The organism is Streptomyces sp. NPDC005408 (genome assembly GCF_040606445.1).
Classification (GTDB): Bacteria; Actinomycetota; Actinomycetes; order Streptomycetales; family Streptomycetaceae; genus Streptomyces.
This window is the reverse complement of record NZ_JBEXEX010000011.1, coordinates 1-114099: the sequence shown is the minus strand read 5'-3', so window position 1 is coordinate 114099 and position 114099 is coordinate 1. Positions and strand designations below refer to the sequence as shown.

At 68.7% G+C, this 114099-nt stretch carries 104 protein-coding genes and 9 pseudogenes (1 of these 113 only partly in view); 74 read left to right on the top strand and 39 right to left on the bottom strand.

Annotated elements, in window-relative coordinates:
• The 9 genes from ABZS64_RS13790 to ABZS64_RS13750 form a co-directional block, all read left to right on the top strand.
• Positions 1–338, top strand: the final stretch of a protein-coding gene (locus ABZS64_RS13790) for a glycine betaine/L-proline ABC transporter ATP-binding protein (protein ID WP_355827799.1). It extends 751 nt beyond the left edge of the window; only the last 338 of its 1089 coding nucleotides appear in the window; its start codon lies off the left edge, out of view; its stop codon occupies positions 336–338.
• A complete protein-coding gene (locus tag ABZS64_RS13785; protein WP_355827796.1) occupies positions 338–2329 on the top strand; it encodes an ABC transporter permease subunit in 1992 nt (663 codons plus the stop codon). The genes ABZS64_RS13790 and ABZS64_RS13785 overlap by 1 nt, the downstream gene beginning before the upstream one ends.
• Positions 2330–2375: 46 nt before the next feature.
• Positions 2376–3377, top strand: a complete 1002-nt coding sequence (locus ABZS64_RS13780) for an ABC transporter substrate-binding protein (protein WP_355827793.1) — start codon at positions 2376–2378, stop codon at positions 3375–3377.
• Positions 3378–3575: 198 nt separating this feature from the next.
• Entirely contained in the window at positions 3576–6014 is a 2439-nt protein-coding gene (locus ABZS64_RS13775) for an FAD-dependent oxidoreductase (protein ID WP_355827791.1), read from the top strand.
• 27 nt (positions 6015–6041) lie between these two features.
• Positions 6042–6893 (top strand): bifunctional methylenetetrahydrofolate dehydrogenase/methenyltetrahydrofolate cyclohydrolase, encoded by an 852-nt coding sequence (locus tag ABZS64_RS13770; RefSeq protein WP_355827789.1) that lies wholly within the window; start codon positions 6042–6044, stop codon positions 6891–6893.
• Complete coding sequence (gene glyA / locus ABZS64_RS13765) at positions 6890–8167, top strand: serine hydroxymethyltransferase (protein ID WP_355827786.1); 1278 nt, start codon at positions 6890–6892, stop codon at positions 8165–8167. The genes ABZS64_RS13770 and glyA overlap by 4 nt, the downstream gene beginning before the upstream one ends.
• Entirely contained in the window at positions 8164–9396 is a 1233-nt protein-coding gene (locus ABZS64_RS13760) for a sarcosine oxidase subunit beta family protein (protein WP_355827783.1), read from the top strand. Before glyA ends, ABZS64_RS13760 begins: the two co-directional genes overlap by 4 nt.
• Positions 9397–9408: 12 nt before the next feature.
• Positions 9409–12615, top strand: coding sequence for a sarcosine oxidase subunit alpha family protein (locus ABZS64_RS13755; RefSeq protein ID WP_355827780.1), 3207 nt, complete (start codon positions 9409–9411; stop codon positions 12613–12615).
• Positions 12608–13201, top strand: a complete 594-nt coding sequence (locus tag ABZS64_RS13750) for a sarcosine oxidase subunit gamma family protein (protein WP_355827777.1) — start codon at positions 12608–12610, stop codon at positions 13199–13201. The genes ABZS64_RS13755 and ABZS64_RS13750 overlap by 8 nt, the downstream gene beginning before the upstream one ends.
• Here ABZS64_RS13750 and ABZS64_RS13745 read toward each other — a convergent pair.
• Positions 13172–14044: a helix-turn-helix domain-containing protein gene (locus tag ABZS64_RS13745; RefSeq protein WP_355827774.1), complete on the bottom strand. Its 873-nt coding sequence runs from the start codon at positions 14042–14044 to the stop codon at positions 13172–13174. The genes ABZS64_RS13750 and ABZS64_RS13745 overlap by 30 nt on opposite strands.
• 374 nt (positions 14045–14418) lie before the next feature.
• Between ABZS64_RS13745 and ABZS64_RS13740 the strand changes: the two genes are divergently transcribed.
• The 3 genes from ABZS64_RS13740 to ABZS64_RS13730 all read left to right on the top strand — a co-directional run bounded on the left by ABZS64_RS13740 (position 14419) and on the right by ABZS64_RS13730 (position 16161).
• Positions 14419–14874: a peptidoglycan-binding domain-containing protein gene (locus tag ABZS64_RS13740; protein ID WP_355827771.1), complete on the top strand. Its 456-nt coding sequence runs from the start codon at positions 14419–14421 to the stop codon at positions 14872–14874.
• 66 nt (positions 14875–14940) lie between these two features.
• Positions 14941–15333 (top strand): hypothetical protein, encoded by a 393-nt coding sequence (locus tag ABZS64_RS13735; protein WP_355827768.1) that lies wholly within the window; start codon positions 14941–14943, stop codon positions 15331–15333.
• Positions 15334–15435: 102 nt separating this feature from the next.
• Positions 15436–16161: a tyrosine-protein phosphatase gene (locus tag ABZS64_RS13730; RefSeq protein WP_355827765.1), complete on the top strand. Its 726-nt coding sequence runs from the start codon at positions 15436–15438 to the stop codon at positions 16159–16161.
• Positions 16162–16195: 34 nt separating this feature from the next.
• Here the strand turns inward: ABZS64_RS13730 and ABZS64_RS13725 are convergent, their stop codons facing one another.
• Complete coding sequence (locus tag ABZS64_RS13725; RefSeq protein WP_355827966.1) at positions 16196–17098, bottom strand: MerR family transcriptional regulator; 903 nt, start codon at positions 17096–17098, stop codon at positions 16196–16198.
• A gap of 116 nt (positions 17099–17214) precedes the next feature.
• Here ABZS64_RS13725 and ABZS64_RS13720 point away from each other — a divergent pair, with 116 nt between their 5' ends.
• From ABZS64_RS13720 to ABZS64_RS13710, 3 genes are all read left to right on the top strand, one after another.
• On the top strand, positions 17215–18723 hold the full coding sequence (locus ABZS64_RS13720) for an alpha/beta fold hydrolase (RefSeq protein ID WP_355827762.1): 1509 nt from the start codon (positions 17215–17217) through the stop codon (positions 18721–18723).
• 58 nt (positions 18724–18781) lie between these two features.
• Positions 18782–19576: an SDR family oxidoreductase gene (locus ABZS64_RS13715; protein WP_355827759.1), complete on the top strand. Its 795-nt coding sequence runs from the start codon at positions 18782–18784 to the stop codon at positions 19574–19576.
• Between the two features lie 378 nt (positions 19577–19954).
• A complete protein-coding gene (locus tag ABZS64_RS13710) occupies positions 19955–20374 on the top strand; it encodes a CBS domain-containing protein (protein WP_355827757.1) in 420 nt (139 codons plus the stop codon).
• Positions 20375–20521: 147 nt separating this feature from the next.
• Here ABZS64_RS13710 and ABZS64_RS13705 read toward each other — a convergent pair whose 3' ends face one another.
• The gene (locus ABZS64_RS13705; RefSeq protein ID WP_355827754.1) at positions 20522–20797 is read right to left on the bottom strand and encodes an isoamylase early set domain-containing protein; all 276 of its coding nucleotides are present in this window, start codon (positions 20795–20797) and stop codon (positions 20522–20524) included.
• A gap of 154 nt (positions 20798–20951) precedes the next feature.
• Between ABZS64_RS13705 and ABZS64_RS13700 the strand changes: the two are divergent.
• Positions 20952–21644 (top strand): annotated as a pseudogene (locus ABZS64_RS13700) (TIGR03557 family F420-dependent LLM class oxidoreductase); the annotation flags it as partial.
• Positions 21645–21747: 103 nt separating this feature from the next.
• Here ABZS64_RS13700 and ABZS64_RS13695 read toward each other — a convergent pair.
• Positions 21748–23268 carry an FAD-dependent oxidoreductase gene (locus tag ABZS64_RS13695; protein ID WP_355827751.1) on the bottom strand — a complete coding sequence of 507 codons (1521 nt, stop codon included), beginning with the start codon at positions 23266–23268 and terminating at the stop codon, positions 21748–21750.
• Positions 23269–23368: 100 nt separating this feature from the next.
• Between ABZS64_RS13695 and ABZS64_RS13690 the strand changes: the two are divergent.
• A pseudogene (locus ABZS64_RS13690) lies at positions 23369–23749 on the top strand (metallophosphoesterase family protein); the annotation flags it as partial.
• A 131-nt stretch (positions 23750–23880) separates the two neighbouring features.
• Here the strand turns inward: ABZS64_RS13690 and ABZS64_RS13685 are convergent.
• The 3 genes and pseudogenes from ABZS64_RS13685 to ABZS64_RS13675 all read right to left on the bottom strand — a co-directional run bounded on the left by ABZS64_RS13685 (position 23881) and on the right by ABZS64_RS13675 (position 24863).
• A complete protein-coding gene (locus ABZS64_RS13685; RefSeq protein ID WP_355827748.1) occupies positions 23881–24093 on the bottom strand; it encodes a CsbD family protein in 213 nt (70 codons plus the stop codon).
• Between the two features lie 83 nt (positions 24094–24176).
• A pseudogene (locus ABZS64_RS13680) lies at positions 24177–24287 on the bottom strand (zinc finger domain-containing protein); the annotation flags it as partial.
• A 132-nt stretch (positions 24288–24419) separates the two neighbouring features.
• Positions 24420–24863 carry an STAS domain-containing protein gene (locus tag ABZS64_RS13675; RefSeq protein ID WP_355827745.1) on the bottom strand — a complete coding sequence of 148 codons (444 nt, stop codon included), beginning with the start codon at positions 24861–24863 and terminating at the stop codon, positions 24420–24422.
• Positions 24864–24989: 126 nt separating this feature from the next.
• Here ABZS64_RS13675 and ABZS64_RS13670 point away from each other — a divergent pair, with 126 nt between their 5' ends.
• Complete coding sequence (locus ABZS64_RS13670) at positions 24990–25376, top strand: helix-turn-helix domain-containing protein (RefSeq protein ID WP_355827743.1); 387 nt, start codon at positions 24990–24992, stop codon at positions 25374–25376.
• A 137-nt stretch (positions 25377–25513) separates the two neighbouring features.
• Here ABZS64_RS13670 and ABZS64_RS13665 read toward each other — a convergent pair whose 3' ends face one another.
• Positions 25514–25840 (bottom strand): plasmid stabilization protein, encoded by a 327-nt coding sequence (locus ABZS64_RS13665; RefSeq protein ID WP_355827740.1) that lies wholly within the window; start codon positions 25838–25840, stop codon positions 25514–25516.
• A gap of 252 nt (positions 25841–26092) precedes the next feature.
• On the opposite strand from ABZS64_RS13665, the gene ABZS64_RS13660 reads away from it, so the two are divergent.
• Positions 26093–27130, top strand: coding sequence for an SDR family oxidoreductase (locus ABZS64_RS13660; RefSeq protein ID WP_355827738.1), 1038 nt, complete (start codon positions 26093–26095; stop codon positions 27128–27130).
• 90 nt (positions 27131–27220) lie between these two features.
• Here the strand turns inward: ABZS64_RS13660 and gvpK are convergent.
• Positions 27221–27350: pseudogene (gvpK, locus tag ABZS64_RS13655) on the bottom strand (gas vesicle protein GvpK); the annotation flags it as partial.
• Positions 27351–27426: 76 nt separating this feature from the next.
• Between gvpK and ABZS64_RS13650 the strand changes: the two are divergent.
• Together ABZS64_RS13650 and ABZS64_RS13645 are read left to right on the top strand one after the other, a co-directional pair.
• Positions 27427–27567, top strand: a complete 141-nt coding sequence (locus tag ABZS64_RS13650; RefSeq protein ID WP_355827735.1) for a hypothetical protein — start codon at positions 27427–27429, stop codon at positions 27565–27567.
• A 33-nt stretch (positions 27568–27600) separates the two neighbouring features.
• Positions 27601–27717, top strand: a pseudogene (locus ABZS64_RS13645) (VOC family protein); the annotation flags it as partial.
• 156 nt (positions 27718–27873) lie between these two features.
• Here ABZS64_RS13645 and ABZS64_RS13640 read toward each other — a convergent pair.
• Together ABZS64_RS13640 and ABZS64_RS13635 are read right to left on the bottom strand one after the other, a co-directional pair.
• Positions 27874–28548 (bottom strand): DUF6766 family protein, encoded by a 675-nt coding sequence (locus ABZS64_RS13640; protein ID WP_355827732.1) that lies wholly within the window; start codon positions 28546–28548, stop codon positions 27874–27876.
• A 96-nt stretch (positions 28549–28644) separates the two neighbouring features.
• Positions 28645–29007 (bottom strand): hypothetical protein, encoded by a 363-nt coding sequence (locus tag ABZS64_RS13635; protein WP_355827730.1) that lies wholly within the window; start codon positions 29005–29007, stop codon positions 28645–28647.
• A 263-nt stretch (positions 29008–29270) separates the two neighbouring features.
• Here ABZS64_RS13635 and ABZS64_RS13630 point away from each other — a divergent pair, with 263 nt between their 5' ends.
• Together ABZS64_RS13630 and ABZS64_RS13625 are read left to right on the top strand one after the other, a co-directional pair.
• A complete protein-coding gene (locus tag ABZS64_RS13630) occupies positions 29271–29621 on the top strand; it encodes a PRC-barrel domain-containing protein (protein WP_355827727.1) in 351 nt (116 codons plus the stop codon).
• 125 nt (positions 29622–29746) lie between these two features.
• Positions 29747–30604, top strand: coding sequence for a hypothetical protein (locus tag ABZS64_RS13625; protein WP_355827724.1), 858 nt, complete (start codon positions 29747–29749; stop codon positions 30602–30604).
• A gap of 258 nt (positions 30605–30862) precedes the next feature.
• On the opposite strand, the gene ABZS64_RS13620 is transcribed toward ABZS64_RS13625, so the two are convergent.
• Positions 30863–32896 (bottom strand): APC family permease, encoded by a 2034-nt coding sequence (locus tag ABZS64_RS13620; RefSeq protein ID WP_355827721.1) that lies wholly within the window; start codon positions 32894–32896, stop codon positions 30863–30865.
• Between ABZS64_RS13620 and ABZS64_RS13615 the strand changes: the two genes are divergently transcribed.
• From ABZS64_RS13615 to ABZS64_RS13590, 6 genes are all read left to right on the top strand, one after another.
• Positions 32889–33149 carry a hypothetical protein gene (locus tag ABZS64_RS13615; RefSeq protein WP_355827718.1) on the top strand — a complete coding sequence of 87 codons (261 nt, stop codon included), beginning with the start codon at positions 32889–32891 and terminating at the stop codon, positions 33147–33149. The two genes, ABZS64_RS13620 and ABZS64_RS13615, sit on opposite strands and share 8 nt — an antisense overlap.
• A gap of 499 nt (positions 33150–33648) precedes the next feature.
• On the top strand, positions 33649–33738 hold the full coding sequence (gene kdpF / locus ABZS64_RS13610) for a K(+)-transporting ATPase subunit F (protein ID WP_063801986.1): 90 nt from the start codon (positions 33649–33651) through the stop codon (positions 33736–33738).
• A gap of 8 nt (positions 33739–33746) precedes the next feature.
• Positions 33747–35411 (top strand): potassium-transporting ATPase subunit KdpA, encoded by a 1665-nt coding sequence (kdpA, locus tag ABZS64_RS13605; RefSeq protein ID WP_355827714.1) that lies wholly within the window; start codon positions 33747–33749, stop codon positions 35409–35411.
• The gene (kdpB, locus tag ABZS64_RS13600) at positions 35408–37558 is read left to right on the top strand and encodes a potassium-transporting ATPase subunit KdpB (protein WP_355827711.1); all 2151 of its coding nucleotides are present in this window, start codon (positions 35408–35410) and stop codon (positions 37556–37558) included. Before kdpA ends, kdpB begins: the two co-directional genes overlap by 4 nt.
• Before the next feature lie 4 nt (positions 37559–37562).
• Positions 37563–38285: a potassium-transporting ATPase subunit C gene (locus ABZS64_RS13595; RefSeq protein ID WP_355827708.1), complete on the top strand. Its 723-nt coding sequence runs from the start codon at positions 37563–37565 to the stop codon at positions 38283–38285.
• Between the two features lie 467 nt (positions 38286–38752).
• Positions 38753–39736 (top strand): glycosyltransferase family 2 protein, encoded by a 984-nt coding sequence (locus ABZS64_RS13590; RefSeq protein WP_355827705.1) that lies wholly within the window; start codon positions 38753–38755, stop codon positions 39734–39736.
• Here the strand turns inward: ABZS64_RS13590 and ABZS64_RS13585 are convergent.
• Complete coding sequence (locus tag ABZS64_RS13585; RefSeq protein ID WP_355827702.1) at positions 39711–41213, bottom strand: DUF6056 family protein; 1503 nt, start codon at positions 41211–41213, stop codon at positions 39711–39713. The genes ABZS64_RS13590 and ABZS64_RS13585 overlap by 26 nt on opposite strands.
• Before the next feature lie 486 nt (positions 41214–41699).
• On the opposite strand from ABZS64_RS13585, the gene ABZS64_RS13580 reads away from it, so the two are divergent.
• The 6 genes and pseudogenes from ABZS64_RS13580 to ABZS64_RS13555 all read left to right on the top strand — a co-directional run bounded on the left by ABZS64_RS13580 (position 41700) and on the right by ABZS64_RS13555 (position 45468).
• The gene (locus ABZS64_RS13580) at positions 41700–41972 is read left to right on the top strand and encodes a hypothetical protein (protein WP_355827699.1); all 273 of its coding nucleotides are present in this window, start codon (positions 41700–41702) and stop codon (positions 41970–41972) included.
• A gap of 7 nt (positions 41973–41979) precedes the next feature.
• Positions 41980–42528: a hypothetical protein gene (locus ABZS64_RS13575; RefSeq protein WP_355827696.1), complete on the top strand. Its 549-nt coding sequence runs from the start codon at positions 41980–41982 to the stop codon at positions 42526–42528.
• Positions 42525–42896, top strand: coding sequence for a peptidase inhibitor family I36 protein (locus tag ABZS64_RS13570; protein ID WP_355827694.1), 372 nt, complete (start codon positions 42525–42527; stop codon positions 42894–42896). The genes ABZS64_RS13575 and ABZS64_RS13570 overlap by 4 nt, the downstream gene beginning before the upstream one ends.
• Before the next feature lie 159 nt (positions 42897–43055).
• Positions 43056–43586, top strand: a pseudogene (locus tag ABZS64_RS13565) (lipase); the annotation flags it as partial.
• A 138-nt stretch (positions 43587–43724) separates the two neighbouring features.
• Positions 43725–44441 carry a DUF998 domain-containing protein gene (locus tag ABZS64_RS13560; RefSeq protein WP_355827692.1) on the top strand — a complete coding sequence of 239 codons (717 nt, stop codon included), beginning with the start codon at positions 43725–43727 and terminating at the stop codon, positions 44439–44441.
• Positions 44398–45468, top strand: a complete 1071-nt coding sequence (locus ABZS64_RS13555) for a hypothetical protein (protein ID WP_355827689.1) — start codon at positions 44398–44400, stop codon at positions 45466–45468. Before ABZS64_RS13560 ends, ABZS64_RS13555 begins: the two co-directional genes overlap by 44 nt.
• Before the next feature lies 1 nt (position 45469).
• On the opposite strand, the pseudogene ABZS64_RS13550 reads toward ABZS64_RS13555, so the two are convergent.
• Positions 45470–45682: pseudogene (locus tag ABZS64_RS13550) on the bottom strand (hypothetical protein); the annotation flags it as partial.
• Between the two features lie 239 nt (positions 45683–45921).
• Entirely contained in the window at positions 45922–46647 is a 726-nt protein-coding gene (locus ABZS64_RS13545) for an IclR family transcriptional regulator (protein WP_355827686.1), read from the bottom strand.
• Between the two features lie 390 nt (positions 46648–47037).
• Between ABZS64_RS13545 and ABZS64_RS13540 the strand changes: the two genes are divergently transcribed.
• From ABZS64_RS13540 to ABZS64_RS13505, 8 genes are read left to right on the top strand one after another with little or no spacing between them, the layout of a single operon-like run.
• Positions 47038–48321: a hypothetical protein gene (locus tag ABZS64_RS13540; protein ID WP_355827683.1), complete on the top strand. Its 1284-nt coding sequence runs from the start codon at positions 47038–47040 to the stop codon at positions 48319–48321.
• Complete coding sequence (locus ABZS64_RS13535) at positions 48309–48674, top strand: hypothetical protein (protein ID WP_355827681.1); 366 nt, start codon at positions 48309–48311, stop codon at positions 48672–48674. The genes ABZS64_RS13540 and ABZS64_RS13535 overlap by 13 nt, the downstream gene beginning before the upstream one ends.
• Complete coding sequence (locus ABZS64_RS13530) at positions 48671–49111, top strand: hypothetical protein (protein WP_355827678.1); 441 nt, start codon at positions 48671–48673, stop codon at positions 49109–49111. The genes ABZS64_RS13535 and ABZS64_RS13530 overlap by 4 nt, the downstream gene beginning before the upstream one ends.
• Positions 49108–51081, top strand: coding sequence for an ABC transporter permease (locus ABZS64_RS13525; protein WP_355827675.1), 1974 nt, complete (start codon positions 49108–49110; stop codon positions 51079–51081). Before ABZS64_RS13530 ends, ABZS64_RS13525 begins: the two co-directional genes overlap by 4 nt.
• Positions 51078–51866, top strand: a complete 789-nt coding sequence (locus ABZS64_RS13520) for an ABC transporter ATP-binding protein (RefSeq protein ID WP_355827672.1) — start codon at positions 51078–51080, stop codon at positions 51864–51866. The genes ABZS64_RS13525 and ABZS64_RS13520 overlap by 4 nt, the downstream gene beginning before the upstream one ends.
• Positions 51866–52561, top strand: coding sequence for an ABC transporter ATP-binding protein (locus ABZS64_RS13515; protein WP_355827669.1), 696 nt, complete (start codon positions 51866–51868; stop codon positions 52559–52561). The genes ABZS64_RS13520 and ABZS64_RS13515 overlap by 1 nt, the downstream gene beginning before the upstream one ends.
• An 11-nt stretch (positions 52562–52572) precedes the next feature.
• Positions 52573–53982 (top strand): ABC transporter substrate-binding protein, encoded by a 1410-nt coding sequence (locus tag ABZS64_RS13510; protein WP_355827666.1) that lies wholly within the window; start codon positions 52573–52575, stop codon positions 53980–53982.
• Entirely contained in the window at positions 53943–55076 is a 1134-nt protein-coding gene (locus ABZS64_RS13505; protein WP_355827663.1) for a lytic transglycosylase domain-containing protein, read from the top strand. The genes ABZS64_RS13510 and ABZS64_RS13505 overlap by 40 nt, the downstream gene beginning before the upstream one ends.
• Positions 55077–55145: 69 nt before the next feature.
• Here ABZS64_RS13505 and ABZS64_RS13500 read toward each other — a convergent pair whose 3' ends face one another.
• On the bottom strand, positions 55146–55562 hold the full coding sequence (locus ABZS64_RS13500) for a VOC family protein (protein WP_355827660.1): 417 nt from the start codon (positions 55560–55562) through the stop codon (positions 55146–55148).
• Between the two features lie 240 nt (positions 55563–55802).
• Here ABZS64_RS13500 and ABZS64_RS13495 point away from each other — a divergent pair, with 240 nt between their 5' ends.
• Positions 55803–57452 carry an FAD-dependent monooxygenase gene (locus ABZS64_RS13495; protein WP_355827963.1) on the top strand — a complete coding sequence of 550 codons (1650 nt, stop codon included), beginning with the start codon at positions 55803–55805 and terminating at the stop codon, positions 57450–57452.
• Between the two features lie 366 nt (positions 57453–57818).
• On the opposite strand, the gene ABZS64_RS13490 is transcribed toward ABZS64_RS13495, so the two are convergent.
• Positions 57819–58703, bottom strand: a complete 885-nt coding sequence (locus ABZS64_RS13490) for an SRPBCC family protein (RefSeq protein ID WP_355827657.1) — start codon at positions 58701–58703, stop codon at positions 57819–57821.
• A 3-nt stretch (positions 58704–58706) separates the two neighbouring features.
• Positions 58707–59522 carry a histone protein gene (locus ABZS64_RS13485; protein ID WP_355827653.1) on the bottom strand — a complete coding sequence of 272 codons (816 nt, stop codon included), beginning with the start codon at positions 59520–59522 and terminating at the stop codon, positions 58707–58709.
• A 246-nt stretch (positions 59523–59768) separates the two neighbouring features.
• On the opposite strand from ABZS64_RS13485, the gene ABZS64_RS13480 reads away from it, so the two are divergent.
• The 8 genes from ABZS64_RS13480 to ABZS64_RS13445 are packed head-to-tail and all read left to right on the top strand — an operon-like array spanning position 59769 to position 63497.
• Positions 59769–60119 (top strand): gas vesicle protein, encoded by a 351-nt coding sequence (locus tag ABZS64_RS13480; RefSeq protein ID WP_355827650.1) that lies wholly within the window; start codon positions 59769–59771, stop codon positions 60117–60119.
• A 27-nt stretch (positions 60120–60146) separates the two neighbouring features.
• Entirely contained in the window at positions 60147–60641 is a 495-nt protein-coding gene (gene gvpJ, locus ABZS64_RS13475) for a gas vesicle protein GvpJ (protein WP_355827647.1), read from the top strand.
• A gap of 3 nt (positions 60642–60644) precedes the next feature.
• Positions 60645–61358, top strand: a complete 714-nt coding sequence (locus ABZS64_RS13470) for a GvpL/GvpF family gas vesicle protein (protein WP_355827644.1) — start codon at positions 60645–60647, stop codon at positions 61356–61358.
• Positions 61359–61372: 14 nt separating this feature from the next.
• The gene (locus tag ABZS64_RS13465) at positions 61373–61624 is read left to right on the top strand and encodes a gas vesicle protein GvpG (RefSeq protein ID WP_355827641.1); all 252 of its coding nucleotides are present in this window, start codon (positions 61373–61375) and stop codon (positions 61622–61624) included.
• A gap of 30 nt (positions 61625–61654) precedes the next feature.
• Positions 61655–62056, top strand: coding sequence for a gas vesicle protein (locus ABZS64_RS13460; RefSeq protein WP_355827638.1), 402 nt, complete (start codon positions 61655–61657; stop codon positions 62054–62056).
• Complete coding sequence (locus tag ABZS64_RS13455; protein ID WP_355827636.1) at positions 62049–62864, top strand: GvpL/GvpF family gas vesicle protein; 816 nt, start codon at positions 62049–62051, stop codon at positions 62862–62864. Before ABZS64_RS13460 ends, ABZS64_RS13455 begins: the two co-directional genes overlap by 8 nt.
• Positions 62861–63100 (top strand): gas vesicle protein GvpJ, encoded by a 240-nt coding sequence (gvpJ, locus tag ABZS64_RS13450; RefSeq protein WP_355827633.1) that lies wholly within the window; start codon positions 62861–62863, stop codon positions 63098–63100. The genes ABZS64_RS13455 and gvpJ (ABZS64_RS13450) overlap by 4 nt, the downstream gene beginning before the upstream one ends.
• Positions 63090–63497 carry a gas vesicle protein K gene (locus tag ABZS64_RS13445; protein WP_355827631.1) on the top strand — a complete coding sequence of 136 codons (408 nt, stop codon included), beginning with the start codon at positions 63090–63092 and terminating at the stop codon, positions 63495–63497. Before gvpJ (ABZS64_RS13450) ends, ABZS64_RS13445 begins: the two co-directional genes overlap by 11 nt.
• Positions 63498–63610: 113 nt before the next feature.
• Here the strand turns inward: ABZS64_RS13445 and ABZS64_RS13440 are convergent, their stop codons facing one another.
• Entirely contained in the window at positions 63611–64246 is a 636-nt protein-coding gene (locus ABZS64_RS13440; protein WP_355827629.1) for a hypothetical protein, read from the bottom strand.
• A 16-nt stretch (positions 64247–64262) separates the two neighbouring features.
• Positions 64263–64736 carry a delta-60 repeat domain-containing protein gene (locus tag ABZS64_RS13435; RefSeq protein ID WP_355827626.1) on the bottom strand — a complete coding sequence of 158 codons (474 nt, stop codon included), beginning with the start codon at positions 64734–64736 and terminating at the stop codon, positions 64263–64265.
• A gap of 669 nt (positions 64737–65405) precedes the next feature.
• On the opposite strand from ABZS64_RS13435, the gene ABZS64_RS13430 reads away from it, so the two are divergent.
• Positions 65406–67133 carry a CocE/NonD family hydrolase gene (locus ABZS64_RS13430; protein WP_355827624.1) on the top strand — a complete coding sequence of 576 codons (1728 nt, stop codon included), beginning with the start codon at positions 65406–65408 and terminating at the stop codon, positions 67131–67133.
• Positions 67134–67154: 21 nt separating this feature from the next.
• Here the strand turns inward: ABZS64_RS13430 and aspA are convergent, their stop codons facing one another.
• Both aspA and ABZS64_RS13420 read right to left on the bottom strand, forming a co-directional pair.
• Positions 67155–68606, bottom strand: coding sequence for an aspartate ammonia-lyase (gene aspA / locus ABZS64_RS13425; RefSeq protein WP_355827621.1), 1452 nt, complete (start codon positions 68604–68606; stop codon positions 67155–67157).
• Positions 68607–68708: 102 nt separating this feature from the next.
• A complete protein-coding gene (locus ABZS64_RS13420; RefSeq protein WP_355827619.1) occupies positions 68709–69731 on the bottom strand; it encodes an asparaginase in 1023 nt (340 codons plus the stop codon).
• Between the two features lie 207 nt (positions 69732–69938).
• On the opposite strand from ABZS64_RS13420, the gene ABZS64_RS13415 reads away from it, so the two are divergent.
• Positions 69939–70394, top strand: coding sequence for an Lrp/AsnC family transcriptional regulator (locus ABZS64_RS13415; protein WP_355827616.1), 456 nt, complete (start codon positions 69939–69941; stop codon positions 70392–70394).
• 59 nt (positions 70395–70453) lie between these two features.
• Here the strand turns inward: ABZS64_RS13415 and ABZS64_RS13410 are convergent, their stop codons facing one another.
• Positions 70454–70801: a hypothetical protein gene (locus ABZS64_RS13410; RefSeq protein WP_355827613.1), complete on the bottom strand. Its 348-nt coding sequence runs from the start codon at positions 70799–70801 to the stop codon at positions 70454–70456.
• Between the two features lie 181 nt (positions 70802–70982).
• On the opposite strand from ABZS64_RS13410, the gene ABZS64_RS13405 reads away from it, so the two are divergent.
• Positions 70983–72419, top strand: coding sequence for an amidase (locus ABZS64_RS13405; RefSeq protein ID WP_355827611.1), 1437 nt, complete (start codon positions 70983–70985; stop codon positions 72417–72419).
• Between the two features lie 65 nt (positions 72420–72484).
• On the opposite strand, the gene ABZS64_RS13400 is transcribed toward ABZS64_RS13405, so the two are convergent.
• The gene (locus ABZS64_RS13400; RefSeq protein WP_355827608.1) at positions 72485–72901 is read right to left on the bottom strand and encodes a hypothetical protein; all 417 of its coding nucleotides are present in this window, start codon (positions 72899–72901) and stop codon (positions 72485–72487) included.
• Positions 72902–73394: 493 nt separating this feature from the next.
• Between ABZS64_RS13400 and fusA the strand changes: the two genes are divergently transcribed.
• A complete protein-coding gene (gene fusA / locus ABZS64_RS13395) occupies positions 73395–75530 on the top strand; it encodes an elongation factor G (RefSeq protein WP_355827605.1) in 2136 nt (711 codons plus the stop codon).
• 236 nt (positions 75531–75766) lie between these two features.
• Here the strand turns inward: fusA and ABZS64_RS13390 are convergent, their stop codons facing one another.
• The 8 genes from ABZS64_RS13390 to ABZS64_RS13355 all read right to left on the bottom strand — a co-directional run bounded on the left by ABZS64_RS13390 (position 75767) and on the right by ABZS64_RS13355 (position 87337).
• A complete protein-coding gene (locus tag ABZS64_RS13390; RefSeq protein WP_355827603.1) occupies positions 75767–76225 on the bottom strand; it encodes an SRPBCC domain-containing protein in 459 nt (152 codons plus the stop codon).
• A 198-nt stretch (positions 76226–76423) separates the two neighbouring features.
• Positions 76424–76795, bottom strand: coding sequence for a hypothetical protein (locus ABZS64_RS13385; protein WP_355827600.1), 372 nt, complete (start codon positions 76793–76795; stop codon positions 76424–76426).
• A gap of 80 nt (positions 76796–76875) precedes the next feature.
• The gene (locus ABZS64_RS13380; RefSeq protein ID WP_355827597.1) at positions 76876–77550 is read right to left on the bottom strand and encodes an SUMF1/EgtB/PvdO family nonheme iron enzyme; all 675 of its coding nucleotides are present in this window, start codon (positions 77548–77550) and stop codon (positions 76876–76878) included.
• An 85-nt stretch (positions 77551–77635) separates the two neighbouring features.
• Positions 77636–78499: a D-alanyl-D-alanine carboxypeptidase gene (locus ABZS64_RS13375; protein ID WP_355827596.1), complete on the bottom strand. Its 864-nt coding sequence runs from the start codon at positions 78497–78499 to the stop codon at positions 77636–77638.
• 127 nt (positions 78500–78626) lie between these two features.
• Positions 78627–80462, bottom strand: coding sequence for a hypothetical protein (locus ABZS64_RS13370; RefSeq protein ID WP_355827593.1), 1836 nt, complete (start codon positions 80460–80462; stop codon positions 78627–78629).
• Positions 80463–80631: 169 nt separating this feature from the next.
• On the bottom strand, positions 80632–84003 hold the full coding sequence (locus ABZS64_RS13365; RefSeq protein ID WP_355827590.1) for a S8 family serine peptidase: 3372 nt from the start codon (positions 84001–84003) through the stop codon (positions 80632–80634).
• A gap of 525 nt (positions 84004–84528) precedes the next feature.
• Positions 84529–85818, bottom strand: a complete 1290-nt coding sequence (locus ABZS64_RS13360) for a hypothetical protein (protein ID WP_355827588.1) — start codon at positions 85816–85818, stop codon at positions 84529–84531.
• 190 nt (positions 85819–86008) lie between these two features.
• Positions 86009–87337: a hypothetical protein gene (locus tag ABZS64_RS13355; protein WP_355827586.1), complete on the bottom strand. Its 1329-nt coding sequence runs from the start codon at positions 87335–87337 to the stop codon at positions 86009–86011.
• A 677-nt stretch (positions 87338–88014) separates the two neighbouring features.
• On the opposite strand from ABZS64_RS13355, the gene ABZS64_RS13350 reads away from it, so the two are divergent.
• From ABZS64_RS13350 to ABZS64_RS13310, 9 genes and pseudogenes are all read left to right on the top strand, one after another.
• Positions 88015–88668, top strand: a complete 654-nt coding sequence (locus tag ABZS64_RS13350; protein WP_355827583.1) for a helix-turn-helix domain-containing protein — start codon at positions 88015–88017, stop codon at positions 88666–88668.
• A gap of 184 nt (positions 88669–88852) precedes the next feature.
• The gene (locus ABZS64_RS13345) at positions 88853–89974 is read left to right on the top strand and encodes a serine hydrolase (protein WP_355827580.1); all 1122 of its coding nucleotides are present in this window, start codon (positions 88853–88855) and stop codon (positions 89972–89974) included.
• Positions 89975–90140: 166 nt separating this feature from the next.
• Positions 90141–90764, top strand: a pseudogene (locus ABZS64_RS13340) (histidine phosphatase family protein).
• Between the two features lie 305 nt (positions 90765–91069).
• Entirely contained in the window at positions 91070–93133 is a 2064-nt protein-coding gene (locus ABZS64_RS13335; RefSeq protein ID WP_355827577.1) for a discoidin domain-containing protein, read from the top strand.
• A 119-nt stretch (positions 93134–93252) separates the two neighbouring features.
• On the top strand, positions 93253–93888 hold the full coding sequence (locus tag ABZS64_RS13330; RefSeq protein ID WP_355827574.1) for a TetR family transcriptional regulator: 636 nt from the start codon (positions 93253–93255) through the stop codon (positions 93886–93888).
• A gap of 126 nt (positions 93889–94014) precedes the next feature.
• Positions 94015–94818 (top strand): NAD(P)-dependent oxidoreductase, encoded by an 804-nt coding sequence (locus tag ABZS64_RS13325; protein WP_355827571.1) that lies wholly within the window; start codon positions 94015–94017, stop codon positions 94816–94818.
• A gap of 197 nt (positions 94819–95015) precedes the next feature.
• A complete protein-coding gene (locus ABZS64_RS13320) occupies positions 95016–95756 on the top strand; it encodes a class I SAM-dependent methyltransferase (RefSeq protein WP_355827568.1) in 741 nt (246 codons plus the stop codon).
• Positions 95668–96150 carry a DUF5959 family protein gene (locus ABZS64_RS13315; RefSeq protein WP_355827566.1) on the top strand — a complete coding sequence of 161 codons (483 nt, stop codon included), beginning with the start codon at positions 95668–95670 and terminating at the stop codon, positions 96148–96150. Before ABZS64_RS13320 ends, ABZS64_RS13315 begins: the two co-directional genes overlap by 89 nt.
• A gap of 255 nt (positions 96151–96405) precedes the next feature.
• Entirely contained in the window at positions 96406–97527 is a 1122-nt protein-coding gene (locus tag ABZS64_RS13310; RefSeq protein WP_355827563.1) for a PP2C family protein-serine/threonine phosphatase, read from the top strand.
• A 13-nt stretch (positions 97528–97540) separates the two neighbouring features.
• On the opposite strand, the gene ABZS64_RS13305 is transcribed toward ABZS64_RS13310, so the two are convergent.
• Complete coding sequence (locus tag ABZS64_RS13305) at positions 97541–97978, bottom strand: hypothetical protein (RefSeq protein ID WP_355827561.1); 438 nt, start codon at positions 97976–97978, stop codon at positions 97541–97543.
• Between the two features lie 97 nt (positions 97979–98075).
• Here ABZS64_RS13305 and ABZS64_RS13300 point away from each other — a divergent pair, with 97 nt between their 5' ends.
• Together ABZS64_RS13300 and ABZS64_RS13295 are read left to right on the top strand one after the other, a co-directional pair.
• Positions 98076–98744 (top strand): helix-turn-helix domain-containing protein, encoded by a 669-nt coding sequence (locus ABZS64_RS13300; protein ID WP_355827560.1) that lies wholly within the window; start codon positions 98076–98078, stop codon positions 98742–98744.
• 257 nt (positions 98745–99001) lie between these two features.
• Positions 99002–100474 (top strand): hypothetical protein, encoded by a 1473-nt coding sequence (locus tag ABZS64_RS13295; protein ID WP_355827557.1) that lies wholly within the window; start codon positions 99002–99004, stop codon positions 100472–100474.
• A 118-nt stretch (positions 100475–100592) separates the two neighbouring features.
• On the opposite strand, the gene ABZS64_RS13290 is transcribed toward ABZS64_RS13295, so the two are convergent.
• Positions 100593–101195 (bottom strand): sigma-70 family RNA polymerase sigma factor, encoded by a 603-nt coding sequence (locus ABZS64_RS13290; RefSeq protein WP_355827554.1) that lies wholly within the window; start codon positions 101193–101195, stop codon positions 100593–100595.
• A 79-nt stretch (positions 101196–101274) separates the two neighbouring features.
• Here ABZS64_RS13290 and ABZS64_RS13285 point away from each other — a divergent pair, with 79 nt between their 5' ends.
• From ABZS64_RS13285 to ABZS64_RS13275, 3 genes are all read left to right on the top strand, one after another.
• Positions 101275–102102, top strand: coding sequence for an alpha/beta hydrolase (locus ABZS64_RS13285; RefSeq protein WP_355827551.1), 828 nt, complete (start codon positions 101275–101277; stop codon positions 102100–102102).
• A gap of 88 nt (positions 102103–102190) precedes the next feature.
• Positions 102191–103360, top strand: coding sequence for an IS4 family transposase (locus ABZS64_RS13280; protein ID WP_355827549.1), 1170 nt, complete (start codon positions 102191–102193; stop codon positions 103358–103360).
• A gap of 413 nt (positions 103361–103773) precedes the next feature.
• Positions 103774–104943, top strand: a complete 1170-nt coding sequence (locus ABZS64_RS13275) for an IS4 family transposase (RefSeq protein WP_355827546.1) — start codon at positions 103774–103776, stop codon at positions 104941–104943.
• Positions 104944–105179: 236 nt separating this feature from the next.
• Here the strand turns inward: ABZS64_RS13275 and ABZS64_RS13270 are convergent, their stop codons facing one another.
• From ABZS64_RS13270 to ABZS64_RS13255, 4 genes are read right to left on the bottom strand one after another with little or no spacing between them, the layout of a single operon-like run.
• Positions 105180–106328 carry an XdhC/CoxI family protein gene (locus tag ABZS64_RS13270; RefSeq protein ID WP_355827543.1) on the bottom strand — a complete coding sequence of 383 codons (1149 nt, stop codon included), beginning with the start codon at positions 106326–106328 and terminating at the stop codon, positions 105180–105182.
• The gene (locus ABZS64_RS13265) at positions 106321–108492 is read right to left on the bottom strand and encodes a xanthine dehydrogenase family protein molybdopterin-binding subunit (protein ID WP_355827540.1); all 2172 of its coding nucleotides are present in this window, start codon (positions 108490–108492) and stop codon (positions 106321–106323) included. Before ABZS64_RS13265 ends, ABZS64_RS13270 begins: the two co-directional genes overlap by 8 nt.
• Positions 108489–109481 carry a xanthine dehydrogenase family protein subunit M gene (locus ABZS64_RS13260; RefSeq protein ID WP_355827537.1) on the bottom strand — a complete coding sequence of 331 codons (993 nt, stop codon included), beginning with the start codon at positions 109479–109481 and terminating at the stop codon, positions 108489–108491. Before ABZS64_RS13260 ends, ABZS64_RS13265 begins: the two co-directional genes overlap by 4 nt.
• Complete coding sequence (locus ABZS64_RS13255; RefSeq protein ID WP_355827535.1) at positions 109478–110050, bottom strand: 2Fe-2S iron-sulfur cluster-binding protein; 573 nt, start codon at positions 110048–110050, stop codon at positions 109478–109480. The genes ABZS64_RS13260 and ABZS64_RS13255 overlap by 4 nt, the downstream gene beginning before the upstream one ends.
• Before the next feature lie 231 nt (positions 110051–110281).
• Between ABZS64_RS13255 and ABZS64_RS13250 the strand changes: the two genes are divergently transcribed.
• The 4 genes from ABZS64_RS13250 (at position 110282) to ABZS64_RS13235 (ending at position 113798) form a co-directional block, all read left to right on the top strand.
• Positions 110282–110929, top strand: a complete 648-nt coding sequence (locus ABZS64_RS13250) for a TetR/AcrR family transcriptional regulator (protein ID WP_355827532.1) — start codon at positions 110282–110284, stop codon at positions 110927–110929.
• Positions 110930–111102: 173 nt separating this feature from the next.
• Positions 111103–111549 (top strand): hypothetical protein, encoded by a 447-nt coding sequence (locus ABZS64_RS13245; protein ID WP_355827529.1) that lies wholly within the window; start codon positions 111103–111105, stop codon positions 111547–111549.
• A gap of 26 nt (positions 111550–111575) precedes the next feature.
• The gene (locus ABZS64_RS13240) at positions 111576–113081 is read left to right on the top strand and encodes an Ig-like domain-containing protein (protein ID WP_355827526.1); all 1506 of its coding nucleotides are present in this window, start codon (positions 111576–111578) and stop codon (positions 113079–113081) included.
• A 72-nt stretch (positions 113082–113153) separates the two neighbouring features.
• On the top strand, positions 113154–113798 hold the full coding sequence (locus ABZS64_RS13235; protein WP_355827524.1) for an arginase family protein: 645 nt from the start codon (positions 113154–113156) through the stop codon (positions 113796–113798).
• Positions 113799–113940: 142 nt separating this feature from the next.
• Here the strand turns inward: ABZS64_RS13235 and ABZS64_RS13230 are convergent.
• Positions 113941–114099 (bottom strand): annotated as a pseudogene (locus ABZS64_RS13230) (transcriptional repressor); the annotation flags it as partial.

Below are 114099 nucleotides of genomic sequence, written 5' to 3'. Positions count from 1 at the left end.
TCGGCGACCGCATCCTCATCATGCGCGACGGCAAGATGGTCCAGTGCGGCACGGGTGACGAACTGGTCGGCGCGCCCGCCGACGACTATGTCCGCGAGTTCGTCAAGGACGTGTCCCGCGCCGAAGTCCTCACCCTGCGCTGGATCATGCGCGAGCCCGAGCCCGGCGACGCCCTCGACGGCCCGGAGCTGGGCCCGGACGTCGTGGTGCGCGAGGCGACGCGGGCGGTGCTCGCCGCCGACCGGCCGGTCAAGGTCGTCCAGGACGGCAAGCTGCTGGGCATCGTCGGCGACGAGGAGATCCTCGCAGTCGTCGCCGGGCAGGAAGGCGGCGCGTGATGGCTGTCGCCGCCGGGACGGCCGCCCCTGTCGCGGCCGCGCGCCGAGTCAGCCGCCGCGTCGTGGTGGCCGCGATCGTAATCGCCTGGCTCGTGCTGTTCGCAGCCCTGCGCGGGAGGCAGACGCTGGCGCTGGCGGCGGCCGATCTGACGGACCTGCACCGCTGGTTCAACTCGGTCAACGACAGCATCGGTGCGAACCGCAACAGCAACCCGCTCTTCCTCTACTTCTTCAACGAGATCCGACTGGTCATCGACAACCTCGTCACCTTCATCCAGTCGCTGATCTCCCAGCCACAGGGCGGGCGTCCGGTACCCGTCATCGGCTGGCTGGGCGTCGTCGCCCTCACCGGCTATGTCTCCTGGGCCGTCGGGAACATCCGCGTCGCGGCCTTGGCCGTGGCCGGGTTCGTCTTCTTCGGGCTGCAGGGACTGTGGCAGGAGAGCATGGACACCCTCGCCCTGACCCTGTCGGCGGTCTTCGTCTCGCTGCTCATCGGCATCCCGCTCGGCATCTGGGCCGGTCTCTCCGACCGGGTGAACCGCACCATCACGCCGTTCCTGGACTTCATGCAGACGATGCCGACCTTCGTCTACCTGGCTCCACTCACCCTGTTCTTCCTCATCGGCCCGGCATCCGCCACGATCGCCACGCTCATCTACGCGGCGCCACCCGCCATACGCATCACCGCGCACGCCATCCGCTCGGTGCCCGCCACCACGGTCGAGGCCGCCGAGTCACTGGGATCAACCCGGAAGCAGACGCTCACCAAGGTGCTGCTGCCCATGTCCAAGCGGACCGTCGTGATGGGCGTCAACCAGACCATCATGGCCGCGCTGTCCATGGTCACCATCGCCGCCCTGATCGACGCGCCCGGACTGGGCAAGACGGTCGTCAAGGCGCTGCAGACCCTCGACGTCGGTGTCGCCTTCAACGCCGGCCTCGCGATCGTCGTCATGGCCATCGTGCTGGATCGGGTGACGACTGCGGCGGGTGACCGCGTGGAGGCCGCGAGGAAGCGCGGTGCCGGGCGGTTCACGAAGTGGCGCCGTCCCCTGCTGCTGGCCGGCGGCGCGGCGGCCGCGGTGTGCGTGTGGCTGTCCCACACCTATGTGTGGGCAGCCCAGTTCCCCGGCGACGGCGCAGTCGGCGGCGAGATCGCGCGCACGGCGGACTCGGTCACCCAGTGGACGCAGGACACCTTCGGCGGACTGACCAACGGAACCCGGGATCTGATCACCACAGCGCTGCTCAACCCCTTCGAGACGCTGCTCACCGAATCCCCCTGGTGGCTGGTCGGCGTGGTCCTCGTCGCCGTCGGCGCCGTGCTCGGCGGATGGCGCGCGGGTGTGACGGCTGCGATCTGCGTGGCCCTGCTCGTCGGGACCGGGGTGTGGTCGGACAGCATGACGACGCTGGCCTCCACGGCGGTGGCGACTCTGATCGTGATGCTGCTCGGCGTCGTGGTCGGTGTCTGGATGGGCCGCAGTCCGCTGGCCGACCGCCTGATCAGACCCAGCCTCGACGCGGGCCAGACCATGCCCTCGTTCGTCTATCTGGTGCCGTTCCTGGCGCTGTTCGGTGCCACTCGATTTACGGCGATCATCGCCGCGGTCGTCTTCGCGGCCCCCGTGACGATCAAGATCATCGCGGACGGCGTGCGAGCGGTGCCCCAGACCACGGTGGAGGCCGCCACGGCAGCCGGGTCCAGCACCTGGCAGATCATCACCAAGGTCCAGCTCCCCATGTCACGCAGCGCCCTGACCCTCGCTACCAACCAGGGACTGATCTACGTCCTGTCCATGGTGGTCGTGGGCGGTCTCGTCGGTGCGGGCGCCCTGGGCTACGACGTCGTAGCCGGTTTCTCCCAGGGCGAGTTGTACGGCAAGGGCCTCGCAGCGGGCCTGGCCATCGTTCTGCTCGGGGTCATGTTCGACCGGATAACCCAGGCAGCGGCACGGCGCACGACGAGGGCGCCCGGCGCCCGCTAGGCCGGCCACACCTCAGCGGCCACAGGAAAAGCACAGGAGGCAGTACATGATCGGGAACTTCATCACCCAGTCACGGCCCGCGAGACGGCGGGCCGCGGTGGCCGGTCTTGCGGCGCTGGGCCTGGCCGCTGTCACCGCCTGCAGCGGTGCCAAGGTGGGTGACTCGGGATCGGACAAGGCGGGGGGCGACTCTGGCAAGTGCGGCACGTTCAACCTCGCGGTCAACCCCTGGGTCGGATACGAGGCCAACGCGGCGGTCATCGCGTATGTCGCCGAGAACGACCTCAAGTGTCAGGTGACCAAGAAGGACCTCAAGGAAGAGGTCGCCTGGCAGGGATTCGGCACCGGTGAAGTGGACGCCGTCGTCGAGAACTGGGGCCACGACGACCTGAAGAAGAAGTACATCACCGACCAGAAGACCGCGGTCGTGGCCGGGGCGACGGGCAACAAGGGTGTCATCGGCTGGTTCGTGCCGCCGTGGCTGGCCAAGGAGCACCCGGACATCACCGACTGGAAGAACCTCAATAAATACGCCGCCAATTTCAAGACGTCCGAGTCGGGTGCCAAGGGCCAGTTCCTGGACGGCGATCCGTCGTTCGTCACGAACGACGCCGCACTGGTGAAGAATCTGAAACTTGACTACAAGGTCGTCTACGGCGGCAGCGAGGCGGCGCTCATCCAGGCGTTCAGGCAGGCCGAGGCCAAGAAGAGCTGGGTGATCGGGTACTTCTACGCACCGCAGTGGTTCCTGTCGGAGATCGAGCTTGCGAAGGTGAATCTGCCGCCGTACAAGGCAGGCTGTGACGCGGACGCGGCGAAGGTCGCCTGCGACTACCCCGACTACGAGCTGGACAAGATCGTCAGCAAGAAGTTCGCCGACTCGGGCAGCCCTGCCTATGACCTCGTCAAGAACTTCACCTGGACCAACTCGGACCAGAACCTCGTGGCCAAGTACATCGCCGAGGACAAGATGACGCCGGAGGCGGCGGCCAAGAAGTGGGTGGACGCCAACCGCGACAAGGTCGATTTCTGGCTCAAGAAGAGCTGATCCACAAGAGGGGCCGCGAACCACTGACCGTGCCCGGCGGGCTGCCGTGACAGCCCGCCGGGCACGGCTCTTTTTTGCCCCGGTTACGGCCGTGAAGGCCCCTTGACACCCACCCTCGGCGACCGGCATCGTGAGTTGCGCAACCTGAAGCATGTTGCGCTGACAGCAACTGAACTGCTTAAAGGCGGAGGTGCGGCGATGGCGGGACCCCGAGTGGTCATCATCGGAGCGGGCGTCGTGGGAGCGGCGCTTGCCGACGAACTGTCCTCCGCAGGCTGGAGCGACATCACGGTCGTCGACCAGGGGCCCCTTCCCGCCACCGGCGGGTCCTCGTCCCACGCTCCGGGGCTGGTCTTCCAGACGAACGCCTCGAAGACCATGACCGAGCTCGCCCGCTACACCGTCGAGAAGCTCTGCAGCCTCGACGTCGACGGACAGCCCTGTTTCCTCCAGGTCGGCGGACTCGAGGTGGCCACCACCCCCGAGCGCCTGACCGAGCTCCAGCGCCGCCACGGCTGGGTCACCGCATGGGGCATCGAATCCCGGCTGCTGAGCCCCGAGGAGTGCATCGAACTGCACCCGCTGGTTGACCGCGGGCGCGTCCTCGGCGGCCTCCTGGTCCCCACTGACGGCCTGGCCAAGGCGGTGCTCGCCGTCGAGGCGCAGATCCGGCGGGCCACCGGGCGCGGCGTGCGCTTCCTCGCCCGCCACGAAGTCCTCGACGTCGTACACAGCGAGGGCGAGGTCAGCGCGGTCGTCACCGACCAGGGTGAGATCCCCGCCGACATCGTTGTGTGCTGTGCCGGGATCTGGGGCCCGAAGATCGCCCGCATGGTCGGCATGAACCTGCCGCTGACCCCGCTCGCCCACCAGCTCGCCTGGACCGGCCCCGTCCCCGCGCTGGAGGGCCAGGCCGAGGAGGCCGTCCGCCCGATCCTGCGCCACCAGGACGCGGACCTGTACTACCGCGACCGCTTCGACCGCATCGGCATCGGCTACTACGGCCACCGGCCCATGCCCGTCGACGCTGAGGACATCGCCTCGGTCGACGAGGCCGAGCAGATGCCCTCGGTCCTGAAGTTCACCGAGGACGACTTCGCCGACGCCTGGACCGAGACTCAGGCCCTGCTGCCCGCGACCCGTGAGGCGAAGATCGAAGAGGGCATCAACGGGCTCTTCTCCTTCACCACCGACGGCCTGCCGCTGCTGGGCGAATCACCGGACGTCAAGGGCTTCTGGGTCGCCGAGGCCGTGTGGGTCACCCACTCCGCCGGCGTCGCCCGCGCGGTGGCCGAATGGCTCGTCGACGGCCACTGCTCGTCCTTCGATCTGCACGAGTGCGACGTCAACCGCTTCGAGCCGCACCAGCTCTCCCCGGAGTACGTCCTCGCCCGCGACTGCCAGAACTTCGTCGAGGTCTACGACATCCTTCACCCCCTCGAGCCGGCCGGCGCTCCACGGCCCCTGCGTACCAGCCCCTTCTACGCCCGCCAGCAGGAACTCGGCGCCTTCTTCCTGGAGGCCACCGGCTGGGAGCGGCCCCAGTGGTACCAAGCCAACGCCCCGCTCGTCGAGGGCCGTTCCATCCCCACCCCGAACGACTGGGCAGCGCGCTACTGGTCGCCCATCGTCGGCGCAGAGGCCCAGACCACGCGCGAGACCGTCGCGATGTACGACATGACCGCGCTCAAGCGCCTGGAGGTCACCGGTCGCGGCGCCGCCGCCTTCCTCCAGCGGCTTTCCACCGGCAACGTCGACAAGTCGGTCGGCTCGGTGACGTACACCCTGCTCCTCGACGAAGACGGCGGCATCCGCAGCGACATCACCGTCGCCCGTCTCAGCCGCGACCACTTCCAGGTTGGCGCCAACGGCAACCTGGACCTCGACTGGTTCGGCCGGCACCTGCCGGCGGACGGGTCGGTCCAGGTACGCGACATCACCGCAGGCACCTGCTGCATCGGCCTGTGGGGCCCGCTGGCCCGCGAGGTACTCCAGCCCCTCGCCGACTCGGACTTCTCCAACGACGGTCTGAAGTACTTCCGCGCCAAGCGCGCCCACATCGGCTCCGTCCCCGTCACCGCGATGCGCCTGTCGTACGTCGGCGAACGCGGCTGGGAGCTGTACACCACCGCCGACATGGGCGTGAAGCTGTGGGACACCCTGTGGCAGGCCGCCCAGCCCCTCGGCGGCATCGCCGCCGGCCGCGGCGCCTTCAACAGCCTGCGTCTGGAGAAGGGTTACCGCTCCTTCGGCACCGACATGACCTATGAGCACGACCCCTACGAGGCGGGCGTCGGCTTCGCCGTCAAGCTCGACAAGGACGACTTCATCGGCAAGGCCGCGCTGGAGCGCCGCAAGGCCGATGTGCGGCGCCGCCTCACCTGTCTGACCATCGACGACCCGCAGGCCGTGGTCATGGGCAAGGAGCCGGTGTACGACGGGCGCCGCCCGGTCGGCTATGTCACCAGTGCCGCGTACGGCTACACGATCGGCAAGGGCATCGCCTACGCGTGGCTGCCCGCCGAGCTCGCCACGACGGGCACCACCTTGCACATCGGCTACTTCGACCAGCGCGTCGAAGCGGTCGTCGCCGACGAGCCGCTGTTCGACCCGTCCATGTCCCGCCTGCGCGGCTGAGCCCCCATCCGTATGAAGAGGAGCACCGTGACCGCCAAAGTCCTCGACGGACGCCGTACCGCGGCCGCGATTCGCGCCGAGCTCGCCGAACGCGTCGCCAAGCTGGCCGCGCGGGGAATCACTCCGGGCCTCGGCACGGTACTGGTCGGCGACGACCCCGGCAGTCGCGCGTACGTCGCCGGCAAGCACCGCGACTGCGAACAGGCCGGGATCGCCTCCATGCGGCACGAACTGCCCGCCGACGCGACGCAGGACCAGGTGGAGGCCGTCATCGACGAGCTCAACGCCGACCCCGCCTGCACCGGCTACATCGTCCAACTGCCGCTGCCCCGGGGCTTGGACGCCAACGCGGTACTGGAGCGCATGGACCCGGCCAAGGACGCCGACGGCCTGCACCCCGTCAGCCTCGGCCGCCTTGCGCTCGGGGTCGAGGCCCCGCTGCCCTGCACCCCGCGCGGCATCGTGGAACTGCTGCGCCGCCACGACGTCCCCCTCGCCGGAGCGCGGGTGTGCGTCATCGGGCGGGGCATCACCGTCGGGAGGCCGATCGGAATGCTGCTCACCCGCAGGTCCGAGAACGCCACCGTGACCCTGTGCCACACCGGGACCAAGGGGCTCGCCTGGCATGTACGTGAGGCGGACATCGTCATCGCGGCCGCCGGATCGCCTGGACTGATCACCCCTGAGATGCTGCGGCCCGGTGCCGTCGTACTCGACGTCGGTATCACGCGCACCGACGAGGGACTGATCGGCGACGTGCATCCAGATGCCGTCACGGTCGCCGGATGGGTCGCGCCCATGCCCGGCGGCGTAGGACCCATGACGCGGGCGATGCTGCTCGCCAATGTCGTTGAGGCCGCCGAGAGGAACGCCGCATGAACACCCTGAACGCGCCGCTCGCCGAGCTGGACCCGGAGGTTCACGCCGCCGTCGCCGCGGAGCTGGACCGCCAGCAGTCCACCCTGGAGATGATCGCGTCGGAGAACTTCGCCCCCTCGGCGGTCATGGAGGCCCAGGGTTCGGTCCTGACGAACAAGTACGCCGAGGGCTACCCCGGTCGCCGCTACTACGGCGGCTGTGAACACGTCGATGTGACCGAGCGGCTGGCCATCGAGCGGATCAAGTCCCTCTTCGGCGCCGGATTCGCCAATGTGCAGCCGCACTCGGGCGCCCAGGCGAACACCGCCGTCTTCTTCGCCCTGCTGCAGCCCGGTGACACCGTCATCGGCCTCGACCTCGCGCACGGCGGGCACCTCACCCACGGCATGCGCATCAACTACAGCGGCAAGATGTTCAATGTCGTGCCCTACCACGTGGACGAGACCGACAGCCTGGTCGACATGGACGAGGTGGAGCGGCTCGCCAAGGAGCACAGCCCCAAGATGATCATCGCGGGCTGGTCGGCGTATCCCCGGCAGCTGGACTTCGCGGCCTTCCGGCGGATCGCCGACGAGGTGGGTGCGTATCTGATGGTCGACATGGCCCACTTCGCGGGCCTGGTGGCCGCCGGGCTGCACCCCAGTCCCGTACCGCACGCCCATGTCACCACCACGACCACCCACAAGACGCTCGGCGGCCCGCGCGGTGGAGTCATCCTCACCAATGACGCCGACCTCGCCAAGAAGATCAACTCGGCGGTGTTCCCCGGAATGCAGGGCGGACCGCTGGAGCATGTCATCGCCGCGAAGGCGGTGTCGTTCAAGCTCGCCGCCGCACCGGAGTTCGCCGAACGGCAGGCCCGCACACTGGCCGGTGCCCGCCTCCTCGCTCAGCGGCTGACCCGGCCCGACGCGGCCGCGGCCGGAGTGAGCGTGCTGACCGGCGGCACTGACGTCCATCTGGTCCTGGTCGACCTCAGGAAGTCGGAGCTCGACGGGAAGCAGGCGGAAGACCTGCTCCACGCCATCGGCATCACGGTCAACCGCAACGCCGTTCCCTTCGACCCACGTCCGCCCATGGTCACCTCGGGGCTGCGCATCGGCACCCCCGCACTGGCCACCCGCGGCTTCACCGAAGAGGATTTTCGCGAAGTGGCCGATGTGATCGCGCTCGCCCTCCAGCCCGCGCCCGATGTCGCCGAACTCAGGGCCCGTACGCAGGCGCTGGCCGCCAAGCACCCGCTCTACCCGCACCTTTCAGGAGCCGCCCGATGAGCCCCCGCACCCCGGGTGCCGACCTCCCCGAGCACCCCGACTGGCTCTGGCGCACGCCCGAGCCGAAGCGTTCGTACGACGTGGTGATCGTGGGCGGCGGCGGACACGGTCTCGCGACCGCCCACTACCTGGCGAAGAACCACGGCATCACCAATGTGGCCGTGCTGGAGAAGGGCTGGCTCGCGGGCGGCAACATGGCCCGCAACACCACCATCATCCGTTCCAACTATCTGTGGGACGAGAGCGCCGGAATCTACGAGCACGCCCTCAAACTGTGGGAAGGGCTGGCGGACGAACTCGACTACCCGATCCTCTTCTCCCAGCGCGGTGTGCTGAACCTCGCCCACGGCCTGCAGGACGTCCGCGACAGCGTGCGCCGCGTCGAGGCCAACCGGCTCAACGGTGTCGACGCCGAATGGCTGGACCCGCAGCAGGTCAAGGACGTCTGTCCCATCGTCAACATCTCGCCCGACGTGCGGTACCCGGTGATGGGCGGCACCTACCAGCCGCGGGCCGGTATCGCCAAGCACGATCACGTCGCCTGGGGACTGGCGCGTTCCGCCGACGCCGCCGGCATCGACATCATCCAGAACTGCGAAGTCACCGGCATCGACATCCAGGGCGGTCGGGTCGTCGGGGTGCAGACCACGCTCGGCCCCATCGCCGCAGGCAAGGTGGCGCTCTGCTCGGCCGGTCACACCTCGGTGCTGGCCGCCATGGCGGGCTTCGAGCTGCCGCTGCAGAGCCACCCGCTGCAGGCGCTGGTCTCCGAGCTCCTGGAGCCGGTGCACCCCACGGTCGTGATGTCCAACGCCGTGCATGTGTACGTCAGCCAGGCCCACAAGGGGGAACTGGTGATGGGCGCGGGCATCGACGCGTACAACGCCTACACCCAGCGCGGCGCCTTCCACATCATCGAGCATCAGATGGCGGCCGCCCTGGAGCTCTTCCCGGTCTTCGCCCGAGCCCATGTGCTGCGTACCTGGGGCGGCATCGTCGACGTCAGCCCCGACGCCTCGCCCATCATCGGGCTCAGCCCGGTCGACAACCTCTACCTCAACTGCGGCTGGGGGACCGGCGGGTTCAAAGCCACCCCGGGCGTCGGCTGGGTCTACGCCCACACCATCGCCCACGACACGCCCCACCACCTCAACGCCCCCTTCTCGCTCGACCGATTCACCACCGGCGCGCTCGTCGACGAGCACGGCGCGGCCGCGGTGGCCCACTAGGGAGCCGAATCGATGCTGCTCATCCCATGCCCCTGGTGCGGGCCCCGTGACGAGGCCGAATTCCACTACGGCGGCCAGGCGCACGTGCCCTACCCCGAGGACCACGCCGCCCTGACCGACGAGGAATGGGCGCGCTACCTCTTCTTCCGTGACAACCCCAAGGGCCCGTTCGCGGAGCGCTGGAGCCATGCGGCGGGCTGCCGTCGCTGGTTCAACGCCGTGCGCAATACGGCGACGAACGAGATCCTGGCGGTGTATCGCACAGGCGAACCGCGCCCGGAAGAGCGTTGTGGGCAAACCGTTCCGCAGGGCGGAACGGGTCGGCACAACCCACCCACCGGCGCGCACCCGGCGACGAAACCTCAGGTACCCGAGCCCGCAGGCACCGGCACAGGCACCGCCACCCAACCGTTCCGCCTGACCACCGGCGGCCGCCCATCCCGCGCCGAACGCCTCACGTTCACCTTCGACGGCACCACATACGAAGGCTTCCGCGGCGACACCCTCGCCTCCGCCCTCCTCGCCAACGGCATCATCCAGGCCGGCACCAGCATCAAGCTCGGCCGCCCGCGCGGCATTTTCTCCGCCGGTGTCGAGGAGCCCAACGCGGTCGTCCAGATCGAGGAGCCGTTCCCCGAGCCCATGCTGCCCGCGACGGCCGTGGAGTTGTACGACGGGCTCGTCGCGAGCAGCCTCCCCGGACAGGGACGGCTCGCCACCGAACCCGACCCAGCGCGCTACGACGCCGTCCACGCCCACTGCGACGTGCTCGTCGTCGGTGCGGGCCCGGCCGGACTCGCGGCCGCGTCCGCCGCCGCCCGCAGCGGCGCGCGCGTCATCCTCGCCGACGACCAGCCCGAGCCGGGCGGCAGCCTCCTCGGGACGGGCCAACTCCTTGACTGGGCGGCCGAGACCGAGGCCCTGCTCGAAGCCGCACCGGAAACCCGCATGCTGCGCCGCACCACCGTCTTCGGCTACTACGACGACAACCACGTCCTCGCCGTGGAGCGCCGCACCAACCACCTCGGCGGCGAAGCCCCCGAGCACGTCTCCCGCGAGCGTGTCTGGCGCATCCGCGCCCGCCGCGTCGTCCTGGCCACCGGAGCTCACGAGCGCTCGCTGGCCTTCGCCGACAACGACCGGCCCGGCGTCATGCTCGCGGCGTCGGCCCGTACGTACGCCAACCGCTACGGCGTCCTGCCCGGCCGTCGCGCCGTCGTCTTCACCACCAACGACAGCGCCTACGCGGCCGCGCTCGACCTGGCGGGGGCGGGCGTGGACATCGCGGCCGTCGTCGACACCCGACCCGAGCCGGGGGAGTGGGCGCGCCACGCCCAGGACGCCGGGATCGAGGTGCTGAGCGGCCACGCCGTCGTCGGCACCGAGGGCGACCAGCGGCTGTCGGCGGTCACCGTCGCCCCGTACGGAGAGACCGCGGGAGGCCGCGAGTTCACCGCCGACCTGCTGCTGGTCTCCGGCGGCTGGAACCCCGTCGCGCATCTGTTCAGCCAAGCGGGCGGAAAGCTGCGCCACGACGAGACGCTCGGCTCCTTCGTCCCCGACACCTGCCATCAGGCGGTCGAGGTCGCAGGCTCCGCGTCAGGCGTCTTCGATCTGCCCGGCGCCCTCGCCCAGGGCGCGGCCGCGGGGGTCCGCGCGATCGAGGCAGAGGGCTACGAGGCAGGCGAACCCCACCTCCCGGTCGCGGCCGACGAGCGGCAGTCCACGCCCATGCAGGTCTTCGTCGTCCCCGGCCCCGCCGACGCGCCCCGCTTCGTCGACCTCCAGCGTGATGTCACCGTCGACGACCTCGCGCGTGCGACCGGCGCCGGTATGCGATCGGTCGAGCACACCAAGCGCTACACCACCGCAGGCACCGCCAACGATCAGGGCAAGACCTCCGGCGTCCTCGCCAGCGGCACCGTCGCCCAGCTCCTCGGCGTCGACATCTCCGCGCTGGGCACGACGACGTTCCGCCCTCCCTATACCCCCGTCTCCTTCGCCACCCTCGCGGGCCGCGACCGCGGCTCGCTCCACGACCCGGTCCGCGTGACCGCCCTGCACGACTGGCATGTCGACCACGGCGCGCTCTTCGAGAACGTCGGCCAGTGGAAGCGGCCCTGGTACTACCCCCAGGACGGCGAGGACATGAAGTCCGCCGTGCTCCGTGAGTGCCGCGCCGCCCGCGAGGGCGTCGCCTTCATGGACGCCTCCACCCTCGGCAAGATCGACGTGCAGGGGCCGGACGCCGCGGTCTTCCTCGACCGGCTCTACACCAACATGATGAGCACCCTCAAAGTCGGCATGATCCGCTACGGCGTCATGTGCCGCCTCGACGGCATGGTCTTCGACGACGGCACCGTGATCCGCCTCGCCCAGGACCGTTTCCTCGTCACCACCACCACCGGCAACGCGGCCGCCGTCCTGGACTGGATGGAGGAATGGCTGCAGACGGAGTGGCCCGAGCTGCGCGTCCACTGCACCTCCGTCACCGAGCAATGGGCCAACATCGCCCTCGTCGGCCCCCGCTCCCGCGACGTACTGGGCGCCCTGGCACCCGAACTGGCCGTCGCGAACGACGACTTCCCCTTCATGGCGTGGCGCGAGACGACCGTCGCGGACATCCCTGCCCGGGTCTGCCGGATCAGCTTCTCCGGTGAACTGGCCTATGAGATCAATGTGTCGCCGTGGGACGCCCGCGCGCTGTGGGAGGCCCTGTACGAGGCCGGAAGCCCGCTCGGCATCACCCCGTACGGCACCGAGACCATGCATGTCCTGCGCGCCGAGAAGGGCTACCCGATCATCGGCCAGGACACCGACGGCACCGTCACCCCGCAGGACCTCGGCATGAGCTGGGCGGTGTCCAAGAAGAAGCCCGATTTCGTCGGCAAGCGCTCCCACGCACGCGCCGACACCACACGGGGCGACCGCAAGCATCTCGTCGGCCTGCTCCCGGAAGAGCCGGACTCCTTCCTCCCCGAAGGCACCCACCTGGTCGCCGACAGCGTGCTCCCCGCGCCGCCCGTGCCGATGCTCGGTCATGTCACCTCCAGCTACCACAGCGCTGCGCTCGGCCGGACCTTCGCACTCGCCCTGATCAAGGGCGGCCGGGACCGCATCGGCGAGCGGCTCTACGCACCTGTGGGCGACCGTCTGGTCCCGGTGACCGTCGCAAGTCCCGTCCTCTACGACCCCGAGGGAGCCCGCCGCGATGGCTGACACCGCAACCCGCCACAGCCCCCTGGCGCACGCCGCCGGCCGCTTCGCCGCCGCCACGCGCGCCTCGGGCGGCGACCTGCGCCTGGCCGAACTTCCCTTCCTCACCCAGCTCAACGTCCGCCTCGACCCCAAAGGCCCGGCCGCTGATGCCGTAGGACTCGCTCTGGGCCTCCAACTGCCCCTCGAGCCCAACACCGTTGTACGCGCCGGTCACCTGGTCGCCCTCTGGCTCGGCCCCGACGAATGGCTCGTCGTCGGCCCGCCCGGCACCGGGCCGGGTCTGGAGAACCAGATCCGTGAGGCGGCCGGCGACGAACCGGCATCGGTCACGGACGTGTCCGCCCAACGCACAACGGTGCTCGTCACGGGCCCCCGCGCCCGCGACCTGCTGGCCCACGGCTGCCCGCTGGACCTGCACCCGCGTTCCTTCGGGCCCGGGCGCTCGGCCCAGACCACCCTGGCCCGCGCACAGATCGTGCTTGTCGCACGCGACGAACCCCGGGCCGGGTTCTGGGTGCTGGTCCGGTCGTCGTTCGCCGGGTATCTGGCGGACTGGCTACTGGATGCCGCGTCGGAGTACGTCTGACGAACCCTGTACGGCCGCCCGGGCGGTGTGCGCCCGGGCGGGAAGTGCGCTGTTCCTTCGCAGGAGCGCAGCGCCAAGGGGAGTAAGGGAGTGGAGTGCTGAGCCTGCGTGGCGTTGGCTGAGGATGAGGCCCGCGTCGCGCAGCGCGCGGGTATGGAAGCTGACCGAGCCCGGCGACATGCCCGTGGCCCGCACCAGCTCCGACGATGTCGCACCGGCGACACAACCCGCGAGCATCACCGCGCGGGTGCTGCCGAGCAGCGCCCGCAGTGTCGGCGAGGCCTCGGAGGACCGCGGCTCGTGCGGGCGAGGGTGCTGCAGTGGATACACCAGCACCTGGGGGAGTTGAGCATCGGCGAAAGTGACCGGGTTCTGCCAGCAGAAGTACGACGGAATCAGCAGCAGCCCGCGCCCCTGCAGGTGCACAGCCCGGTCGCTGACGTGGTGGACCACCTCGAGCACGGGCGGACGCCACCTCATCTCCGGCGCGAAACTGCGCAGGAGACCCTCGACCCCGCCCTCCAGCAGCGCCCGGGCACGCACAACCCGCTCCCTGTCGATCAGATCCTGCATGGACTCCTGGTACGGCTCGATCACGGCCCCGTGGTAGGCCCGCAGCGCCTTGACCAGCAGTCCGCGCTCCTCCGTATCGGCCAACCGCAGCAGGGAAGGCTGGTCCGAGCCGGCCTGCTCCACTCTGCTGAGTTCCTGCAGCACCCGCCGGCGCGGAGCTGCCAGTACGGCCTCGAGTCCCGCCTCCAGCCCTTCACTGCTCTGGCTGGGAGTCAGGAAGTCAGGGAAGTAGGAGGCACGTGGACAGGCAGGAATGAGGAGTCTGTGCACGACTACTCCGAGATCGCGCTCGCGTAGCCGGGCTGCCGCCTCACGATGCCACTGGGCGTACGCCCAGCGTCCGCGGCGTGTCTGGAACCGGTGCAGGCTGCACGCTGTCTCCCACATGGGATCAGGAGCTGCAGCCACGCGCGTTCTGGCCAAGTCCAGCTCGGTGAAATGAATTCGGAGCATCGGACTCCCCCCTCCGACCTGCACGATTCAATCCAGATTGCAGAGCCTGATGCATCCGCGGCGGCTTCTGACACGATGCGGACGCTTCGCCCGTGAAGCCAGGGATCCGATGCTTCGAGCCGCAGCTTACTGCTGGTACGCAGTGGCTGGATCCCGGCTTCGCCAGGGAACTCTCGTAGATGAGGACACACATGAAGCAGAAGATCGCAGCGATCCTCGCTGCCTTCGGGCTGGCCGCCGGAATGGTCCTCGTGTCCAGCGGCCCCGCAGCGGCAAGCCCCGTATGCCCCAACTCCATCTGGCTGCCGGGGAAGTACACCGGCCAGTTCATCAACATCCCGGCCGACGCCAATTACAACACCTATTGCCACCTGCAGCGGGGTGCGGGCGGTACAGGAGTGAAGGCGCTGCAACAGTCGATCTATTGGTGCTACTACGTCAGACCCAACGGGGCCTGGGGTTCGGTGTTCAACATCGCACGCGACGGAAGCTACGGACCCAAGACCGAGGCCGCGGTCAGGGCGGTGCAGTCGTTCCACAGCATCTCCGCGGATGGTGTCTACGGCCCGCAGACCCGCAACACGATGCTGCACTTCGGCCAGTTCGAAGCAGGTGATCCCGATACCTGTGACTACTTCAAGGCCTAGGAACCGGCCGGCCCGATCCGGGACGGCAACACCCAACCTGCCGATTTCATCGGAGAGATGATGCGCATGAAGACGACCCGAAAGATCACGGGACTGGTCACGGCGCTGGCTGCGCTCACGGCCATCATGCTGGGCGCTTCTCCGGCCTCGGCCGAGTCCTACAACGGCTGCGCCTGGCCGCGTGTCTGCTTCTACCTCACCCTCAACGACTGGTGGGCCGGCACTCCCACATCCTCGTTCCAGGACGTGACCAGCTACTACCAGAACCTGGGCTCGCGAAGCCGCGGCTCGGACCGGGTCTACAACTCGCGCAACGACGACCGGGTCTGGCTGCGCTACGTCGAAAACAGCACCGGCCAGGTCGGCTACCTGTGCCTCAACCCGAACACGATGGGGATCTTCGAGTCCGGGTACACGGTCACCGGAGTCAAGATCGAGTGGGATCCGACCTGCCCCTGACCGGCATCCCCAGCAACGTGAAAGCGTGAGCTCCCACCCGTTTCGCGTCCCCGCCCCCATCTGCCGTCCGCTTGTTGATGGTTAGTCCGTAGGGTGTCGCAGGTGAGACGACACATGGACTTCGAGCGCCTGCACAACTACCGGGATCTGGGCGGCTATCGCACCCAGGACGGACGTACCGTGCGCTGGGGCCGTCTGTACCGGTCCGACTCGCTCTCCAAGCTCCAGGGAGCCGACTGGGACCGCTTCGTCTCCCTGGGTGTGCGCACAGTAATCGATCTGCGCTACCCGTGGGAGATCGAAGCCAAGGGCCGGGTACCTGAAGCGGGCGGGCTGACCTATCTCAACCTCAGCGTGGAGCACCGCCCTTACGACCAGGCAGAGATCGACCCCGGCCTCGACCCGTGGCGCTTCCTCGCCGACCGGTACGCGGAGGTCGCTCTCGACGGCGCCGAGGAACTCAGGCAGGCGCTTGAGGTCATCGCGTCCGAGAGCGCCCCGCAGGTCTTCCACTGCGCCTCAGGCAAGGACCGCACCGGGCTGCTGGCCGGGTTGGTTCTCTCGCTCCTCGGCGTGGACGAGGACGACATCGCCGCGGACTTCGCACTCACTGAACGGGCCACGGACCGGTTGATCTCGGACTGGAAGGCGGCCAATCCGACCCGGACCCTGAAGTGGCCAGGCTACGGGCGAGCACCGGAAGAGGTCATGCGGCTGTTCCTCTCCGACCTTGCCGCCACGTACGGCTCGGTGCACGACTACGCGATCAAGCACCTCGGCGTGGACGAACCTTTGATCTCCCGGCTACGCGCGCAGCTCCTTGACTAGAGGGGGTCGCCAGCCCCAAATGCAGCCACCCGGTTCAGGCCGCCGGCCGGGCGATCTGGGTGTCCAGTGCGGCACGGAGCCAGTCGTGGGCGGCGCCGGCGGTCGGTTCCGACGGGCCGGACAGTTCGGCGGTGAGCTGCCAGTAGCGGTCGATACGGGGATCGGCGGCGAGCACGCCGCTGAGCTGGTGGCGGAACGCCGGAGCGTCGCGCGTGCCGCTTGAGCGGGCATAGGCGGAGACGAAGCAGTCGAGTGCCTCGCCTGCGTGCGGGGCCCGCTGTGCCCGCAGTTGCGGCGATGCCAGCGCGAAGGCCTCGGCGAGACCGTCGTAGAGCACAGCCGGGCGGTAGCCCTTGCCGGGCTGGTGCGCTGCGGGCTGGCAGGGATCGGTGCCGAGGCAGTCGCCGGAGACGAGGGCGTGCAGCCGGGCGAAGGCCAGTACCTGGGCCGGGGTCGGATCCGCGGGCGGTTGCGGAACCGCCTGTTCGATGACTGCGGAGACCACACGGGCAGGGAGCCGCGGGGGCAGCCAGCGCCGCCAGAAGCGGGCCAGCGCGGCCGTGCTGGGCGGAGCGGACACGGCGCCGATCAGGCGCAGCCGCTCGGCGCGTTCCGCTGGGGCGCAGTCCCGGAGCAGTTGGAGGGCGGCCTCCCGCCAGCGCAGGGCAGCCAGCCGCGAGCCGAGCTCCCGCAGCTGTCCCACGATGACGTCCTCGAGGGCGTCCTCCTCGTCGAGGATCCGGCCCACGTCCGGGACCGGCAGGTCGAGGGTGCGCAGGGAGCGGATCAGGCGGAGCCGGTCGAGTGCCTCGGGGCCGTACCGGCGGTGGCCACCGGTGCTGCGGGCGGCTTCGGGCAGCAAACCGCGGTCCGAGTAGAAGCGGACGGTCTTGACGGTGACGCCCGCATGCTCGGCGAGCTCTCCGATGCTCCACATGGTGTCAGGGGACAAGACTTGAACCTCCCTCAGGGGGAGTTCCTATCGTACCGGCGAGCGCGGACGGCGGCCTGTGCGGCCGGCCCGCGAGGATGGCGACGTACGAGGAGACGTTCATGACGGCATTCATGCTGGTGTCGGGAACCTACACCGGCGGCTGGATATGGCGGGAAGTGGCCGCCAGGCTGCGGGAGTCGGGGGCCGAGGTGCATCCGGTGACGCTCACCGGCATGGGGGAGCGACGTCATCTGGCGGGACCTGACACGGACTTGGAGACGCACATCCAGGATCTCGTGCAGCTGATCGACCAAGTGGATGCGCCGGACGTGGTGATGGCCGGTCACTGCTACGGCATCCACCCGGTGCTCGGGGCCGCCGCCCGGCGCCCGGAGCGGATCGCCCGGATCGTCTACCTGGATGTGGGCATGCCCCAGGACGGCGACCCGGCCCTCAAACTGCTGCCCGACCAGGCGCTCCGCGACCGGCTGCTGCACCCGGCCGAGCAGGCCGAGGACGACTGGCGGATCACCGCGCCGCCACTCGACGAGTGGCAGCGCTTGGGCAGCACCGCCGGGATCCCCGCAGACGCGCTGGAACGGCTGGCCCGCCTTGCCGCACCGCAGCCGGTGGGCACGCTCACCCAGCCCCTCCGACTGTCGGAGGCGGTCTCCGAGCTACCGACGACCGGCGTCCTCTGCACCGCCAACGGTTCGAGCATCGCCATGGTCGAGGCACTGGTGGGACTGGGGGACCCCCGCCTCCAGGCGCTCACCGACCCCCGGGTGAGCTTCTTCGAACTCGACACCGGGCACTGGCCGATGCTCTCCACCCCCGACGAGCTGGCAGGGGTACTGCTCCGAGCCGCCGCCGGAGAAGGGCACCGGCTGGCCGCTGCGGTGAGGGAGGAGCCTGCACACCTTCGGCCTTTCCTCATGGATGTACCGGAGCGGCCTCGCGAGCGGGTGGGACGGGTCGACCTCTACCTGCCTGATGCCGACCGGCCTCGGCCGGCGGTGGTGTTCGTCCATGGCGGCCCGATTCACCCCGGCATGCAGCCGACGCCGCGAGACTGGCCGACCTTTGTCGGCTACGGCCAGTACATGGCGAGTCTGGGAGTCGTCGGTGTGACGCTGGATCACCGGCTGCACGATCTCGCCGACTACGGGCGCGCTGCTGATGATGTCGCCGAAGCGGTCGAGCTCGTACGAGCGGATCCGCGCGTCGACGCCGAACGCGTGGCGCTGTGGTACTTCTCTGCCGGCGGGCTGCTGTCGGCCGACTGGCTCGCGGCGCCCCCGCCCTGGTTGCGATGCGTGGCGGCGACCTATCCCGTGCTCGCGCCGCTGCCCAACTGGGGGCTCGCCGACTCCCGGTTCCGCCCCGCGACCGCAGTGCGTACCGCGGGCCAATTGCCGATCGTGCTGACCCGGGTCGGGCTCGAGCGCGCAGAAATCGCGGTGACGGTCGAGGAATTCCTGACCGCCGCCGAGGACTGCAAAGCCAATATCGAGGTGGTCGACGTGCCGCACGGCCACCACGGGTTCGAGACGATCGACCACACCGAGGGGGCGCGCCACGCGGTGGACCGCGCGGTGCGAACCGTGGTGGAGCACCTGCGGAGCTGAGGGCCGCGGCGCGTGGCGGAGCGGCTCAGGTGTGCCGAGATGTGGAAACGTGCGACGCGTGCATCTTGATCTGAGCGGCCGGACTGCCATCGTCACCGGTTCCAGCCAGGGCATCGGTCTCGCCATCGCGGTCGGTCTTGCGCAGGCCGGTGCCAGGACCGTGCTCACGGGCCGCGGGGACGAGCGTCTGCTGCAGGCTGCCAACCACCTCGCTGGAGCGGCACCGGGGGCTGAAGTGGTCACCGTTCGCTGTGATCTGGCCACGGCCGAGGGGGCTGAGCTGCTGCACGCGGGGGTTCCGGACACGGACATCCTCGTCAACAATCTCGGGATCTTCGGACCGACCCCTGCGCTGGACATCACCGATGAGCAGTGGCGCGAATACTTCGACACCAACGTGCTCAGCGCCGTACGGCTCATCCGCGCGTACCTGCCCGGCATGGCAGAGCGCGGTTGGGGCCGGATCCAGAACATCGCCAGCGACTCGGCGCTCGTGATCCCGGCCGAGATGATCCATTACGGCGTGTCCAAGACGGCCCTGCTGGCGGTCTCGCGCGGCTTTGCGAAGGAGGCCGCCGGCAGCGGCGTGACCGTGAACTCCGTCATCGCGGGCCCCACCCACACCCCGGGCGTCGAGGACTTCGTGTACGAACTGGTCGGCCGGGACAGGTCATGGGACGAGGCGCAGCGGGAGTTCATGCGGCTGTACCGTCCCCAGTCACTGCTGGGGCGGCTGATCGAACCGAATGAGATCGCGCATCTGGTGGTGTACCTCAGTTCACCCCAGGCGTCGGCGACCACAGGTGCGGCGGTCAGGGTCGACGGGGGTTACGTGGACTCCGTCGTCCCGTAGGGCGACGGTGCCGCAGCCGGACAAGCCGACTGGCATGGGTCAGCGGGCGGGATGGTGTGTGAACGCGCCCGGTTCAACAGGTCTGACGGCTGCGGTCTGCTCTCTGCGGTGCCGAAGCACTCCGAGGTGGCTCTCTGCCAGCCGCACGGCCTCCAGGGCAGTGCGCCGCCCCAGGGGGCCCCGAGAGTGTAGGCGGTGTCCTGGAACCTGCGTTTTGCGCTTGCTGGCGGATCAACCATTCGGAGTACGTCAGGATGCGCGGGCCTCCGGGCAGGGATCTGAGGTCGCTGGGGAACGCGTGGATTGCGTGGTGGGGGTACCCGCAACAGTGGGCTCGCTCGTGCGGGCGGGATTGCCTTGAGCTACGAAGGAGGAGTGATGGCTCAGCAGGTTCGCGAGATTATGACCGGTACTCCTGCCGCGGTGGGACCGCAGACGTCGGTGGCGGAGGTGGCACGGCGCATGCGTGAGGAAGACATCGGGGCGGTCATGGTCGTGGAGGACGATCAGCTGCGCGGTCTGGTCACTGATCGGGACCTGGTGGTGCGGGTGCTGGCCGAGGGTAAGAGCGTCGAGGCCACCACCGTGTCGGAGGCGTGCAGCGCCGACCTGGTCGCCGTTTCCCCCGACGACGACATTGACCGCGCCGTGCAGTTGATGAGGGAACAAGCTGTGCGCCGACTACCGGTCGTCGAGAGCGGGCACCCTGTGGGCATCGTGTCCCTCGGTGACCTGGCCATCGAGCGCGACCCCGGCTCCGCGCTCGGCGACATCAGCTCGGCCGAACCCAACCAGTGAGGCCAGAGTGCCGGCCAAGAGCCGGCCGGCAATTGCGAGACCACGACAGGCTTGCCGTGCCCCGGGATCCCGGCCATTGGACCGATTCGTGGACGCACAGCGCAGCAGCCTTGGGATCTCTGAGAAATACCCCCTCGGGGAGCCGGTTCAGGTGTGCAGAATGCTGTTGTGGCCGTCGTGGCCGTCGGCGTCCTGGTCGTCGAACCAGTAGTCGCCGTAGGCGAGGTAGCGGAATCCGTAGCGCTGCTCGCCGGGCAGGGTCACGGTGACGGCTCGGCTGTCGTCGTCTCTCACGGCGAACGGGTGCGTGCCGGGCTGCCAGTCGTTGAAGTCCCCGACGACGCTGACATCGCCCCTGGGTTGGTCCGCGGGGATGACGAACGTGATTTCAGTGTGTCTCTCATGGCGGGCACGCTCCAGCATGGGAAAACCCTTCTTTTTAGAGGCGCAGCGAGGGAGCCAGTGTCCCCAGCCGTTCCCTTGCTGCCGCGCCCGGCTGGGCCGACGGCTGCTCACCGTCATCCGTATGGCCTCGGCCCACGCCACAAGAGAGACCCTCAGAGTCTGATCCCGCATGACGGGCCCCGTCCAGCACGACGGCCGGTTCCGGCTGGGCGTGGGCAGCGGGGAGGCCCTCAACGAGCATGTCCTGGGGGACCGGTGGCCGGAGGCTGCCGTACGCCTGGAGATGCTGGAGGAGGCCGTGCAGGTGATGCGGCTGCTCTTCACGGGCGACCAGGTGAGCCACCGGGGCAAGCACTACACGGTGGAAAACGCCCGTCTGTACACGGTTCCCGACGAGCCAGTACCCGTCGACGTCTCGGCGTTCGGCCCGCAGGCAGTAGAAGTGGCCGGACGGATCGGAGACGGACTGATCACCATGGCTTCTGACGTGGCCTCCGTCGAACGGTTCCGTCGCAGCGGCGGTGGAACCAAGCCAGTCCTCGCGGGCCTCAAGGTCTGCTGGGCCGATGATCGTGAGGATGCCGTCCGCACGGCGCACCGGCTGTGGGCGAACGAACAACTGCCCGGAGAACTGGCTCAGATCCTCCCCACGCCGGCTCACTTCGAGCAGGCCTCGGAACTGGTCACACTCGAGCAGGTCGGATCCCACGTCACGTGCGGCAGCGACGTCGACGCACACGTCGCCGCGGTGAACGAGTACGTCGAAGCAGGTTTTGACACCGTGTACGTCAACCAGATCGGCAAGGAACAGCGCGGGTTCTTCGACTTCTACCGCACAAAGGTCCTGCCGCAGCTGTCGACTTGATCGCCCCGTCGACAGGGGAGGTACTCATGCCCCTGCCATTGCCATCCGGTTCCGAACTCCGTGCATGGCGGCACTGGCGTCGTGGCCGCGACGCCTCGAGGTCCTATCCCTGCCCGTCCCCGGGCCCGCGTATCTCACGAGGTTCCAGCGGCCGGACGGCGGGTCCGTGCAGCACCGAGCCGTCCGTCGCGAAGCGGGAGCCGTGGCAGGGGCACTCCCAGACCCGCTCGGCATCGTTGAACTGCACCAGACAGCCGAGGTGGCTGCACCGCGCGGAGAGCACGCAGGCGTGGCCCGACTCGTCGCGGTACACGGCGCAGCGCCTCCCCTCCAGCCGTACGACCGCTCCGCTGCCCGGAGGGATGTCGTTCACCGAGTCGGCGTGGCTGGTGTGCAGGCGGTCGCCGACAAAGTGCCGGGCGACAGCCGCCTGGAACTTGGCCAGCTCGGCCGTCTCGCTCACCCGGGGCAGCCTCCTTGGGTCGTACAGGTCGGTCCAGGCAGGCCGGGCTCCTCCTGTGATGTGGGCTGCGAGCAGGCGGCCGGCCATCACCCCGTTGCTCATGCCCCAGCCGCCGAAGCCGGTGGCCACGTAGACGTGTTGGGTGCCGGGGTGGGCATGTCCGACGTACGGCAGGTGGTCGCTCGAGTCGTTGTCCTGCGCCGCCCAGCGGTAAGTGCTGTCGGCCTCCGAGAAGCCGGGCATCCGCTCGCGCGCCCAGGTGTCGAGGCGCGCGAACCTTTGCCGTACGTCTCCGGCTCCAGGTTCGAACGATTCGCCAGTGACGATGAGCAGTCGGCGCCCTTCGTCGTAGGGCGCGCTACGCACCGAACGAACCCTGTCCTCAGGACTCAGGTACATGCCCATGGGGGCGGCATCGGACGGCACCGGTGCGGCGATCACCAGCTCCCGTCGGGGCTTGAGCCGGGTGAACAGAAGGGTGCGGTCGAATACGGGGTAGTGCGTCGCGATGACGGCATCGCGTGCCTCGACCGTCGCTCCGCTCTCGGTCGACAACCGGCAGCGGCTGCCGTCGTGGAGCGCGGTGACACGGCTGCGTTCGTGAATGCGACCGCCCGCGGCGACGAACTTCTCCGCCAGGGCAAGCAGAAACTTCCGCGGATGGAACTGGAGCTGGCCCGCCACGCGCACCGCGCCGGACACCGGGAAGGGCAGTTCCGTCTCGGTCACGAAGGAAGCATCGAGCCCGGCCCTCCGGGCCGCCTCCGCCTCGTCCCTGATCTCGCCCGCGCGGTTCGCATCCTCGGCGTACGTGTAGGCCGGGGCGCGCTCCAGGTCGGCGTCGATGTCCAACTGGGCGCAGAGAGTCGCTGTCCGCTCGACTGCGTCCTGCTGCGAGAGCGCATACAACCCCGCTTTGTCGGCGCCGTGCTGCGACTCCAGCCGCGCGTATCCGAGCCCGTGCAGGGACGTCAGTTTGGCTGTGGTGTATCCGGTTACTCCGGCGGCGACCCGGTCCGCCTCCAGGACGACCACGTCCAGGCCGGCCCGGACCAGTTCCCACGCGGTGCACAGGCCGACGATGCCCCCGCCGGTGACGGCGACATCGGCGGTCAGGTCCGTGCCCGCGGGTGGGTAGCCCGTACCGTGAGTGCTGGCCATCCAGTACGACTCGTGGATTGTCCGGCGTTCCGCAGCCATGACTCCCGAGTGCCCGTTCTGCCCTCCGACTAACGGTGGCGTCGACTGGGACCGAGTGCGCGGTGAGTTCGGTGAGCCCGAGATGAAAGCCTTCATGCGCCACACCCGGCTCTGCGCGGACGGCCTTCGACGATCGCTGGAGGAGCTCAAGGAGCTCGACTGCGCTGTACGAATCGCGTTGACGCATTTCGCGCTCGTTCCCGACACCCTCGCTGGGGAACCGCTGGAGATCTTTCCCTTTCTGGGCAGTTACCTGCTGGCCGAGGCCGTGGACGAAGCCGGAGCCGACCTTGCTGTTCACGGCCACGCCCACTTGGGCAGCGAGCACGGGATGACCAGCGGCGGGGTGCGCGTGCGCAACGTCGCCCAACCGGTGATCGGACGTGCCTTCGCCGTGTACCGCCTGCCCGTGCACGCGGCCGGGACGGCGCGGCGGGTCTGAACCGTTCCGGGGCGACAGGAATCGTGGACGATCAGGTGGACGGTGACACCACTGCGTAAACAAAGCCCGTTGGGCCCCAGGCGGTCATTTCCGCCAGGGGCCCCTTTCCCGAATAGCGCAATGACAATCCGTCACTTGTGCTTACGGGCCTTTCCCTTGATTTCCTCCGCCGTCCCCTTCACCTTGTCCTCCACCTCTCCCGCCGCCTGGCGCGTCTTGCCCGCGACGCGCTCAGCCGTTCCCTTCAGACGGAGGTCGTCCTTGTCCGTTGCACGTCCGGCCTTTTCTTTCGCCTCGCCCATGGTTTCCTGGGCCTTGCCGCGTATCTTCTTGCCCTCAGCCATGCGAATCAGCTCCTCGACCGAGTAACGCTTCTCTTACTTCATGCGGCTACCTCGATCGGGATCCCGCAAACGTCTTTCGTCCCTCAACTCTGGCAATGCGGACACCAGACCGTGCGACGCCCGGAAATTCGCTGCGACCGCAATGGTCCGCCGCAGCGCGGGCATTCCGGCTCGCTGCCGTCTCGCCGGCCGGTCTACGACCGGGATCGACAGCATGATGCGCTGACGCCCATCGGGCTCGGCGTGCCGGCGGCGGGAGTCTTCGGGTTCGCCTTCCAGTACGCGGGACGCGACGGCAGAGGTCGCGTGGATTGTGAGGGCCGGTTTCAGCCGCCGGTCTCGGCTACGGCGGTCTCGCTGCGGCCATGGTGCAGAGGATCGCTGTCCGCCTCGTCGGGAGGGGCGATGCGCACGGCGTCGAGGGTTCCCGTCAGGTCCAAGAGCCTCCGCACGCAGGGACTGGTGTCGATCACGGCCATGGTCTGGCCCAACGACAGGGCCTTGTGACAGACGTCCATAAGAACGTGAAGGCCGGAGCAGTCGCAGAAGGACACTCTGCCGAGATCGATTTCGAGACGGGTGGATGCTTGCAGGGCGGCGTCGAGTACCCGGCGCAGGTCTGCTGCGCTGTCCAGGTCTATTTCGCCCACCGCGACCACTCGGGCGCGGCCACCGGCGGCCGGGGTCACGGTGAGTGCGAGGCGGTTCATGAAGGTCGGGCGCGCGGGGCGCGGGTAGGGCTTCTTGGCGCGGCCTGAACGGGAAGCCATGATCATCTCCCTCGGACGGGAAATCCTCTGACCCCATGCTGAGACGTAGAACAAGACACGTCAATAGATACCTGAATTTAATTTCGGGTAGTGCGAAGCCTGTATGGGGGGACGTATGATGGGGGCATGGATGAAACCCCGGCGCCCCGCACGACGTGGACGTTCCTGACCAACCACGCGCGCGTGCTCTCGGCGGTCGCACGTGATCCGTGGATCCGGATCCGCGATCTTGCCAAGAGCCTCGAGCTGACTGAGCGGACCGTCCAAGCGGTTGTCTCCGACCTGGAGGCGGCCGGATACCTGACACACACGCGCGAAGGTCGTCGGAACAAGTACCGCCTGATCGGAGGACAGTTCCGTCATCCAGCGGAAGAGCAGCGGGACATTGCCCCGCTCTTGAAAGTCCTGGCAAACCCGGAGGCAGGCCCCCGCGCCGCCGACGACGACGTGGCCCGGCCGGCAGGGGAGCGTCGCCGCTCCGATGCGGAGAATTCACAAGACCAGGCCTCGTGAAGCCATCATGCGGGGTCAAGCACCCGCGTCCGTCCCGCGCGGCTGGAAGGAAGCAGCAGCGCGCCGGGCGCTGGGCACGCACTCGGTGATTGACCCGAGCGCCGGTGCCACGCGCCCGGCGGTCGTAGCGGCTGTGGTCAGCTGCTGCCGAGCTTGCGCTTGAGCTCAGCTTTGTTCATGGATGACCGGCCGTGAATGTTGCGGCGCTGCGCCTCGGCGTACAGCTGGTCGTACGTAGGCCCCTCGGATCCGCTGTGGGAACGCTTCCCGCCGCGCCGTGACGGCGACATGTCCTGCGTAGAGCTCTTGCTCGCCGTGCGGGACTCTCCCGAGCGGGCGCGCTCCTTGTTGACCGTGCGAGCGGCGATCTCCTCGGCGCGCTTCTTGCTCTCGCCGCGCTCCTGGGCGCTTTCCTTGATGTGCTCGTACTGACGTTCACGCTTGGGACTTGAACCGCGAGGCATGACAACTCCTTAAAGGTGCTGTGTGGAGGACCCCCCTACCACCCTGCGTGCCACCGTGTGCGAGTGCACTACGGACCCGACCGCTCGCGGCGGGCCCGCGGCTGCGCACCATGAGAGTTACCGCATCCCCAGCGAGCAAACACGAGGATCAGCAACCACCACGGCCCGGTATCCCGTGCGCTGTCGTTTCGCCCGGTCCGGACTGGGGACTCGAACAACACAGGTGAGGGGGTCAACGACACGGAGTACCTCATGAGCCCGGAAACAGGACTGCGAGTGGTCGTAACCGGGGCCACCGGAAATTGCGGCACGAGCGTGGTGCGAGCTCTTGGGAGTGATCCGCGGATCGGATCGGTGCTGGGGCTCGCGCGCAGAGTTCCCGAAATGACAGCCCCCAAGACGACATGGGTCCCTGTCGATCTTGCCAGGGGCGCTGACGAGGGCCGGCTGCACGAGCTCTTCACGGGCGCCGACGCGGTGGTTCACCTCGCATGGCGATTCCAGCCGACCCACGATCCGGTGATGACCTGGGAGACGAACGTTCTCGGCTCGCTGAGAGTCTTCGAGACGGTCGCGGCTGCCGGAGTGCCTGCTCTGGTGCACGCCTCGTCGGTGGGCGCGTACGCGCCAGGGCCGAAGACAGGCCAGGGTGTCGACGAATCCTGGCCCACGCACGGCTGGCCGGACGCCGCGTACTGCCGCGAGAAGGCCTATCTCGAACGGGTGCTTGACGCCTATGAGTTGCATCATCCGGAGATCCGTGTGGTGCGTATGCGGCCAGGTTTCCTCTTCAAGGAGGGATCGGCGAGCGAGCAGCGCCGTATCTTCGCAGGCCGCCTCCTGCCGGGTCCACTGGTCCGGCCGGCATTGCTGCCCGTCGTACCTGCCCTCGAAGGTCTGCGCTTCCAGGTACTGCACACCGACGACGCGGCCCAGGCCTACCGCCTCGCCGTGCTGCGCGACGTGCGCGGGGCATTCAACCTGGCAGCCGATCCCGCCGTCGACGCAGTGGTGCTGGGCGAGCTCCTGCAGGCCAAGGTCGTACGTCTGCCCCAGCAGGCAGTGCGGACCGCGCTGTCGGCGGCCTGGCGGCTGCATCTGGTCCCCGCGTCGCCGCATCTGTTCGACGCGGTGTTGCGGCTGCCGCTCCTCGACACGACACGCGCGCGCAGTGAGCTGGACTGGCGGCCCGCCTGGTCGGCTACCGAGGCGATCGAGGAGTTCCTGCGTGGCGTACGTAAGGGCAGCGGGGAGCCAACGCCGCCGCTCGTGGGTCACAAGGTGGGGTGAGCCACTCGTCCGGACGCCCCTGGCGCCCGAGCAGCCTGCGGCGTTCGTCGCCGCCGTCCGAGACGTACGGCGGTCTGCGGCCCCATGCGCTCATGCCCTCGTAAGCAGCGGCCCGAGCGCCGAGGTCGATGTTGAGGTCTTCAGGCTCGAGTCCCTCCCTCAGGACGTCCATCCGGTCTTCCAGGAGCATCAGGGTGAGCCCGATCCTGCCGAGTTGTTGGTGTCAGACATGTCCGGAGGTTTACGGAGACGGGAAGGGGCACTCGGGGGAGGGGATCTCAGGAAAGGACAGGGCCATGGCGATCATTGCCGTGCTCGTTCCGATAGCGATGCTGGGCATCCTCCTCGCACTCGGACGCTATGAAGAACTGCTACTGCCACAGCAGGAGGAGGCGAACGCCGAGGATGCCACCGCTGGCCCCGTGCGGGCGCCGTGACTGCTTTTGAGGGTCGCGGGTACGCGCACTGGTATGACGGTTCACAAGACGAGCGTCCTCGTCCTGGACTGTGCGGAACCCGCCGAGCTGGCGGAGTTCTATGCGGGCCTGTTGGACGCGGACATACGGACCGGGAACGACCCCGACTTCGGACGATCACCGACCGAACCCCCGCCGACGAACGGGTGCGCACCTGCCAGCCGGCAGTGATGCGAAGGGGCGCTGACAACGGGTGCCACAGCGACAGCAAGCCCTCCGATGAAAACATCGTCCGGGGCGAGGACTGATCCGGCGCAAAGACACCCTCTAGCCCTCCACACCGGTGGCACTGTGCGCGGATCCGACGGGTTTGGACTCCGGTGAGCCGCGCTGGCGGAGATACACGGAGAGAATGACCATCGACGCGACTGCCAGCAGCTCCGACTGCCAGTTCTGCAGGGTGCGGTCCCAGAAGTCCGCCGAAGTGACGTACTGGGACCAGCTCAACGGCGCCTGCAGCCCGCGCAGTCGCGCACCGTTGTGGACGATTACGCCCGTGATGGACTGGGCGAGCCAGGACAGCACGAACACGCTGCCCATGACGATGCCCAGCGAGCGGGAGTAGAGGGCCTGGCGCAGGCCGCCGATGTACGCCCACCGGGGCGAGTCCGGCTCGGCGAACGCGCCGACCTTCTGGTCCTTGTCGGACTCGGGTCCCGCCTCGTCGACCTTCATGGATTCCGGCGAGCCACGCTGCACCAGCCAGACCGTACCGAAGATGTAGAGGGAGAACTGCAGATACTCCGACTGCCAGTTCTCCGTGACGTCCACCGCGAATTCGGACGAGGTCAAGTAGGCGCCGAGGCCGATGGGATGCAGGTGGTCGGCGACCAGTTCGTCGTTGAAGCCGGCGTGCCCTGCGAAGGCCTGACCCAGCAGAGCCAAGAGGAACGCACCGCCGAAGCCGAGGGTGAGACTGTTCTCCTTGAGGATGCGGCGCACTGACGTCAACGCTGGGTCGCCCCCACCAGGATGAAGTAGGCCAGACCGCAGTAGACGACCGCCAGACACAGGCCGAACAGCGTCCGCGTCACGACGTCATTCCCCCTTGACAATGCACTTGTACGGCTGACCGCCACGAGGGGCGCAGCCCGCTGCCGTGATCTTCCAGCCGTCCGGAAAGGCGGACAGGAACAACGTGTCGCCGTGCAGTACCACCCGCGCCTGCCGGCCGTACACATCCACCAGCCGGACCGCGCCCGCGTCCGGCAGTTGCGCAGCGGTCACAGCCGCGGGGCATTTCGCCTCTGCGCTGTCCTCGAACTCCTCGAGGGTGCCGGGGGCGAGAGCGGTGCAGGCGGCCACGCCGTCGCTCTTGCGCAGGCTGCTCTCGAACCGCTCCGCAGCACGGGACGCCGCCTGTTCCCGCTCGGCGACGGCGGCACAGCCGGTCAGTGCCATCAGCGCCACTGTGGCCGAGAGGAGGCGAAACGGATTCAGGCACGACAAGCTTCCTCCACTGCCGGTCGGGACTTCGGAGACCGAGAATGCACGGCACGCAGATGACGGCTTCGCCCACTGCCGCCGACACGCACCTCATTCACTCGCCTGCGTCCAAGCACGTGCCCTGAACCCGCCAGCGCGTTTGTTAGTCCGCACGGCGCAGGGGCACTCGTGTCTGGTAGTCGAAAACTCCAGCCCGTCGAGCCAGAAAGGAGAGTCCCGTGAGTGCAGACATCTGGGCCTACCAGTCGACGTCCGGGTATCAGACAGGAATCGATCTGATCGGTTTCAAGGTGGAGGCGACCGATGGCAGCATCGGCAAGATCGACAAGCATTCGGAAGATGTCGGAGCCGCCTATCTCGTCGTCGACACAGGGGTGTGGATTTTCGTCAAGCACGTGCTTCTGCCTGCGGGAACCATCAATCGCATCGACCTCGCCGCGGAAAAGGTCTACGTCGACCGGACCAAGGATGAGATCAAGGACGCCCCCGAGTGGGACGAAGGGAAGTACGCCGGCGATCCCGGCTTCCTCGAACAGTTCGGCAGGTATTACGGGCAAGGCCAGATCTGAGTCGCGCGAGTGATGCGCATGCCCCTCGGATACGTATGCTCTGCACTCTGTGACGTGGGCCGGAGTAGTGGGAGGATAAGTGCACGGCCTGCATCGGCGGTCGGTACATGCTTCTTGGGGCACTCATGAACATCTGGCTCCCATTCCGCCTTTTCGCCGCAACGGCCGTGACCGGGCTGATGCTTACCGCTTGCGGGGGTTCCGGCGGGTCCTCCGACGCGTCGGGATCACCGTCCGCCGCACCCGGGGCGTCTTCGCCGTCGCAGCCGTCGGCCACCCCCGTCCCTTCGGCCCCGTCGCCGACCACACCGCCGGGCACGCAGCCACCGGGCACCCAGCCGCCGGCCACGCCCGCGCCCGGCGTCATTGGGCCCGCGATCGGCTCGGGGCGTCTGCAGCCGCTGTGGCCATTTGCCACGCTCGCCGCCGCCCAGGCGTGGGAGCGTGACTACCACTCCGGCGGACACCAGCCCTGGCATCTCGACCCGGACCAGACCGCACTGTCCTTCACCCAGGGCTATCTGGGCTTCAAGGACATCGGCCGCATCTCCGCGCACACCGTCAGTGGCCGACAGGCCCATATCGGCGTCGCATTGAGCGGGCCCGAGAGCAGCACGGCGGCGGTCATCCACCTCGTGCGGTACGGCACCGGCCCGGACGCCCCATGGGAGGTGGTGGGCACCGATGACGCGACGTTTTCCCTGACCACGCCCGGATACGGGTCGCTGGTGAGCTCCCCGCTGCAGACCGGCGGGCGCATCACCGGAGTCGACGAGGGCATCCGCGTACAGGTGCGCCAGCCGTCGTCCGCGGCGCCGTTGGGCAGCTCGTGTTGTACGTCGGCGGGTGGCAACGCGCAGCCTTGGAAGGTGTCGGTGTCCTTCACCGGCGCCCGTGACCCGGTGCTCACGGTTGTCGCGTCCACTGGCGGTCACATCGCCGAGGTGGAACGGTTCACGGTCACGGCAGTGCGCACCGGCTGACCCGCTGCGTTGCCCGTGTGGCGGGGAACGGGGCCAGCGCGGCACCGCGCGGCGTCGAACACTTCACAGCGGATGCGGCCCAGACCGGCCGGTCTGGGCCCCGGGCCTGGTCAGCTGGTTGGCGGGATGGGCAAGGAGAGGTCGTACGACGTCTCCCTGTCACGCCAGCCGCCGCATATGTATGCCGCCGAGATGGAGGCGGCTCCGGCGCATTCCCAAGTAGCTTCTCGTGAACGGATGTTCGCGCCGTATGCGCGGTTACTCGTGCGTGCTGAGGTCGCTGCTCTTGGGCGCCGTGGTGGGTTCTCCGCGGCGTACGGAGCCGGGGGCACGGGCGGCCGGGTGGTCGGCGCGGGCGGAGGAGCTCAGTTGCCAGGGGACGCTGATGACCATGACGCCGGGGGTGAACAGCAGACGGCTCTTGAGCCACAGGGCGGACTGGTTGTGCAGCACGTTCTCCCACCAGTGGCCGACGACGTATTCGGGGATGAAGACGGCGACCACGTCGCGGGGACTGTCGCGTCTGATGGAGCGGACGTACCCCACAACCGACCCGGTGATTTCGCGGTAGGGGGAGTCGAGGACCGTGAGCGGCACGGGGATCTCGTAGCGCTCCCACTGTTGTTGGAGCGCGGTGGAGGCGTCACGGTCGACCGCGACGGTGAGCGCCTCCAGGTGGTCCGGCCGGAAGGCGCGGGCGTAGGCCAGTGCCCGCAGGGTGGGTTTGTGGATGGTGGAGACCAGCACGATGGCCAGCACCCGGGAGGGCCGGACCATCTCGCTGCGTGGGTCGGTGACGGCGAGTTCGGCGGCGACGGTGTCGTAGTGGCGGCGGATGCCCCGCATCATCACGAACAGCACGATCGCCGCGAGCACCGCGAGCCAGGCGCCCTCGGTGAACTTGGTGGCCAGCACGATGACCAGGACCAGACAGGTGATGACGGCGCCGGTGGCGTTGATGATCCGAGCCAGCTGATGGCGGCGGCGGACCGTGTGATTCCGCTCGGTGCGCAGTTCCCGGTTCCAGTGCCGGACCATGCCGGTCTGGGAGAGCGTGAAGGAGGTGAACACGCCCAGGATGTAGAGGTGGATGAGGCTGGTGACATTCGCCTTGTAGCCCCACAGCAGCAGACCGGCGACGACAGCCAGCGCGAGGATGCCGTTGGAGAACGCGAGCCGGTCGCCGCGGTTGTGCAACTGGCGCGGCAGATAACGGTGCTGGGCGAGGATCGAGGCGAGCAGCGGGAAGCCGTTGAATGCGGTGTTCGCGGCCAGGACAAGGACCAGGGCGGTGGCGGCCTGGATGAAGTAGAAGCCGACACTGTTCTCGCCGCCGAAGACGGACGCCGCCAGCTGCGCGATCACCGTGCGCTGGGTGTAGCCCTCACAGTCGGTCAGCCCCGTCAGCCGGCAGGAGTCGTCGGTGATGTGGACCTTGGCGACGATGGCGAGCGTGGTGACGCCGACGAACATCGTGATGGCGATGATGCCCATCGCGGCCATGGTGGTCGCCGCGTTCTGGGACTTGGGCTTGCGGAAAGCGGGCACACCGTTGGAGATCGCCTCCACGCCGGTCAGTGCCGTACAGCCGCTGGAGAACGCACGCAGGACCAGCATCACCAACGCCAGTCCGGCCAGGTTCGCGTCCCCGGGCGCCGCATTGACGCCGTACGCGGCGCTCTCGGCCACCGGTGCGTCACCCATCAGATAGCGGAACAGTCCCGTGCCGACCATGATCAGCACGCCGCCGATGAACAGATACGTCGGGGCGGCGAACGCCTGGCCCGACTCGCGTACACCGCGCAGGTTGATCGCCGTCAGCAGGGCGACGAAGATCAGCGCCATCAGTACCCGGTAGTCCACCAGGGCGGGCACGGCCGAGATGATGTTGTCCACGCCGGAGGCGACCGAGACGGCCACGGTCATCACGTAGTCGACGAGCAGCGAGGCGGCGACCACCAGCCCGGCGGACGGGCCGAGGTTCGTCGAGGCGACTTCGTAGGACCCGCCGCCGCTCGGATAGGCGTGCACCACCTGGCGATACGACAGCACCACGACGGTCATCAGCGCCACGACGGCGGCCGCGATCCACGGCGTGAAATGCAGGTATGCCAGGCCGCCGAGGGTGAGGACCAGCAGGATCTCCTGGGTGGCATACGCCACCGAGGACAGCGGGTCGGAAGCGAAGATCGGCAGAGCGAGGCGCTTGGGCAGCAGTGTCTCGCCCAACTCCTCGCTGCGCCGTGCCCGGCCGATCACCAGCCGCTTGAGGACCTCGGTCACGTTGACCACGGCGCGAGCGTATGTCGCGTCCCCTGGTCAAAGGCACGACCGAAGGGACCCGGAGGCCATCAAGAACTCGTTAGGGTTCGGAGAGAGTTCGTACAAATGGCGCAACTACATCGGCCTGTCCGTGCTGATCTCCCGCTTCGGGCTGCAGCCGGTCGAGGGCGTGACCGTCCTGGCGTGCCTGTGGCAGCGGCTCCTGCAGAACCAGCGCGGTGCGGCGTCGCGCACGCCGTCCGCCGCGATACGAACGCGGTGATCTGCAGGCTCCGCTTCCGGCTGGACTTGCGTCCGGTTCATGCTCCAGCCCACCTCCGGAGTCGTCCCGCCATTGCAGGCACGGCTGGTGGCGGTGACTCTCGCTGAGCATGCCGGAGCGGCACTCGACACCGCGGGCCCGGTCCTCGACGGCTGACAGTCGCAGGGTCTAGATGACCGGGGTCCAGCCGCGCCGGGCGGGCGCCCGGAAGTGACCGGAAAACGGCGTGGCCGGTGGGCCGTACTCCCTTGTCGGAGTGCGGCCCACCGGTTTCTTCGCAGGTCGGACGGGTGGCGTAAGAGAGCCGTCAAGAGCGCGCCCATGGCCGTAAGGGACCCGTCAACGGCGCGCTTGTCTGGCCGGAAACAGGCTTTCCTCTAGAAGTCAGAGACATTTCCGAACGTCTTCAGGAGCTCACGATGGCCGACCTGGCCTTCGTCGTCACCACGATCGCGGTTTTCGCACTGGTGGCGTTCATTGCCAAGGGGGTGGCGAAGCTGTGACTGCCGAGAACATTGTCGGTCTGATCGTGGCCGTCGCCCTGCTGGGCTATCTCGTCCTCGCCCTTGTGTACCCGGAGAGGTTCTGAGCCCCAACATGAGCCCCATCCTTGCCGGTGTGCTCCAGCTGCTCGCGCTGATAGCCGCGCTGGCACTGGCATACCGTCCGCTCGGCGACTACATGGCCCGGGTCTACTCCTCGACGAAGCATCTGCGGGTCGAGAAGTGGATCTACAAGGCCGTCGGCGCCAATCCGAATGCGGAAATGCGCTGGCCCGCGTATCTGCGCGGGGTGCTCGCCTTCTCCGCGGTCAGCGTCCTCTTCCTGTATCTGCTGCAGCGCGTACAGGGCTCCCTGCCCGGTTCGCTGGGCTTCTCCTCGATCGACCCGGACCAGGCGTTCAATACCGCCGCGTCGTTCGTGTCGAACACCAACTGGCAGTCGTACTACGGCGAGCAGGCCATGGGCCACGTCGTACAGACCGGCGGCCTGGCGGTGCAGAACTTCGTCTCGGCCGCCGTCGGTATCGCCGTCGCGGTGGCCTTGGTGCGGGGCTTCGCCCGCTCCCGCACCGGTGAGCTGGGCAATTTCTGGGCCGACCTGGTGCGCGGCACCGTCCGGATCCTGATCCCGATCTCCGTGATCGGCGCGATCGTCCTGGTCGCGTGCGGCGCCATCCAGAACTTCGCCGGGATCCACGAAGTCGGTCAGCTCACGGGCGGTTCGCCGCAGTGGAACGGCGGCGCCGTCGCCTCACAGGAGGCCATCAAGGAGGTGGGCACGAACGGTGGCGGCTACTTCAACGCCAACTCCGCCCACCCGTTCGAGAACCCCAACGCCTTCTCGAACCTCTTCGAGATCTTCCTGATCCTGCTGATTCCGTTCGCGCTGACCCGCACCTTCGGAAAGATGGTCGGCAGCATCAAGCAGGGTTACGCGATCCTCGCCACGATGGCGACGATCTGGCTCGGGTTCACCGCGCTGATGATGTGGACAGAGTTCCACCACGGCGGCCCGGCATTTGACGTCGCCGGCGGCGCGATGGAGGGCAAGGAGACGCGGTTCGGAGTCGGCGGTTCGTCGATCTTCGCGGTAGCGACCACGCTCACCTCGACCGGTGCGGTCAACTCCTTCCACTCCTCCTTCACCGGCTTCGGCGGCGGCATCACGTTGCTGGGCATGCAGCTGGGCGAGATCGCGCCCGGCGGCACCGGCTCCGGCCTCTACGGCATGCTGATCATGGCGATCATCGCGGTGTTCATCGCGGGGCTGATGGTGGGCCGTACGCCCGAGTACCTCGGCAAGAAGATCGGCACCCGAGAGATCAAGCTCGCGGCCTGCTACATCCTCATCACCCCGGCGCTGGTGCTCTGCTTCACCGCCGCCGCGATGGCGCTGCCGACCCCCGTCAACTCGCTGACCAACAGCGGTGCGCACGGATTCTCCGAGATCCTCTACGCGTACACCTCGGCCGGCAACAACAACGGCTCGGCCTTTGCCGGTCTGAACGCGGACACGCAGTGGTTCAACACCACCCTCGGTCTGGCGATGCTGCTGGGCCGGTTCCTGCCGATGGTGTTCGTACTGGCGCTGGCCGGCTCGCTCGCCGAACAGAAGCCGGTGCCGGAGACCGCGGGCACGCTCCGTACCAACAAGCCCCTGTTCACCGGGCTGCTGGTCGGCACGATCCTGATCATCACCGGTCTGACCTACTTCCCGGCCCTGGCGCTGGGTCCGCTCGCCGAAGGGCTGGCGTCATGACCCCCGAAACGAAGAAGCTCGAGGAGCCCGGCTCCATGTCCACCGCAACTCCGACCCGTGCGCCCCACCAGGACGTGCCCACCGGTCACAAGCACGACGCTGCCCGCGTCGGCGGGGGTCTGTTCGACCCCAAGCAGCTGATCAAGTCCCTCCCGGACGCCGTCAAGAAGCTCGACCCGCGCGTCATGATCAAATCTCCGGTCATGTTCGTGGTCCTCGTCGGCTCCGTGCTGACGACGATCTTCGCGATCAAGGACCCGACAGACCGGTTCGGCTGGGCGATCGCCGCCTGGCTGTGGCTGACCACGATCTTCGCCAATCTGGCGGAGGCGGTCGCCGAGGGCCGTGGCAAGGCGCAGGCCGACACTCTGCGCAAGGCCAAGACCGACACGGTCGCCCGCCGGTTGGTGGGCACGACCGAGGAGCGGGTGCCGGGCACCGATCTGCGCATCGGCGACTTGGTGGTATGCGAAGCGGGCGACATCATCCCCGGCGACGGAGACGTCGTCGAGGGTGTGGCGTCGGTCGACGAGTCGGCCATCACCGGTGAATCGGCCCCGGTCATCCGGGAGTCGGGCGGTGACCGCAGTGCCGTCACGGGCGGTACGAAGGTGTTGTCGGACCGGATCGTCATCAAGATCACGACGAAGCCCGGCGAGACCTTCATCGACCGGATGATCAACCTGGTCGAGGGCGCGGCTCGGCAGAAGACGCCCAACGAGATCGCGCTGAACATCCTGCTCGCGTCGCTCACGATCGTCTTCCTGCTCGCGGTCGTGACGCTGCAGCCGTTCGCGAAGTACGCGCACGCCGAGCAGTCCGTGATCGTGCTGACTGCGCTGCTCGTCTGCCTGATCCCGACGACCATCGGCGCGCTCCTGTCCGCGATCGGCATCGCGGGTATGGACCGGCTGGTGCAGCGCAACGTGCTGGCGATGTCCGGCCGCGCGGTCGAGGCCGCCGGTGACGTCTCCACCCTGCTGCTCGACAAGACCGGCACCATCACCCTCGGCAACCGGCAGGCCGCCGAATTCGTACCGGTCAAGGGCGTCACGGAGGCCGAGCTGGCGGACGCCGCCCAGCTCTCCTCGCTCGCCGACGAGACGCCCGAGGGCCGCTCGATCGTCGTACTCGCCAAGGAGAAGTACGGGCTGCGCGAGCGGCACCAGGGCGAACTGACACACGCCGACTGGGTGCCCTTCACCGCCCAGACCCGCATGAGCGGGGTCGACCTCTTCGAGAACGGCGAGGCCCGCAAGGTCCGCAAGGGCGCGACCGGTTCGGTTCTCACGTGGGTCAGGGAGCACGGCGGGCAGGTGGTCGACGATGCCGACACGACTGCCAACAAGATCTCGCAGGCCGGCGGCACGCCGCTGCTGGTCGCCGTCGAGGACTCGGAGGGCGCCCGTGTACTGGGTGTCATCCACCTCAAGGACGTCGTCAAGGACGGCATGCGGGAGCGGTTCGACGAGCTGCGCCGTATGGGCATCAAGACCGTCATGATCACGGGCGACAACCCGCTGACCGCCAAGGCGATCGCGGAGGAGGCGGGCGTGGACGACTTCCTCGCCGAGGCCACCCCCGAGGACAAGATGGCGCTGATCAAGCGTGAGCAGGCCGGCGGCAAGCTCGTCGCGATGACCGGCGACGGTACGAACGACGCGCCCGCGCTCGCTCAGGCGGACGTCGGCGTCGCGATGAACACCGGTACCTCGGCCGCCAAGGAGGCCGGGAACATGGTGGACCTGGACTCCAACCCCACCAAGCTCATCGAGATCGTCGAGATCGGCAAGCAACTCCTCATCACCCGGGGAGCGTTGACGACCTTCTCGATCGCCAACGACGTTGCGAAGTACTTCGCGATCATCCCGGCAATGTTCGCGGTGGTACACCCGGGCCTGGACAAGCTCAACATCATGAACCTGTCCAGCCCCGAGTCGGCGATCCTGTCCGCCGTCATCTTCAACGCGCTGATCATCATCGCGCTGGTTCCGCTCGCCCTGAAGGGCGTGCAGTACCGGCCGACCAGCGCGGACAAGATGCTCCGCCGCAATCTGGGGATCTACGGCCTGGGCGGCCTGATCGCCCCGTTCATCGGCATCAAGCTCATCGACCTGCTCATCTCCCTCATCCCTGGCATCGGGTGACCTCATGAACAACTCCGTAGGAAACACCGCCCGTTTGCTCTGGGCCGGGCTGCGCGCCCTGCTCGTCCTGACCCTCGTCTGCGGCGTCATCTACCCGCTCGCCATTACCGGGGTGGCCCACGCACTGTTCAACGACAAGGCCAACGGTTCCGAGATCAAGTCGGGGGGCAAGGTCGTCGGCTCCGAGCTGATCGGCCAGCGCTACGACCTGCCGAAGCAGGACCCCAACAACGCGGAGGAGGCGTCGGTCCCGGACCTGAAGTGGTTCCAGCCGCGCCCGTCCAACGGCCTGGGTTCCAACAGCGTCAACACCCAGTACTCGCTGATCCTTTCCGGCGCGACCAACCGGTCCGGCGACAACGGCGCGGTCAACGGCCGCTGCCCCACGGACCCGAAGGACGCGGAGGAAGGCACTCTCTGCGCCGAGGTCGTCGCCGCAGAAGCCGCAGTCATCAAGGACAACTCGGTGAACGGCTACAAGGTCAAGCCCTCCGAGGTGCCGGCCGACGCCGTCACCTCCTCCGGCTCCGGCCTGGACCCGGACATCTCCCCGGCGTACGCGAAGCTCCAGATCCACCGCGTCGCCGAGAGGAACCACCTCTCCGTCGCCCAGGTGGACAAGCTCGTCGAGCAGAACACTGAAGGCCGGATCCTCGGCTTCATGGGCGAGCCGACGGTGAACGTCCTCAAGCTCAACATCGCGCTCAAGGAACTCACCGACAAGTGATCGTGTCAGGGCGGCAGGCGGGAGTCCGAGGCCCGAGGAGTCCCCTCGGGTCGTCGGCTCCCGCCTCGGTCCACGACGGCACAACCCTCGCGCACAACAGAAAGGCGGGCACGCCGATGACCCGGGTGCTGGTGGTGGAGGACGAACCGCAGCTGGTACTACGCAACGCGGCCGGGAGTGATTTCGGCTGGTCACGTAGCTCGATGCGAGCCTAGGCGCGTGCCGCGGTTGCGCAGCCACTGGATCACGTCGGCGTGCCGGGTACGGGCATGCCGAGCGGTCGGCCCTGGCGGTGGCCGGGGCGGCGTCCGGCGCAGGTTGTGACGTGACGAAGTCATGACGGACTTTCGTGACGTCGGTGGCGACTGTGCGTTCGGGAGGCAACCTCCACGGCGCGCCGACCATCCTCCCTACGCGACGAGTTGCACAGTAGCGCAGCCGGCCCGCACCCCAGCGCATGGAGAGAGATGACAACGGTCCATACATCGGTCGTCGTACCCTGCTTCAACGAGAGTGAGGTGATCGACGCTTTTCACACGGCACTGGTCGCCGCTCTCGAGTCGACGGGGACGGCATTTGAGATCTGTTACGTCGACGACGGCAGCAGCGACCGGACCCGTATCCACCTCCGGGACTTTGCGGCCGCGGACCCCCGCGTGCGCTATACCTCCTTCAGCCGTAACTTCGGCAAGGAGCCGGCGATGCTCGCCGGGCTGAGGATGTCCTGCGGTGACGTGGTCGTCCTCATGGACGCCGATCTCCAGCACCCTCCCGAGCTGGTGCCCCGCATGCTGGAGCTGCACCGGCACGGCTTCGACCAGGTCATCGCCCAGCGCGACCGCGCGGGGGAAGGGGCCGTTCGCCGGGCGCTCAGCCGGGCGTACTACCGGCTGGTGCGCCGGTTCATGGAGGTCGAAGTCGTCGACGGGGCCGGAGACTTCCGGCTGCTGTCGCGCCGAGCGGTCGACGCCGTCCTCTCCCTGCCGGAGAGCAACCGATTCTCCAAGGGGCTCTTCTCCTGGATCGGCTTCGACACCGTCAGCTTCACCTACCAGAATGTGCAGCGGGCGGCCGGGCAGTCCAAGTGGGGCGGCCGGCGCCTGCTCAACTACGGCATCGACGGGCTGCTCTCCTTCAACAGCCGCCCCCTGCGCATGGCGATTCACACCGGACTCTGGCTCTTCCTGTCTGCCCTCGGCTACGCGCTGTGGATCATCGCGAACGTCCTGCTCGACGGCGTGGACACCCCTGGCTACGCGACGCTGATCACCGCCATCGTCGCCCTCAGCGGCATCCAGCTCGCCACCCTCGGTGTCATCGGCGAATACGTAGGCCGTATCTACCACGAGGCGAAGCGGCGGCCCCACTATGTGGTCCGGGAGACCAACACCTCCCACGCCGCCGACTCCGCCTCCGCCCGCGAGTTCAGGGACCCTGTGTCGAGTAAGTGACCTTGTCCAGGTGGTAGTAGTCGGCGACACACTGCGCCGGCCATTTCCTGCGGCCCTGGTTGCTGAACGGCTCCAGCATCCGCGCGACCGAATTGGGCGTGTACGGGGCGACCTTGGCGCCGTCCACCGCCTGCTCGCGCAGATACCGGTCCTGGCGGTCCCACCTCTCGGCCCGTACCTGCATCGCGTCGCCCAGCCCGTTGAGCGGACCAACCAGTCCCAGCACGGTCGCCGCGCATACCATCGCGGCCGCCGTGACGGTCGCACCTCTGTGGCGCGTACGCAGGCGAAGTGAGCGCCCGATGAAGGCACCTACGCCGACCAGCAGCATGACGTAGAGCAGCAGGTAGTCGTTCCAGGTGCGTTCTGTCGTCACCACGTCCGCTCCGAATACGGGGTAGGTGATGACGGTGCACAGGTAGCCGGAGACCAGGAAGGCGGCCACGCCGAGCGTGGCGAGCAGCAGCGGGCGGCAGGGGAGCAGGACGGCGGGCCGCCCAGCGCGGGCGCGTGCCAGCAGGCCGAGCAGTACGCCGACCGCGACAGCTCCGGCGTACTGCCAGGTGCTCAGGATCGTCTCCAGGATGTGCCCGTATCCGCGCAGCGAGTTCAGCAGCGATTCGGGGGCGAGCATGGAGGCGCGGTCGGCGCCGTAGTGCTCGCGGCGGTGGCGCGAACCAGGAGATGTCACCAGTACGACGGTGCCGATGGCGACGCCCGCCATCCCGAGCAGCGACCAGCGGCGTGCAAAGGCCCTTACCCGCACGGCGAATACGCGGTGGGCGAAGAGCACCACACAGGACAGCACCACCAGCGCGACGACCGACGCCTCCTCGGAGAGCGTGCCCATGAAGACGCCTGCCGTGAACACGATGACCAGCGCGGCCGTGCGGCTGCGGCGGCCACGCGCGCGCAGTAGCGGGACAGCGACAGCGCAGGCGAGCACGGGTGCCACGGTGTGCGAGACGGAGGCCGCGGGCCAGTAGAACGTCTTGTACGTATTGGGGGTCGCGAAGAGGAACACTGCGGTGATCATGGATGCCACGAGCAGCGGGAGCCCGCGTGGCACCTCCAGATGTGCCCTGCACAGCAGTTGAACACTCAGCGCCCACAGCAGGGCCAGCATGAGCACGCCGCTGATCAGCCCGAACCACTGGTGCCCGGCGACCGGGAACTGCGCGTACAGCCCGACGAGGACACCGTTGCCGACCCGTCCGTTGTCGGTGAAGTAGAACTTTCCGATCAGCCCCGAAATGCCGTGGTCCCGCACGCTCGGCAGGAAACACCACTCGTCCGCGCTCGGGCGCACGTACCGGCCGATCCACGACGCCATGACGAGCAGACCGAGCGGCAGCAGCGACAGAGCCAGGGGCCAGGCGTTTCGCCATGACGACGAGGTGCCTTGCCCAGCGGTCCCGCGCTCATCGCCGAACTCGTGGTCCCGCTCGGGTGCGACGCTCGATGCGTCGACGGCCATATCAACACTGCCTTTCGGGAAACCAATGGTGCGACACCGTAGAGGTGAATCCTGGATGTGCCGTTCCATCCTCGGCGCGGCAGGATGCGCCCAGGGGCATGCTTCGGGCGGCACGAACACGGGCCGTGATCTGCGATGGGACCGACAGCGCAATCCACCATCGACAAGGGATACGTCACCGTTGCCATCGGGGTGGGGCCGACCCGCCCGTCGGAGTCTGTGAACTTCGCTGTCCGGAAGATCGCCCGTTGGCCCGCAGGCCCGTATCGGCCAGCCGGGAGCCAGGGCGCCGGACCGCTGCTTCTCGTGTGCTGTGGCGAATTAACCTTGCAGCGGCGCCGATTGAATCTCGGAGCTCACCTGCCGTGACCGGTCGCCCGGTAGGCCGTTGAATCGATCACGAGTATCCGACGCAGGACCACCGCCGCCGCCGTCCTCGCGGCTGCCCTGACTGCGCCCGCTGCCCAGGCCGTACCACCGGGCCAGGTGTACTTCTGGCCCGAGCCCAACCAGATGGGTTCAGGAGGCGCCTGGGCCTACACTCCGCCCGGCTACAGCGAGGCCGACCCCCGGGTGAAGCGGCACGCCTACTCCTTCGACTCCCACGCCGGCGTCAGCGTCTACGCCATCAGCTACCAACCCGGCGGCAGCTGCCTCTACCGGGAGATCCGCCCGGATGACTACGACAACAACTGGACCGCCTGGGGGGCGAAGTTCGACGGCGTGAGCGATACCACGATGGGGTGCCAGCCGGGCTGATCCGCAGATGCGCCTTCGTACGCGGGTAGTTGGGCTGCTGGCCGGCCCTCTGCTCCTGACCGGGTGTTTCCTGACCGGCTGTACGACCCCGACCCCGACCCCGGCGCCCCGCCCCGCGCCGGACGAGGTGATCAAGGCCGCCACCCAGGACCTCACCGACGCCTGCCTCACTCGACAGGGCCTCACCCCGCCTCGATCCGGGCAGAGTCCGCCGCCGGCCGCGGAGCAACAGCGGGTCACCGCCGCGCTCTTCGGCACGGGCTGGGCAGAGCTGTCCATCGCCCTGCCCACCGGCTACGTCGTACGCGCCCACACCGACGGCTGTCTGGCCGCCGCCCAGCAGCGGCTCTACGGCGATCAGCGCCGCTGGTTCCGGGCGTCGGTGATCGTCAACAACCTCAAGCCCGAATCCGCCCACACCCACCGCAGCCTCGCCGAGGTCCGCGCCCGGCACCGCGCCGAGATCGCCGACTGGCAGCGGCTGCGCACACACGCCCTCGCCGGCGCCACAGACCTGCTCGACAACCAACCACCGACGGGAGACCCACGACCATGAATCGCTTCACCACGCTCCTCGCAGCCACCCTGATCTCTGCCGGGGCCGTGCTGGCCACCTCGGCCGCCGCCCAGGCAGCGCCCTGCCGCAGCGGCTACTTCTGTGTCTGGACGGACGCGAACTTCGAGGGCATGAAGATCGAGCACAGTGGCGACGACCACTGGTGGGAGGGCGACATGTTCAGGCACGACTCCTCGTGGGCGAACCACGGCATCTCCGGGCGGAGCGTCCCCGACCACGTCAAGGTGTACGAGGGCCGCGAGTTGCTGGGAGCTGTAACCCTCTGCCTGGCTCCCGGGCAGGAGGTCGGCTACGACTCGGGCGCGAACGACCGGGGCGGCTCCCACACCTGGTCCGTCGGCTGCTGAGACCCATCCGGCAGACCATGCCCGCGGCCGCCCTCCGTGGGCACGCCACTGGGGACTCGATCAGACCAGGCGCTCGAAAGCGGCGCCTGGTCTGCGCGGATGACCCCGATGATCGCCTGGCGGTCGGCGACCGTCGGCCGCCGGCCACGAGGGGGTGGCCCGTTCACCGCCCGCGCTCTGCGCGACACCCCCGCGGACCTGATCAGCGTCAAGATCGGCATCAACCTCGTCAACACCGACCTGATGCGCCTGCGAGCCTTCGGCCCCGCGGTGCACGGCTTCCTCGACACCATCCGCGAGGGCCAACCCACCACTCCGCTCCTGGTCGTCTCGCCCATCCTGTGCCCCATCCACGAGGACACCCCCGGCCCCAGCGTCCCCGACTTCAGCAATCTCGGTGCGGGAAGGCTCCAGTTCCGGGCCGCGGGCGACCCCGCGGAACGGGCCGGCGGGAAGCTGACCCTCAACGTCATCCGGGACGAACTGGCCCGCCTCGTGAAGCAGCGGTCAGCCGACGACGCGAACCTGCAGTACCTCGACGGCCGCGACCTCTACGGCGAGGCGGACTTCTCCGAACTGCCGCTGCCCGACCAGCTCCACCCGGACGCCGCCACACACCGCCGCATCGGCGAACGCTTCGCCGCCCTGGCCTTCGGCTCCGGCGGCCCGTTCGCCGCCAAGCGTGCCTGACCTCGCCAGCCGTGCGCGCTCGGGCCACGGTGGGTCGCTGTCGATGACTTGGAGATCGCGTCTGTCCGGTAAACCCGAGAAGGACTTAGGGGGTTTGCCGGAGTGTGGCACGTCGAGGCGGCATGATCGTCTGGGGCCATGAAGTCAATGACACTAACGTTGCGGCAGCAGGTTGGGTTCATCGCCTGGGCCGTCGGTGCGGTGCAGTTCTTCCTGGTCCACTACGTAGTTGAGTCTGCGTGGCGCCGACCATACAGCTGGGCCGACAACAACATCAGCGATCTCGGCAACGTCCACTGCGGGATGCAGGCGGAGCCTGAGTTGCGGTACGTCTGCTCGCCGGAGCACGGCTTGATGATCGCCTCATTCGTGGTGACCGGGGCACTGCTCATCGTCGGTGTCGCCCTGACTTGGGGGGTGTGGGGCAGTGGGCGGAGCCGCCTCTGGGCCCGGGTTCTACTGGCGGGGACCGGCTTGGGCTTCGTCCTGGTAGGTCTGGCGCCGGCCGACATCAAGGAGAACCTGCATGTCCTGGGCGCCCTGCTCATCATGGGGACGGGCAATCTTGGCCTCCTCCTGGCGGGGGTCGGCCCTGCGCGGGGCATGCTGCACAGTCTTCGCTGGGTGACACGTCTGTTGGGTGCCCTGGCCATCGGTGCAGCGCTTCTCCACCTCTCCCATCAGTACCTCGGCTTCGGCATGGGAGGCATGGAACGCGTCGCCGTGTTCCCGATCCTCGTGTGGACATTCATGGTCGGGGCCTTCGCCATGTACGGCGCCGGACAGGCCACTACCGCACGGGCCAGGAACCATGGATGGCGTCGATCCATGTCAACCTTGCTCAGAACCCTTTGAGCGAAACATCCGTGTCGCCCGTCATCGACCTCATGACCGTCCGTTAAGCTCGGCCGCCAGAGAGGTTCCGATCTTCACGGAGGGCAGGACGGCGAGGATCAATCGCGAGCGGCTCGTCAGAACGCTGACATTCTGGCTGCGTCCCGCCTTCGCGTTGCGAGTCATCAACCGGTTTCAGAGGATCGTTGGTTTCGACCGCTCGATGGCCCTGGCGTCCAGCGCTCTCACCGCACTGATTCCGCTCACAATCCTCGGCAGCGCCGTCCTGAGCGACTTCGTCCAGTACGACTCCGCGGACCGGATCATCAAGCGCTACAGCCTCTCCGGAGCGGGCGCCGAGGCGGTCAACTCCCTCTTCTCCCCCGCCGAGAGCACAAACGCGAGCGTCGGCATCTTCGGGGTGGTGTTCCTGACGATCTCGGTGCTGAGCTTCGCGCGGGCCTCGCAGCGGCTCTTCGAACAGACATGGGAACTCAAGCCGCTCAGTGTGCGCAACACACGAAACGGCCTGTTGTGGATCCTTACACTTGGCGGCTACGCAGCGGTCACCGGGGGGCTCTCCGCAGTCCTTGGCAGGAGCGGGCTAGGTCTGGTGACCGCGGCCACCGAGGCATCGGTGACCGCCGTGTTCCTTGTCTGGAGCGGGTGGATCCTGTCAGCGAAGCGGATCACCTGGCCCGACCTGATCCCGTTCGGCGTCGCCGCGGCCGTTCTGACAGGAGTCTATTCCGTGGGCGCAACCCTCTACCTGCCGCGTCTCTTCAACTCCTCCGTCTCACGCTACGGGGTGGTCGGTGCCGTCTTCGCGATGATCTCGGCCCTCTTCTCAGCCATGCTCGTCCTCGTCGCATCGGCTGCACTAGGACGAGAAGTACGAGACGAGCTCAGCCGGATCCGTAAGGGCCAGCGCCCTTCAGACCATGAGGTCCGCCAGCAGTGGGACAGCGTGGTCGAGCAGACACGATCACGTTGGCGCACGGCACGGGAACAGGTCTCTCATCGTCGGATCAAGGGCGCGAACCACTGAGTCAAGTCGTGTCCATATTCCCTCTTGAAATGGGGTGCATCGGGGTGGATGACCATGTCACTGCGTGTCGCGTCGGCTGACGGCTGACTCTGCGGCGGCCAGCCAGGTGCCATGGATACGCGTCTGGTCGGCCTTGCCCAGGCTCGTTCGGAACGAACCCTCCCTCCCCGTAGAGCACGTGAACGCCCATGGCGCGGAGGGTCGCGATGCTCTGGTTGACCACCTTCGCTACGGCGGCTCTGACGACCCTCATCAATCTGTACTTCGAGTTCCGTAACTGGAGGAATGACAAACGCCGCGTCATCTGGGCCCACTGAGTTGTGCAGCCCATCCCTCGTACGTCCCGCATGCGGCCGCCCTTGAACTCCATACGGAGCGCTTCTTGACGCACGTCGACAACGACGGGCGCAGCGACCACCAAGTCCAATTCCGCGTCCGGCGACCCGGTGCGCGCTACAGCCACCGCCGCCGTGTGGTGAACAGGGCGTGCCCGGCTTCCCGCGCGACTTCCAGGACGACCGGTGCCAGTTGTCCGAGGTCCATCGCCTGCGTATCGCCGCTGAGCGAGAGCGCGGCGGTGGCCGGACCGCGTCCCCGCAGTGGGGCCGCGACGCAGGAGATCCCCGTCAGGGATTCCTCGTTGTCCATGGCCACCCCGTGCCGTCGGCGGATTCGTGCCAGTTCGTTGTGCAGGCCGGCGGTGGTGCGGATCGAGCGTGGTGTGCGTACAGGCAGCCGTGGGCGGTAGGTGGCGTCGATGTGGTGCGGATCGAGTGATGCGAGGATCGCCTTGCCCACTGCCGTGGTGTGCGCTGGCATGCGGCCGCCGAGCCGGGTGGGCAGGTTGGCGGCGAACCGCCCGCCCACCTTGTCCAGGAAGACCACTTCGCGCCCGTCGAGCACCGCGAGGTGGCCGACGAATCCGGTCCGTCGGCACAGTTCGTGCAGCAACGGGCCGACGACGTCCCGGACCTCGCTGTGACCCGCGGCGAGACCGCCGAGCTCGAGCGTGCGCATGCCGAGGCGATAGCCGCCGGCCGAGTGCCCGAGCCAGCGCAGCCGGATCATCTGGTCGAGGATGCGATGCAGGGTGGAGCGCGGCAGGCCGGTGCGCTCGGCAAGTTCCAGCAGGGACAGCTTGGGTGTACCGGAATCGAAGGCGTCGAGGATGAGCGTCATCCGCTCGATCATGGTGTTCGGGGCCAGGGGCTGTGGCCGAGCCGGAGCCACGGCGGTCGGGCCGCCGTCCTGCCTGACAGGAGAGCTGCCCACGTACGCGTCGGCTGTAGCCGGGACCGTCACCTTCCACCTCCGCTTGGTGGTTGACGCTGAAGTTGCCTGGCTAGCGGTATCGCAGGTTCCGTGAAACAGGAAGAGCTATGACAGGCCGTCGGCGGCGGATCTGGCGTCCGTCGCTGTGTCCCACTGAGTGGGAGTGGCGTAGTCGCCAGCCGGGATCGGGCCTGCTTGTCGACGTGGTGTCGGGGACAGTGCTGGCACAAGCCCGTTACCGAGACCCGCACCTGCCCCGCTGTGAAGTGAAGCCGTCGACGCCTGCGGAGGACCTCCATGTCTGAGAAAGCGACCTCTCGCATCGCCTTGCGTCGCCGTGCGTTCGCCGGGACGGGTGCGGTCGCGCTCCTGATCTGCCTTCCGCCGGCGGCCACGGCGGCCACGGCGGCCGAGCCCGGTGCCGGTGAGGAGGGCTGTCCGGTGACGGCGACCGCGCAAGGCGTTCAGGTGATGGTCAGCGCGAGCGACAACACGTTGCTGCAGGCACCGACGGGTGTGGGCGTTCCGGTCGCGCAGGCGTGTGTCGACCACGGTGTCGAGGAGTCGACCGGGTTCGCCGCCAACCCATATCCGGGGGAGACGGTCGTCTCGGCGCCCGCTCTGATAGGCAGTCAGACGGGACAGTCGATTCCCGGCTACCCGGCGTACGCGACCTCCCGCTATCCGTCAGCCACGAATGCCGAGAGCGGACAGCAGGGCCACACGCTCAGCTCGCACAGCGACAAGGACTCCACACGCGCGCAGGCGCGTACGTGGCTGGGGCAGGAGGGCGCCGCGTCGGGGGAGACCACCGCGCTCGCGACCGCGGCGGTGGATCCGGTACGGCGGGTGAGCAGTGCGTCGGCCACCTCCGACACCCAGCCGATGACCCTCAACGGTGTGCTGCGGCTGGGCCGGATACGCAGCCTCGCGACCGCGAAGGTGGGTGCGGACGGCAAGCTCGTACGCGACTCACAGCTGACCGTCGGCCGCACCGAGGTCGCCGGTCAGGTCGTGGAGATCACCACGGACGGGGTGCGGGCCGTCGGCCAGAAGGGGCCCGCCCTGCCGGGGGGCGATCCGGCCAAGGCGCTCGAGGCCGCGGGCGTTCGGGTCCGGTATCTGGGAGCGGAACAGTCCGGGCGGGGCGTCACCTCGGCGGCCGTGGAGGTTCTCGTACGGCAGCAGGACACCCAGTCGGGCGCGGTCTACACCGTGCACTACACCTTCGGCGGCGCGTTCGCCGCGGCCGCCCCGGTTGAGCAACCACCAGGTGGTGGCGCGGACTTGCCCCCCGTCGAGGCGCCACCCCCGGCCGCGGGCGGCGTCGGCGGCGACGCGGGTACTCCGCTGGAGCCGCAGGACCCGGCGCCTGGGGGACAGCCGGGTGAGGAGCCGCCTGCACCGGGCGACAACGCCGCTGCCCCGCCGAAGGACCCCTCGTCCGCAGGACTGATCGGCAACCCGGTCGATATGGGTTTGACCGGTCTCTATCTCGTCGTCGCGTTCGCTGCCGGGGCCACGTTCGCCTTCGGAACTCTGCTGCGCCTGTTGGGAGTGAGGACTCGATGGACATCGTGACCCGGGTACGCAGTCAGTGGGACCGGCTGACCGCGGCGGCGACCGCTGTCGGCGGAGCCGTGGTGCTGGTCAGCGGCTGGCGAGGGGTGAGCGGGACTGCGTACGTGGCCGAACAGGTGCCGTACGTCATCAGCGCGGGGATCGGCGGACTGTTTCTGCTCGGTGTCTCGTCCGCCCTGTGGCTGTCGGCCGATCTGCGCGACGAGTGGCGCAAGCTCGACCGCATCGAGCGGGCCATTCGGGCTTCCGGTGAACTCGGTGCGGTCGAGGTCGGCGCGGCCCCAGTCGGCCGCGACCGCACCGTCGACCACGACCGCACCGTTCTGCTTCCGTCGGCCGAGGAAGTGTCGTGACGGGAGCTGGCAGGCGCGCGGAACCGTGGCAGGACCGCGACGTCCTGATCGTCTGCGGCACCACCCTGGCCGGGTTCGCCCTGATCGTGACCGCATGGTTCGGCGCCGGTGGCACGGCGTCGGTGGCCCGGCAGACGGCGTGGCTGAACCTCGCGGTGGCGGGATTCGCGGTCTCCTCGATCGGCCTGTGCCTGTGGTTGCTGAGGGCACGGCGGGCGGTGGGGGACCGGCGTATCGCGCTGATCTCCCTTGCGCCGCGGGAGGAGCAGGAGGATCCGTACGAGGAGAAGCCGCTGCGGCGTGCCTCGTCGCAGCACCTGGTACGCGCGGCAGGCATGGTGAGGCTGCACCGTCGCGACTGCCCGCTTCTGACCGGCAAGGACGTGACTTTGGCCGCCGCTGAGGACGGCGAGCTGTGCGGGGTGTGTGCGCCATGAACGACTGGCTGCCGTTCGTCGTCATCGGGATCACCACCGGCTCGGTCTACGGGCTTGCCGCGATGGGACTGGTCCTCACCTACAAGACCTCCGGCATCTTCAACTTCGCGCATGGGGCGATCGCCGCGGTGGCCGCGTATGCGTACTACGAACTGCGGGTCGTGCGCGGGCTGCCCTGGCCGGTGGCGCTGGCGCTCGCCGTGGTCGTGGTGCCGCCGTGCATCGCGCTGGTCATGGAACGCATCACCCGGAGCCTCGCGGGAGCCACCCCGACCACGAAGATCGTCGCAACCGTGGGTCTGCAACTGGCCGTCACCATGGCCCTGGTCGCCCACTACGGCGGTGCCGGACTGGACTTCCCCGGCTTCCTGCCCACCGACACCGTTGAGCTGGTCGGCGTCAACGTCGGTGTCGACCAGCTGATCTCAGCGATGGTGGCCGCGCTCGGCGCGCTCGGATTCTTCGTGTTCTTCCGCGCCTCGTCGATGGGCGTGAGGATGCGGGCCGTCGTCGACGACCCGGCACTCCTTGAGCTGGCGGGCACGAGCGCGTTCGCGGTGCGGAGCTGGGCGTGGCTGATCGGATGCTGGTTCGCCGCGGTCTCCGGTGTACTGCTGGCCCCTCAGATCGGCCTGGACGCCCTCCTGTTGACGCTGCTGGTGGTGCAGGCATACGGGGCCGCGGCGGTGGGGCTGTTCTCCAGCCTTCCGCTGACGTACGCCGGCGGGCTCCTCGTCGGGGTGCTGGCGGCTGTGGCCACCAAGGCGGTGTCCAGCTCGCAGCTGCTGTCGGGGCTGCCGCCCGCGCTGCCGTTCCTGGTGCTGTTCGCCGTCCTGCTGCTGGCGGGCCGCGGCAAGCTGGTCGAAGTCGGCGGGCACCGCTCGGCGCCTGTGTCGCGGCCGCTGGTGAACAGCACAGTTGCGCGGGCGCTGGCCCTCGGAGCGGTCCTCGTGGCGTGCGTGGTCCCGTTCGTGGTGGGTGCCAAACTGCCGGTGTATTCCACCGCTTTGGTATTCGTGCTGGTCTTCTCCTCGCTCCACCTGCTGGTACGCACCTCGGGCCAGGTGTCCCTCGCGCACGCCGCTTTGGTCGCGGTGGGCTCCTCGACGTTCTCGCATCTCGCGGTCGGGGCCGGGCTGCCCTGGCTGCTCGCCGTACTGCTCGCGGGCGCGGTCGCGGTGCCGGTCGGCGTGCTGGTGGCCATACCCGCGATCCGGCTGTCCGGTCTGTATCTGGCCCTGGCCACACTCGGGCTGGGGATTCTGCTTGAACGGGTCGTCTACGGCTCGGAGTTGATGTTCGGGGCGACGAGCACACTGCCCGCGACGCGACCCGCCCTGTTCGAGGGGGACACCGCCTTCTACTACGTACTGCTGGCCTTCGCCGTCGCCGCGGCGCTGCTGATCGCGGTCATCGGACGGAGCAGGCTGGGGCGGCTGCTGCGCGCCATGTCCGACTCGCCGACCACGCTGTCGACCCTCGGGCTAGGAGTGAATGTCACCAGAGTCACCGTGTTCGCCATCTCGGCGTTCATCGCCGGAGTTGCCGGCGCGCTGCACGCCTCGCAGGGACAGTCCGCGAGCGGGGTGCCGTTCGTGTCGTACGCGTCGCTGACCTGGCTGGCGCTCCTGGTGCTCTGTACCGGTCTGCGGGCCGCCGCGCCGGTTGCTGCGGCGGCGCAGATGGTGATCGTCCCGGCGTACGTCACCAACGCGACCGTTGTCGCCTGGCTGCCGGTGGCCTTCGGCCTGGGAGCGCTCATGGTCGCCCTCCGCGAAGCCGGTGCTGCCGGACGCCGCAGCTCGGGTGCGGGAAGGGCGGAGCCGACGCAGACGCGAGCCGCCGAGCGCCTCGGCACGGCAGGTCCCGCCGCACAGCGGCTGCGGCTCGCTGCCGCACGGACCGTGCGGCGCGGTGAGCCGGCGCGGATCCGGGTCGGTGGCGGTCTGACGAGGGGAGCATCGCGGTGAGCCGGGGCGAGGAGGGGCCGGTGCAGGCCGGACTGCGGGTCGAGCAACTGACGATCCGGTTCGGCGGGAACACCGCGGTGAACGGGGTGTCCTTCGATGCGCCGCTCGGGCGGATCACCGGTCTGATCGGCCCCAACGGGGCGGGAAAGACGACGACGTTCAATGCCTGCTCCGGGCTGCTGCGGCCCTCGGCAGGCGCGGTCCATCTCTTCGGCCAGGACATCACCGGCCGCCCGCCCTCGGCGCGCGCACAGCTGGGCCTTGGCCGGACCTTCCAGCGGATGGACCTGTTCGACTCGCTGACCGTTGAACAGAACATCGCCCTCGGCCTGGAGGCGCGCTTCGCGCGCAGCCATCCCGTAAGGCAGCTGTGGTGCCCTCCGGCCGAGCGGAAGGCGGTGCGCGCCGCCACCGAGGAGGTGCTGGAGCTGTGCCGGCTGGAGGATCTTCGCCATGCGCCGGCGGCTTCGCTGTCGACCGGGCAACGCCGTCTGGTCGACCTCGGCCGGGTGCTGGCCGGCGGGTTCTCGCTGCTGCTGCTCGACGAACCGTCGTCGGGTCTGGATACCGCGGAGACCGAACGGTTCGGTGCGATCGTGACCCGGGTCGTGGCCGAACGAGGCTGCGGGGTACTGCTGGTCGAGCACGACATGGCGCTGGTGATGTCCGTCTGCGACTACCTCTGCGTCCTCGATTTCGGCGAGCTGATCTTCCAGGGCACCCCGGCCGAGGTACGGGCCAGCGAAACAGTGCGCGCCGCGTATCTGGGATCGGAGGCGGCGTAATGCTGGAGTTGCAGGGCATCAGCGCCGGTTATGGCGATACACCTGTACTGCGCGATGTGTCGCTGTGGTTGCCGCCCCGCTCGGTGGTGGCGCTGCTGGGACCCAACGGAGTGGGTAAGACGACGCTCCTTCGGGTCGCCTCCGGCCTCCTCGCGCCCAGTTCGGGACGGATCCGCCTGGACGGCCGGGACCTGACCGGAAAGCCCCCGCACGTCCTGGCCCGGCACGGGGTCTGCCATGTTCCGGAAGGACGCGGGGTGTTCCCGACCCTGACGGTGCGGGACAACATCCTCATCCAGGCCGCAGGCAAGGATGTCGGCGAGGCGATCGAGAAAGTGGTCTCGGCCTTTCCGGTTCTGGGGCACAAACTCCGCCAGACGGCGGGGTCGCTGAGCGGCGGTCAGCAGCAGATGCTGGCGCTGGCTCACGCGTACGTCGCCGACCCCGCCTATGTCCTGCTGGACGAGGTGTCCATGGGCCTGGCCCCGGTGGTCGTGGACGAGATCTTCGGCTTTCTCGGCGAGCTCGCCGCTTCCGGATGCGCGCTGCTTCTCGTCGAGCAATACGTCACCCGCGCACTGGAGTTGGCGGACTACGTCTATCTCATGAACAGGGGACGTACCGAATTCGCAGGGGAACCCGGCGAACTGGACGGCGCCCGGCTCATGGAGCAGTACCTGGGCGCGCACACGTGATGGAGGAGACCGTGACCCCACCCCGAACCCGCAGAGCTCTCGCGGCCATGGCGGTGTTGAGCCTGGTGCTCTCCGCCTGCGGCAGCCGGCTCGACCACGACACCATTGTCCGGGCCGGCTCCGGCGGCGGCCGGTCCGGAAGCGGCGCGGTGGCCGACGAGAACCTGCCGGGAACGGACGGGGCGGGCGAGGGACAGACCGGGGACGCCGCTGCGGGAGACAAGTCCGGGCAGGGTAGCGGCGCGGCAGGTGCATCGGGCCAGGCCGGAGCGGGAGGGGCCGGCGGCACCGGCGGGAAGGGCACGTCAGGCGGCAGCGGTGCGGGCCGCGGCGGGGGGCCCATCGTCATCGGCAGCGTCGGCACCTATTCGGGACCGGGGGGTGTCGCTTTCGCGCAGGGGCCGCGCGCCCTGCAGGCCTGGGCGGCGGCCACCAACGCCGCGGGCGGCATCAACGGCCGCATGGTCAAAGTGATCGTGATGGACGACGGGGCCGATGCCGCCAAGGGCCGCAGCCAGGTGCAGGAACTGGTCGAGCGGCACAACGTGGTCGCGATCGTCGCCGCGATGACCACCACCCACACTCTCGCTGCCTGGAAGGGCTACGTCGAAAAGAAGAAGGTCCCCGTCGTCGGCGGAGACTGCTCGACCACCGCGTGGACGAACAGCCCTGTGCTGTTCAGCCAGTGCCCCGGCACGAACTCCCAGATGGACGGGCTGGCGAAGGTGGGCGCGACGTACGGGAAGGGCAAGAAGATCGGCGGCCTGTTCTGCACCGAGAGCGATGCCTGCGCACACGCGGAGGACCGCGTGTTCGGGAGCGGCCGGGCGGCTGAGCGTTTCGGCCTCGACCCGGTCTACCGTGCGAAGATCTCGCTCACCCAGCCCGATTACACCGCCGAGTGCCTCCAGGCACGCAACGCGGGCGTGGAGCTGATGCTGGTCACCGGAGACCCGAACACCGTGGCCAGGGTGGCCTCGTCGTGCCGCCGGCAGAATTTCAGCCCTCAGTTCCTCCAGCCCTCGGCCACTGTGGGGGCGGACACCGCGGCCAAGCCAGGTCTGTCGAATGTGCTGGCCTCGATGGCCGTCTTCCCCTTCACGGGTGTGTCGACGCCCGCCTTCGGAGAGTTCGACGCCGCGTGGAGGAAGTACGGAGCCAAGGCGCCCGGACCCGCGGCCGCGCAGGGGTGGGCGTCGGCGAAGGTGTTCGAGAAGGCGGCGCGCGGCGCGGGCGAGATCAGCAGGGCCGGACTGATGAAGGAGCTGTACACCTTCCGTGGGCAGCGATTCGGCGGCCTGACCGTCCCGTTGACGTACGTCAACGGGCGGGGAACCGCCGACACGCGTTGCGCCTTCTTCATGCGCGGGTCGGGCGGCGCGTGGACGGCACCCCTGGGCGCTCGGCCGGTGTGCTGGTGAGCCGTCGGCGGGCAAGGGCGCGCAGTTCGCAGCTGTGGTCCCGGGCGCTGGCGGGCCTCGTGGCCGTCGGTGCGACGGGCGGCATGGCGACGGCCACCGTATGGCAACTGGCAGGCCAGTCCCCGGCGATGGCTGCGCCCGTTGCGCCCGTGGCGGCCGACAGGGGAGGCGGCACCCCGCCGCTGTATCCCGAGCCGCCACCGGCCATGCTGTACGTCCCCGAAACGCGCCCGGTGCCCTGGAACACCCCGTCCGCGGCCAAGGCAGGCGGCCGGGGCGGGTTCGTGGCGCCGCGCCTGCCCGCCGCGTACGGGATTCCGGGCCGGGTGCTGGCCGCCTACCGGGGCGCGGTACGGACGTTGGCCCGTACGCAGCCGGGGTGCGGGCTCGAAGTTGCGCTGCTGGCGGCGATCGGCCGGGTGGAGTCCGGCCACGCCCGCGGCGGCGACCTGGACGCGAACGGCGTGACCCGAACTCCCATACTGGGCCCCCGGCTGGACGGTGGCCCCGGTGTCATGGCCATCCGCGACACCGACGGCGGTGTCCATGACGGCGACCGCGTCTGGGACCGTGCCGTGGGTCCCGCCCAGTTCATCCCCTCCACCTGGCGCCGCTGGGGATCGGACGGCAACGGCGACGCGGCGGCCGATCCGCACCAGATCGATGACGCCTGGCTGGCCGCCGGGCGCTACCTCTGCGCGGCGGGGGGCGACCTGCGGGGAGGCGACGGTCTGCGGCGTGCGGTCCTCGCCTACAACCACTCCGAGGACTATCTGCACCTTGTGCTGAGCTGGATGCGCGTCTACACCGGCTACATCGTGCCGGGCGCAGCAGCGGCGCCTGACCGTGCGTCATCTCAGCAGCGGGGCGAGCCCTCGTCGAAGGGCCGTCCATCGCCGAAGCCCGGCGCCTCGCCTGCGAAGCCGGCGCCGACAGCGCCTCCGGCCGACAAGGACCCGTCCGCCCCGACCGGCCCACCCGACGCATCCGAACCGGCACGGCCGAGGCCTGCGCCGGGGTGGCCACTGCCCGTATCCACTGTGCCGATCCCGCCGCCGGGGGGCTCCGGCCCCGGCGGGCTCGCGGCGCCCTGACGTTGGAAGCCGGCGACCGCGAGTGACGCGCCGGCCGCCAGGGGGAGGGGCCGGCACGCCACTGAGCGTTCAGGCCTGCTGCTGGACGATGTTAACCAGCCAGGTGATGCCGAAGCGGTCCGTACACATGCCGAAGACGTCGCCCCACATCTGCTTCTCCAGCGGGACCGCGACCGTGCCATCGGCGGAGAGCTTGTCCCAGTAGCCGCGCAGTTCGGCGGCGTCCTCCCCGCTCACGCTCACGGAGATGTTGGTCCCGGGCTTGTAGTCCATCTCCGGCGGGGTGTCGGAGGCCATGAGTGTGAACCCGCTGTCGGTCTCGAGCATGCTGTGCATGATCTTGTCAGCGGCGTCTCCGGCTGCCTCCCTGCCGAAGTCGCCGAATGTGTTCACCGTCAGGGTGCCGCCGAAGACACCCTTGTAGAACTCCATGGCCTGCCGGGCGTCGCCGTCGAAGGCGATGTACGGGTTGAGTCGAGAAGGCACGACGCGTTCCTTTCGTGATGAGACGTCAGGTCTGGAAGATTAGGCGGTGCCCTGCCGGTGACCGGGGCGACTCCCCGACCGTCGAGCGTCGGCCTGATTCCGCCTGCCACGCCGTCCGGAACAGGCGACGACAGCAGCGCGGCGCGGCGCTCGCGGCCCGACGGGATGCCGACCGCCGGACGACCGGCGACCATGGAAGTGCACCGACTCGTACGGGAGCCGCACGCCAGGGAGGCGCCAGTGGCGCACACCTACGCAACGGACGTACTGGTCGCAGGAGCCGGCCCGGTCGGCCTCACCGCGGCCGCGGAGCTGCGCAGGCGGGGAGTCTCCTGCCGGATCGTCGACCGGCTGCCCGCCAGGCTGCCGTACGCCAAAGCCGTGGGCATCCAGCCGCGCACCCTGGAGATCTGGGACCGGGTGGGCCTGGTCCGGGCCGCACTGGACGCGGCCGTCCCGATGCGCGGGCAGCTGATGTACGTCAACGGCGCAGAGCAGCCCCGCATCGACCTCGTCCTGCCGCCCGAGGTGCCGTACGGCTTCGCCGCGCTGCCGCAGTACGAGACCGAGCGCATCCTCGACGAGTTCCTGACGCGGTACGGGACCCGGATCGAGCGCGGCACGGAACTGGTGTCGTTCGCCCAGGACGCCGATGGGGTGACCAGCCGCCTGCGTACCCTCTCCGGTACGGAGGAAGAGCTACGGACCCGGTTCCTGGTGGGCTGCGACGGCGCGCACAGCGTCGTCCGCAAGGGGCTCGGGCTCACCTACGAAGGTGGCGCCTTCCTCGAGGAGTACATGCTCGCCGACGTGGAGGTCGACTGGGACCTCCCGCACGGGTACGCCGTACGCGCCATGCACCGGGACGGCGACGGCGCGATCGACGACCTGCTGGTCTGCATCCCGCTGCCCGGCACGGGCCGTTACCGGATGTCGATGCTCGTACCGCCCGAGCTCTCGACCGCGCGGCAGACCGAGGCCGCGGCCGCCGGGGCGTCCGACGGGGTGGCGCACGGCCTGGAGGGCGGCCGGGCCCCCGCGCTCCCCGACATCCAGGCCGTCCTGGACCGGCTGTCGCCGCGGCCGACGACCGCCTCGGCCATCCGCTGGGCCTCGGTTTTCCGCATCAGCCACCGGATCGTGGACCGGTACGCCGACGGCCGGATCTTCGTCGCCGGGGACGCCGCGCACATCCACCCACCGACGGGCGCCCAGGGCATGAACACCGGTATCCAGGACGCCTGGAACCTGGCCTGGAAGCTCGCCCTGGCGGTCGAGGGGGCCGCCCACCCCGGCCTGCTCGCGAGCTACGACGCCGAACGCCGGCCGGTCGGCGAGGAGGTCGTCGGCCGCACCGTGCGGCACGCCGCGGCGGGAATCCAGGCCGACCGCGCCGACCCGACGACCCTGATGCTGCGCGAGGCACAATTGCTCGTCTCCTACCCGGGCAGCCCGATCGTGGATCCGCCCGGCGACGGCCCGGGACCTCGCCTGGGCGACCGGGCCCCGGACTGCGGCGGCATCACCGGGCAGATCGCCGCCTACCCGCTGCGCCTGTACGACCTGCTCCGGGACCGCGGACACGTACTGCTGCTCTACGGGCACGAGTTCGGGCACGGGTTCGACGAACTCGCCGAGACGGCGCGGGAGTCCTCCGGAGGCCGGGTCGAAGCCTGCGTGGTGCTCGAAGCCGACGCACCGGCCGACGCGCACCGCCTGCCGGCCTACCGTGACACCCGTGGCGAGTTCGCCCGCCTCTACGCGGCGGAGTCGCCGACGGCCTTCCTGATCCGCCCGGACGGATACCTCGGCGCCCGTCTCTGCCCGCCGGCCCCGAAGCCGCTGGCGGCCCATCTCGCGGTCACCTTCGCCGCGAACGCCCAGGGGTGATCCCACTCAGGCGGACCGGCTGTTGCAGCTACCGGCGGAACGCCGCTGCCCTGACGGTCGTCAGGGCCCGGGGGTTCCGCTACTGCTCGGGCTGGGGCAGGTGGGCCTTGGCGTCGTCGTAGGTTGCCTGGCCGGCTGTCTCGGCGGGGGCGTCCCCGCCCGGGCCAGGCCCCGACGGCGGACGTCGCATTGATCGCGCGCTCTGTACATGGCCGACCGCCGTTCGTCCTGCCGCCCAGATATGACGGTCTTCGCAACCGAAGCGCGGATCAGTGCTTGGTTGCGCCTCCGTTCTCCAAACCGGCGCTATTTGGGCACCCAGGTGGCAACTGGACGGATTTCGGATGCCTCAGCTGCGCCCGGCCGTCACTCTTCGTCCTCCTCCTCGTATTCCTCTTCGCCCTCGTCGTAGCCCTCTTCCTCGCCTCCCCCGTACTCGTCCTCCCCTTCCTCCCCTTCGTCCTCCAGCGCCTCCTCATGGCTGCGCACTACCTCGCTGTCGCGGATTTCGCCCCGCCAGCCCTCGGCTTCCTCGTCGGTGAGCGTGACGTACCGCTGGAAGTTCTTGAAGTCGAGGCGCATGCGGCGCCCTTGGGCACGCCAGAGGTTGCCGGTCTTCTCGAAGAACCCCGAGGGGTAGTACTCGACGACGAGCACGATGCGGGTGAGATTGGGCGCCAATTCGTGGAAACTCACGCAGCCACGCGTTGTGCCCTTTGCGCCCTCGGAGGTCCATACGATCCGGTCGTCCGGCAGCTGCTCTTGAACAGTGGCTTGCCAGCTGCGAGTCGACGGGCCCACCTTGGCCTTCCAGTCGCTGGTGGTCTCGTCCTTCTGCGACACACTGCGGACACCCTTGGTGAAGCTGCTGAACTCCTCGTACTGGGTCCAGTGGTCGTAAGCCGTGCGGATCGGCACGCCCACGTCCAGCGATTCGACGAGGTTGGTTGTCTTGGTGCTGCCGGACTTGCGACCGCCTCCACCACCCAGCAGATTCTGGGCCTTGTCCACCACATTGTCCTTGAGGCCCTTGGCTTTCGCGCCGAGGAGCGCCTTCAACGGGGAGCCGCCCTTGAGAAGGCCCGCGCCGGGAAGGGGGCCGCCGTTCTCGGCGGCGTCGAAGAGTTGGTCGGTGACGTCCGCAAGCTTGTCCCCGGCTTTGTCCGCCAGGAGCTCTGTCTGAGCGCTCAGGTAATCGACGAGCTCCTCGCGCAGCTGCTGGAGGCCTGAGGTTTCCTCTGTCTTGGCCATGACCTACCTCCGCCGTGCGGCCGTCTTCTTGGCAGCCGTTTTCTTCGCGGGAGCCGACCTACTGGATGTGGACTTCCTCGGGGTCGCCTTCTTCGCCGTTGCCTTCCTAGCGGCCGTCTTCTTGGCCGGGGGTGAGGATTTCTTCGCGGTCTTTCTGGCGGGCGTTGCCTTCCTCGCCGGGGTTTTCTTCGCGGCGGTCCGCTTCGCCGGAGCTGTCTTCTTCGCCGGGGCGGCCTTCTTCTTGGCGGCGGCCTTGCGGGGAGCGGGTCTGGCTGTCCGCCTCTTCGCTGCGGTACGGGCGGTGCGGCGGCGCCGCGGCGGCTCCTCCTCCGGCGTCTCCTCTTCCTCTGGCTCCTCTTCCTCCGGTTCCTCTTCGTCCTGGTACTCCTCCTCGTCCTCGGGCTCCTCTTCCTCCACCAACTCCCCTTCTGCCGGCTCCTCTTTCTCCGGCTCCTCCTCGTAACCCTCCTCGTCTTCTGCGTGCTCCTCGTCCTCGTCCTCGTCCTTCTCGCCGAGGTGGAGGGTGCGTTCGCGTAGTGAACCCGCCAGTTCGCCGAGGCGGCGATCGGCGGTGGCCACCAGGGCCTGGCGCCCTGCGTCCAGCAGTTCGCCCCGTGCCTGGTCCTTCAGGTCCGCGACCTGTGGAATTTCCCCGAGTTTGCGCAGTCCTTCCGTGGCCAACTGCTGAGGATCGAGGCCGAACCGGCGGCCGGCGATGTAGGTCGCCATGGCGAAGGCGAGTCGGCCCTTCTTCGCGCGTCCGAGCACGTAGCCGCCCGCGACCGCGGCCGCGAGTGCGATCTTGGTCGTGTCATTCATGGACCGGTCCCTTCGGGAAGGACACGGCACCTGACTGTGGGTCAATGCGCCCTGCCCAGACCGTGATTGAAGAAGAGGCGGAACGCATGGACGTATCGCACAGCTCGCTGCGTCCCTGGCTGCCGCATCCGCTCATCCGGCGGAGTCTCAGTGCGAGTGCCCACGCCGATGCGGGGTATGTACCTAAATGGTGAAAATGTAGATTTATGCATCGAATGTGACTCCGATCCGACCACCGGAGAGACCATGGCCGCAGCAGAACCCGCCAAGCGGCGGTCCAGCGGTAGCCGCAGCACCGGCCGGGGCAGCTCCAGTGACTCCACGCGCCTCTCGGGCAAGGACAAAGCGGCTTGGGCCATGCGTTCCGCGGCGAAACAGCTGGAGGAGTTGCTCGGGCGTGCCCCCGAGTCGGTCTCGTCACTGAAACCGACCGATGACGGGTGGGAGGCCGAGGTGGAGGTTCTGGAGTTGGAACGCATCCCCGAAACCACCAGCGTGATGGGCAGCTATCGAGTGACGCTGGACAAGGAGGGCGACCTGGTGGCGTATGAGCGAACGCGTCGCTACACCCGTGGACAGATCGACCGGCGGGGCTGAGACCCACAGCCGGTGAAGGGAGGCGCCATGACCGTGGTGCCGCAAGGCGGAGGCAGTGTTACCAGAGGCGGAGGTACCAGCAGCCTCTACGACGTACTCGAGCTCATTCTCGATCGCGGACTCGTCATCGATGTCTTTGTCCGCGTGTCGTTGGTGGGCATCGAAATTCTGAAGATCGACGCGCGAATAGTCGTGGCCAGTGTCGACACCTATCTGCGCTTTGCCGAGGCGTGCAACCGGCTCGATCTCGAAGCCGGCAGCAAGCAGCCGGCCCAGCTGACCGACATCGTGGGTGATTCGGTGGAAAGCGGAGCCAAGGGCAAGACCAAGGGTGCCCTCACCGGCGCCGTGGAAGCGGTCACAGACTCCCTCAAGGGCGTCGCCGACCGTGACCGCGACGAGGGCGAGGAGGAGGGCGAGGAGGAGGGCGCAGGGGAGGAACAGGAACCCGTGGAGAGGCGACGGCGGCCGGCTCGGCGGAGCACCCGTCGTGAGCGGGGTTCGCCCCGCGAGAAGGAGTGAGCCATGGGCGTTTACATCTACTCCATCACCGAAAAGCAGCACCCGCTGCGTCTGGACGGTCTCAGCGGCGTCGGGGAGCCTTCAGCGGCCTTGCGGACAGTGAGCGGCGGACTGCTGGCCGCGGTGGTCAGCGACGCTCCGGACGATCTGCGTCCCAAGCGACGCGACCTCAGCGCGCACCAGGAGGTCCAGGACAGGCTCATGGCGGACGGCACCGTGCTGCCCCTGCGATTCGGCCTCATGGCAGAGAACGACGAGGCCGTCCGGATCGCCTTGGAGGAGCGTGCGGACGAATTCACGGACAGGCTCAAGGCGCTGGAGGGTTGCGTTGAGTACAACCTGAAGGTGGGGCAGGAAGAGGACGCGCTGCTGCGCGAGATCCTCGAGGAGTCAAGCGAGGCGCGGGAGCTCAACGACGGCATCCGCAACGGAACCGCGGGCCCCGAGGCACCTGTCGCGCTCGGTGAGCTGGTCGCCCGAGAGGTGCAGGCGCGCCAGGATGCCCTGGCCGCGGGGGTGATCGAGGCGCTGCGCCCGTTCGCCCGGGAACACGACTCCTCCCAGCCGTCCGGAACGGACTTCCTCAATGTCTCCTTCCTGGTGGCTCACGATCAGGACGAGGGCTTCCTCACCACGGAGTTGAGCGTCGCCAATCAGATGGGCGACGAGTTCCAGTTCCGGCTCAACGGCCCCCTTCCTCCGTACAGCTTCGTCTGAAGGAATGAATCCCCATGGGCCTGCTGACACAGCTCCTCACCCTCCCCCTGGCGCCGGTACGCGGCGCGGTCTGGGTGGTGGACCGCGTCCTGGAAGCAGCCGAGAACGAGTACTACGACCCGGCGCCGGTTCAGCGTGAACTCGCCGAGCTCGAACGGCAACTTGTCGCGGGGGACATCGACGAGGAGACGTTCGAGCGGCGCGAAGACGAACTGCTCGACCGGCTCGAGGAGATCAGGGCCTTTTGGCAGAGCAGGCAGCCCTGACCCGGCACGAGGGAACATGAGGCCATCACCATGACTGAACCCCTGGCCAACAGGCTCGGCAACTACCCGTCCAGAGCGGCCCCGCCGTACGGGCAGGGCTCCTCCGCCAACCTCGCCGACATCCTTGAGCGGGTGCTCGACAAGGGCATCGTCATCGCGGGCGACATTCAGATCAATCTGCTCGACATCGAGCTGTTGACCATCAAACTCCGCCTCCTCGTCGCCTCGGTCGACAAGGCGAAGGAAATGGGCATCGACTGGTGGGAGCACGATCCTGCTCTGTCCTCCCGGAGCAGGGGCGAGCCGTCGCTCGCCGAGGAGAACCGGCGGCTGCGGGCCGAGATCGATGCGCTGAGGCAGGGCGGGGAGCTGCCTGAAGGTGAGGAAGAACCACGGGCCGACCGTCGTCGGGGGAGTACCCGCGATGAGTGACCTCGTCACGTACGCCTACGCCGTGGTGCGCAATGCAGCCGGGCTGGACGAGTCCACCGCCGTGCTGACAGGCGTCGCCGATGCCCCTGTCCATCTCGTGACCGGGACGCAGAGCGACGAAATCGTGCTCGTCGTGAGCCCGGTGCCCGTGCAGGACTTCCACGAAGACGCCCTCAAACGGCATCTCGAAGACCTGGAGTGGCTGGAGGCGGTCGCCCGCGCGCACAACCGCGTCATCGACGCCCTGGCCACGCGCACGACGGTCCTTCCCCTGCGCCTGGCGACCGTGTACCTCGACGACACCCGGGCGCGTGACGTCCTGGACGGCGGACGTGACGACTTCCGGGAGCGTCTGGCGCGGCTCGCCGAGCATGTCGAATGGGGCGTCAAGATCTACGTCGACCCGTCCATGGCGCCCGCCGCTCCGGAGCCCCCTGCGGCGGCGGGCCTCACCCCCGGGCGTGCGTATCTCCGCAGCCGCAGGAAACAGCAGAGTGTCCGGGACAGCGCCTACCGCGCGGCCGAACAGGCCGCCCAACGGGTCCAAGCCGTTGGGCGCGCGTATGCCGCCGGCCGGGCCTGCCACCGGGTCCAGCAGGGCCCCCTGGCCGACGGGGTCGGCGGGAACGTCGTCAACGACGCCTATCTGGTGCCGCGGAACCGTACCGAGGAGTTCCGGTCCGAGGCGGAGCATGCTGCCGACGGGCTGGAGGGTGTGCGCGTGGAGGTCACCGGCCCATGGGCGCCGTACTCCTTCGCCATGCCCGCTCAAGGATCCGGCGGCGCGGCGGAAGGCGTGAGCTCATGACCGCGCCCGGCCCGCCGTGGGCGGTGGAGCCGCTGCCGGACCGGCAGGTGGCACTCATCGATTTGCTGGACCGCCTGCTCAGCGGCGGGGTCGTAGTCACCGGTGATGTGGTCCTGTCCATTGCGGACATCGACCTCGTACGTATTTCGCTTCGGGCCCTGATCGTCTCCATCAGCTCCCAGAATCCGTCGCCCTGGACAGGTACGAGCCCGTCGGGAGGCGGCCATGACGGCTGAGGAGACAGGTGGGCCCGCACGCCGCATCGAAGAGGTCGCGGACGCCGCCGCCCGCGCCTTCAGGCTGCTGCCTGCCGCACCTCGTGACCTTCCGTCCCCCGGTGAACCCCGGCGCACCCCGGCACACCGGATCAGCGCCGACCCCGACACCGTGGAACGGGATCTGATCAAGCTGGTTCTCACTCTGGTCGAGCTGCTGCGTCAGCTCATGGAGCGCCAGGCGCTGCACCGGGTCGATCAGGGAGACCTCACCGAGGCGCAGGAGGAAAGGCTCGGGGCCACGCTCCTTGTCCTGCATGAGCGCATGAGCGACCTGTGCGGCCAGTACGGGCTGTCCATGGCGGACCTCAATCTGGACCTCGGGCCGCTGGGGACGCTGCTGCCGCCGTCGGACTGAGGCCGTCGACAGGCTCTCGCTTACGCCCCTTGATGAACTGCCGTCACCAGAGCCCATGTCGGCGGGCTCCGGTGACGGCTGACGCTCCGTGTGCTTGTTACGGGGCTGCAGGGCTACGGGCAGCTGATGCGGATGTCGCCCGGGTCGGTGGTGCAGGTGTCTGTGTTGTAGCCGCCGTTGGCGGTGTCGTTCCCGCCGATTCCGTCGACGGTGTTGAGGGTGTCGGAGCCGAAGTTGCCGACCACGGTGTCGTTGCCGGGGCCTCCGATGAGGGTGTCGTTGCCATAACTGCCGTCGATGTTGTCGTTGCCGGGGCCGCCGTGGACGGTGTCGTTGCCGTAGCCCGGGCGGATGGTGTCGTTGCCGCTGAGGCCGCAGATCACGTCGTTGACGAAGCCGCCGTTGAGGCTGTCGGCGCCGCTGGTGCCGATGATCGTGCAGCCCCGGGCGTTGTTGACGGTGGTACCGGCGGTCGCGCGGTCGTTGCCCGCCATCGGATCCGGCTCCGCCGCGTCCGCCGTGGCGGTGTCGGTGAGGGTGCCGGTCGCGCGGGGCTCGGCCAACACGGTCACGGTGGCGGTGACTCCGACGGCGAGGGTGCCCAGGGTGCAGTTCGCGCTCGTGGCGGTGGTGGTGCAGCTGCCCCGGCTGGGCACGGCCGACAGGAGGGTGCCGCCGGCTCCGGTGAGGACGTCGGTCAGCGTGACGGCGGTGGCCCGGGTGGTGGCGCTGGTGTTCTGTACCGTCACTGTGTACGTCGCCTGGTCACCGATGCTGACGGTGCCGGACCGGACTTGGTGACGGACAGGTCCACGCCGGGCGGGGTCGGGATTCCGCCACCCCCTCGTAGCGGGCCAGCGCGAAGTCGTCGCCCGGCCCGCCGCCGCCGGCGACGATCCTGCCGTCCGCCTGCAGCGCCACCGAGCGAGCCCATTCGATACCCCCGAAGCCCGTGGTCACCAGGCCGTCGCCGCTGAAGCCCGTGTCCAGGCTGCCATTGGTGTTGTAGCGGGCCAGCGTGAAATTGCCGCTGGCGCCCACGGCAACCAGCCTGCCGTCGGACTGCTGCGCCACGTCGTACGCTGCTCCGCCCCCTTGGGGGGTGGTCACCATGCCGTCGCCGTCGAAGGTGGCGTCCAGGCTGCCGTTCGGGTTGTAGCGGACCACTGTGAACCAGCCGATGCCGCCCTCGAGATTCTCGCTGGTGCCGACGACGACGATCTTGCCATCGGCCTGCACCGCCACTCCGTTGGCAGCGCGCTGCCGCCGCCGATGTCGGTGGACACCTTTCCGCCGCTGCCCAACGTGGTGTCGAGACTGCCGTCGGCACCTGCGCTGGTGCCGAAGTCGGTGAGTACCGTACCGTCGCCGCCGAAGGTGGGATCCAGGTCGCCCGGGGCTGCCAGTGAGGTTCCGGGCAGCGCCACTACGAGCGCCAGGGCCACGGCGACCGCCGCGCCGATTCGGCCGGCGCGACGCCTGCGGCTGTGTCTTGCGACTCGTCCCAATGCTCTTCGAGCACCACAAATGAAAGTCGACATGCAGACCTCTCTGCCTCTGATCGCCCTGCGATCTCTCACCCGTTGTGACGGGCCACAGCTTCTGGCCGTTGCCACGGCGAAGCCTCAAAGGCTCGCCACACTGGGCTCGCTGGACGCAGTGATCCACCTCACGGAGTGAGGGGCGATCACAAGCAGCTCGCCCAAGGCGGAGTTGGGGTCACGCGCGGCGCGGCGGGCCCTCCGCGACTTGGCAGCGGGAGTCGGCCGCCGGGGGATCTGCCGAGCCCTACCCGTGAGTAATTTGGCTGATCATGGTCTCACCGCGACTGTTTCTGCACCTCTACGCTCCGATTCACCGCGCCGCGGTGCTGCCCCGACACGATGGTCCGAGCCAGGTGGAGCCCCAGTGAGACGAACGCAATGCCACAGCGGACACCGTGCCGGGGTCCGGAGGGCCAGTGCCGCCCTTGCCGTGGCACTCGGCCTCGTCGGAACAGTCGCCGCGGCGCCCGCGGCGCCCTCGGCGCCCTCGGCATTCGCGATACCCACGTCAGCGGAATCGGGGCCGGAGCTTGCGGCGGCGGCCCAAGCCGCTGCGGGGCCCTCCTTCCGCCGCGTCGACATCCCGATGAAGGACGGTGTCGTCCTCAAGGCGAACGTGTTCTCGCCTGCCCCCGGCACTCCCGGTGCCGATGCGCAGGGCCGGGGCCGCTACCCGGTGATCGTGCAGCCGGCCAGCTGGGGACAGAACGACCTCGAGTACGTCCTCCAGGGCAAGCAACTCGCCGCAGCCGGCTATGTCGTGGTCACCTACACGGTCCGCGGTTTCTGGCTCTCGGGAGGCGAGGTCGACGTCGCGGGCCCCAGGGACGTGGCGGACATCTCTGCGGTCATCGACTGGGCCATCGCCCGGACACCGACGGATCCGCAGCGTATCGGCATGACCGGTCTCTCCTTGGGTGGCGGCCTGACGCTGATGGGCGCCGCCGCCGACCCGCGGATCAAAGCGGTGGCCGCGATGAGCGGTTGGGGGGATCTGGTCGACTCGCTGTACAGCGGCGAGACCCGGCATCTGCAGGCCGTTGCCGCACTCACCGCCGTCCAGGCGCCCACGGGCCGCGAAAGCGCGGAGTTCCAGCGGATGCTGACCGATCTCTTCGCCGACCGGAACATCCCCGACGTCATCAGATGGGCGCGAACCAGGTCCCCCGGCGCGTACGTGGACCGCATCAATGCCCACGGCACGGCCGTCTTTCTTGCCGGCGCCTGGGGGGACAGCATCTTCAACCCCAGCCAGATCACTGCCTTTTATCAGAAGCTGACCGGCCCCAAGCGGATCGAGCTGCGTCCCGGCGACCATGCCACCCAGGAGGTCAGCGGCCTGCTCGGGCTGGACAACGCCACCTGGGCGAGCGCGCTTCGCTGGTTCGACGAGCACCTCAAGGGCAGCGGCAGGACCTCCCGGCCGCCGGTGGAGCTGGAAGTGCGGCCCGGCGGTGCACACGAGAGCTATCCGTCCTGGCAGGCAGTCAGTTCCCGGACCGAGCGGCTGCAGCTCGGCCGGGCGGACGTCTTCGGCACCGGTGTGCTCAGCGGTGGCACGACCGGGAGCGACGCCACGGCTGGGACGGGATGGCGGACGTCGGTCGTCGGCGGTATGAACTCGGGCGCTGACGGCGGTATCACCGAACTGTCCGGACTGCTCGACCAGTTGGTCCAGCTGCCTCCCGTCGTGGCGCTCCCGTTGCTGCCCCGATGGGCCGGAGCTGTATGGCAGTCGGCGCCGTACGCGACCCCGCGGCACATCCGCGGAGTCGTCAGGCTGCACACGACCGTCACGGCTTCCGCGCCGCAGGGCACGGTGATCGGCTACCTCTACGATGTGAATGCCCTCGGCGTGGGGAAGCTGATCTCCCACGCTCCGCAGGGCTGGTCCGGCAAGGCCCCAGGCCGAGCCTTCCCGCTCGACATTCCGCTCTTCGCCACCGCCTACGACCTGCCCGCAGGACACCGGCTTGCTCTGGTCCTCGACACTCAGGACCCGCTGTACGGCGGTCGCACTCCGCTGGGCAGCAGGGTGTCGTTCGGCTCGCCGGATGACGACCCGTCCGAGGTGGTGTTGCCCCTGCGCTGAGCCCAGACTCGTAAACGACGGTCAGCCGCCGAGCGCACCCACCGTGGTGGCCCGGACATGAGGACGGGCGAGATTGTCCGGGCGCAGGATGAACTGCAGCTCGTCCTTGGTCAGCAGACCCTTGTCGAGGACGAGTTCATGGACGCTCCGGCCGGTCGTCAGGGCTTCCTGGGCGACGGCGGTGGCCTGCTCGTAGCCGATGTGCGGGTTCAGCGCGGTCGCCAGCCCGATGGAGTGGGCGACGATGTCGGCAAGGTGCTCCCGGTTGGCGGTGATGCCGGTGACACAGCGCTCGGCGAGGGTCAGACAGCCGGACCGCAGGTGCGTCAGACTCTTCAGCAGGCTGTGGGCGATGAGCGGTTCGAAGGCGTTCAGCTGGAGCTGGCCCGCCTCGGCGGCCATGGTTACCGCCAGGTCGTTGCCGATGACCTCGAACGCGATCTGGTTGACCACCTCGGGGACGACAGGGTTCACCTTGCCGGGCATGATGCTGGAACCGGCCTGCACCGGCGGCAGGTTGATCTCGGCAAAGCCTGCGCGCGGTCCGCAGGACAGCAGCCGAAGGTCGTTGCAGGTCTTGGAGAGCTTGACGGCGATCCGCTTCAGCACTCCCGACAGTTGGACGAATGCGCCCGCGTCCTGGGTGGCTTCGACGAGGTCGTGTGAGACGGTCAGCGGAAGTCCGGTGATGGTGCGCAGATGCTGGGAAGCCAGCGCCGCGTACTCGGGGTGGGCGTTGAGTCCGGTGCCGATGGCGGTGCCGCCCAGGTTGATCTCGCGGATCAACTCGCATGCCTCGGTGAGGCGCTTGTGGTCCTCTTCCAGCATGACGGCGTACGTGGCGAACTCCTGGCCCAGGGTCATGGGCACCGCGTCCTGCAGCTGGGTACGGCCCATCTTCAGGACATCCGTGAACTCCTCCGCCTTCGCGGCAAAGGCGGAGCGGAGCACCTCCATGGCGTCCAGCAGACGCTGAGCGGTGAAGTCGAGGGCGATCTTGACGGCGGTCGGGTAGACGTCGTTGGTGCTCTGCCCCGCGTTGACGTCCTCCAGCGGGTGCAGGTTGCCGTACTCGCCCTTGTGGTGACCGAGGAGCTCCAGGGCGCGGTTGGCGATGACCTCGTTGGCGTTCATGTTCGTCGAGGTGCCCGCGCCGCCCTGGATCACGTCGACCACGAACTCGCCGTGGAGTTTCCCGGCACGGATCTCCTCGCAGGCGCTCACGATCGCGTCTGCCTTACGGCCGTCCAGCAGGCCGAGGTCGCGGTTGGCGAGGGCAGCTGCCTGCTTGACGCAGGCGAGGGCGGTGACGAGGTCCGGGTAGGCCGAGATGGGGGTGCCGGTGATGGGGAAGTTCTCCACCGCCCGCAGGGTGTGGATGCCGTAGTAGGCGCCGGCGGGGATGTCCCGGTCGCCGAGAAGATCGTGCTCGGCGCGGACCTCGGGGTGGTGGACCTGGTCGTGCGTGGCCATGGAGGTGCGGACTCTCCTGTCAGGTGCGCTACGGCGCGGGGTGAGCTATGAAATGGGGCGGCTGGATCTCCGCGGCGTGCAAGGAGATCTGCCTGCTGGCGTCTACGCCGGGACGAGTTCGGCCGACGGGTCGGCGTCGGCGGACATGGCCTCGCCGAGCGCGTGGCGCAGCACCCCTTCCCGCTCCCGCGGGTCGGTGGCTGCGAGCAGCGCGGTGAGCACGGCGATCCGGGCCTGTCCGGCCCGCAGCGTGCCGGTCGGCACGGCGCCCGCGGCCACGAGGTCGACCGCGCCGCCGTGGGTGTAGATCTCGGTAATCGGTCCGGCCTGGACACGGGTGGTCAGGGCGACGAGCACGCCGCGGGAGGTCGCGGAGGCGACGGCCTCGACGATCTCGGGGGTGGCGTTGCCGGCGCCGGTGGCCACGAGGACGATTCCCTGGGCGCCCGCGTTCAAGGCCGCTTCGAGCAGGACCGGGTCGGCGTCGCAGTGGTGCATCACCATGTCGACGCGGGGCAGGTTGTCCGGCAGACCGGGAAGGGCCAGCGCGGCCGGGCGCCGGGGGTGGCGCAGTACGGAGACCCGGCCGAAGCCGATGTTCCCGATGCGGGCGCCGGACGGGTCGCCGAATGCGTCGGCGGCGAGCGTCTGCGTTTTGACGGTGCCGCGGGCGGAGTGCAGCTTGCCGTCGAAGGCGACCAGTACTCCGAGACCACGCGTCGTCGCGGCGGTCAGCAACGCGTCGTGGAGGTTGTCAGGTCCGTCGCCGTCTGCCGCGTCGAGCGGGAGCTGGGCGCCGGTGAAGACGACCGGGCGCGGGTCGTCGTGGTGGAGGTCGACCAGGAACGCCGACTCTTCCAGGGTGTCGGTGCCGTGGGTGACGACGATGCCGTCCACGCCGGGGTCGGCGAGCACCTCGTGCACTGTGCGGAGCAGGGTGAGCTGGTGAGCGGTGGTGAGACGGGGGCTGTTCACGCTGAACAGATCGACGACCTCGACGGTGACGCCCTCGGGCACCGCGGCGGTCGCCATGACCTCTTGGCCGTGCGCGTCGGCTGCGAACCCTGAACCTTGCCAGCGGCTGGCTATCGTCCCGCCGGTGCTGATGACGACGACGCGTCCCACAGTGCCCACTCCTCGTTCGTGCCGCAGGTGCTGCGGCGAGTTCGACGGGGCACGCGGCCCGGCTTCGCTCGTGGCCCCGGCCGGGCTGCGCCCCATGACTGACCCGGGGATGCCGGAACGGTCGGACGCAATGATAGAGTCCTTGCTTCGCAATTTGGTCGCCAATTTTGGCGCGCATGAACGAATAGTGTGGTGAATAATTGCGCCATGGATGAGATCGATCGAGATATCTTGCGCGAGCTTCAGAACGATGGACGGCTGAGCAATCAGGAGCTGGCGCAGCGGGTGGGTCTGACCCCCTCACCCTGCATGCGCCGTGTCCGGCAACTGGAGCAGGACGGGGTGATCCAGGGCTATCGCGCGGTGATCGACCCGGAGGCGGTCGGCCGGAGCTTCGAAGTCCTCGTCTCCATCGAGGTGAAGCGCGACCGTGAAGTGGTCGAGGCTTTCGAGGCTGGCCTCCAGGACATCCCCGACGTCATCGAGGCGTACCGGCTCTTCGGCAGCCCCGGATGCCTACTGCGTATCGCGGTCGAGGACCTGCGCGCGTACGAACGGCTGTGGATCGAGAAGTTGACCTCACTGTCCGGCGTCACCGAGGTCAACTCGCAGATCATCATGAAGCGGATCAAGGAGCCTCGCGGTCTGCCGGTGGACGGCTGATCCTCGGTGCTCCGCCCATCAGAACAGGCGGATCCGCGCATCGGCGACAGGGAGCTGTTTCAAGACCCTGTGCCCCGGCTGCGCGGGGAGCGGTGACGGCGGTAGTAGGAGACGGTGACGGCGGCGAGCAGGGGACCCCACAGGACCAGCGGTTGGTAGAGGATGCCGACCACGAGGTCGCCGGTGTCTGTCATGTCAGCGTGCGGGTACGTCCACCACCAGGGAACGTTGGCCCACAGCAAGGTCAGTGCCACCGCGCCGATGGCGGCTGGAACGACGGCGGCCATCGGGCGCACGGCGCGCCCTCCGATCAGTGGTATCCAGCGCGGCACGACCTCGCCCCAGGGCCGCACCAGGCCGATCGTCAGGATGGCGAGAAGCTCGCAGACCACGCTCAGCGTCAGCATCCAGACCTTCGCGCCGAGCGTCTCGAAGTCGTGGCCTGCGTGACCGGCCGCGAGGCGGACTGACCGTCAGACTTGGGACAGGGATTCGGCTGGCAGCGATCTTCGGCGGCGGGATTCGTTGTGGCCGACGCCTGCGCCGCATAGCGTTGATTGCGTCCCGACAATCGTGGCGGAGGCCTACGTGAGCGATCCCCTGAGCGCGACCGCTGTCCATGCCTTTGGTGACGACGTGCTGGGAGAGCACGACGCCGTGAGCCTGGCCAAGCTGATACGCGATGGAGAAGCAGACCCGGTCGAGGTGGCGCGGGCCGCCGTGGAGCGGGTGCGGAAGGTCGGCGGGGATCTGCACGCCGTGCAGGTTCCGGCGTATGACCAGGCCGTCGCCTCCGCCACGGGCGGGCCGGGGACCTTCGCGGGGGTGCCGACCTTCATCAAGGACAACGTCAACTACCGCGGCCTGCCCACCGGCTTCGGCAGCGCCGCGTACGTGCCGCGGCCGGCGAAGCGGCACGCGCCTTTCGCCCGGCAGTTCCTGAGCACCGGCGTGACGGTGCTCGGCAAGACCCGGCTGCCGGAGTTCGGTTTCAACGCCACCACCGAGTTCGAGAACGCGCCATCGGTATGCAACCCCTGGCACACGGGGCACTCTGCGGGCGGATCATCGGGCGGCAGCGCTGCGCTGGTGGCCTCCGGCGCCGTGCCGATCGCGCACGCCAACGACGGCGGCGGCTCCATCCGCATCCCCGCCGCCTGCTGCGGGCTGGTCGGCCTCAAGGCCACCCGCGGCAGACTGGTCGCCAACGAAGAAGGCCGCACCCTGCCCATCAACCTCGTCAGCGACGGGATACTGAGCCGGTCCGTACGGGACACCGCCGCGTTCTTCGCTGCCGCGGAGCAGCACTGGCGCAACCCGAAGCTGCCACCGCTCGGCCTGGTCGAGGGCCCGTCGCAACGTCGGCTGCGTATCGGGCTGTTGCTCGACTCCCCGACCGGCATCACCACGGACGCAGCCACCCGAGCTGCCGTGACGGACACCGCAGCCGCCTTGGAGAAGCTGGGCCACACCGTGGAGCCGGTGCAGATCGTGCTGGACGGACGCTTCGCCGAGGACTTCGTCACCTACTGGGGCTTGCTGTCCTTCCTCGTGGGCGCCACGGGCAAGCGGCTGGACCGCCACTTCGACCGGCGCCGCATGGACGGTCTCAGCCAGGGCCTACGCGCCCACTACCGGCGCCGCCTGAGCAGCACCCCCGCGGTACTGCGCCGGCTGAGCCGCTCCCGCGAGGCGTACGCGACGGCCCTGCGCGACCACGACCTCATCCTCTCGCCGGTGCTTGCACACACCACGCCGCCACTGGGCCACCTCAGCCCCAATGTCCCGTACGAGACGCTGATCGAGCGACTTACCTCCTACGTTGCCTTCACCCCGCTGAACAATGTGGTCGGCAGCCCCGCGATCTCCCTGCCCGCGCGCTTGGCGACCGAGGAGGGCCTGCCCATCGGGGTGATGTTCTCCGCCCGGAACGGCGACGAACGCACGCTGCTGGAAATCGCGTTCGCGTTGGAGGCCGACCGGCCTTGGCGTCGTATCCAGGACGGCCGACCGTCGACGCCTTGACGACGACCACCACGAGGCGCGGGGGAAGGTCATGAACTGCACCCCATTGACCACCTGTTGCTGATTCAGTGGCCGCCCGCGCTCAGGGACAGGGCCCAGAGTGCCGTGTACGGGACCAGAAGCAGAGGGGCCGAGCCCAGCCAGGAGCGCAGTCGGCGACCGCGTGCGAGCGGGAGCACGACATCGACCAGCAGGGCCATGGCCAGGACGAGCGCGCCCGTCACCAGCAGGAGCAGCATCATCGGACCGCCGTGGTCGAGCGTGTGGTAGTCGCAGTTCGTCGCAACACCAACATCGGCCAAAGTGCGGCAGTCCATGGGCAGATACTGGGTGAGCAGCCACTGGGCGCAGTACAACGGGGCGATCGCAGGCACGCCCAGCAGAAGGTTGACCAGGACGGGGGCCCACAGCGACTGCCGTGGCCGACGCCCCTCATTCACCGCCGCCTCGTCAGGCACCTGCAGCGTCTGGTTCGTTCGCATACTCTCGCCGCTCCGTTCGGTGCACCCGCCCATGGTGAGTTTCAGGGATTCTTGCGCGGAGCCGCTGCGGCGACCCTACGAGGTCCGCGACGCCTCCGCCGAAGATTACCTGGGCCGCATCGCAAAAATCCCGTGCCCCGGCCACACCAAGTTCCCTACACTCACCAGGAATCGTGCGCTGCGACATCGCAGCGCGCGCCTTGACGAGTGAGGGGAGCCGGGCCGTGCGTGACCGCACCGCTGTCGTTGTTCCCCCGTCACGGTACGAGGTGATCCTGGTGTCTTCGTCTGTCCGGCGCCGGCTGCGCGGCCGCCGCTGGATCTCCGCGACGAACACCTGACCCCCTGTCTGTTCGGCCTGAACCAACGCCTCGGAAACACCCCGGGACGTTGAGTCGCCGCCTTGAGGGGTTGTGCGTGGCCTGATCCAGGTCTCCGTCCGTCCGGGAAATCGCGCTGACTTGCTGTCGGTCCTTCCTGAAAGGCCAGAGTTGTGCGCACCGAACACCGTCACTTCGACCACTTCGACAATCCGCTGTCAGGCGTCCGCAATCTGGGCATCCTCGCCCACGTCGACGCCGGCAAGACCACCGTCACTGAACGGATCCTGTATGTCACCGGCGCAACGTACAAACGTGGCGAGGTCCATGACGGTACGACCGTCACCGACTTCGATTCTCAGGAGCGCGATCGTGGGATCACGATCTTTGCTGCTGCGGTGAGCTGTGACTGGGACGGCCACCGGATCAACGTGATCGACACTCCCGGCCACGTCGACTTCTCCGACGAGGTGGAGCGCTCGCTGCGTGTACTCGACGGTGCCATCGCGGTGTTCGACGCCGTCGCGGGTGTCGAGCCCCAGAGCGAGTCGGTCTGGCGTCAGGCCGACCGCTACGGGGTGCCGCGGATCGCCTTCGTCAACAAGCTGGACCGTACCGGTGCCGACCTGGACCTGGCGGTCGAGTCGATCCGGAAGAGGTTGCACACGGTTCCGCTGGTGGTCCAGCTGCCGATCGGCCAGGAGGACGGGTTCGTCGGTGTGGTCGATCTGCTGCGTATGCGGTCGCTGGTCTGGTCCGAAGGTTGCGACACCTTCGAGGACGGCCCCGTACCGGAGGCCTTGAGGGATGAGGCATGCCGGCGGCGTCGGTTGCTCGAGGAGGCGGTGGCGGAACTCCACCCGACCGCGCTGGAGGAATTCTGTGCAGAGTCAACCCTCTCCGCGCAGACGCTGGCCACTGCCCTGCGCGACCTGACACTCGCCGGTGACGCCGTGGTGGTGCTGTGCGGATCGGCGTACCGCAATCGCGGGATCGAGCCGCTGCTTGAGGCTGCCGTGGCCTACCTGCCCTCGCCGCTGGATGTGCCGGCGGTGCGCGGCACCGTCGACGGCTCGGTGCAGGAGCGGGTCGCGGACCCGGCTGCGCCGTTCGCCGCGCTGGTGTTCAAGGTGAACTCGACCGCGACGGGGAGGCTGACCTACCTGCGGGTGTATTCAGGAACGATCGGAAAGGGAGAGGCGGTGCTGGATGTGGAGGCGCGGCGTACCGAGCGGATCGGCCGGATCCTGCGCGTGCAGGCCGACCGGCACGCGGAGGTGGAACGGGCGGTGGCCGGGGACATCGTCGCAGTGGTCGGAGTGAAGGCGGCGCGTACCGGTGCCACGCTTTGCACACCGGCAGCGCCGTTGATCCTCGAACCGCCGAGGGTGGCCGATCCGGTCGTCTCCGTGGCAGTGGAGGCGCGCAGGAGCATCGACACCGACCGTTTGGTGTCGGCGTTGGCACGACTGGTTGAGGAGGATCCCTCGCTGAGGGTCCGGACTGACCGTGAGACCGGTCAGACGGTGCTGTCGGGCATGGGCGAGCTGCATCTGGAGGTCGCGGCGGAGAAGATGCGTCGTGCGCACGGTCTGGATGTCAGCGTCGGCCGGCCGCAGGTGGCCTACCGGGAGACGGTCTCCCGTGGGGTGTCCGGGCTGGTGTACCGCCACGTCAAGCAGGATGGAGGCGCCGGCCAGTTCGCCCATGTCGTCCTCGACGCACAGCCGTTGGAGGAGGCAGGGCTTGACGGCAACGGCAACGGCAACGGCAACGGCAACGGCGACGGCAGCGCGGTTGACTTCGTGTTCCGGTCGACCGTTGTCGGCGGACGCGTGCCTGCGGAGTACGTCCGGGCGGTGGAGGCCGGATGCCGGGACGCTCTCGCCGAGGGCCCCCTGGGCGGTCATCCGGTCACTGGGCTGCGGGTCACCCTGACGGACGGCGCCACCCACTCCAAGGATTCCTCGGAGATGGCGTTCCGTACCGCCGGTCGGCTCGCGCTGCGGGAGGCACTGCGCGCGTGCGCGATGGTGCTGCTGGAACCGGTGGCTGAGGTCACGGTCACGATGCCCGACGACGCCGTGGGCGGTGTCCTCGGCGACCTGGCGGCACGGCGCGGCCGTATCTCGGGCTCGACCGCGCGGGCAGGCACGGCAGTGATCACCGCTACCGTGCCGCTGGCCGAATTGTTCGGCTATGCCTCGCGGTTGCGCAGCCGAACCCAGGGCCGGGGCACCTTCACCAGCCGGGCCACCGGCTACGCGCCGGTGCCAAGCGGCGTGTTGAGCGGGATGCCGTCACGGTAGACCCCAATAGTGGCCCCGCCCTCGTACGGGCGGGGCCATCACCGTCACCATGATTCCTCCGCCGAGATCGGAGCGGCAGCGGCCCCCGCACCGCCCGCTCGGCAGCGTCCCTACGGGTCAGCAGCTCAGCGGCCTTCGGTGCGCGCCGGGGGAGCGGGAAATCCCGGGCACGCAAAAAGCCCTGGGCCGGCGGCTCAGGGCCCTTTCGTTGTTCCAGGCCCATGTGCTCGCGATCGTCATGCCGATGCTTCGGCCGACATGAGTCTCTCCAGCTTGTCGAGACTCTGAGTCCAGCCTTCGTCGTGCAGGGCGTAGCGATCCTCGGTGGCGAAGCGCCCCTGTGTGAACACCAGCTCTGTTGCCTGACCGCCGAGATCGTAAAGCGAGAGCGTCACCACTGTCTCGCGGTCGTCGGGGTCGGGTTCCTCCCACCGGAAGGTGTAGGACAAGCGTGCCGGAGGATCGACGTCACGGTATTCCCCCGCCAGATGGAACAGCTCTCCCTCCGGGGGCTGCATGGCGATCCGATAGCTGCCGCCTGCCCGAAGGTCGCAATCCACCTCCGGGATGCTGAACCCGTCAGGGCCGAACCACTTAGCAAGCTCATGCGGTTCGGTCAGGGCACGGAATACGACCGTGCGCGGTGCGCGCAGGATGCGCTGCATACGAAGGGTCAGCCCCGCGTCGTGTGTCATCACGGACTCCTCGTGCCGAAGGCGTCGAGATCGAAGACCAACTCCATCGTATGAGCACCGCCTGGGCCGTGCCGCCCGGCCGTGCAAGCTGCGGCCGGAGCGGTACGACGCCGCGTGGATGAGGCCACAGGGCCCATGGGAGGGAACGCTTCGGCAGTGCGTAGCTGTGATGTGCGGACGCTGTGGACGACGCCGGGGTCAGATCCCGGGTCCGTAACCGGGGTCCGGCTGCTGGCGGGGGGTCCACCACTCGGTGAGCCCCCACACCCCGAGGGCGAGTGTGGCCACGGATGCGAGTGCCGCGACCCACGGACGGTGCAGCCACCTCATGGTCAGCGCCCAGGCGAACAGCGGAACCAGAACGCCGCCGAGCACGATGAGAGGCAGATCAACGAAGAGCACGCTCAGATCGCGGGCATGGCCCTCGAATCCGCCGTCGATGCTGAATGCGGCCCGCGGTGCCCACACGAGCGCCGCGGTCGTCGCACCGAGGCCGGCCAGGAAGCATCCGGCGGCGCCCCCGGTCTTCGGATTCGTACCCGTGGACCGTCCCGCGGTTCTTTCGCTCATGCCCGCGAGAGACGCGGCGGCACGGTGCGCGGTTCCCGCACGAGACGGCGCCGCCCCGCGGTCATCGCACACGATACGGATCAGCGCACGATCGAACGCGCGATGCGGAATCCTACGTCGTCGACCCGGAAGCTCGGGTGGCTGCGGCGCCGCGCGGAGGCCCGGCAGCTCCAGTGCTCGTCGAACCAGCCACCGCCACGGAGCACCCGGTAGGCGCCGTAGACCTCGGCGTCGTAGATGTCCCAGCACCAGTCCCAGACGTTGCCGAGCATGTCGTAAAGGCCCCACGGGTTGGGCCGCTTGCCGCCCACGTCGTGGATTCGCTCGTGCGCGTTGCCGCGGTACCAAGCGATCTCGTCGAGCGGCCCGTAACGCGGTCCGGTTGTCCCGGCATGGCAGGCGTGCTCCCACTCGGCTTCGGTCGGCAGCCGATACCCGTCGGCGGATGCGTCCCAGTCGATGCCTTCGCCGCCGGCATGGAGGTGGTAGGTGGGCGCGAATCCGTCGCGTTGGGACAGGGCGTTGCAGAACCGGACCGCGTCCCACCAAGAAACGCCCTCGACGGGCAACCGGTCCCCATGGGCTGTGCTTGGCCGCCGGCCGGTGATCTGTGCGTACAGCGCCTGGGTGATCGGGAACGCCGCGAGCTGGTAGGGCGCAAGCTCGACCGACCAGCTGCGCTGCGTCCTCCGGTCTGACAGCGTCACCTGCCCCGGCGGGACAGCGATCATCTCGGTTCCTGCGCTCACGTCCATGAGCAGGCGATCTTACCGACTCCTGGCTGCGATGATCACGCTGCCGTCCCGCACGGCTCCCGGGCGTGTGGATGCCCTCGATCAGTCAGTCCACTCCGTGTTCGCCTCGCGCCGCCGCCTCTTGCAGGTAGGCGGAGATCATGGCGAGGTCGTTGCCGATGTCCAGCACACCGTTGACGTCGGTCGTCGGGGTGGAGGCGCCGTTGACGCCGGCGAAGAAGACGTCGAAGCGGCCGTTGCCCTTGTCCAGGTAGCCGGCGATCGTGATGGCGCCGACGGCCAGGCGGTTGTTGAGCGCGTCAAGACCGACGGCGGCGCCGGTCTTGGCGAACACCTTTCCGTGCGCGGGGCAGTCGGTGCAGTTGTCGGCCAGCAGACCGTCGACGCCGAGGATGGGCAGCGCATTCCGGAAGACCCTCGCCTCGGGGGTGCGATGCCAGTACGTCAGGATCTGCACCACGGCCTTCGGCGTGGCCCGGTCGACGGGGTTGCCGCCCCGGCCGTCCAGGAGCTGGATCTGCTTGCGGTCGACGCCCGCGCGCTCCAGGAAGTCGGCCAGCACCGGGAAGCCGTCCATGCAGTCCTGGCTGCCCTTCGCGACGGCCATCAGGCAGAGGGCGAGGTTGCCGCCCAGGTTGTGGCTGACCTTGAAGATGAGCTTGGCGTACTGGGTGAAGGGCGGGGAGGTGTACTGGGCCACGCGCGGCCGGCCCTCGTACCCGTCGGGCAGCCGGTCGACCGGGCTGGGTCCCGTCGCGTCGTTGGTGACCTCCACCCCGGCTCGTCCGAGCGCCTCGATCAGCGCGGTGCGTCCGAAGGCCGCCGGGTCGGTGATGTCGGAGACCTTCAGCGCCGGTTCGGAGTCGGCCGCGATGGTGCCGGACAGTTGGATCCGGGTGCCGTTCTCGGAGGTCGTCACCTCGATGTCGGTCGGCCCCCCGGCCGCCACGGTCCGCACCGTCGACGTGACGCGCAGCCAGGGCGTCGTTGGCCGGTAGCCGGCGTGCTTGCCTCGCTCGAGCTGGGGTCCCGCTCGAGCGGGATGGCCCGTACCGCGCCGTGTCCCCAGCCGCGCCCTAGCGACTCTCGCCTTCAGGCCACGGGAAGCCGAGCGCCTCGGCGAACTCGCGGCTGCCGCCCCTGATCTCCGCGTAGGTCTTCGGGTCCGACGTGGCGAGGAGGTGCAGAGCGGCGGTGGCTCGGTCCTCGGGAGGGGTGCCGTCCTCCGGGAGGCTCCAGATGAACTGCAGCCAGGGGCCGTCCTTGTCCCTCTGCCCGGCGGCGAGCCCAGGCCAGTACATGAAGGACAGCACGGTCACGTCCGGGTCGGTGAAGTCGGTGCCGACCCATCCCGGGCCAGCGTCCCACCGGGTCATGAGGTCCGGCCGGTCTCGCAGGCCCGCGGCGATGAGCCGCCCGGTGTTGCGGGCCGGCCATGCCCATGAGTGGTCGTTCTCGGCACGTGCGATCTCGGTGTCGTAGTCGGCTGCGTTGAAGCGGTACTCGGGGAGCTCGGGCGGCGGCTGCCGGGAAGGCGGCGTGGTAGGGCGGCGCCAGTCGCGCCACACGACGTGGTCCCCGTCGCGGCAGATGGTGACGTAGAGAGCGCCGCAGCAGCCCTCGGTGCAGTAGGCCTCGGCGAGCTGCACTTCCCGGGGTTCGGCCGTGGCCCGCAGGCGGCCGCTGTCCAGCAGGTATTCCGGGGAGTTGGCGGGGCCCCGGCCGAAGGCCTCCGGTACGAGGGGGCGGCCATCGATCAGAAGCCGGGTCTCGACGGTGTCCGGTTCTGCCGGATCGCGCACGGCGACTTCGACTCGGAGCCGGGCCGATGCAGCTCGGGCGGTGAAGGGCTGCCGTGCTGTGCGCCGGATCCAGTGGGCCCGGCGGCGTTCGGCGGGGTCGGTGGGTTCGTCGGCCGGGACAGCGGCCCAGGCGGGCGTAGTCAGTACGGACTCCAGGGTGTCCAGCAGCGCCTCGCGCTGTCCGGGCCGCCAGTTGAGGAGAAAGCTGGGGCCGCTGTGCAGGTCAAGGGCGAGGCAGAGCAGTGTCGCGAAGTGGTCAAGGGTTGGGGGCAGTTGGGAGGCTCGGGCGATGAGGTCGTCATACGCGGTGACGGCGTGTGGGTAGGCGAGGATTTCGGCCCGGAAGTCGCGCAGACCCGTCATCCGGGAGAGCAAACGTCCCGCCTGGGCCACGGTGCGGGTGTCGACCGGATCCTCACGAAGGACGTCGTCGAGCCGGACGGCTTCGGCGATCCTGCGGGCGGTCGAGGACCCCACGGCACGGGGTTCGAGGGGAACCAGCAGCAGCCAGGCGCGGGCAGCTTCGTCGTTGCGCGCGGCGAGGGCGTCGACCATGTGGCGAAGTTCCCGGCCCTCGACGCAATCGGCCAGCCATACCAGGGCCGCAGTCGGGCAGTCGAGGGCGGTGAGGGCCCGGACGGCCGGCCCGGTGAAGCCGCGCAGCAGGCCGAGGACCTTGAGGTACGGCACATCCTCCGGCTCCCCGAGGCGGGCCAGGAGACCGAGGCCGACGCTCACGGTCGGCGTGCTGATGCCTGTGCGCGCCAAGCGGCGGCCAAGGGCACGGGCCCTTGCCTCGTCGTCCAAGGGCAGCTTGGCGACGGCGACACGGATGTGCCGATCCCGTGCGCCCAGTTCATGGAGGCGAAGGTGGACCTCGTCGGCAGCTCGGACGGTGTCCGGGTCGGTCAACAGAGGGGCGAGGACCTTGCTCACGGCCGCTTGGGCCTCGGTCCACTTGAGGCCGCTGTCCTGCTGCTGCGGCGGGTCCGGCAGGGGGTAGCCGCCCTTGGGGAGGCGGCCTTTGGGCTCCGCGCGGTGCAGGCGCAGGGCGTACTCGTACAGGGAGGGCCGAGGGGTGAGCGCGCCGCGCTCTTCCAGGGCGCTCACCGGGCGGGGTGGGACTCGATTCCGTAGGTCATGTGGGGGATCCTGCCAGGCGCGTCCGGCCGTGCGCCAGCGGATTTCGTCGGTCGGGCGAGGGCTTCTTGCACGGGGGAGCGGCCCGGCGGTTGTGAAGCCGCCGGGCCGCCCGATAACTACCCGTACGACAGGAGCCTCACCTGCCGCGATACGCGTCGCGGATCGTCTGGTCGAGCGTGTTGCCCTTCTTGTCGACGACGACCGCCCGGAACGAAATGCCCTGCCCCGCCTTCGGATTGAGCACCGTCACCCCGCCCTTGACGACCTTCACCTTCTTCCACGTCGTGCCGTCGTGACTGACGTACACAGAAAGCGACTTGAGGTTGCCGGGGACCGCGCCCTGGACGGTGACCGGGACCCGCATGAGGGCTCCCGCCTTGGCCGTGGAATCGGCGGCGAGCCGTGGGGTGAAGCGGACCACGGAGATCGGAAGTGCCTCCTCGGTGGTGGTGTGTCCCGAGGTGAACGTCCAGGTCGCCGAGACCTCGCTGGAGACGGTCGATCCGCTGCTGCGCTTGGCCGACGCCGTCAGCTTGAACCTGCCCGGCTCCGCGGGGACGGCGAGACTGTCCCAGCAGTCGAGCAAGGCACCTGCGCCGTCGACCTCCACTCCGTTGCGGTACAGAGTCGTCGAGTACGTGTCATCCAGAGAGTTGCTGTAGGTGTCCGCCGGGCCGGTGAACAGGCCCATGCAGCCCGTGATCCTGTCGCCCTTGCGGAAGACTCCCTCGCCGCTTCGCAGCCCGGGGCCGAAGACTGCGATGCCCAGGTCGTGGCGGTACTTCCTTCCCGACTCATACCGTCTCGGGGGGTAGGTCCCGGTCCCGAAGTCGCCGGATTCCCCGGCCTCGTCCAGCTGCTCCAGTCCGAAGGACCAGGCGGAGTCGTTGTCCGTACTCACGAACACCCTTGCCGGGCCGGGAAGCGGTCGCGTCACGTACGGATTGAGGAAGGAGCCGTCGACGCCTTCGAAGCGCGGGGCCGCGACAAGGTTTCCGTTCCTGCCGGGGACCGACGCGCCGAGCCTCAGGTCGACCTGGGCCAGTTCACCGGCCTTGGGGTGACGTTCGAAACCGGTGGCCAGCCGGGTCACCTTGGCGCCGTAGGCGTGGCGGTACTCCTTCGTGCCGTTGACGTCGAAGGCGTTGAACTGCTGGAACAGCGTGCCCTCCGTCGAGAAGTCCGGCCCGACCTGCGCGACACGCATCTTCGCGAACGAGTTGCCGACCGAGCCGGCCGAGAACCCGCCGTCGGGCGTACGCAGTTCGAGGAAGGTCTCGGCGAACACGCGCTCGGCCGCGGGGTCTGGACTCGTGATGTCGACCGGCCGGCCCGTGCGGGCATCCATGGTCACCGTCGTGTCCGCCGAGACATCGACGTGCGGCGCGCTGATCTGGTCCTCGTCGTCCCCGGTGGAAACCGGCGAGTGGACGAAATAGACGCCCTTCGGGACGCGCAGCGTGTAACTGCCGGGTTCTCTGCTGCGCAGTTCGTAGTCCCCGGTGGGTCCCGTCAGGCGGTGGACGGAGTCCCAATACCCCGACGGCAGTTGCCCGTCCCGCCCGATGTGGCGGACCGTCAGGTCGTAGCTCTCGATCTCGCGCTCCACCGCCGCCGCGGTCCGCACGGTCCCGCCCGACCCCTTCGCGGTCACCGCCGCGCTGTACACACCGTTGAGCCCACCGCCAGGCCGGGTGTCCGCCGTCAGGCGGACCGTGGCCGTGCCGCCGGCCGGGACGGTCAGGTGCTCGCTGTCGAGAGTGAACATGTCCGCGGGCGCGGGCTTTCCGTCGGGCCCCACCCCGCTCACCGACAGATCCAGGGTGACCGGCTCGCCCCCGAGATTGCGGTACGTGATCTTCCTGGGCTCGGGCTCGTTGTCCCCGTGCGGGTACAGCTGTTCCTTGAACCCGACCGATGTTGGCTCGGCGACGACCGTCTGCTTGATCGCCGAGGCGAGGTCGATACGGCCGTTGCCCTCGGTGAACACATTCGCACCGCCCGGCCGGGCACTGCCCGTGAGCCCCGCCTTGAGTTCCTTGCTCGTCCACTCGGGATGCTGCTGCTTGAGCAGGGCCGCGGCGCCCGCCACATGCGGGGTGGCCATGGACGTGCCCGAGATGGTCACGTAACCCGGAGGCTGCTCGCCGACCTGCCGTGCGATCAGACTGTCGGGAGCGGAGGCCGCGGTGATGTTCACCCCGGGGGCGGTCACATCGGGCTTCACGGTGCCGTCGCCGGTGCCGTCGCTCCGGTGCGGGCCACGGCTGGACGTCTCGGCGACGACATCGGCATCGTCGACGGACCCCACCGTCAGTGCCGCGTCCGCGCTCCCGGGTGACTCGACACTCTTCGCCTCGGGGCCCGAGTTGCCCGCCGCGGCCACGAACAGGATTCCGCGCTCGGCGGAGAGCCTGTTCACGGTCTCCTCCAGCGGGTCGAGCAGTTCGATGTTGAAGCCGCCGAGGCTCAGGTTGACGATGTCGGCGTTCTGGGCGGCGGCCCACTCCATCCCGGCGACGATGCTCGAGTAACTGCCGAAGCCGTTGTCGTCGAGCACCTTTCCGTCCAGAACGCGGGCGCCGGGGGCCACGCCCCGGAACCTGGCCGCGGACTTGGCTCCCGTACCGGCGGCGATGGATGCCACATGCGTGCCGTGGCCCACCCGGTCCTTGGCGTCGGCCGCCTCGGAGAAGTTCTGCTCGGCCTCCTGCCGGCCCTGCAGATCGGGATGGGTCTCGTCGACGCCGGTGTCCAGAACCGCTAGGCGTACGTCCTTGCCGTCGTAGCCCTGTGCCCACGCGGCGGGGGCGCCGATCTGCGGAACGCTCTTGTCCAGGTTGGCCTTCACCAGGGCGTCGAGCCAGATCCGCTCGACCCCGGGGGCGGCACTGCGGGACGCGGCAACTCCGCCTGCAGCCTTGGTCAGGGTCTCCCAGACGTCTGTCGCCGACGCGAGAGGCACCTGGAGCGCTTCCGCGTCGATACGCGGGAAGCTGCGCCGGACCCTGGCCGAACCGTCCTCGTGCAGCCGGCTCTTGAGCGTCCTGGCGGCCTGCGCGCGGGCCGTCTTGGTGCCAGGGCCGCCGTAGCTGACGATCAGCCGCAGACCGGAGCGGTCACGCGTCCGGTATTCGGCCTTGCCGAGCTCGGCCACGTCGAACAGCCGCTTGTCGACGCGCCCGGTCTGGATCAGTTGCTGCGCGTCGCGCGGAACGACGAAGGTGCTGCCGTCCTCGGTCCGGTCGAAGCTGATCGGTATGCCTTCGCGGCCCTTGCCGGGGACGATCCGTACGGGCTTCCCCTCGGCGTCGGTCCCCACCTTGTCGCCGGTGATCAACGTAATCCAGTGCTTGGGTGTGCCGTGACCGGCGGAGCTGTCTGCCTTGGCCGCGCCCTGTCCGCCGGCTGCCGGGGCGTCGGCCGCAGAGGCGGTCGCCGGTCCGGCGACGAGTAAGAGCGCCGCCGCCGCGGCGACCGCACCGAGTCCGCTGTGTTTTCTTCGCAATGCTCCCCCTCGTTGAGACCCCTGAGCCCGCGAGTGAACCCTGGAGTTCCTGAACAGAAGACGCGACGAGCGGACCGGAATGTTTCATGGTCAGTTCCTTCGGCCATAGCCGGCCCAGGTGAGGAGCGTTGTGGCATTGGTGCAGGAGCCTGCGCCACTTCCTTCCCACGCCGAGATCACGGAAGATGCGGGGCTAGGTCCTGTCCGGTCGATCAGGCTGGATCAGTGAGCGGGGTCTGGCGTGGTGCATCGCAGGCCGGAGGATGGGGGTCCCCCCGCCGAAGGCAGGGGGAGAGCCGACGCGGAGCGTCGGCGACTGACGACAACGCAGCGAGGTGCCGTGCCAGGGCACGCGAGCCCGGCAAGATCGGCCGGACAGAGCCTAGTTCTGGGCAGTCGGGCAGCCCGATGTGTGGCCCACCTGCTGGGAGTTGCTTCGGCCGTGAGCTGCACCGACGGCGGCCGGCCAGCGTCATCGCCAGGTCCCGTACGGGCTTCGACCCCCTGGTCGCCAGTTCCGACGAGTCAGGCCAGGAGGACTTCGACCTTCTGCTCGGCGAAGAACTGGAGGATCTCCTGGAACGTAGGGGACACGTCGTGTGTGAGCGGGCTCCGCCCGAGGCAGGCGCGGGCGATGTGGTGGTCGTGCCAGACCAGGGTGAACGGTCGCTGGACCGCGTGGTCTGCCCCGAGGCAGTACTCGATGGTGCCGAAGGATGTGCCGAAGTAGCCGCCTGGTCCGTTCATCGCCTCGCCGAGGGCCAGGCTGAAGCCCACCACGTCGGTGATGTATCTGCCGTCCAGGTGGTACGTGCTCCCCTGCGGCCTGTCGGGCGTGCGCCGGGCCGACAGGTTGCTCTGCGCGGCCGTTGACCACGCGGCGCGGCCGGCCTTGCTGAGTGAGGCCCACACATTGGGTTCGGTCGGCGGTCCTGTCGACCAGAGCTCATGGGCTTCGCGGGCCGCTGCGGTCCGGAAGTCGTCGCAGGAGACGTCCAGCGTGAGGTCGACCTGCCCGCTTCCGGGAGTGGAGTACGACCATGACTCGACGTGAAGGCAGATCCAGCGTTCCTCGATGGCGCGGCCCATGCGGTCCAGGGGGCACAGATAGACGCCGCCCAGGTCGAACTGGTTGTCACCTGATTCCAGTGCGGCCAGTAGCCGCCCGCTCGGCTCGCACCCCAGCAGTCGCAGCGGTATCGGATCGGGCTCAGGCTCCTTGTCGATCAGAGCCACCTGCCCGCACTGTCCCCAGGGCTCTTCGTCTTCGCCGTAGAGGTTGAAGCCCTGAAACTGTGGGGGTACTTCGGGAATCTCCGGCTGCTCGTTCGTCCCGGCCGCCCATGGGTCCAGAGTGCCCTCGACCGTGATGTCGACCAGGGTCGGGTCGGTGAAGCTCGGGCGAACGCTCAGCACCCGAGTACGGCTGAGGCACCACACGTCCCAGATGGGTTCGACGGGTTTCCCGCTCTGGTCCAGGGCATGCACGGTCAGCGGGCCGAGCGGAGCAGAGCCATTCTCCTGCGCCTGAGCCGCCGCACGCGCCAGTTGTCCCTCAGGAGCGCAGTCTCGAAGTTCGTAGCGGTGGCGTGCGGGGGCCGGCGAGTCCACGTAGTACCCATCAGCCTCCGCGCAGAGGGCCAGCGTCTCCTCGGATTCGTCCCCGTTCTCGGTCTCGCCGGTTATCCGGAACTGCACGTGCGGGCTCACCTCGCTGCGAAGGGCGTGTTCGTCGGGACGATCCCCTTGGCCGAACGGCGGCAGTGAGACCGGAATCAACGTGAAGTCGGCGTTTCCCAACGGGATTCCGCTCATGGTAGTCGTCCCGGTCTCCACACCAAGGGCACCAAGCCCAGGCGGGCGGAAACGGAGAGGTGAACTCGCGGGTCGATGCGGCGGGTCGTGGGGAGTCCACCTGTCGGCGCGCCCGACAGGGTTGGGCGATCATGTGGCCCCGACCGCGGTCACGAGCGGGTGTCCGTGTCGGCCCCACCAGCAGGCTCGCTCAGCCGGTGCAGCCGAGAACACTGCCGGGAGGACGGCAGTTGTTCGGCCTGTTGCCTCTCACCGCGCTGCTGTTCAGCGTGACGGTGCCGGACTCTTTGAAGATGCCACCCCCGTCGCCGGCTCTGTTGCCGATGACAGAGCTTCCGTTCAGGGTCGTCGAGCCGATGGCGTTGAAGATGCCCCCGCCCTGGGCCGTACCGCCGTGGGGGGCGGTGGCGGTGTTGCCGCTGATGTGCGACTGATCAATCGTCAGGGTGCCACCCAATGCGTTGGCAACGCCGCCGCCCAGGGCGATGCCGCCGGAGGCATGGGCAGTGTTGCCCCGCACTGTGCTGCTGTTCACCGTGATTTCACCATCGGGGCCGAGACTGAGCCCGCCTCCCCGCACAGTGCCGCCCGGGGCAGTGGCGTGGTTGCCGATGACCCGGGTGCGGGTCAGAGAAATCTTGACGTTGGTCGCCCCCGCGCCGCCAGTGGCGAGGCCGTTCGGAGCGCTGGCGGTGTTGTCGCGGATGACGGTGTCGGTCACGACAATCGTGCCCGCGCCACCGGTGGTCACAGCGCCGCGCGCGATGCCGCCCGGAGCGCTGGAGTGGTTGTGACTGATGATGGTGCGCGTGACCGTCGTCTGAGCAAAACCGATGAGGCCTGTGCCGTCGGCGAGACTGCCGGTGTCCGCGGTGACACTGGCGGCGTTGTGGTGCACCCGGCTGTTGTTGACCGTCAGCGGGAAGTTATTGGCGATCCCGCCGCCCAGGGCAGCACTTGGGACCGTGCCGGTGTAGGCGACCGTGTTGCCGCTGACTTCGGTGTCGTTCACGGTCGCCGTGCCACCACTGTCGATGCCACCGCCCTCGGCGAAGAGACTGGACGTGGCGGTGTTGTGGATCACCCGGCTGTGGTTCACCGTCATCCTGCCAAGGTTGGAGATACCGCCACCGCAGATCCCTTCCCCCGGGAAGAGAGGGCAGTCTGTCGCCGCTCCGCCGCTGATGGTGGCATCGTTGAGTGTGAGGATGCCCGGGGTATCCACGAACAAGATTCGGAAGTCGGGGGCGGACCGGGGGCGCGTAATCGTCGCGCCGTTACCGTTGATGGCGATATCGCTGGTGATGGCGGGCAGGCCGTTGGCAGCATTGCCGGGGTCAGGCACCACCAGCCTGTAGGTGCACCGGGGAGCCAGGCGGAGCGTGTCATGACCCGGTGAGTTGTTGGCTGTATGAATCGCCGCGACGAGATCCGAGACCGAACACCGCACCGACACTGTGGCGGCATGTGCAAGCGGAGCCGGGAACGCCAGCACCGCCCCGGCTGCCAGACCGGCCACTGCCAGAAGCGGGCTCGGACGTGATCGCCGGTCACCGCTGACCGGACGCTTCGCTCGGAAACCTGCCTGCCACGACATAGCGAACCCTCGTCTTCTGCTCCAGGAGCCGCCCCCATCAGGCACGCTCCGAACGGCGACCAGTCCGCCCTGATGCAGGCCGTCGACGCAGGCGCCCGGAACCAGCCGACCACGTTCTCCCTCGCGCAGCTCCCTGTAGGCTCCCCGACGTCGCCGCATTCATCCGATGAGCGCAACTCGGAGTCAGGGCGGCCTTCTACTGCATGCCCCGGCGATGATGGCGTCCACGAGAAGGGGTGCGGTCGAACAGGTAGGCGGCCGGTTCGCCGCATCCACCTGGCCCCGTCCCGGGAGTCACCTCGCCACCGCTACCGTTCGAGGACGTCGAAGGCAGCCGGATCACCGTCCGCGGTGCCGTTACTCGACTGCCCGTCCGCCGGGCCGAACTGCCTGCGGACAATCGCCCGCCTCCCTAGTGGCGCCGTATGGTCACAGCCGCTGGCGCCGCTGGCGGTAGTGGGGTGTCCCACATTCCCTGAGCAGGTGATCTACTTCCTCGTCGTTGATGTCATCATTGATGACATCAACGATGAGGGACTGGGGTGGGGTTGATGGTTGCGGGGCCTGGCCGGGCGGGGCGGTTGTCGCCGGAGGTGATCGTGGAGGCGGCTGTGCGGATTGCGGCGCGGGGGCGGCCGGACGGGCTGACCGGGCGGGCTCTGGGTGAGGAGCTGGGGGCGGATCGGTCGGCTGTGTGGCGCCATTTCGCGGACAAGGACGGGCTGTTGCTGGCCGTTGGGGACCGGCTGCTGGTGATGGCCTCGGGACGTGTGGCTGAAGGGCTGGGCCCGAGGCAGCGGCTGGAGGCTCTGGCGCGGGCTGTGGTGGACGTGTTCGAGGCTCATCCGTACGTCGGCGCGGCCATTGCCTGCCGCACCACCCGGGGGCCGGGTGAGTTCGCGCTGGTGGAGATGATGCTGGCCGCGCTGGGGGAGCTGGGTCTGCAGTCGAGAGATGTGGCGCGTTATCAGCGGATGCTCGCTGACAGTGTGTTGGCGTACGCGGGGATGTGCGCCGGGTACGCGGTGCTGCCCAAGCAGGTGCAGGACGCCGATGAGCGGGCCTGGGTGCGCGAGTATTCCAACGCCGATCCCAAGCGGTATCCGGCGATTGCTGCGCTGGCACCTCAACTGGCTGCAACGGATGACGACATGGTCCTGGACACGTTGCTGGAGGCGTTCTGGCTGGCGGTCGACGCCCGTGCCCGCAACACCGCAATCCCTACCCCCAGTCAAGGCGGTCGTCGTGCCTGATCCCTGCCACGCCGATGACACACGCGGTGGCGGGCAGGAAGCTCGCTTCGACGTGCCCGAGCCGATACCGGCCAGTGAACCCGCACTTTCTGCAGCACAGCTGGATCCAGGTCCCTCGCGGATCTCGCGGATCTCGCGGGTGTGGGCGCGCCGCGGGGCGCGGCGCAGTGTCATCGTGCTGCCGGTGGCTCTCGCAGTGCTGGTCGCCGCCTCCTATGCCGCCACCGCACTGCTGAACATCCCCTCCCCGCCCACTCTGCTGCGGCTGATGACCACCGACCCCTCGCAGCAGGGCACCCTGTTCCCCAGCCGCACGGTGTCGGCCTCACCCGATGCGGCTCCTCTGCCAGTGCGCAGCACGCCGCTGCCTGACACCGTGCCGTGGAAGGGGGAACGGATACCGGTGCAGCAGTTCCTGAACACCACTCGTACCAACGCGTTCTTGGTCCTGCGCGGCGGACGGCTGACCCACGAGTGGTACCGCGAGGGCATGGGCCCGACCACCCGGCTGTCCTCCTGGTCGGCGGCCAAGTCGGTGGTGTCGCTGCTGGCCGGGCAGGCCATCGGGGCAGGCAAACTGCGCGAACAGGATCGTCTGGTGGACATCCTGCCGCAGCTGAAGACCGGCGGGGACTTCGACTCCATCACGGTGCGCCACCTGCTGGACATGACCTCCGGGGTGGATGTGCCGGAGAATTACAAGGAGTACTACCCGCTGACTGGTACTGCCCGGATGTATCTCACCCGCGACCTGCCTGGTTTCATGCGAGACCACCGCGTGCTGCAGTATCCGCCGGGCAGCAAAGGCACCTACCGCAGTGTCGACACCGAACTGCTCGGCCAGGTCCTGGCCAAGGTCGAGGGGCGCCCACTGGCCGACCTGCTGGCGCGCAACATCTGGGAGCCGATGGGCGCCCAGGACAGCGCGACCTGGAACCTGGACCGGGACGGCGGCACGGAGAAGGCGTTCTGCTGCATCAATGCCACCGCCCGGGACTACGCCAAGGTCGGGCAACTCGTCCTGGACGGGGCCCGGGTCGGCACCCGGCAGATCGTTCCGAAGGAATGGATCAAGCGCATTGCCACGCCCGCTGCCCACCAGGTGGACGGCTGGGGCTACTCCGCCCAGTGGTGGCACCCCAGCGGGGGTGACGGCCAGGACTTCTCGGCCGTGGGTGTGTACGGGCAGTACATCTACGTCAACCCCGCCGCACACACGGTGATCGTCAAACTCAGCGACTACGGCGACCAACAGGACGAGCAGGAAACCTTCGATGCCCTGCGCGCCATCACCCGAGCCCCATGACAGACCAGTGGTCATTGCCGGTGGGCGGCCAGAGGGCTTGTGCGGCGGTCAGGTCGTTCAGGCCGTGGCCGGCACGCGGCGTCCTCCGGTGGCGCAACCGCACGGCAACTGTGCGCGTCCGTCGGGGCATCCGGAAGATCATGAAAGATGACAGAGGACCTCGCACGTGACTGGAACAGCCATTCGCCACCTCTGCCTCGCGCGGCACGGCGAGGCCTCCCCGGGACGAGAGCAAGCTGACGGACAAGGGCCGCCGCCAGGCCGTACTGCTGGGTGAGCGGCTTCAGCACAGTCCCCTCTCAGCGATCCATCATGGCCCTCTACCAAGAGCGGAACAGACTGCCCGGCTGATCTGCGACCAACTCGACGACGTTTCCCTGCAGTCGTCGGAACTGGCCGGGGACTACATCCCCTACCTGCCGCAGAGACAAGAGCTGCCTGCCCAGTCAGCCGACGCCATGCTCGGCCGCCTGGCTCAGTTCCCGGCCGCAGAGCGCGAACACGGTCCGAAGCTGGCTCAGGCAGCCCTCGCCCAGTTCACCGGACCTGTTGACGGTGACTGGCCTCGCCACGAGCTGATCGTCACCCACGCCTTCCTCATCGGCTGGCTCGTCCGGGCGGCCCTCGAAGCGCCGAAGTGGCGCTGGGTGGGCCTCAACCACGCCAATGCCGCGTTGACCGTCATCCGATACGCGCCCGGTCGGCCCGCTTGCATGGTCTTCTACAACGACATGGGGCACCTCCCCGAGAGCTCCGCTGGACCGGTTTCCCGCCCGACCTCCACATCTGAGGGCAGCTGTCACCGGCTGCGTAAGCAGCCAATGGCACAAGGTTCCGCAGTACTTGCCTGGCTGGAGGCTGGAGCGCCGTCCACCCTGTCCGCTCGGCGATTTCGGCGGATCCGCCGAGCCATCAGGTCACCCGTCCCGGACTATTGACTCCGAGTGTGACAGTGGCGATTCTCATCGCAATGCTTGCGCGGGTCATGACAAGCAGCCCGCCCTCAGCGGGGAGTGGCCCCCGAACTGCCTCCACTCCTCGACCCCCACCATCCGCTCACCAACGGCATGAGCGATGACAGCGAAGGCATGAGTGATGACCGTGACTCGACACTCGCACCGCAAACGCAGGCCCATCGCGGTTCTGTCGTTGCTCCTGACCGTGGTGGCCATGGTTCTCAGCACAGCGCCCAATTCCTCGGCCGAGTCCGGCTGGTGGACCCCGGCCGCGCGGCCCGCGCCCGACTCCCAGATCAATGTCACGGGCGAGCCCTTCAAGGGGACTGACTCCCAAGGACAGGTACGGGGCTTCGTCGACGCACACAACCACCTGATGTCCAACGAGGGCTTCGGCGGCCGGCTGATCTGTGGCAAGCCGTTCTCCGAACTGGGGGTCGCGGACGCGCTCAAGGACTGCCCCGAGCACTACCCTGACGGCTCGCTCGCGATCTTCGACTTCATCACCAAAGGCGGCGACGGCAAGCACGACCCCAACGGATGGCCGACGTTCAAGGACTGGCCGGCTCATGACTCGCTGACCCACCAGCAGAACTACTACGCCTGGGTCGAGCGGGCCTGGCGCGGCGGTCAGCGAGTGCTCGTCAACGACCTGGTCACCAACGGCGTGATCTGCTCGGTCTACTTCTTCAAGGACCGCAGCTGCGACGAGATGACCTCCATCCGTCTGCAGGCGCAGAAGACGTACGAGATGCAGGCGTTCATCGACAAGATGTACGGCGGACCGGGCAAGGGCTGGTTTAGGATCGTCACCGACTCCGCGCAGGCCCGCGAGGTCATCCAGCAGGGCAAGCTTGCCGTCGTTCTGGGGGTCGAGACCTCCGAGCCGTTCGGCTGCAAGCAGATCCTCGACGTCGCGCAGTGCAGCAAGCAGGACATCGACCGCGGTCTGGACGAGCTCCACAAGCTCGGCGTACGCAGCATGTTCCTGTGCCACAAGTTCGACAACGCCCTGTGTGGGGTCCGCTTCGACGAGGGCACCCTCGGTACGGCGATCAACGTCGGCCAGTTCCTGTCGACCGGCACCTTCTGGAAGACGGAGAAGTGCAGGGGGCCGCAGCACGACAACCCCATCGGCATCGCGTCGGCGCCCCAGGCGGAGAAGGAACTCCCGCCGGGCGTGAAAGTCCCCTCGTACGCCGCTGACGCGCAGTGCAACACCCGCGGTCTCACCGAGCTCGGCGAGTACGCCGTGCGCGGCATGATGAAACGCAAAATGATGCTGGAGATCGACCACATGGGAGTCAAGGCAGCGGGCCAGGCCTTCGACATCCTCGAGTCCGAGTCGTACCCGGGTGTGATCTCCTCACACAGCTGGATGGACCTCAGCTGGACCGAGCGGGTCTACCGTCTCGGCGGCTTCGTCGCCCAGTACATGAACGGCGCGGAGGCGTTCAGCGCGGAGGCGAAGCGCACGGACGCGCTGCGCGACAAGTACAACGTCGGCTATGGCTATGGCACCGACATGAACGGCGTCGGCGGCTGGCCGGGCCCCCGCGGCGCAGACACCCCGAACCCGGTGCGGTATCCCTTCCGCAGCGTCGACGGCAGCGCCGTCATCGACAGGCAGACCACAGGCGAGCGCACGTGGGACATCAACACCGACGGCGCCGCACACTACGGCCTGGTCCCTGACTGGCTGGAGGACATACGGCTCGTCGGCGGCCAGGGCGTCGTGGACGACCTCCTCCGGGGCGCCGAGTCCTACCTCGACACCTGGGGGGCGTCCGAGAAGCACAAGGCCGGGGTGAACCTTGCCGCAGGCTCGTCCGCCTCGGCCAGCTCGTCGGAGTGGAGCCTGGTCACGAGTTACGCACCCGACCGGGCCGTGGACGGCAACGCGGACACCCGCTGGGCGAGCGACTGGAGCGACGACCAGTGGCTCCGGATCGACCTGGGGACCGCCGGCCTGATCAAGCGCGTCACCCTCGGCTGGGAGCGCGCCTACGGGAAGGCGTACCGCATCGAGGTCTCCACGGACGGCACGAACTGGCAGTCCGTATGGTCCACCACCGCCGGTGACGGCGGCCTGGACACGGCGCAGTTCACCGGAACGTCAGCCCGCTACGTACGCATCCACGGGCTGGAGCGCGGCACCCAGTGGGGCTATTCGCTCCAGGAAGTGGGCATCTACAGCAGCTGACGGCACCATCAGCGTGCCTGAGGGCGGCCGGGGCCTGCTGGATCAGCGCTCCTGATTCGGCAGGCCCCGGCGGGCCCCGCCTGCGTGCTCCGGTGCTGCACAAGAGCGAAGGGAACCACATGGCACGGATGCCGTCGGCCGAACGGCGCCGACAGCTGATCGAGGCAGCGATCCGCGCGATGACCCGCGACGGTGTCTCCAGGACGACGACCCGGTCCATCGCCGCCGAAGCAGGGGTCTCACTGAGCGTCTTCCACTACTGCTTCGACTCCAAGCAGTCCCTGCTCGAGTCAGTCATCACGGCGATCACCGATCACTACGTCACGGTGGTGAAGGAGGCGATCCGGCCGAAGGCCACCCTTCGGGAGACCATCCGGGCAGGATTCCAGGCCTATTGGGACCATGTGTCCGCCAACCCCGGGGAGCACATGCTCACTTACGAACTCACGCAGTACGCCCTGCGCCAGCCGGGGTTCGAGCATCTGGCACGACGGCAGTACGAGCTGTACTCCGACACCTACACCGAACTCATCGAACAACTCCGTGACAGCATGAAGTTCGAACTCCGGGTAGAAGTCCCCGTGCTGGCCCGCTATCTGGCCGCCATGACAGACGGACTGACCCTGAACTTCCTCGTCCTCGGCGACGACACAGTGGCGGCCGGCATCCTCGACACGATCGCCGACCAGGTCGTCAGCCTCGTCCGCGACGAGGTCCGACAGGCCGCCGCCGGAGTCGTTTCGCCGAGATGCTGAGCGGCCCCCTGGGCCTCCCCATTGGGGCTCGTTGAGTCCGCACCCACTCGCCACAGAGAACACGAGCGACAGTGGAGATCAACGGCTGCCAGAATCAGGGCGTTGTCGAGGTGTGGGGGAGTAGCAGTGGGCCTGGGAACGGTCGCCGTCACGGGTGCGGCAGGGAACATCGGCTCGGTCGTACGGGGAGCACTGCGAAGCCAAGCGGATCGGCTGGTCCTGCTGGACCGCGTACCGCTCCAGGCGCAGGCAGCACACGAAGAGACCCACGTCGTCGACCTGCGTGATCCGGTGGCTGTGGAGTCGGCGCTCGCTGGTGCCGACTCCGTGCTTCACCTGGGCGGGTTGCCGGATGAGGCGCCCCTTCCCGACCTGTTGGAAGCGAATGTGCTGGGCACCCAGCACGTCCTGGAAGCCGCCCGGCGCGCGGGAATCGCACGCGTGGTGCTGGCCAGCAGCAATCGCGTGACCGGCTTCTATCCCACCGCTCACCGCACAGGACCGCGGGAGCCAGTGCGCCCGGATGGCCTGTACGGCGTGAGCAAAGTGGCCGTTGAGGCCCTGGGACAGATGTACGCGGATAAGTTCGGCCTCTCTGTGATCTGCCTGCGCATCGGCAGCTTCGAGGAGGTACCGACCGAGCCCCGACACCTCGCGACCTGGTTGAGCCCACGCGATGCCGTCGGCTTCATCCGGGCCGCACTCACCGCCCCGCCCTCCACCCGCTTCGCCACGGCATACGCCGTCTCCGCCAACACCCGCCGCTTCTGGGAACTCCCCGAGGAGGCAGTGCTGGCCTACACGCCCGTTGACAACGCTGAACTGCACGCCGCGCGCATCGCCGGTGCACATGCCCCTTCCGATCCCTCGGCGCCGCAGGCAGGACCCTATGCCCTGCCCGAAAACACCCTGAAGCACATCCGGCCCTGAGCCCTGTCACATGCCTGCGAGCCGCGTCTGCTCGGCAGGACCCCCCCCGATCTTGAGTGGCTCTGATCAGGGCCGTTGCGCGCGCGGCGCCGTCCAGCGGCGGCCCTGGCTGGAGATCTTTGACGGTGGGGGACACCAACTGGCCCGTGGCGAAACTCAGAGGCTGCTGAGCGTCAGCTCCGTATACCTTCGGCCGCATGGTTGACGACGCCTTCGGGCATCCACGGCTCGCCGCGATCTATGACCCGCTCGACCCCGATCGCAGCGATCTCGAGGCGTACGTCCGCATCGCGGAGGAGTCCGGGGCGCGTCGGGTGCTGGATGTTGGCTGCGGGACAGGTGTGTTCGCGCTCCTGCTTGCTGATCGCGGGATCGAGGTCGTCGGTGTTGATCCCGCCCAGGCGTCCCTCGATGTGGCCCAGGCCAAGCCGGGCAGCGAACGGGTGCGCTGGATCTGCGGTGATGCGACAGCACTCCCGTCGCTGCGGGTCGACCTGGCGGCCATGACGGCCAACGTCGCCCAGCAAATAGTCGATCCACAGGCGTGGCAGAAGACCCTGCGGGGCGCCTACGAAGCACTACGGCCAGGCGGGCATCTGGTCTTCGAGACCCGGGATCCGGCCAGGCGCGCCTGGGAGGCGTGGAGCCGCGAGGCTTCGTACGGCGTTACGGAGATTCCGGGCGTTGGCGCGGTCCAGAGCTGGGTCCAGGTGCTCGAGGTCAGTGGGCCGCTGGTGACGTTCCGCTGGACCTACGTGTTCGCTGCGGACGGGGAGGTACTGACGTCGGATTCGACGTTGCGTTTCCGTGAGCGGGAGGAGGTCGAGGCGGAGCTGGTCGCGCAGGGGTATGTGGTGGAGGACGTTCGCGATGCGCCCGATCGGCCAGGTCGGGAGTTCGTCTTCCTCGCACGACGTCCAGGGGTTGGCGAGGTCTGAGGTCGAGCCTGGTGCCGGCGACCGTTTGACAAGGCTCGCCAGAGATCTCCTCAGGCGCGACCACACGGCTCCGGCCGGGCTCGTGGTCAGCACACCGTTCGTGTCCGGCAGCATCGACCTGGTGCTTTCGGCTTCGAAGCTGGAAAGCTGGGCCGTCGCGCTGAACAGGCTCGACGCCGGCGAGGACGTCGCCTGGATGGAGTGGGACAGGGGACCGTCCCTCTTCGTCCAGCTCAACGGCGAGCGTGACTGTCCTGAGGTAGTCGTAGAGGACGAGTCGGGGTCCATGGTCACCGTGCGCGTCCCTGTCGTCCCGCCGGACGACTGGATTGCGGCCCACCAGCAGCGTCTGCATCGGGTGACGGCTCATTGGGTCCCGATGCTGTCAGCGTAGGGAGAGAGCTGCCGCCAGCAGATATGGGCGAACGCAGGCTCCACGACCCAGCGTTGGCGGCCGAGGCCAGAGCCGCGGTCCGAGCCCCGTCGGGCGCCCAGCTGCTACACCCGCGTGGCCGGCAGGTGCCTGATCCGGGCGCGGTCTCGCGCTGCAGGGGTCGTATGCGAGCGGGGCAGGTCCCGAACAGCGGTTGATCACCGTGCGTGAGCTGCATTCTTCGTCGGGGTTCGCTGTCCGTTTAGCGTCGATAGGATGCTTTTTGTGATCACTTCCAGGCGTCGTCGTCGTCGCCCCTACGGCGACCGGTGGGATGCTGCGCTGCTGTCACCGGTGATCATTACCGTCCTCATCGCGGGCCTGGCGTTCTCAACGCCGAGGGAGATCGCCTTCAGCCGCCTCCTGCCCGCCGCACCCGCCCTCGCCGCGGCGATGTGGCCCGTGCTCCCCACGATCCTGCTGGGGACGTTCTGCCTGCTCGTCATGGTCGGCCTCGGCTTCGTCTACACCGACCTGGGGACGCCTTACACAGCGGCTGCGATCGTCGCGGTCACCCTGGCCGCCGCATACGCAAGCCATGTCCGGCTCCAGCGGGAGGAGACACTCTTCCACGTCCGGCTCGTCGCCGACACGGCCCAGAAGGTGCTGCTACGCCCGCTGCCGCGCCGTATCGCGGGTGTCGAGATCGAGTCGCTGTATCTCGCGGCCCAGGAGCAGGCCCGCATCGGCGGAGACTTCTATGAGGCGGCCGACACGCCGTACGGCGTCAGGCTGCTCATCGGCGACGTGCGCGGCAAGGGCCTGCCCGCGGTGGGGGCGGCCGCGGCGGTGATCAGCAGCTTCAGGGAGGCCGCGTACGACGAGCCAGACCTGAGGGGCCTCATCCATCGGCTGGAAACCAGCATGACCCGCCACAGCGCTGCCTTCCCCACCCAGGACCTGCCGGAACGCTTTGCCACCACTCTTATCGCCGAGATCCCCCACGGCGGCGCCCACGTCAGACTTCTCAACTGCGGGCACCCCCCGCCGCTGCTCGTGCACGACGGGGAGACCCGCGTCCTGGATCCCACCGCCGCCTCGCCGCCCCTCAACCTCTCGACGCTCATCGGAGACCAGTACTACATCGACACCGTCGCCTTCGCCCCGGGCGACCAGATACTGCTCTACACCGACGGCGTAACGGAGACCCGGGATCGCGCCGGCGAGTTCTTCCCGCTGCCGGACTGGATGAGGCAGCAGCGCCCGGCGCCGCCCCGCGAGCTGCTCGACCGGCTCCACCGGGACCTGCTCCACTACAGCGGCGGAAGGCTCGACGACGACATCGCGGCCCTCGCCGTGCGGTGCCCGATCGCCCGGGCCCAGGAGCCTCCCGCGTAGGTGGCTGAAAGCCTCAGCTGCGACCCTGCCTGCTGGTGGCGTACTTGTCGGCGAGCCTGGTCAGTGCCACCGCGGCGACCAGGAGTCCGAAGTCGCGCAGCGCGATGTCGTAGTGGCCGGGAATGCTGAGCAGGTTGACGATGATGCCGAGGAGCCATCCGGCGACCAGCCAGCCTCCGAATCGTGGTGCGAGTGCGACGACGAGGCCTGCCACGATCTCGATCACGCCTACGGCATACATCGCTGCCTGGGCGCTGCCCGGAACGATGTCGTCGATCCAGGGCGCGAGGTAGCCGGGCCAGTCCACGAGGACATTGGCGAACTTGTCCAGGCCGAACAGGATCGGGGCCACCGTGAACACGATGCGCAGGCAGAGAAACGCCTGGTAGCCGGGGTCGGGCAGCGCGGCCCGCCAGGGGGTGACGGGCGGCGCGGACACGGATGAGGACATGGGTCCTCCTTCTCTCGAATTTTCTATCTACAACTTTCATTGACGATAGAAGCTCCGTCTCTCTTAAGTCAATGGCCGTGGGTTTTACACTTGTGCCGTGGACCAGACCCATGACGCAGACCTCTCGGCCGTCGCCGCCCTCGACGAGCCCACCCGCAGACGGCTGTACGACCACGTCGTACGGCAAGTGGCACCGGTCGGTCGCGACGAAGCGGCCGAGACTCTGGGCCTTGCGCGGCAGACCGCCGCGTTTCATCTGGACCGTCTCGCCGAGGAAGGCCTGCTCGATGTCGTGTACGAACGGCGCAGCGGACGGAGCGGACCGGGCGCCGGACGGCCCGCCAAGCTCTACCGGCGTTCGTCGAAGCAGGTCACCGTCAGCCTGCCGGGGCGCCGTTACGACCTCGCCGGGCGGCTGCTCGCGCAGGCGTTGGAAGAGTCCGAGGCCACGGGTGAGCCGCCACGGGCGGTACTTCACCGCAAGGCCCATGACATGGGCAAAGAGCTCGGTACGCAGGACGCAGTCGGCGCCCTCGACCTCCTGGAGCGGTACGGGTTCGAACCGCGCTCCGAGGGGGATGCCGTGGTCCTGGGGAACTGTCCATTCCACACGCTGGCTCGTGAGCACACCGAGACGGTGTGCGGCATGAACCTCCAGCTGCTGGAAGGCTTCCTCGAGGGACTGCACGAGACCGGGCTCCGGGCATGCCTGGCGCCCGCTCCCGGCCGCTGCTGCGTCCGCCTGGAACCGGCCTCGGGGAAATAGGCCGTTGCATACGGAGCGGTTGGCTGGGTAGGTCGTGCGGCGAGGTGCGCCCGCTGACAACTGCCCCCGCGTGAGGGCCAACACCCAACTCGCCGTCTGGGCACGGCGCGCTCGGACTTCCGGCCTGGGCGGGTGAACAGGCTCACGCCGCATGAACAATAAGAACTCAATGATCAGGTCATGGGATTGCTGCCCGTCCTTCCTTAGCATCGCCCCTGCCGCGCAACGGTGCGCCAATGAGGACGAGGAGCACGCCCATGTCCAGGCCCAGATCCCTCGCGTCCGGTATCCGTACGTGGTCCGGAACCCGTCGGCGCCGGCGTGCAGCCGTGACGGCCGGCATCGCGGGACTTGTTGTCGGTTCGCTCGCCGGCCCGCCTTCCGCCTCGGCGGCGGCGGCGAGCGAACCGACACCCGCCGCGTGCCCGGCCGCCGTGACCGGAAAGGCCACGTGTTACACCGGCCAGGATGCCCATGGCGCCTACTACGCGATCGCCATCCCCAAGGAATGGAACGGCTCGCTCGTCATGCACGCCCACGGAGGCCCTGACCTCGGCGAGGGCTCCGACCCGGACCGCAGCATCGGCGACCTGGATCGCTGGTCGGTGATGGTGGACGAAGGCTATGCCTGGGCCGGCTCGTCCTATCGCCGCGGCGGCTACGGGACCCGGATGGCCGCCGTCGACACCGAGAACCTGCGCCGCCTGTTTGTCGAGGAGTTCGGCAAGCCGAGGCGGACCTATGTACACGGCCAGTCCTGGGGCGGCAACGTCGCCGCCAAGGTCGTGGAGGTCTACGGCGCGGCGAAGTACGGCCGGTACGACGGGGCGTTGCTCACCAACGGTGTCCTCGGCGGCGGTTCGCGCGGGTACGACTACCGTGTGGACCTGCGCGTGGTCTACCAGTACTACTGCCGGAACCATCCCCGCCCGACCGAGCCCCAGTACCCGCTGTGGGAAGGGCTGAGGGTTACCTCGACCATGACGACCGCGGGGTTGCGTGCCCGCCTGCAGGAATGCACGGGATACGCCTCCGCACCGCATGAGCGGACCGCTGTGCAGCAGCGCAATCTAGACGACATCCTTGCCGTCACAGGAATACCGGAGCGAGCCCTGGAGTCGCATCTGCGGTTCGCGACGTTCACCTTCCGCGACATCGTGCACAACCGGCTGGGCGGGCGTAATCCGTTCGGCAATCAGGGTGTGCGCTATTCGGGATCCCATGACGACGAGGCGCTCAACGCCGGCGTTGAGCGGTTCTCCGCCGACTCGACCGCCGTGCGTGACCTCTCCTACGACAGCGACATCACCGGCAAGGTCTCGATCCCGGTCCTCACTCTCCACGCGATCGACGATCCGACGGCGTTCGTCGAGCACGAGGTGGCCTACCGCGACAGCCTCCAGGGCGCCCACCGGGAGAGGAATCTGGTGCAGACCTTCACCCGGGAGAGCGAACACAGTGGGTTGAGCAACTCTGAGTACGCCAACTCGATCTCGGCGCTGGACGCCTGGGTACGCACCGGGAGGAAGCCGACGCCGAAGTCCATCGCGGCATCCTGCACGGCATTCGACCGGACGTACGGCACAGGCTGTTTCTACGACCCGGGCTTCGCCCCCGATGCCTACGCCTCGCGGGTCAACCCCCGGCCGGGCGGTCTGCGTTGGCCGGCCATGACCGCTGCCCAGGAGAAATCCTGGAGCCGGTGCGACGGCGTGGGCATCGCCCCTTGAGCCGCACCACCGACCTGGGACAGAGCCTGCTGCCGTCCAGACGCATCGGGCTTCTCGCCCCCACCGTGGGGAACGTGTCGGGTGCCCGGTCCGCCTGATGCGCACGCGGTGCAAAGGCTCAGGCGTCGTCCCTGAGCCGGTCGCGCTGGATCTGGTGAGCGAGTGTGCGACGCACAGAGGCTGATCCGGTGGTGGTGACCTTCGCGGGGATGTCGAGACCACGGCTGATCTCGTCGTAAGCGGCCCGGTAGCTGCCAGGCATCTCTGTCTGGTGCAGCATCAGGTCCTCTTCGACGAGGCGCCGCAGCTCGTCGACGTTCTGGGGTGTGAAGCGCTTCTTCCCCCTGGCGATGGCATTGACGTAGCGCGTACAGCGGGCGGTTTCGTAGAAGGTCTCGGAGATTTCCTCAGCGAGGCCCCACAGGCGTCCTTCGAGCCAGGGCGCGTCGTGCTGGTCGAGGGAGAGCCGCGTCGGGGGGAGCGGGTCGCCCATCTTGTACTTCGTCACCTGCTTGGACACGGCGGGCTGACTCATGTCGGTGAGCTGGGCGATTCTGTCCTGGGTCCAGCCGAAGCCGGCGAACAGCTTGATCATTTCGGTGCGTAGCTTTCGCATCTCCTCGCCCGCACGGATGACCTCGTTCATGCCGGCGAGCATCCGCTCGGCCTGTTCCTCGGTCAGCGTTTCGGGCTTCTGGTGCGTGTCCTCTTCGCCTGCCATGGCTCGGTTATATACCCGAGCACCCCGTCACTTCATAACCGGGTTGTATAACCGGGTTATGGGGTGCAGGATGCAGGTCATGCCTACCTTCTCCGCGCCTGACGGAACCCAGCTCGCCTACCGCGTGATCGGAAACGGCGACCCGGTCGTCTGCCTCCCGGGAGGTCCCACGGACTCCCGCTACCTCGGCGACCTCGGCGGCCTCTCCACGCACCGCAAGCTCATCGTCTTGGACCTTCGCGGCACCGGCGGGTCCGCGATTCCCGACGACACCTCCTCCTACCGCTGCGATCGCCTGGTCGACGATGTCGAGGCCCTGCGCGAACACCTCGGACTCCGCGCCATGGACCTGCTCGGCCACTCCGCCGGCACGAATATTGCGACGCAATACGCGGCCCGGTACCCGAACAACGTCAGCAAGCTCGCCCTGATCGGCCCCGGTACCCGAGCCGTTGGTATAGCGATCACCGGGGAGATGCGACGCGAGCTCGCGCAGCTGCGGAAGAACGAGCCCTGGTTCCCGGCGGCGTTCGCCGCCCTGGAGGCGATCACCGAAGGCACGGGCAGCGACTGGGAGGCCATCACTCCCTTCTTCTGCGGCCGTTGGGACGCCACGGCACAGAAGCACCATGCAGCCGGCCGGCCGAGCAACAAGGAAGCTGTCACTCTCTTCGCCGCCGAGGGCGCCTTCGACCCGCAGACCACTCGTGCGGCACTCGCCGACTGCACGGTACCTGTCCTGCTGCTCGCCGGAGAGTTCGACTTGAACAGCCCCCCTCAGTCCGCGGCCGAGTTCGCGGCGCTGTTCCTCGATGCGACGCTCGTGGTGCAGCCGGGAGCGGGCCACTACCCCTGGCTCGACGACGCCGACCAGTTCGTGGCGACCACTGCGGCATTCCTGGGATGAAGGTGGCCTAGGTCCAATGCCGTTGCCTTTGCTGTAGGCGTACTGTGCATGGCAGTGGGTCCCGGGGGTGGTTCGGGTGGCTGCGAGTGTGTCTGACTTATCGGGTCTCGGTCTGTTGACCTGGGTGTATCCGCCCGGTTTGGTGGATCGGGTGGTGTCGGCGTGCGGGCGTTCTGAGCAACGTCAGCGGCTGCTTCCCGCGCGGCTGGTGGTGTACTTCGTGCTGGGGCTGGCCCTGTTCTCGCCTGCCCCGTATCTGGAAGTGCTGCGCCATCTCGTCGAGGGCTTGCGGGGCTTGGGGCTGCTGGGCAACTGGCGTGTTCCGGCGAAGTCCTCCCTGTTCAGAGCCCGGCAGCGGCTGGGCTCCGAGCCGCTGCGGGTGCTGTTCGCCACGACTGCGAAACCAATGGCCACCGAGGCGACGCCCGGCGCGTTCTGGCGGGGCTTGCGGCTGCTCGCCGTCGACGGCACGTGCTGGGACGTCGCGGACAGCGAAGCCAACGAGACTGCCTTCGGACGGCCAGGCAGTGGCCGCGGGTCGGGCAGGAGCGCGTTTCCGCAGGTGCGGATGGCAGCGTTGGTGGAGATCGGCAGTCATGCGGTGCTGGACGCGGAACTGGCCGGCTGCCGCACCGGGGAGGTCACTTTGGTGAGCCGCCTGCCGCGTTCGGCCGGCCCAGGTCAGCTCGTCCTGGCCGATCGTGAGTTCCTCGGGGTCCCGTTGTGGCAGGCGTTCACCGCCACCGGCGCCGACCTGCTGTGGCGGGTGCCCGCCAACCGCGTCCTGCCCGTCACCAGGCAGTTCCGCGACGGATCATGGCTCTCACACATCAGAGCGAGCAGCGGCCGAGCCCGCAAGGAGCCGCCGGTCGTGGTCCGTGTCCTGGCCTACCGGCTCAAGGACCGGGCCGGTGAGGGTGAGACCGACGGCTATCGCCTGGTCACCACCCTGCTGGACGCCCGACGGTATCCGGCCCGGCAGTTGGCCGCGCTTTACCGCGAACGCTGGGAGATCGAGTCCGTCTTCGCCGAGATCAAGACCCATCAGCGCGGCGCACACGTCGTGCTCAGCAGCAAAACACCCGACGGTGCCCTCCAGCAGATCTGGGCACACCTGTTGGTCCACCACGCTCTGCGTGAACTCATGCTGAGAACGGCCGCCACTCGCGGCCTGGAACCTGACCGGATCTCCTTCACCGAAACCCTGCGCTCTGCCCGGCGCAGCGTGACCGTCACGCCGGGCAGTTTTTCCCCCTGACCTCCTGGTCAGGGCCTTGGCGATGCTCGAGCAGGACCTCCTGGAACGGCTCCTGCCCGTCAGACGCCTCCGCAGCCAGGCCCGCGTCGTGAAACGCAAGATGTCCAACTACCACCTCAAGCGAACTGAACACCGCGCCTGGCCACAGCCGACCCGCACCGGACCTCAAGCCGTCCTCATCACAAGACCCCAACCCGCAAGCCCGTAACGCAACGGCATTGGGCCTAGGTCCTGTCCGGTCGATCAGGCCGGGGGCACCTCCCGTGCCCGAAGGGCTACGGGGGAGTGCCGTGCCAGGGCACGCGAGCCCGGCAAGATCCGAACGACAGGCCCTAGGGGCAATGCCGTTGCCTTTGCTGTAGGCGTACTGTGCATGGCAGTGGGTCCCGGGGGTGGTTCGGGTGGCTGCGAGTGTGTCTGACTTATCGGGTCTCGGTCTGTTGACCTGGGTGTATCCGCCCGGTTTGGTGGATCGGGTGGTGTCGGCGTGCGGGCGTTCTGAGCAACGTCAGCGGCTGCTTCCCGCGCGGCTGGTGGTGTACTTCGTGCTGGGGCTGGCCCTGTTCTCGCCTGCCCCGTATCTGGAAGTGCTGCGCCATCTCGTCGAGGGCTTGCGGGGCTTGGGGCTGCTGGGCAACTGGCGTGTTCCGGCGAAGTCCTCCCTGTTCAGAGCCCGGCAGCGGCTGGGCTCCGAGCCGCTGCGGGTGCTGTTCGCCACGACTGCGAAACCAATGGCCACCGAGGCGACGCCCGGCGCGTTCTGGCGGGGCTTGCGGCTGCTCGCCGTCGACGGCACGTGCTGGGACGTCGCGGACAGCGAAGCCAACGAGACTGCCTTCGGACGGCCAGGCAGTGGCCGCGGGTCGGGCAGGAGCGCGTTTCCGCAGGTGCGGATGGCAGCGTTGGTGGAGATCGGCAGTCATGCGGTGCTGGACGCGGAACTGGCCGGCTGCCGCACCGGGGAGGTCACTTTGGTGAGCCGCCTGCCGCGTTCGGCCGGCCCAGGTCAGCTCGTCCTGGCCGATCGTGAGTTCCTCGGGGTCCCGTTGTGGCAGGCGTTCACCGCCACCGGCGCCGACCTGCTGTGGCGGGTGCCCGCCAACCGCGTCCTGCCCGTCACCAGGCAGTTCCGCGACGGATCATGGCTCTCACACATCAGAGCGAGCAGCGGCCGAGCCCGCAAGGAGCCGCCGGTCGTGGTCCGTGTCCTGGCCTACCGGCTCAAGGACCGGGCCGGTGAGGGTGAGACCGACGGCTATCGCCTGGTCACCACCCTGCTGGACGCCCGACGGTATCCGGCCCGGCAGTTGGCCGCGCTTTACCGCGAACGCTGGGAGATCGAGTCCGTCTTCGCCGAGATCAAGACCCATCAGCGCGGCGCACACGTCGTGCTCAGCAGCAAAACACCCGACGGTGCCCTCCAGCAGATCTGGGCACACCTGTTGGTCCACCACGCTCTGCGTGAACTCATGCTGAGAACGGCCGCCACTCGCGGCCTGGACCCTGACCGGATCTCCTTCACCGAAACCCTGCGCTCTGCCCGGCGCAGCGTGACCGTCACGCCGGGCAGTTTTTCCCCCTGACCTCCTGGTCAGGGCCTTGGCGATGCTCGAGCAGGACCTCCTGGAACGGCTCCTGCCCGTCAGACGCCTCCGCAGCCAGGCCCGCGTCGTGAAACGCAAGATGTCCAACTACCACCTCAAGCGAACTGAACACCGCGCCTGGCCACAGCCGACCCGCACCGGACCTCAAGCCGTCCTCATCACAAGACCCCAACCCGCAAGCCCGTAACGCAACGGCATTGGCCCTAGGGGGTGTCTCACGCCGCCGCTCGGGAGCGGGCCTCGCCCTCCTGCCTCCCGTCCACGTCGTGGTGAATGGACGTCCCTGAACCGGTCAGCGGAACCCCCGTCCCGCCCCGGCGCGCTGCGACGATCTCCGCCGCGATGGACAGGGCCGTCTCCTCGGGGGTGCGGGCGCCGAGGTCGAGGCCGATCGGGGAGCGCAGGCGGGCCAACTCGCCGTCGGTGACGCCGGCTTCGCGCAGGCGCCGGTTGCGGTCCTCGTGGGTGCGGCGCGAGCCCATCGCGCCGACGAACGCGACCGGCAGCCGCAGAGCCGTCTCCAGCAGGGGAACGTCGAACTTGGCGTCATGGGTGAGTACGCACAGGACGGTTCGCTCGTCGGTCGCGGTGCGCCGGAGGTAGCGGTGCGGCCAGTCGACCACGAGGTCGTCGGCCTCGGGGAAGCGGACGCGGGTGGCGAAGACCGGCCGGGCGTCGCACACGGTCACGTGGTAGCCCAGGAACTTGCCCGCCCGTACGAGTGCCGCCGCGAAGTCCACGGCGCCGAAGACGATCATCCGGGGCGGTGGCACCCTCGACTCCACGAACAGTGTCACGCCGCCCGGGCAGCGCGACCCGTCCTCCGCGATCTCGACGGTGCCGGTGCGGCCGGTGTCCAGCATCGCGCGGGCCTCCGCCGCCGCCGTCCGGTCCAGTTCCGGATGTCCGTCGAGGCTGCCCTCGTACGATCCGTCGGGGTGGACGAGCAGCGCCCTGCCGAGCAGTTCGCCCGGGCCCCGGGCCATCCGGGCGAGTGCCGCCGCCTCTCCTCGGGCCGCGGCCGACACCCCTGCCTGGAACACCGCCGCGTCCGCGCGCACCGGCGTGACCAGGACTTCGAGGACGCCACCGCAGGTGAGTCCCACCGCGAAGGCGTCCTCGTCGCTGTATCCGAACCGTTCGCGGACCGTCCGGCCGTCCTGGAGCGCCTGGACGCACAGGTCGTACACCGCCCCTTCCACGCAACCGCCGGAGACGGACCCGATGGCGGTGCCGTGACTGTCGACGGCCAGGGCGGCGCCGGGACCGCGCGGCGCGCTGCCGCTGACGGCCACGACGGTGGCGACCGCGAAGTCCCGGTCCTGATCGAACCAGCGGTTCAACTCTTTGGCGATGTCAAGCACGCCGGGCTTCCTCCGCCGCCCGACGCCGGGCTTCGTCCGCCGCCCGCAGGACGCGGTCGGGACGGATCGGAAGGTCCCGGTGGCGTACGCCGGTCGCGTGCCACACCGCGTTGGCGATCGCAGCGGCGACGCCCACGACGCCGATCTCGCCGATGCCCTTGATCCCGACCGGGTCGTCCGGGACGGGGTCGTCCACCCAGTCCGCCTCGATGAGCGGCACGTCGGCGTGCGCGGCGAAGTGATAGCCGGCGAGGTCGGCGCCGACGTGGCTGCCGGAGGCCTGGTCCCTGATCGCCTCCTCGTGGAGGGCCATGGACAGCCCCCACGTCATTCCGCCGATGAACTGGCTGCGGGCGGTGAGCGGGTTGACGATGGTGCCCGCGGCGTAGATGCCGAGCAGCCGTCGCACGCGCACCTCGCCCGTGCTGACATCCACCGCGACCTCGGCGAACTGCGCTCCGAAGGAGTGCCGTTCCTGCTGCGCGAGGGCGCCGATGGCCTCGGCGGTGTTCGACCGGGTGGTGATCCCCTCCGGCGGAATGCCGGCTCCGAGGGCCAGTCGCTCCCGCAGCTCGCCCGCCGCGAGTGTCACCGCCCACGCCCAGGAGCGGGTGCCCGTCGAGCCGCCCGCGATCATCGCCGGACCGAGGTCGCTGTCCGCGATGCGCACACGGATGCGGTCCGTATCCACCTCAAGCGCGTCCGCGGCCACCACGGTGATCGCGGTTCGTGCCCCGGTCCCGATGTCCGTCGCGTTGATCCGCACGGTGAAGGTTCCGTCCGGCTCCGCGGTCACGGCCGCCGTGGACGGGCCGACTCCTGAGGGGTAGGTGGCCGCCGCCGTTCCGGTCCCGAGCAGCCAGCGCCCCTCACGGCGCAGGCCGGGACGCGGGTCCCGGTCCGCCCAGCCGAACCTGCGGGCGCCCTCCTCGAAGCAGGCGAGCACATTGCGGCTGCTGAACGGCAGCCCGGACACGGGTCCCGTCTCGGGTTCGTTGCGTGCGCGCAGCGCGATCGGGTCCATGCCGGCCTTCTCGGCCAGTTCGTCGAGGGCGGATTCGAGGGCGAAGGATCCCGGTGCCTCGCCCGGGGCACGCATCCAGGTCGGGGTTGGAACATCGAGCCGTACGAGTCGGTGAAGTGTGTGATGCGCGTCGGCGTCGTACATCACGCGCCCCATCGCGGCGCTCGTCTCGACGAATTCATGCACGGTCGATGTAAGGCTCTGGGCCTGGTGGTCGAACGCGCGCAGCCGGCCCTCCGCGTCGGCGCCGAGCCTGATCCGTTGCACGGTGGGGCTGCGGTAACCGACGAGGGAGAACATCTGGCGGCGGGTCAGTACGACGCGGACCGGGCGATGGAGGACGGTCGTGGCCATCACGGCGGCCACTTGGTGCGGGCTCAGACCCTTCGATCCGAAGCCACCGCCGACGTGCTCGGCTCGCACCCGTACGGAAGCCGGATCGAGTGAGAAGAGCGATGCGAGTTCGCCCGCCACCCAGGTGCTGCCCTGGTTGGAGTCGACGACATCGAGCCGGCCGCCGTCCCAGCGAGCCGTCGCCGCATGCGGCTCCATCGCGTTGTGGTGTTCCTCCGGTGTGGTGTACTCCTCGTCCACGACGACGGCGGAAGCGTCGAGTTGGGCCTCTACGTCCCCCTTCTCCGTCTCGGCCTGGACCATCGGGTTGTTCTCCGGCGTGTACGCGCCGGAGTGTCCGGCGAAGAACGCGACGTCGTGCGGCTCCTCGTCGTATCGAACCACCAGCGACTCGGCGGCCTCCCTGGCCTGCTCGGACGTCTCGGCCACGACCAACGCCACCGGCCAGCCCACGAAGGGCACACGGTCGTGCTGGAAGATCCCGAGGATGGGGTTCGGCCGCCCCAGCATGCCCACATAGTCGGTGTCGACGCGCGGCGCGTTCCCGTGGTGCAGCACGGTGAGGACGCCGGGCATGGCCAGGACGGAGGCGTCCTCCACGGAGCGGATACGGCCACGGGCCACGGTCGACAACACCAGCCAGCCGTGGGCGAGTTCGGCGAACGGAATCTCTCCGGCGTAGCGGGCCGCCCCGGTGACCTTGTCGTGGCCCTCCACGCGGGTGTGGGCGCGGCCGACGGCTCCGGTCACGGCGGAGCTTGTGGTCGTCGTGGTCGGCGTCGTCATCGGGCCGCCTCCTCGGTGAGTTCGGTCAGCACGGCCACGACGAGGTTGCGCATCAACGTCACCTTGTATCCGTTCTCGGGAAGTGCCTCGGCGGCGGCCAGTTCGGCATCCGCCGCGGCGGCGAACGCCTCCGCGCTAGCCGGGCCGCCGATCAGCACCCGTTCGGCCGCACGGGCCCGCCACGGCCGGGACGCGACCGCCCCGAACGCGAGGCGCACGTCGCGTACGACATCGTCCTGGACGTCGAGGGCGGCGGCGATCGAGCCGATCGCGAACGCGTACGAGGCGCGCTCGCGCACCTTGCGGTACCGCGAGTGGGCGGCGACCGGGGCCGGCGGCAGGGTGACGCCGGTGATCAGCGCGCCGGGCGGCAGGGCGGTCTCGATGTGCGGGGTGTCGCCCACGGGCAGATAGAACTGGGGAAGAGGCAACTCGCCCGGCCCGTCGGCCGTTTCGTACGAGATGACGGCGTCGAAGGCAGCCAGCGCGACCGCCATGTCCGAGGGATGGGTGGCGACGCAGTGCTCGGAGGCGCCGAGGATCGCATGGTTGTGGTGCTCGCCCGTGAGGGCGGGGCAACCGCTGCCGGGGGCACGCTTGTTGCACGGTTTGCTGAGGTCGGTGAAGTAGCCGCAGCGGGTCCGCTGGAGCAGATTTCCGCCGACCGTGGCCATGTTGCGCAGCTGTCCCGAGGCGCCGGCCAGGACGGCCTGCGCCAACGCAGGGTAGTGACGCCGTACGTCGGGGTGTGCTGCGAGATCGCTGTTGGTGACGGTCGCGCCGATGCGCAGCCCACCGTCGTGGGTGAACTCGACTCCGTCGAGAGGGAGGTCACGTACGTCGATGAGCAGTGCGGGCCTTTCCACGCCGGCCTTCATCAGGTCGACGAGGTTGGTGCCGCCGCCGAGGAAGCGGGCGTCGGGGTCGGCGCCGAGCAGGGCCACCGCTCCGGAGACGTCGAAGACGCGTTCGTAGCCGAATTCCCTCATGCCGCCGCCTCCTTGACCTCGGCCTCGGCCGCCTCGTTGACCTTTGCCTCTGCCGCCCGCGCGACCGCCTGCACGATCGACACATAGGCGCCACAGCGGCACAGGTTGCCGCTCATCCGCTCGCGGATCTCTTCGGCGGTGAGCGCAGGCACTCCCGCTTCGGGTCGGACATCCTCGGTCACGGCGCTCGGCCAGCCCGCCGCGTGTTCCTCGATCACCGCGAGGGCCGAACAGATCTGCCCCGGTGTGCAGTAACCGCACTGATAGCCGTCGAGGTCGAGAAAGGCCTGCTGCACCGGATGCAGCCGTTCACCATCGGCCACGCCTTCGATGGTGGTGATCGCGCGCCCCTCGGCCGCGACCGCTAGCTGAAGACAGGAAACGGCCCGGCGCCCGTCGAGCAGCACCGTACAGGCGCCGCATTGGCCCTGGTCACAGCCCTTTTTGGTACCGGTCAGATCGAGATGCTCGCGCAGGGCGTCGAGCAGGGTGGTGCGATGGTCGACGGGCAGCGTGTATTTCTCGCCATTGATGTTCAGGGTGATGGCGCTGGACGTCGATGGGGCCATGATCAGCCTTCTTTCGCATTGCTGATGCGCGTCGAACGAGACGATCCCGGCAGACAGTCCGGGAGGGAGAGGGTGCTGCGGGTGCATGAACCAGTGACGATGGGCACCGGTCGGCCACGCTGGCCGGATGCCGCTATGGTGGACCTAAACGGACAGCTGTCCGGTAGTCGTCAACTTAGCGGACAGCTGTCCGGTTAGCAAGGCGGGGCTGTGATTCCGGAAGGAGGACGAGTGCAGGAAGAGAAGAGCGCGACTCTGCGCTCGGACGCGCAACGGAATCGCGAGCGCATCCTGGAAGTCGCGCTGGCCGAGCTGACGCGGGCTGCGGACGCCCCGCTCAGCGCGATCGCGAAGAAGGCGGGCGTCGGGCAGGGGACGTTCTACCGCAACTTCCCCAACCGCGAGGCCCTCGTCCTGGAGGTCTACCGCTACGAGATGCAGCAGGTCGCCGACACCGCTGCCCAGCTGCTCCAAACCCGCGCACCTGACCAGGCCCTGAGGGAGTGGATGGACCGCCTGGCCCAGTACGCCATGGCCAAGGCCGGCCTCGCCGACGCGCTGCGCAAGACCACCAGCAAGTACGGCAGCCTGGCGCAGCTGGGTCACGGGCCGGTGACCCAGGCGGTCACGCTCCTGCTGAACGCGAACGAGGAGGCCGGCACCATCCGCCCGGGGCTGACCCCCGACGACTTCGTGCTCGCCATTGCCGGGCTCTGGCAGATCGACCCGCACAGCGACTGGCAGCCGCGTGCGACGCGACTGATGGACCTCGTGATGGACGGGCTGCGGGCGGGGGCGTCCGGAGCGGGCGGACCTGCGAGCGATGAGTCTGAGGCGGACGGGTCCCGGGCGGATGGGCCGTCGGACGGAGGGGCCTGAGCTGAACGGACCTTGGTCGCACGGAACTTGAGCGCGGGCAAGACGCGGCCCGGTCCTGCCCGAGAAGGCTCCTCGACAGTGACTACGACGGCAACGTCTTCATGAAACCCTGCGCCCCGATGGGCGCGAACTACTCCCAGCAGTGGTAGGGCGTCGGCAAGACGCTCGTCAACGTGCAGACCGGCCTGTGCCTCGACGGCAACGACAGCGGCGCCATCTACGCGTTGCCCTGCGACCCCAACGCGCGGAACCCGTACCAGGAGTGGCAGCGGTCCACGACGGAGCGCGCCATCTTCAACCCCAAGACCACGCGAGCGCTCAGCGCGGACTCGCCCCACGTCATCGGCGGGGCGTATCTCGACCTCGACCTCCAGCACTGGACCGTGACCAACGTGGACGGCGCGTGCGAGATGGAACCGCTGGCCATGGTGATCGACGAGGTACGGCCGGACATGTGGCGCGACTTCACGAAGACCGAGCAGAGCACCGACGGCCTCGGCTATCGCTGGAAGTTCACGGTGCAGGAGAACAAGGAGCTGTCGGTCTCCGCGACCTGGACTCCCGCATCGGTATCGAGTTCGGCATCGACAAGTTCAAGGCGTCCGCATCGGAAGAATTGAGCCGGGGCGTCACGACGAGGGAATCCATGACCGTGTCGCGGGAATTCACCGCGAATGTCCCGCAGGGGCAGCGGATGTATGCGGCCTACGGCGTGCACCTGCACAACATCGTCTTCCACTGGCACCGCTCGTCGAAGGACTGCACGAACCTGGACAGCCCTCCGAACACCATGGAGATTCCGTTCGCCCAAGGGTTCCACTGGAACTGTGAGACGGCGATCGACAAGAACTGCGAGCAGAGGATCCGGGAGGCCAACCCGACTCCCGGGCCGTCCGCGCAGGCGGAATCCGCTGAGGCGGGGCCGGTCTCGTTCGCGGACTACGTCTTCGACCCCAAACTGAGCCCGGACCAGGACCCCGGCCCCAACCCACCGGCCCCCAAGGCGACCAGCGTCACCTACACGGGACCGCGTTCCTCCGCATACCACGCACCCTTCGTCGCCTCGGCGCGCGTGACCGCCGGTGACAGCGCCGTCAGTTCCGGCACCGTCACGTTCACCCTCGGCGGCTCCTCGTGCACCACGGTGCCCAATCCCTCGGGCAACGCCGCGTGCTGGCTCACCCCGAAGGAGGTACCCGGGCAGACGACCCTGCAGGCGCGCTACTCCGGCACGTCCCGGTACGAACCCAGCGCAACGTCGGTGGACTTCACCATCCTCAAACTACCCACCAACCTCACCTACACCGGCGTGAAACGCGTGGCCAACGGCGAACCAGCCGTCCTCTCCGCCGACTTGACCGAGGGCGAAGTGGGCACCACTGCGATCCAGGGCCGCACCGTGCAACTGGCCCTGGGCGAGGGCAGCGCCAAGCAGTCGTGCACGGCGGCCACCGACGAGCGCGGCACCGCGCGCTGCACCATCGCCTCGGTCGACCAGCCGCTGAACGCGGAGGCGACCGTCCCGGTGACGGCGGACTTCGCCGGCGACGCGTACTACCTGGGCTCACGCGACGCGGCGCAGGCGCGCCTGGAGTACTACACGGGACAGGCGACCGGCCTGACCGGCTCGGTGAACCTCCCGCTCGTCTCACTGTCCCTCGCACCGACACCGGACACCGGTCCCGTCCGTACGGCGCGGGCGTCCCGGACCGACACGCCCTGTGCGGTCTCGGCCGGAACCCTGCTGGTGAGCGCCGCCGGCCTGTGCCCGGAGGTGACCACCAGCCTGGCGCCCGGCACCTCGCGGGCCACATCGAAGATCGAGAAGGTGCACGTCGGGCTGCCGGGCGTGCCGGTGATCGACATCTCCGGGGTGACCGCGGAGTCGAAGACGACCTGCGCCGCGGCGACTGGATCGGCGACCATGACGCTCCGCATCGCGGGCGCCCAGGTGACAGTGCCGACCGAGCCCAACAGCACGGTGGCACTCCCGGGCGGCGGCCGGATCATCGTCAACGAGCAGTCACCGACGCCCGGCGCGGACACCGGCCTGACGGTCAAGGCCGCACACATCGTGGTGCCGGGCCTGTCCGGCAACCTCGTCGACCTCACCGTCGGCACGGCCGTCAGCGGCGCGCACAACTGCCGGTAGACGGAAAGGACCGAAGGAGGGCGACCGTTCCGTTAGCGGAGCGGTCGCCCTCTTGGGCTGTGAGGAGGATCCATGGCCACTGCCCAGTCCGCCCAGGGCCTCCTCGGCCGGCCGGCCTCGCGATCGCCAGTCCGAATGACTGACTGCTGCGGCCTGTCGCGCCGGGGTATCGCTGCTCTCATCTCGCACGCCACACCGATCCGCCGGCTGATCGAGGACGAGCATGTCCCCGGACGCAACTTCATCCAGATCGGCCTGCGCAGTGCCATCGCCCCCGACGCTGAACTGCTCGAGTGGATGCGCCATCACGGACTGCGCACGCATTTCATGGCCGAGATCGATCGACGCGGATTTGACGTGGTGCTCCAGCAGGCCATCGAAGAGGCACTGGACGGACCGGAGCATGTGTTCGTCTCGCTGGATATCAACGTGCTGGACCCGGCCTTCGCGCCGGGCACCGGCACGCCGGAACCGCCCGGCCCGACCAATCGCGAACTGCTGCCGGCCATCCGCCGGATCTGTCATGAGACGCCGGTCGTGGGCATGGACATCGTCGAGGTCGCGCCCCACCTCGATCCCCGCTACACCACTACGATGAACGCCCGCCGGGCCATCCTCGAGGCGCTGACCCGGATCGCCATGCGGCGAAAAGGCATGCCCGGCGCGGCCTACCTCGACTCGGAGGTCTACGGACCGCCGCACGGGGAGCAGACATAGGGCCGCCGCAGCATCCGTCAACGCATGTCATGCACTCGACCCGGGCGGGTTGTCGAAGCGGAGATGAGAGTCCTGCCCGCTGCGAGACTTCGTGATCCCTCACGAGACGGTGCGGCCCTACCTCGGACAGGGGAAAACGTAGCTAGGCGCAGGATGGGCACAGCCCGCGGTAGGTGACTTCGACATCGGACACCGTGAAGCCGAATCGCTCCTCCGCCGGGAGGTCGCCCAGCAGATTGCCGGTCGGGTGGACATCGCGGACGGTGCCGCAGCTGGAGCACACCAGGTGCTGGTGCGGGTG

Coding starts and splice junctions, on each gene's coding strand:
- ABZS64_RS13635 (WP_355827730.1), bottom strand. CDS start 29,007: ATGGCACTGACCGGCTGTGCCGCCGTCGCCGAGCGGGAACAGGCGGCG.
- ABZS64_RS13240 (WP_355827526.1), top strand. CDS start 111,576: ATGACCGTGTCGCGGGAATTCACCGCGAATGTCCCGCAGGGGCAGCGG.
- ABZS64_RS13415 (WP_355827616.1), top strand. CDS start 69,939: ATGGATGAGATCGATCGAGATATCTTGCGCGAGCTTCAGAACGATGGA.
- ABZS64_RS13725 (WP_355827966.1), bottom strand. CDS start 17,098: ATGTGGAGCATCGGAGAGCTCGCCGAGCATGCGGGCGTCACCGTCAAG.
- glyA (WP_355827786.1), top strand. CDS start 6,890: ATGAACACCCTGAACGCGCCGCTCGCCGAGCTGGACCCGGAGGTTCAC.
- ABZS64_RS13785 (WP_355827796.1), top strand. CDS start 338: ATGGCTGTCGCCGCCGGGACGGCCGCCCCTGTCGCGGCCGCGCGCCGA.
- ABZS64_RS13665 (WP_355827740.1), bottom strand. CDS start 25,840: ATGCCTCGCGGTTCAAGTCCCAAGCGTGAACGTCAGTACGAGCACATC.
- ABZS64_RS13540 (WP_355827683.1), top strand. CDS start 47,038: ATGTCTGAGAAAGCGACCTCTCGCATCGCCTTGCGTCGCCGTGCGTTC.
- aspA (WP_355827621.1), bottom strand. CDS start 68,606: ATGGCCACGCACGACCAGGTCCACCACCCCGAGGTCCGCGCCGAGCAC.
- ABZS64_RS13330 (WP_355827574.1), top strand. CDS start 93,253: ATGGCACGGATGCCGTCGGCCGAACGGCGCCGACAGCTGATCGAGGCA.
- ABZS64_RS13445 (WP_355827631.1), top strand. CDS start 63,090: ATGACGGCTGAGGAGACAGGTGGGCCCGCACGCCGCATCGAAGAGGTC.
- ABZS64_RS13650 (WP_355827735.1), top strand. CDS start 27,427: ATGGCGATCATTGCCGTGCTCGTTCCGATAGCGATGCTGGGCATCCTC.
- ABZS64_RS13710 (WP_355827757.1), top strand. CDS start 19,955: ATGGCTCAGCAGGTTCGCGAGATTATGACCGGTACTCCTGCCGCGGTG.
- ABZS64_RS13595 (WP_355827708.1), top strand. CDS start 37,563: ATGAACAACTCCGTAGGAAACACCGCCCGTTTGCTCTGGGCCGGGCTG.
- ABZS64_RS13735 (WP_355827768.1), top strand. CDS start 14,941: ATGAAGACGACCCGAAAGATCACGGGACTGGTCACGGCGCTGGCTGCG.
- ABZS64_RS13675 (WP_355827745.1), bottom strand. CDS start 24,863: ATGGCTTCCCGTTCAGGCCGCGCCAAGAAGCCCTACCCGCGCCCCGCG.
- ABZS64_RS13780 (WP_355827793.1), top strand. CDS start 2,376: ATGATCGGGAACTTCATCACCCAGTCACGGCCCGCGAGACGGCGGGCC.
- ABZS64_RS13255 (WP_355827535.1), bottom strand. CDS start 110,050: ATGGCCCCATCGACGTCCAGCGCCATCACCCTGAACATCAATGGCGAG.
- ABZS64_RS13400 (WP_355827608.1), bottom strand. CDS start 72,901: ATGCGAACGAACCAGACGCTGCAGGTGCCTGACGAGGCGGCGGTGAAT.
- gvpJ (WP_355827633.1), top strand. CDS start 62,861: ATGACCGCGCCCGGCCCGCCGTGGGCGGTGGAGCCGCTGCCGGACCGG.
- ABZS64_RS13260 (WP_355827537.1), bottom strand. CDS start 109,481: ATGAGGGAATTCGGCTACGAACGCGTCTTCGACGTCTCCGGAGCGGTG.
- ABZS64_RS13575 (WP_355827696.1), top strand. CDS start 41,980: ATGCGCCTTCGTACGCGGGTAGTTGGGCTGCTGGCCGGCCCTCTGCTC.
- ABZS64_RS13480 (WP_355827650.1), top strand. CDS start 59,769: ATGGCCGCAGCAGAACCCGCCAAGCGGCGGTCCAGCGGTAGCCGCAGC.
- ABZS64_RS13535 (WP_355827681.1), top strand. CDS start 48,309: ATGGACATCGTGACCCGGGTACGCAGTCAGTGGGACCGGCTGACCGCG.
- ABZS64_RS13685 (WP_355827748.1), bottom strand. CDS start 24,093: ATGGCTGAGGGCAAGAAGATACGCGGCAAGGCCCAGGAAACCATGGGC.
- ABZS64_RS13485 (WP_355827653.1), bottom strand. CDS start 59,522: ATGAATGACACGACCAAGATCGCACTCGCGGCCGCGGTCGCGGGCGGC.
- ABZS64_RS13585 (WP_355827702.1), bottom strand. CDS start 41,213: ATGGCCGTCGACGCATCGAGCGTCGCACCCGAGCGGGACCACGAGTTC.
- kdpB (WP_355827711.1), top strand. CDS start 35,408: ATGACCCCCGAAACGAAGAAGCTCGAGGAGCCCGGCTCCATGTCCACC.
- ABZS64_RS13360 (WP_355827588.1), bottom strand. CDS start 85,818: ATGAGCGGAATCCCGTTGGGAAACGCCGACTTCACGTTGATTCCGGTC.
- ABZS64_RS13515 (WP_355827669.1), top strand. CDS start 51,866: ATGCTGGAGTTGCAGGGCATCAGCGCCGGTTATGGCGATACACCTGTA.
- ABZS64_RS13775 (WP_355827791.1), top strand. CDS start 3,576: ATGGCGGGACCCCGAGTGGTCATCATCGGAGCGGGCGTCGTGGGAGCG.
- ABZS64_RS13590 (WP_355827705.1), top strand. CDS start 38,753: ATGACAACGGTCCATACATCGGTCGTCGTACCCTGCTTCAACGAGAGT.
- kdpA (WP_355827714.1), top strand. CDS start 33,747: ATGAGCCCCATCCTTGCCGGTGTGCTCCAGCTGCTCGCGCTGATAGCC.
- ABZS64_RS13285 (WP_355827551.1), top strand. CDS start 101,275: ATGCCTACCTTCTCCGCGCCTGACGGAACCCAGCTCGCCTACCGCGTG.
- ABZS64_RS13390 (WP_355827603.1), bottom strand. CDS start 76,225: ATGACACACGACGCGGGGCTGACCCTTCGTATGCAGCGCATCCTGCGC.
- ABZS64_RS13320 (WP_355827568.1), top strand. CDS start 95,016: ATGGTTGACGACGCCTTCGGGCATCCACGGCTCGCCGCGATCTATGAC.
- ABZS64_RS13315 (WP_355827566.1), top strand. CDS start 95,668: ATGTGGTGGAGGACGTTCGCGATGCGCCCGATCGGCCAGGTCGGGAGT.
- ABZS64_RS13545 (WP_355827686.1), bottom strand. CDS start 46,647: ATGACGCTCATCCTCGACGCCTTCGATTCCGGTACACCCAAGCTGTCC.
- ABZS64_RS13455 (WP_355827636.1), top strand. CDS start 62,049: ATGAGTGACCTCGTCACGTACGCCTACGCCGTGGTGCGCAATGCAGCC.
- ABZS64_RS13755 (WP_355827780.1), top strand. CDS start 9,409: ATGCTGCTCATCCCATGCCCCTGGTGCGGGCCCCGTGACGAGGCCGAA.
- ABZS64_RS13740 (WP_355827771.1), top strand. CDS start 14,419: ATGAAGCAGAAGATCGCAGCGATCCTCGCTGCCTTCGGGCTGGCCGCC.
- ABZS64_RS13310 (WP_355827563.1), top strand. CDS start 96,406: ATGCTTTTTGTGATCACTTCCAGGCGTCGTCGTCGTCGCCCCTACGGC.
- ABZS64_RS13380 (WP_355827597.1), bottom strand. CDS start 77,550: ATGGACGTGAGCGCAGGAACCGAGATGATCGCTGTCCCGCCGGGGCAG.
- ABZS64_RS13305 (WP_355827561.1), bottom strand. CDS start 97,978: ATGTCCTCATCCGTGTCCGCGCCGCCCGTCACCCCCTGGCGGGCCGCG.
- ABZS64_RS13660 (WP_355827738.1), top strand. CDS start 26,093: ATGAGCCCGGAAACAGGACTGCGAGTGGTCGTAACCGGGGCCACCGGA.
- ABZS64_RS13750 (WP_355827777.1), top strand. CDS start 12,608: ATGGCTGACACCGCAACCCGCCACAGCCCCCTGGCGCACGCCGCCGGC.
- ABZS64_RS13410 (WP_355827613.1), bottom strand. CDS start 70,801: ATGCTGACGCTGAGCGTGGTCTGCGAGCTTCTCGCCATCCTGACGATC.
- ABZS64_RS13670 (WP_355827743.1), top strand. CDS start 24,990: ATGGATGAAACCCCGGCGCCCCGCACGACGTGGACGTTCCTGACCAAC.
- ABZS64_RS13705 (WP_355827754.1), bottom strand. CDS start 20,797: ATGCTGGAGCGTGCCCGCCATGAGAGACACACTGAAATCACGTTCGTC.
- ABZS64_RS13760 (WP_355827783.1), top strand. CDS start 8,164: ATGAGCCCCCGCACCCCGGGTGCCGACCTCCCCGAGCACCCCGACTGG.
- ABZS64_RS13235 (WP_355827524.1), top strand. CDS start 113,154: ATGGCCACTGCCCAGTCCGCCCAGGGCCTCCTCGGCCGGCCGGCCTCG.
- ABZS64_RS13470 (WP_355827644.1), top strand. CDS start 60,645: ATGGGCGTTTACATCTACTCCATCACCGAAAAGCAGCACCCGCTGCGT.
- ABZS64_RS13295 (WP_355827557.1), top strand. CDS start 99,002: ATGTCCAGGCCCAGATCCCTCGCGTCCGGTATCCGTACGTGGTCCGGA.
- ABZS64_RS13695 (WP_355827751.1), bottom strand. CDS start 23,268: ATGGCCAGCACTCACGGTACGGGCTACCCACCCGCGGGCACGGACCTG.
- ABZS64_RS13555 (WP_355827689.1), top strand. CDS start 44,398: ATGGATGGCGTCGATCCATGTCAACCTTGCTCAGAACCCTTTGAGCGA.
- ABZS64_RS13490 (WP_355827657.1), bottom strand. CDS start 58,703: ATGGCCAAGACAGAGGAAACCTCAGGCCTCCAGCAGCTGCGCGAGGAG.
- gvpJ (WP_355827647.1), top strand. CDS start 60,147: ATGACCGTGGTGCCGCAAGGCGGAGGCAGTGTTACCAGAGGCGGAGGT.
- ABZS64_RS13570 (WP_355827694.1), top strand. CDS start 42,525: ATGAATCGCTTCACCACGCTCCTCGCAGCCACCCTGATCTCTGCCGGG.
- ABZS64_RS13385 (WP_355827600.1), bottom strand. CDS start 76,795: ATGAGCGAAAGAACCGCGGGACGGTCCACGGGTACGAATCCGAAGACC.
- ABZS64_RS13265 (WP_355827540.1), bottom strand. CDS start 108,492: ATGACGACGCCGACCACGACGACCACAAGCTCCGCCGTGACCGGAGCC.
- ABZS64_RS13560 (WP_355827692.1), top strand. CDS start 43,725: ATGAAGTCAATGACACTAACGTTGCGGCAGCAGGTTGGGTTCATCGCC.
- ABZS64_RS13335 (WP_355827577.1), top strand. CDS start 91,070: ATGACCGTGACTCGACACTCGCACCGCAAACGCAGGCCCATCGCGGTT.
- ABZS64_RS13720 (WP_355827762.1), top strand. CDS start 17,215: ATGACGGCATTCATGCTGGTGTCGGGAACCTACACCGGCGGCTGGATA.
- ABZS64_RS13460 (WP_355827638.1), top strand. CDS start 61,655: ATGACTGAACCCCTGGCCAACAGGCTCGGCAACTACCCGTCCAGAGCG.
- ABZS64_RS13525 (WP_355827675.1), top strand. CDS start 49,108: ATGAACGACTGGCTGCCGTTCGTCGTCATCGGGATCACCACCGGCTCG.
- ABZS64_RS13465 (WP_355827641.1), top strand. CDS start 61,373: ATGGGCCTGCTGACACAGCTCCTCACCCTCCCCCTGGCGCCGGTACGC.
- ABZS64_RS13290 (WP_355827554.1), bottom strand. CDS start 101,195: ATGGCAGGCGAAGAGGACACGCACCAGAAGCCCGAAACGCTGACCGAG.
- ABZS64_RS13625 (WP_355827724.1), top strand. CDS start 29,747: ATGAACATCTGGCTCCCATTCCGCCTTTTCGCCGCAACGGCCGTGACC.